This is a genomic window from Christiangramia sp. 3-2217-3z (assembly GCF_051195275.1).
In the GTDB taxonomy this organism is placed as follows: domain Bacteria; phylum Bacteroidota; class Bacteroidia; order Flavobacteriales; family Flavobacteriaceae; genus Christiangramia; species Christiangramia marina.
This window is the reverse complement of the sequence record NZ_JBNJLI010000008.1, coordinates 57,672-173,014: the sequence shown is the minus strand read 5'-3', so window position 1 is coordinate 173,014 and position 115,343 is coordinate 57,672. Positions and strand designations below refer to the sequence as shown.

Annotated in this window: 93 protein-coding genes, 1 tRNA gene and 1 pseudogene (2 of these 95 cut by a window edge); 37 read left to right on the top strand and 58 right to left on the bottom strand. The window is 36.2% G+C overall.

Going from position 1 to position 115,343, the window contains the following annotated elements:
- The 4 genes from ACSHZO_RS14090 to ACSHZO_RS14075 all read left to right on the top strand — a co-directional run.
- Nucleotides 1–266, top strand: the 3' portion of a protein-coding gene (locus ACSHZO_RS14090) for a hypothetical protein (RefSeq protein ID WP_298247966.1). It extends 541 nt beyond the left edge of the window; 266 of the gene's 807 nt are visible here — the last part of the coding sequence; its start codon lies beyond the left edge, outside the window; its stop codon occupies nucleotides 264–266.
- Nucleotides 267–432: 166 nt separating this feature from the next.
- Nucleotides 433–909 (top strand): hypothetical protein, encoded by a 477-nt coding sequence (locus ACSHZO_RS14085; protein WP_298247965.1) that lies wholly within the window; start codon nucleotides 433–435, stop codon nucleotides 907–909.
- A gap of 201 nt (nucleotides 910–1,110) precedes the next feature.
- Nucleotides 1,111–1,779, top strand: a complete 669-nt coding sequence (locus tag ACSHZO_RS14080) for a hypothetical protein (RefSeq protein ID WP_298247964.1) — start codon at nucleotides 1,111–1,113, stop codon at nucleotides 1,777–1,779.
- A 205-nt stretch (nucleotides 1,780–1,984) separates the two neighbouring features.
- Nucleotides 1,985–2,458, top strand: a complete 474-nt coding sequence (locus tag ACSHZO_RS14075; protein WP_298247963.1) for a hypothetical protein — start codon at nucleotides 1,985–1,987, stop codon at nucleotides 2,456–2,458.
- Nucleotides 2,459–2,499: 41 nt separating this feature from the next.
- Here the strand turns inward: ACSHZO_RS14075 and ACSHZO_RS14070 are convergent.
- Nucleotides 2,500–3,444 (bottom strand): annotated as a pseudogene (locus ACSHZO_RS14070) (IS110 family transposase); the annotation flags it as partial.
- A gap of 741 nt (nucleotides 3,445–4,185) precedes the next feature.
- Between ACSHZO_RS14070 and ACSHZO_RS14065 the strand changes: the two are divergent.
- The 7 genes from ACSHZO_RS14065 (at nucleotide 4,186) to ACSHZO_RS14035 (ending at nucleotide 11,057) form a co-directional block, all read left to right on the top strand.
- Nucleotides 4,186–4,473 (top strand): hypothetical protein, encoded by a 288-nt coding sequence (locus ACSHZO_RS14065; RefSeq protein ID WP_298247962.1) that lies wholly within the window; start codon nucleotides 4,186–4,188, stop codon nucleotides 4,471–4,473.
- 306 nt (nucleotides 4,474–4,779) lie between these two features.
- Nucleotides 4,780–7,212, top strand: a complete 2,433-nt coding sequence (locus ACSHZO_RS14060) for a TraG family conjugative transposon ATPase (protein WP_298247960.1) — start codon at nucleotides 4,780–4,782, stop codon at nucleotides 7,210–7,212.
- Nucleotides 7,213–7,222: 10 nt separating this feature from the next.
- The gene (locus ACSHZO_RS14055) at nucleotides 7,223–7,783 is read left to right on the top strand and encodes a conjugal transfer protein (RefSeq protein ID WP_298247984.1); all 561 of its coding nucleotides are present in this window, start codon (nucleotides 7,223–7,225) and stop codon (nucleotides 7,781–7,783) included.
- 2 nt (nucleotides 7,784–7,785) lie between these two features.
- Nucleotides 7,786–8,628 carry a hypothetical protein gene (locus tag ACSHZO_RS14050; RefSeq protein WP_298247959.1) on the top strand — a complete coding sequence of 281 codons (843 nt, stop codon included), beginning with the start codon at nucleotides 7,786–7,788 and terminating at the stop codon, nucleotides 8,626–8,628.
- Nucleotides 8,629–8,637: 9 nt separating this feature from the next.
- The gene (locus tag ACSHZO_RS14045) at nucleotides 8,638–9,246 is read left to right on the top strand and encodes a conjugal transfer protein TraK (RefSeq protein WP_298247958.1); all 609 of its coding nucleotides are present in this window, start codon (nucleotides 8,638–8,640) and stop codon (nucleotides 9,244–9,246) included.
- A 19-nt stretch (nucleotides 9,247–9,265) separates the two neighbouring features.
- Nucleotides 9,266–10,189 carry a conjugative transposon protein TraM gene (traM, locus tag ACSHZO_RS14040; RefSeq protein ID WP_298247983.1) on the top strand — a complete coding sequence of 308 codons (924 nt, stop codon included), beginning with the start codon at nucleotides 9,266–9,268 and terminating at the stop codon, nucleotides 10,187–10,189.
- Nucleotides 10,190–10,226: 37 nt separating this feature from the next.
- Entirely contained in the window at nucleotides 10,227–11,057 is an 831-nt protein-coding gene (locus tag ACSHZO_RS14035; RefSeq protein WP_298247957.1) for a DUF4138 domain-containing protein, read from the top strand.
- Nucleotides 11,058–11,189: 132 nt separating this feature from the next.
- Here ACSHZO_RS14035 and ACSHZO_RS14030 read toward each other — a convergent pair whose 3' ends face one another.
- From ACSHZO_RS14030 to ACSHZO_RS14010, 5 genes are all read right to left on the bottom strand, one after another.
- Nucleotides 11,190–12,773: a type IV secretory system conjugative DNA transfer family protein gene (locus ACSHZO_RS14030; RefSeq protein WP_298247956.1), complete on the bottom strand. Its 1,584-nt coding sequence runs from the start codon at nucleotides 12,771–12,773 to the stop codon at nucleotides 11,190–11,192.
- Nucleotides 12,774–12,784: 11 nt separating this feature from the next.
- Complete coding sequence (gene mobB / locus ACSHZO_RS14025) at nucleotides 12,785–13,816, bottom strand: MobB family relaxase (RefSeq protein ID WP_298247955.1); 1,032 nt, start codon at nucleotides 13,814–13,816, stop codon at nucleotides 12,785–12,787.
- A gap of 10 nt (nucleotides 13,817–13,826) precedes the next feature.
- Nucleotides 13,827–14,216, bottom strand: a complete 390-nt coding sequence (locus tag ACSHZO_RS14020) for a BfmA/BtgA family mobilization protein (RefSeq protein WP_298247954.1) — start codon at nucleotides 14,214–14,216, stop codon at nucleotides 13,827–13,829.
- Nucleotides 14,217–14,647: 431 nt separating this feature from the next.
- Complete coding sequence (locus ACSHZO_RS14015; RefSeq protein WP_298247953.1) at nucleotides 14,648–15,097, bottom strand: JAB domain-containing protein; 450 nt, start codon at nucleotides 15,095–15,097, stop codon at nucleotides 14,648–14,650.
- A gap of 76 nt (nucleotides 15,098–15,173) precedes the next feature.
- Nucleotides 15,174–15,521: a single-stranded DNA-binding protein gene (locus tag ACSHZO_RS14010; protein WP_298247982.1), complete on the bottom strand. Its 348-nt coding sequence runs from the start codon at nucleotides 15,519–15,521 to the stop codon at nucleotides 15,174–15,176.
- Between the two features lie 603 nt (nucleotides 15,522–16,124).
- On the opposite strand from ACSHZO_RS14010, the gene ACSHZO_RS14005 reads away from it, so the two are divergent.
- The 3 genes from ACSHZO_RS14005 (at nucleotide 16,125) to ACSHZO_RS13995 (ending at nucleotide 19,908) form a co-directional block, all read left to right on the top strand.
- Nucleotides 16,125–16,382, top strand: coding sequence for a hypothetical protein (locus ACSHZO_RS14005; protein ID WP_298247952.1), 258 nt, complete (start codon nucleotides 16,125–16,127; stop codon nucleotides 16,380–16,382).
- A gap of 60 nt (nucleotides 16,383–16,442) precedes the next feature.
- Nucleotides 16,443–17,237 carry a GLPGLI family protein gene (locus ACSHZO_RS14000; RefSeq protein WP_298247951.1) on the top strand — a complete coding sequence of 265 codons (795 nt, stop codon included), beginning with the start codon at nucleotides 16,443–16,445 and terminating at the stop codon, nucleotides 17,235–17,237.
- A gap of 61 nt (nucleotides 17,238–17,298) precedes the next feature.
- Nucleotides 17,299–19,908 (top strand): carboxypeptidase-like regulatory domain-containing protein, encoded by a 2,610-nt coding sequence (locus tag ACSHZO_RS13995; protein ID WP_298247950.1) that lies wholly within the window; start codon nucleotides 17,299–17,301, stop codon nucleotides 19,906–19,908.
- A 1-nt stretch (nucleotide 19,909) separates the two neighbouring features.
- Here ACSHZO_RS13995 and ACSHZO_RS13990 read toward each other — a convergent pair whose 3' ends face one another.
- The 7 genes from ACSHZO_RS13990 to ACSHZO_RS13960 form a co-directional block, all read right to left on the bottom strand.
- Entirely contained in the window at nucleotides 19,910–20,590 is a 681-nt protein-coding gene (locus tag ACSHZO_RS13990) for a response regulator transcription factor (protein ID WP_298247949.1), read from the bottom strand.
- Nucleotides 20,583–21,953, bottom strand: a complete 1,371-nt coding sequence (locus tag ACSHZO_RS13985) for a sensor histidine kinase (RefSeq protein WP_298247948.1) — start codon at nucleotides 21,951–21,953, stop codon at nucleotides 20,583–20,585. Before ACSHZO_RS13985 ends, ACSHZO_RS13990 begins: the two co-directional genes overlap by 8 nt.
- Nucleotides 21,954–22,366: 413 nt before the next feature.
- Entirely contained in the window at nucleotides 22,367–23,023 is a 657-nt protein-coding gene (locus tag ACSHZO_RS13980; RefSeq protein WP_298247947.1) for an ATPase, read from the bottom strand.
- On the bottom strand, nucleotides 23,007–23,606 hold the full coding sequence (locus ACSHZO_RS13975; protein WP_366941483.1) for a hypothetical protein: 600 nt from the start codon (nucleotides 23,604–23,606) through the stop codon (nucleotides 23,007–23,009). Before ACSHZO_RS13975 ends, ACSHZO_RS13980 begins: the two co-directional genes overlap by 17 nt.
- 159 nt (nucleotides 23,607–23,765) lie before the next feature.
- Complete coding sequence (locus ACSHZO_RS13970) at nucleotides 23,766–24,044, bottom strand: helix-turn-helix domain-containing protein (RefSeq protein ID WP_298247945.1); 279 nt, start codon at nucleotides 24,042–24,044, stop codon at nucleotides 23,766–23,768.
- Between the two features lie 267 nt (nucleotides 24,045–24,311).
- On the bottom strand, nucleotides 24,312–25,145 hold the full coding sequence (locus ACSHZO_RS13965; RefSeq protein ID WP_298247944.1) for an RteC domain-containing protein: 834 nt from the start codon (nucleotides 25,143–25,145) through the stop codon (nucleotides 24,312–24,314).
- Between the two features lie 95 nt (nucleotides 25,146–25,240).
- Entirely contained in the window at nucleotides 25,241–27,649 is a 2,409-nt protein-coding gene (locus tag ACSHZO_RS13960; protein WP_298247943.1) for an aminotransferase class I/II-fold pyridoxal phosphate-dependent enzyme, read from the bottom strand.
- 211 nt (nucleotides 27,650–27,860) lie between these two features.
- Between ACSHZO_RS13960 and ACSHZO_RS13955 the strand changes: the two genes are divergently transcribed.
- From ACSHZO_RS13955 to ACSHZO_RS13945, 3 genes are all read left to right on the top strand, one after another.
- On the top strand, nucleotides 27,861–28,229 hold the full coding sequence (locus ACSHZO_RS13955) for a DUF7793 family protein (RefSeq protein WP_298247942.1): 369 nt from the start codon (nucleotides 27,861–27,863) through the stop codon (nucleotides 28,227–28,229).
- 20 nt (nucleotides 28,230–28,249) lie between these two features.
- A complete protein-coding gene (locus tag ACSHZO_RS13950; protein WP_298247941.1) occupies nucleotides 28,250–29,161 on the top strand; it encodes an AraC family transcriptional regulator in 912 nt (303 codons plus the stop codon).
- Between the two features lie 150 nt (nucleotides 29,162–29,311).
- A complete protein-coding gene (locus tag ACSHZO_RS13945; RefSeq protein ID WP_298247940.1) occupies nucleotides 29,312–29,605 on the top strand; it encodes a DUF6520 family protein in 294 nt (97 codons plus the stop codon).
- A 120-nt stretch (nucleotides 29,606–29,725) separates the two neighbouring features.
- Here the strand turns inward: ACSHZO_RS13945 and ACSHZO_RS13940 are convergent, their stop codons facing one another.
- From ACSHZO_RS13940 to ACSHZO_RS13930, 3 genes are read right to left on the bottom strand one after another with little or no spacing between them, the layout of a single operon-like run.
- Complete coding sequence (locus ACSHZO_RS13940) at nucleotides 29,726–32,569, bottom strand: insulinase family protein (protein WP_298247939.1); 2,844 nt, start codon at nucleotides 32,567–32,569, stop codon at nucleotides 29,726–29,728.
- Between the two features lie 9 nt (nucleotides 32,570–32,578).
- Nucleotides 32,579–33,976, bottom strand: coding sequence for a RagB/SusD family nutrient uptake outer membrane protein (locus ACSHZO_RS13935; RefSeq protein ID WP_298247938.1), 1,398 nt, complete (start codon nucleotides 33,974–33,976; stop codon nucleotides 32,579–32,581).
- 11 nt (nucleotides 33,977–33,987) lie between these two features.
- Nucleotides 33,988–36,981 carry a SusC/RagA family TonB-linked outer membrane protein gene (locus ACSHZO_RS13930; RefSeq protein ID WP_298247937.1) on the bottom strand — a complete coding sequence of 998 codons (2,994 nt, stop codon included), beginning with the start codon at nucleotides 36,979–36,981 and terminating at the stop codon, nucleotides 33,988–33,990.
- Nucleotides 36,982–37,641: 660 nt separating this feature from the next.
- Between ACSHZO_RS13930 and ACSHZO_RS13925 the strand changes: the two genes are divergently transcribed.
- The 3 genes from ACSHZO_RS13925 to ACSHZO_RS13915 all read left to right on the top strand — a co-directional run bounded on the left by ACSHZO_RS13925 (nucleotide 37,642) and on the right by ACSHZO_RS13915 (nucleotide 41,278).
- On the top strand, nucleotides 37,642–37,926 hold the full coding sequence (locus ACSHZO_RS13925; protein WP_298247936.1) for a helix-turn-helix domain-containing protein: 285 nt from the start codon (nucleotides 37,642–37,644) through the stop codon (nucleotides 37,924–37,926).
- A 207-nt stretch (nucleotides 37,927–38,133) separates the two neighbouring features.
- A complete protein-coding gene (locus ACSHZO_RS13920; RefSeq protein ID WP_298247935.1) occupies nucleotides 38,134–40,632 on the top strand; it encodes a hypothetical protein in 2,499 nt (832 codons plus the stop codon).
- A 10-nt stretch (nucleotides 40,633–40,642) separates the two neighbouring features.
- Complete coding sequence (locus ACSHZO_RS13915; RefSeq protein ID WP_298247934.1) at nucleotides 40,643–41,278, top strand: hypothetical protein; 636 nt, start codon at nucleotides 40,643–40,645, stop codon at nucleotides 41,276–41,278.
- A gap of 69 nt (nucleotides 41,279–41,347) precedes the next feature.
- On the opposite strand, the gene ACSHZO_RS13910 is transcribed toward ACSHZO_RS13915, so the two are convergent.
- The 5 genes from ACSHZO_RS13910 to ACSHZO_RS13890 are packed head-to-tail and all read right to left on the bottom strand — an operon-like array spanning nucleotide 41,348 to nucleotide 49,091.
- Nucleotides 41,348–43,330, bottom strand: a complete 1,983-nt coding sequence (locus tag ACSHZO_RS13910; RefSeq protein ID WP_298247933.1) for a DNA sulfur modification protein DndB — start codon at nucleotides 43,328–43,330, stop codon at nucleotides 41,348–41,350.
- Nucleotides 43,331–43,333: 3 nt separating this feature from the next.
- Nucleotides 43,334–43,945, bottom strand: coding sequence for a hypothetical protein (locus tag ACSHZO_RS13905; protein ID WP_298247932.1), 612 nt, complete (start codon nucleotides 43,943–43,945; stop codon nucleotides 43,334–43,336).
- On the bottom strand, nucleotides 43,933–45,072 hold the full coding sequence (locus tag ACSHZO_RS13900) for a phosphoadenosine phosphosulfate reductase family protein (protein WP_298247931.1): 1,140 nt from the start codon (nucleotides 45,070–45,072) through the stop codon (nucleotides 43,933–43,935). The genes ACSHZO_RS13905 and ACSHZO_RS13900 overlap by 13 nt, the downstream gene beginning before the upstream one ends.
- Nucleotides 45,065–48,250: a hypothetical protein gene (locus ACSHZO_RS13895; protein WP_298247930.1), complete on the bottom strand. Its 3,186-nt coding sequence runs from the start codon at nucleotides 48,248–48,250 to the stop codon at nucleotides 45,065–45,067. The genes ACSHZO_RS13900 and ACSHZO_RS13895 overlap by 8 nt, the downstream gene beginning before the upstream one ends.
- On the bottom strand, nucleotides 48,240–49,091 hold the full coding sequence (locus tag ACSHZO_RS13890; protein WP_298247929.1) for a DUF4007 family protein: 852 nt from the start codon (nucleotides 49,089–49,091) through the stop codon (nucleotides 48,240–48,242). Before ACSHZO_RS13890 ends, ACSHZO_RS13895 begins: the two co-directional genes overlap by 11 nt.
- An 85-nt stretch (nucleotides 49,092–49,176) precedes the next feature.
- Here ACSHZO_RS13890 and ACSHZO_RS13885 point away from each other — a divergent pair, with 85 nt between their 5' ends.
- The 7 genes from ACSHZO_RS13885 to ACSHZO_RS13855 all read left to right on the top strand — a co-directional run bounded on the left by ACSHZO_RS13885 (nucleotide 49,177) and on the right by ACSHZO_RS13855 (nucleotide 54,384).
- Nucleotides 49,177–49,467: an HNH endonuclease gene (locus ACSHZO_RS13885; protein ID WP_366941484.1), complete on the top strand. Its 291-nt coding sequence runs from the start codon at nucleotides 49,177–49,179 to the stop codon at nucleotides 49,465–49,467.
- Between the two features lie 199 nt (nucleotides 49,468–49,666).
- The gene (locus ACSHZO_RS13880; RefSeq protein WP_298247928.1) at nucleotides 49,667–49,930 is read left to right on the top strand and encodes a helix-turn-helix transcriptional regulator; all 264 of its coding nucleotides are present in this window, start codon (nucleotides 49,667–49,669) and stop codon (nucleotides 49,928–49,930) included.
- A 7-nt stretch (nucleotides 49,931–49,937) separates the two neighbouring features.
- Complete coding sequence (locus tag ACSHZO_RS13875; protein WP_298247927.1) at nucleotides 49,938–51,203, top strand: type II toxin-antitoxin system HipA family toxin; 1,266 nt, start codon at nucleotides 49,938–49,940, stop codon at nucleotides 51,201–51,203.
- A 244-nt stretch (nucleotides 51,204–51,447) separates the two neighbouring features.
- A complete protein-coding gene (locus ACSHZO_RS13870) occupies nucleotides 51,448–51,798 on the top strand; it encodes an META domain-containing protein (RefSeq protein WP_298247926.1) in 351 nt (116 codons plus the stop codon).
- A gap of 130 nt (nucleotides 51,799–51,928) precedes the next feature.
- Nucleotides 51,929–52,342 (top strand): LexA family protein, encoded by a 414-nt coding sequence (locus tag ACSHZO_RS13865; protein WP_298247925.1) that lies wholly within the window; start codon nucleotides 51,929–51,931, stop codon nucleotides 52,340–52,342.
- Entirely contained in the window at nucleotides 52,339–53,601 is a 1,263-nt protein-coding gene (locus ACSHZO_RS13860) for a Y-family DNA polymerase (RefSeq protein ID WP_366941480.1), read from the top strand. Before ACSHZO_RS13865 ends, ACSHZO_RS13860 begins: the two co-directional genes overlap by 4 nt.
- Nucleotides 53,602–54,039: 438 nt before the next feature.
- A complete protein-coding gene (locus ACSHZO_RS13855; protein ID WP_298247924.1) occupies nucleotides 54,040–54,384 on the top strand; it encodes a DUF4145 domain-containing protein in 345 nt (114 codons plus the stop codon).
- A 483-nt stretch (nucleotides 54,385–54,867) separates the two neighbouring features.
- Here ACSHZO_RS13855 and ACSHZO_RS13850 read toward each other — a convergent pair whose 3' ends face one another.
- From ACSHZO_RS13850 to ACSHZO_RS13710, 29 genes are all read right to left on the bottom strand, one after another.
- Nucleotides 54,868–55,869, bottom strand: coding sequence for a type I phosphomannose isomerase catalytic subunit (locus tag ACSHZO_RS13850; RefSeq protein WP_298247923.1), 1,002 nt, complete (start codon nucleotides 55,867–55,869; stop codon nucleotides 54,868–54,870).
- A 49-nt stretch (nucleotides 55,870–55,918) separates the two neighbouring features.
- Nucleotides 55,919–57,664: a type I phosphomannose isomerase catalytic subunit gene (locus ACSHZO_RS13845; RefSeq protein WP_298247922.1), complete on the bottom strand. Its 1,746-nt coding sequence runs from the start codon at nucleotides 57,662–57,664 to the stop codon at nucleotides 55,919–55,921.
- A 7-nt stretch (nucleotides 57,665–57,671) separates the two neighbouring features.
- Nucleotides 57,672–58,598 carry an ROK family protein gene (locus tag ACSHZO_RS13840; protein ID WP_298247921.1) on the bottom strand — a complete coding sequence of 309 codons (927 nt, stop codon included), beginning with the start codon at nucleotides 58,596–58,598 and terminating at the stop codon, nucleotides 57,672–57,674.
- A 3-nt stretch (nucleotides 58,599–58,601) separates the two neighbouring features.
- Nucleotides 58,602–59,990: a sugar porter family MFS transporter gene (locus ACSHZO_RS13835; RefSeq protein WP_298247920.1), complete on the bottom strand. Its 1,389-nt coding sequence runs from the start codon at nucleotides 59,988–59,990 to the stop codon at nucleotides 58,602–58,604.
- 59 nt (nucleotides 59,991–60,049) lie between these two features.
- Nucleotides 60,050–61,273, bottom strand: a complete 1,224-nt coding sequence (locus tag ACSHZO_RS13830; protein ID WP_298247919.1) for a glycoside hydrolase family 76 protein — start codon at nucleotides 61,271–61,273, stop codon at nucleotides 60,050–60,052.
- A gap of 5 nt (nucleotides 61,274–61,278) precedes the next feature.
- Nucleotides 61,279–62,514, bottom strand: a complete 1,236-nt coding sequence (locus tag ACSHZO_RS13825; protein ID WP_298247918.1) for a SusE domain-containing protein — start codon at nucleotides 62,512–62,514, stop codon at nucleotides 61,279–61,281.
- Entirely contained in the window at nucleotides 62,514–64,082 is a 1,569-nt protein-coding gene (locus ACSHZO_RS13820) for a RagB/SusD family nutrient uptake outer membrane protein (RefSeq protein ID WP_298247917.1), read from the bottom strand. Before ACSHZO_RS13820 ends, ACSHZO_RS13825 begins: the two co-directional genes overlap by 1 nt.
- A 10-nt stretch (nucleotides 64,083–64,092) precedes the next feature.
- On the bottom strand, nucleotides 64,093–67,098 hold the full coding sequence (locus ACSHZO_RS13815) for a SusC/RagA family TonB-linked outer membrane protein (protein WP_298247916.1): 3,006 nt from the start codon (nucleotides 67,096–67,098) through the stop codon (nucleotides 64,093–64,095).
- A gap of 77 nt (nucleotides 67,099–67,175) precedes the next feature.
- Nucleotides 67,176–69,551: a GH92 family glycosyl hydrolase gene (locus tag ACSHZO_RS13810; protein WP_298247915.1), complete on the bottom strand. Its 2,376-nt coding sequence runs from the start codon at nucleotides 69,549–69,551 to the stop codon at nucleotides 67,176–67,178.
- 156 nt (nucleotides 69,552–69,707) lie between these two features.
- On the bottom strand, nucleotides 69,708–70,436 hold the full coding sequence (locus ACSHZO_RS13805; protein WP_298247914.1) for a GntR family transcriptional regulator: 729 nt from the start codon (nucleotides 70,434–70,436) through the stop codon (nucleotides 69,708–69,710).
- A 74-nt stretch (nucleotides 70,437–70,510) separates the two neighbouring features.
- Nucleotides 70,511–71,218 (bottom strand): SGNH/GDSL hydrolase family protein, encoded by a 708-nt coding sequence (locus ACSHZO_RS13800; RefSeq protein WP_298247913.1) that lies wholly within the window; start codon nucleotides 71,216–71,218, stop codon nucleotides 70,511–70,513.
- Nucleotides 71,219–71,225: 7 nt separating this feature from the next.
- The gene (locus tag ACSHZO_RS13795) at nucleotides 71,226–72,413 is read right to left on the bottom strand and encodes an aldose epimerase family protein (RefSeq protein ID WP_298247912.1); all 1,188 of its coding nucleotides are present in this window, start codon (nucleotides 72,411–72,413) and stop codon (nucleotides 71,226–71,228) included.
- 11 nt (nucleotides 72,414–72,424) lie between these two features.
- The gene (locus ACSHZO_RS13790) at nucleotides 72,425–73,126 is read right to left on the bottom strand and encodes a gluconate 2-dehydrogenase subunit 3 family protein (RefSeq protein ID WP_298247911.1); all 702 of its coding nucleotides are present in this window, start codon (nucleotides 73,124–73,126) and stop codon (nucleotides 72,425–72,427) included.
- Nucleotides 73,127–73,137: 11 nt separating this feature from the next.
- The gene (locus tag ACSHZO_RS13785; protein WP_298247910.1) at nucleotides 73,138–74,880 is read right to left on the bottom strand and encodes a GMC family oxidoreductase; all 1,743 of its coding nucleotides are present in this window, start codon (nucleotides 74,878–74,880) and stop codon (nucleotides 73,138–73,140) included.
- 6 nt (nucleotides 74,881–74,886) lie between these two features.
- A complete protein-coding gene (locus ACSHZO_RS13780) occupies nucleotides 74,887–77,205 on the bottom strand; it encodes a GH92 family glycosyl hydrolase (RefSeq protein ID WP_298247909.1) in 2,319 nt (772 codons plus the stop codon).
- A gap of 16 nt (nucleotides 77,206–77,221) precedes the next feature.
- On the bottom strand, nucleotides 77,222–78,181 hold the full coding sequence (locus ACSHZO_RS13775; protein WP_298247908.1) for a glycoside hydrolase family 43 protein: 960 nt from the start codon (nucleotides 78,179–78,181) through the stop codon (nucleotides 77,222–77,224).
- Nucleotides 78,182–78,194: 13 nt separating this feature from the next.
- A complete protein-coding gene (locus ACSHZO_RS13770; RefSeq protein WP_298247907.1) occupies nucleotides 78,195–79,505 on the bottom strand; it encodes a sugar MFS transporter in 1,311 nt (436 codons plus the stop codon).
- A 10-nt stretch (nucleotides 79,506–79,515) separates the two neighbouring features.
- A complete protein-coding gene (locus ACSHZO_RS13765; protein WP_298247906.1) occupies nucleotides 79,516–81,807 on the bottom strand; it encodes a GH92 family glycosyl hydrolase in 2,292 nt (763 codons plus the stop codon).
- Nucleotides 81,808–81,836: 29 nt separating this feature from the next.
- Nucleotides 81,837–84,302: a sugar-binding domain-containing protein gene (locus ACSHZO_RS13760; protein ID WP_298247905.1), complete on the bottom strand. Its 2,466-nt coding sequence runs from the start codon at nucleotides 84,300–84,302 to the stop codon at nucleotides 81,837–81,839.
- A gap of 6 nt (nucleotides 84,303–84,308) precedes the next feature.
- Nucleotides 84,309–85,421: an ROK family protein gene (locus ACSHZO_RS13755; protein ID WP_298247904.1), complete on the bottom strand. Its 1,113-nt coding sequence runs from the start codon at nucleotides 85,419–85,421 to the stop codon at nucleotides 84,309–84,311.
- Nucleotides 85,422–85,475: 54 nt separating this feature from the next.
- Nucleotides 85,476–86,312: an alpha/beta hydrolase gene (locus tag ACSHZO_RS13750; protein ID WP_298247903.1), complete on the bottom strand. Its 837-nt coding sequence runs from the start codon at nucleotides 86,310–86,312 to the stop codon at nucleotides 85,476–85,478.
- A 1-nt stretch (nucleotide 86,313) separates the two neighbouring features.
- On the bottom strand, nucleotides 86,314–88,497 hold the full coding sequence (locus tag ACSHZO_RS13745) for a GH92 family glycosyl hydrolase (protein WP_298247902.1): 2,184 nt from the start codon (nucleotides 88,495–88,497) through the stop codon (nucleotides 86,314–86,316).
- A 52-nt stretch (nucleotides 88,498–88,549) separates the two neighbouring features.
- Nucleotides 88,550–89,974, bottom strand: a complete 1,425-nt coding sequence (locus ACSHZO_RS13740; protein WP_298247901.1) for a glycoside hydrolase family 125 protein — start codon at nucleotides 89,972–89,974, stop codon at nucleotides 88,550–88,552.
- Nucleotides 89,975–89,979: 5 nt separating this feature from the next.
- Nucleotides 89,980–91,932 carry a glycoside hydrolase family 97 protein gene (locus tag ACSHZO_RS13735; RefSeq protein WP_298247900.1) on the bottom strand — a complete coding sequence of 651 codons (1,953 nt, stop codon included), beginning with the start codon at nucleotides 91,930–91,932 and terminating at the stop codon, nucleotides 89,980–89,982.
- Between the two features lie 39 nt (nucleotides 91,933–91,971).
- Nucleotides 91,972–93,147, bottom strand: coding sequence for a glycoside hydrolase family 76 protein (locus tag ACSHZO_RS13730; RefSeq protein ID WP_298247899.1), 1,176 nt, complete (start codon nucleotides 93,145–93,147; stop codon nucleotides 91,972–91,974).
- A gap of 56 nt (nucleotides 93,148–93,203) precedes the next feature.
- Nucleotides 93,204–94,322 (bottom strand): SusE domain-containing protein, encoded by a 1,119-nt coding sequence (locus tag ACSHZO_RS13725; RefSeq protein ID WP_298247898.1) that lies wholly within the window; start codon nucleotides 94,320–94,322, stop codon nucleotides 93,204–93,206.
- Between the two features lie 34 nt (nucleotides 94,323–94,356).
- Nucleotides 94,357–95,985, bottom strand: a complete 1,629-nt coding sequence (locus ACSHZO_RS13720) for a RagB/SusD family nutrient uptake outer membrane protein (RefSeq protein ID WP_298247897.1) — start codon at nucleotides 95,983–95,985, stop codon at nucleotides 94,357–94,359.
- Between the two features lie 8 nt (nucleotides 95,986–95,993).
- Nucleotides 95,994–99,122, bottom strand: coding sequence for a SusC/RagA family TonB-linked outer membrane protein (locus ACSHZO_RS13715; RefSeq protein WP_298247896.1), 3,129 nt, complete (start codon nucleotides 99,120–99,122; stop codon nucleotides 95,994–95,996).
- A gap of 158 nt (nucleotides 99,123–99,280) precedes the next feature.
- Nucleotides 99,281–100,306: a LacI family DNA-binding transcriptional regulator gene (locus ACSHZO_RS13710; protein WP_298247895.1), complete on the bottom strand. Its 1,026-nt coding sequence runs from the start codon at nucleotides 100,304–100,306 to the stop codon at nucleotides 99,281–99,283.
- 206 nt (nucleotides 100,307–100,512) lie between these two features.
- Here ACSHZO_RS13710 and ACSHZO_RS13705 point away from each other — a divergent pair, with 206 nt between their 5' ends.
- Entirely contained in the window at nucleotides 100,513–101,499 is a 987-nt protein-coding gene (locus tag ACSHZO_RS13705; protein ID WP_298247894.1) for a LacI family DNA-binding transcriptional regulator, read from the top strand.
- Between the two features lie 151 nt (nucleotides 101,500–101,650).
- Nucleotides 101,651–102,001, top strand: coding sequence for an META domain-containing protein (locus ACSHZO_RS13700; RefSeq protein ID WP_298247893.1), 351 nt, complete (start codon nucleotides 101,651–101,653; stop codon nucleotides 101,999–102,001).
- 520 nt (nucleotides 102,002–102,521) lie between these two features.
- Here the strand turns inward: ACSHZO_RS13700 and ACSHZO_RS13695 are convergent.
- The 5 genes from ACSHZO_RS13695 to ACSHZO_RS13675 form a co-directional block, all read right to left on the bottom strand.
- Nucleotides 102,522–103,226, bottom strand: a complete 705-nt coding sequence (locus ACSHZO_RS13695; protein WP_298247892.1) for a TVP38/TMEM64 family protein — start codon at nucleotides 103,224–103,226, stop codon at nucleotides 102,522–102,524.
- Nucleotides 103,226–104,077, bottom strand: coding sequence for an SdiA-regulated domain-containing protein (locus ACSHZO_RS13690; protein WP_298247891.1), 852 nt, complete (start codon nucleotides 104,075–104,077; stop codon nucleotides 103,226–103,228). The genes ACSHZO_RS13695 and ACSHZO_RS13690 overlap by 1 nt, the downstream gene beginning before the upstream one ends.
- A 126-nt stretch (nucleotides 104,078–104,203) precedes the next feature.
- The gene (locus tag ACSHZO_RS13685) at nucleotides 104,204–104,650 is read right to left on the bottom strand and encodes a PepSY-like domain-containing protein (RefSeq protein ID WP_298247890.1); all 447 of its coding nucleotides are present in this window, start codon (nucleotides 104,648–104,650) and stop codon (nucleotides 104,204–104,206) included.
- Between the two features lie 88 nt (nucleotides 104,651–104,738).
- Nucleotides 104,739–106,007 carry a sensor histidine kinase gene (locus ACSHZO_RS13680; RefSeq protein WP_298247889.1) on the bottom strand — a complete coding sequence of 423 codons (1,269 nt, stop codon included), beginning with the start codon at nucleotides 106,005–106,007 and terminating at the stop codon, nucleotides 104,739–104,741.
- Complete coding sequence (locus ACSHZO_RS13675) at nucleotides 106,004–106,681, bottom strand: response regulator transcription factor (RefSeq protein WP_298247888.1); 678 nt, start codon at nucleotides 106,679–106,681, stop codon at nucleotides 106,004–106,006. Before ACSHZO_RS13675 ends, ACSHZO_RS13680 begins: the two co-directional genes overlap by 4 nt.
- A 123-nt stretch (nucleotides 106,682–106,804) precedes the next feature.
- On the opposite strand from ACSHZO_RS13675, the gene ACSHZO_RS13670 reads away from it, so the two are divergent.
- From ACSHZO_RS13670 to ACSHZO_RS13660, 3 genes are all read left to right on the top strand, one after another.
- Nucleotides 106,805–107,233 carry a PepSY-like domain-containing protein gene (locus ACSHZO_RS13670; RefSeq protein WP_298247887.1) on the top strand — a complete coding sequence of 143 codons (429 nt, stop codon included), beginning with the start codon at nucleotides 106,805–106,807 and terminating at the stop codon, nucleotides 107,231–107,233.
- 555 nt (nucleotides 107,234–107,788) lie between these two features.
- Nucleotides 107,789–108,100 (top strand): hypothetical protein, encoded by a 312-nt coding sequence (locus ACSHZO_RS13665; RefSeq protein ID WP_298247886.1) that lies wholly within the window; start codon nucleotides 107,789–107,791, stop codon nucleotides 108,098–108,100.
- Complete coding sequence (locus ACSHZO_RS13660; RefSeq protein ID WP_366941479.1) at nucleotides 108,073–108,717, top strand: type II toxin-antitoxin system HipA family toxin; 645 nt, start codon at nucleotides 108,073–108,075, stop codon at nucleotides 108,715–108,717. The genes ACSHZO_RS13665 and ACSHZO_RS13660 overlap by 28 nt, the downstream gene beginning before the upstream one ends.
- Before the next feature lie 88 nt (nucleotides 108,718–108,805).
- Here ACSHZO_RS13660 and ACSHZO_RS13655 read toward each other — a convergent pair whose 3' ends face one another.
- The gene (locus ACSHZO_RS13655) at nucleotides 108,806–110,023 is read right to left on the bottom strand and encodes a site-specific integrase (protein WP_298247885.1); all 1,218 of its coding nucleotides are present in this window, start codon (nucleotides 110,021–110,023) and stop codon (nucleotides 108,806–108,808) included.
- Between the two features lie 237 nt (nucleotides 110,024–110,260).
- Nucleotides 110,261–110,345: transfer RNA gene (locus ACSHZO_RS13650), tRNA-Ser, on the bottom strand.
- Between the two features lie 218 nt (nucleotides 110,346–110,563).
- On the opposite strand from ACSHZO_RS13650, the gene ACSHZO_RS13645 reads away from it, so the two are divergent.
- Nucleotides 110,564–111,190 (top strand): SGNH/GDSL hydrolase family protein, encoded by a 627-nt coding sequence (locus tag ACSHZO_RS13645; protein WP_298247884.1) that lies wholly within the window; start codon nucleotides 110,564–110,566, stop codon nucleotides 111,188–111,190.
- A 195-nt stretch (nucleotides 111,191–111,385) separates the two neighbouring features.
- Entirely contained in the window at nucleotides 111,386–112,408 is a 1,023-nt protein-coding gene (locus ACSHZO_RS13640; RefSeq protein ID WP_298247883.1) for a M28 family metallopeptidase, read from the top strand.
- 78 nt (nucleotides 112,409–112,486) lie between these two features.
- Here the strand turns inward: ACSHZO_RS13640 and ACSHZO_RS13635 are convergent, their stop codons facing one another.
- Nucleotides 112,487–113,128 (bottom strand): protein-L-isoaspartate(D-aspartate) O-methyltransferase, encoded by a 642-nt coding sequence (locus ACSHZO_RS13635; RefSeq protein ID WP_295182500.1) that lies wholly within the window; start codon nucleotides 113,126–113,128, stop codon nucleotides 112,487–112,489.
- 136 nt (nucleotides 113,129–113,264) lie between these two features.
- Between ACSHZO_RS13635 and ACSHZO_RS13630 the strand changes: the two genes are divergently transcribed.
- From ACSHZO_RS13630 to ACSHZO_RS13620, 3 genes are all read left to right on the top strand, one after another.
- A complete protein-coding gene (locus ACSHZO_RS13630) occupies nucleotides 113,265–114,230 on the top strand; it encodes a Gfo/Idh/MocA family oxidoreductase (protein WP_298247979.1) in 966 nt (321 codons plus the stop codon).
- A gap of 65 nt (nucleotides 114,231–114,295) precedes the next feature.
- Entirely contained in the window at nucleotides 114,296–115,186 is an 891-nt protein-coding gene (locus ACSHZO_RS13625) for a 3-hydroxyacyl-CoA dehydrogenase family protein (protein ID WP_298247882.1), read from the top strand.
- Nucleotides 115,187–115,261: 75 nt separating this feature from the next.
- Nucleotides 115,262–115,343, top strand: partial view of a DUF1015 domain-containing protein gene (locus ACSHZO_RS13620; RefSeq protein ID WP_298247881.1) — the 5' portion only. The gene runs 1,154 nt beyond the window's last position; only the first 82 of its 1,236 coding nucleotides appear in the window; the start codon lies at nucleotides 115,262–115,264; the stop codon falls past the right edge of the window.

The following is a 115,343-nucleotide window of genomic DNA, read 5'->3' as shown; positions in this document are numbered from 1 at the left end:
TGATAGGCTACGAAAGTTATATTCCAATAATTTTACAAGCTAAAGATGAAAATGATGATTGGAATCCAATTGAACAAATATATATTTTTAGTTGTGGCAATGGATTACGTTCAGTTCTACTGCCACCCAATGAAATTGTTTTAAGCTCAAAACCTATTTATCAGGGAGACTATAAAACCACTCTTAGAGTTGAAATTGGTGGAAATTATTCGAATGAGTTTTCGGGAAAAATAAATCTAGACCAGTTTAAAAAACCGAACTATTAAACGTCTTGCCAACATCGGTTAATCGCCAATAAGCGGTAGCTTAAATAAGAAAATAATTATCTTGAACAACAAAACAATTCTAAGCCGACAAATCCGCGTCCCACAATCCGCCAACTGGCGATAACCGAGACCGTTAGCTGCAAGCAAAACAGAAATTTTTGCAAATATGAAAATGATTAAAAAAATACTGATTTTATTTTCAATTTTACTATTTCAAAATTCTCTGAATGCTCAAAAGTTTGATGTCTCAGATAGTATTGAATTAAGCAAACTGAATATTTATAATTTATTCAAAGAAACCATAAAACAGGATAAAAATTTTCCGACAACACCGTGGTTCACTGACAACACAAACAATAAATATTTTAAATCTGATACGATTAAATTAATTCACGCAAATAGTTACAAAAGAGATTACTGCAACATAATAAATTGGACATTTCAAAGGAAAGATGAAATGATAAGAACTTTTGCAGATTACTGCGAAGAACCTCCTACCACAAAAGTAACTACTGAAAATGACTATTTTGAGGTTCGAATTTCAGAAAAAGAATCAAATACATTTTTAGAACTATATAATAACAATCGGTTAGTAGAAAAATTCAAAATTGAGTCATTAGTGAAAAACCAAATTTTATCTTAAGATCACGTAATTCAATATAACTTAACCCTAATTAGATCCGACTAATTTGCCAGCAGCTAACAACGGTTAATCGCCAATAGACGGCAGCGTTAGAAAGAAAATAATTAACTTGACCAACAAACCAATACTAAGCCGACAAATCCGCGTCCCCCTACTCCGCCAACTGGCGATAACCGGGACCGTTGTAAAACATTTTTAAGAATGAGATACGTCCGAAATTTAATACTCCTATTAATATGTTTCATTTCATATCAAGGATTTTCACAAAATTCAATCGAAGAAGGAACTTATTTATCAGAAGATAAATTGACTGTAATAACTATTCTGGCAAAAAATGAAGTTTCCTATATAGAATATAATCAACACTCACCATATTCAGATAGCTTAAAAAATTTACCGAAAAATCAATTTTGTGGAACTAAATTTTATGAAATTCTGACAAGCGGTTTTGGGAAATACTCTATAAAAAATAGCAGTTTAAATATAAAATTCGAAACTAATGTGAAATCACTCGATAGTTCTAATATAAAGACATTATCTGGCTATAAAGAAAGAGACTCCATAGTGCTTAAATTTAGAATTAATAGTTATCCTGAAAATAATCTTGAAAATTCCGTTTATGGTGTTCATATTAATTCAGATAAAAATAGGATTAATCTAAACACAAATTTTGAAAATCAAGTTGAACTAAAATTACCAAAAAGCAAAACTGAAATAAATTTTCTAATAAATGATCATTATGAACTCAAAGTAAAACCAGAAAAAAGTTTAGTCATCGATCTAAATTTTAATCTATATAAAACTATGATAACGGAAAGTTTAAAAGATAAGGTAGTTGATTTTAGTTCTTTTAAAAAAGTTTCGAGATAAAAACGTTTTACAACAACGGTTAATCGCCAATAGACGGTAGCGTTAGAAAGAAAATAATTAACTTGACCAACAGACCAATACTAAGCCGACAAATCCGCGTCCCCTACTCCGCCAACTGGCGATAACCGAGACCGTTGCAAACAATTTTACACGCAACCATTTACTCCAAACAACATCTAATAAATATAAAATCACAAATTAAGTTATGAAAAAAATACTCCTAGCAATTTTAACCATCGTATTAATTTCTTGTACTTCAGATGATCCTGAAAACTGTTGCACCTATTTCTCATTAGGGACGGACATAAAGTATGAAAATAGTGAAGGAATTAATCTATTGGATGATTCAAATACTTATAACGTGTCGGAAATAGAAGTGTTTCACAGAATGGATGGAGAGTGGGAAAGATATTTTGAAGGAAATTTAGATTATCCAAAGGGATTAAGAAAAACTGAGATTGATGGAGAAAACTATCTCACTGTATTCCTTAGCAATGAGGTCAATGAAAACAATATTTCTGAGACTAAATTGGTATTCGACAATGGTGAAGAAGACATCATAAAAAGTGTTGTAAACAAAAGCTCTGGAAACCAAATTGTAACAAAGATTTGGTATAATGATGATTTAAAATGGTCGAACGAAGAGAATGTAGAAGCAAGATTTACGATTATCAAGTAAAACTGTTAGCAACAAAGAACTAAGGTAAAATCCAAGTACTTTTAAGCTAATTTCGACCTATAATTTTCCTGGTAATAGGTTCCTGATTTAGCAATTGCAAATGCTTGCTTTAGTAGTTTATTACATACTGCTATCAATGCTAGCTTCTTGCTTTTCCCCTTCTCTACTATACGCTCATAGAGTTCCCTGCAAGCCTTGTTGGTCCTACAGGCAGTGAAGCTACACATGAATAGTAAGTTCCGAAGTTTTCGATTCCCTACTTTACTGATTCTACTTCTTCCTCTTACACTGGTTCCGGACTGTCTGATCGTTGGCGTTAGCCCACTATAACAACAAAGCTGCCTGGCATTCTCAAAACTCGTAAATCCATCGGTAAGTACAATCAATAGCATCGCGGTCTTCTTCCCCATTCCAGGTATACTGGTCAAGTGTTCCAATTGATCCTTCTGTGTTTCTCTAATTAAAAATTCCAGCTTGGTTTCAATCTGGGTCAGTTCTTTCTCTATTTGCTTTAGCATTCGATTTAAAGAACGACTCACTACTTTTGAAGGGGTGCCAAATGCTTTCTCTCCGTGTATTTTATTCTTAATCGCAGTTCGCTGCTTCAAGTAAAGATCCTGAAGACTCAAGAGTTGCAAGCATTCCGCCTGAACTTCGTTTCTAGCGGTGTACAATGGGACTTCATTCGCCTGAGCATACTCACAGATCGCTTTAGCATCGCTCTTATCAGTCTTAACCTTGGAAAGCTTCATTTGAATAAAACGCTTTACTGAAACTGGATTCACAACCGATACCTTTATTCCTTTCTCATAGAGGTGCTGAGCCAGCCGGTAATGATAGTAACCGGTCGCTTCCATAACAATCAAGCTATCTCTTTGAATAGCTTTCAAAAAGCTCTTAAATCCTTTTAAATCATTTGAAAACTGATCATGGCTGCTATTCTGATCAACTACATCAAAGATAGATTTACTAATGTCTACTCCGTAAAATGTTTAATTTTATCCTTAACAGATTTTTGGAAAAACTACTTCGGTTTTTATCTACTTCAAGACGAGAACCAGATCTCACAGAACTTGAGCGTTATTGAAGTAGTAGAGAGAGATTATTATTATTGACGGAACCTAAAGTTCCCGCGTTCAGTAATCTTATTCCTGTCTTTAATTGTTTCTGCTTTAACTAAAAAAATTAAGAGAAATTAAACTTAAGCAGAATGGAGAAATATCTAAGTACTACTATAAAGATACTAAAGGAGTAGCAATGGAAAATGCAAAGTGCGAACCTCAAGCAGAAACTATTAAATTAAGTTTGTATTCTAATATTTAATTTGTTTTCCACAAGCAGGTTTCAAATCAAATACCCCCTCCTAAATTAGGATAGAAGGAAATTTAGAAGTTCTTGATTTTCTGATATAACTTGAAATAACGATAAATGAGCAAATCTTCCCCGAACACTAAAAAACTTATTCTTATGCAAGTCAAAAATAGCTCAGTTATTAAGCGGTTATAGAAGAAACTGACGTTTTTCAGTCTTCTATTCAAAATTAACTATTCAGTTATTAACACTATAACCTTTAAAACAAATAAAACTTGTAGTCATTTATAGTTAAATACAAATATATTCTCTTAACTATAAATTTATCCACAATAAACTGTATTACAGCTTATTAAGGCTTTTAATTGTATACTTTCTCATAACGAAAACGAATCGAATATTTAAACTTTTCCGTTATGAAAAAATCATTCTATCTATCCATTCTTCTTTTACTTCTTTCCAGTCCAATTTTTGCACAAATTGGAGGCATTGAAGATTCCGTTAACGATGTTTCCAATACAATAAGAAGCATCTTCCCTATTATTCTTGGAGTTATTTTCCTGGTAGGTTTTCTTTTTAACGCCGGACACTTCTTTGGAGAGAATGCAGATCTCAAAAAAGGAATCACCCGCGTGCTTGTTTTTGTATTAATCGCCGGGGCTGTTGTAGGCATCTTTACTTATCTAATATCAATAGTAGTATAAGTCATTAGGCCATTCATAGATAATCAGGAATACTTATGAAGCGATTTGAGATATATAAAAACATCAGGAAACAGGCCGTCATCTTTGGTCTCTCCATCTCCTTATTTGCTGTGATGATGATATCAATATTAGCTTCACTCCTAGTCATTATATTCTCTTTTGGCTCCGGGATCATAATATTGGTTTTTGTCGGGAATCTAAGTCTATATATAGTTTTGTCACAGATAAAAAACAATCCGCAACTATTCGCGATAGGAAGAACATTTCCGAAAATCATTAGCAATAAAAGAAATACCAATATTAATTATGGACAAGATTAATTTGGCATCGTCCCATCCCATCATCGATATTCAGGATAATATCATTTTTGCCAATAATGGCAATGTTATCCTATGCTATGAATGCACCTTACCTGAGATTTATTCCTTATCGGAAAAAGATTATGAAGATATACATGGCGCCTGGTTTCAGAGCATAAAATCTTTACCCGTTGGTACGGTGGTGCACAAACAGGATATTTATCTTAAAACAGCTTATTCTTCAGAAGGATTACCGCACTCTAGTTTTCTGGAAAGAGAAACTCACGATCATTTTAAAGGCCGGGAATATATGGATCATCGGAGCTACCTGTTTTTCATACTGACAAAAAATAAGGCTCTAAACAATTCCAAATATATCAATCCATTCCACAAGATTTCTAAAAAAGTTCTACGCGAGTCTGATGAATCTATCAAAAGCTTTATCGGTTCTGTAACCGATTCAGTTTCTTATACAAATAACATTCGGAAGGTATTTATAAGAACCTTAAAATCTAAGGAAATTATAGGGCTTACCAATAATTTCTTCAACGGCTTTAATGATGGTTGTGATACAGATATCGTATTAGACAGTAAGTATATGAATATCGGAGAAAATTATTTTGATGCCCTGGTCATTAATAGCGAACTGTGCTTTGGCGAAAGTGTACAGACTAGCAAAACCAATGAGAAATTCACTTCTGACGATTTTGTATTTCATCAAGGGTTTATTGATGGCTTAGGGCTTACGCTAGATGAAAATCATATCGTCAATCAAATACTCTATCTCGATGACAAGCACAAGTGGCGTAAGCTCCTAGATAAGAAAGTCGAAGAATTGAAAAAGAGTTCTAATTTTGGTTCTCAAAATAAAGTCTTGCTTGGCAAGATCGAGGACATACTTGGCAAAATCAATGCAGATGATAATTCTCGCATCATTCGCGGTCATTTAAATATCATTTATTGGGACCGGGATCCCCAAAACCTCGAAAGAATTACTTCCCGTCTAAAAACAGAATTTAAGGAAATTGATATCCTCCCATATTACCCTAGAGGTGAAGAACGAAAAAATTATATCCTTAACAGTTATTGCTGTTTTTCTTCCAATTTTTCTAATGAAGATCTTTATGTAACCGATCTGAAACATGCGCTATGTCTGATCATAAATAATACGAATTATAAATCAGATCCTACAGGAATCATCTTTAATGACCGTGAACATAATATACCGGTTCTTAAGGATGTTTGGGATGAGAAAAAGAAAAGAATCAAAGCCCGGAACTTTGCCATTTTTGCCCCCACTGGCGAAGGCAAGTCATTTCTGGCCAACAACATTCTTCGACAATATTTTGAAACTGGGGTTCGTCTGGTCATTATTGATCTGGGAGGCTCTTATACCAAATTCGCCCGACTTTATCCCGGTCAGTATACCATACTGCGATATGAGAGTGGAAAAAGCTTAGGTATTAATCCATTTTATATCCAAGACAGCAATGATATAACGCCAGAACGTCTTGAAGATTTATCGGTATTCCTTTTTGAACTATTTGCATCCGAGTTTAAAATTACTAAAGCGCAATCTGTTTCGATTAAGAAAATACTGCGCTATTATTACGAAAGTACCTCCGTAAATCATTCTTTGGAAAGTTTCTACCAGTTTATAGAAAAGAATCAGCAAGATCTTCTGGATAGTTTAAAAATCCATCCAGACTACTTTAATTTAACTGGATTCTTACACGTATTATCGGAATACGTGGGGGATGGGTTATACAGTTTTCTATTTGAGACTTCAGAAGATCAAACCTATAAAATTGAAGACAAGAGATTGATCGTTTTTGAGCTAGACGAAGTAAAAGATAATAGGGAAATCCTCTCCGTAATGCTCAAGCTTATTAAATCAGCGATTCAACGAACAATTTGGAAGAATCGAGCTGAAAAAGGAATTATACTATTCGACGAATTTGCCAAACAACTCAAATTTGAGAATGTATTAGAAAGTGTAGAATTCTATTATCAGGCTATCCGAAAACATAACGGGGCTATAGGTATCATCTTACAATCCATCAATCAATTACCCAACAATCCCACTTCAGCAAGTATCCTGGAAAACACCCAGGTTATCTATAGCCTTCGAAATGAAAAAGGGTATAAGGAATTGGTTAGCCGCCTCAACCTTTCCACACATGATTTAAACCAGTTAAAATCGATCAGGAACAACCTTTCAGGACCCAGAAAGTACACAGAAATGTTTATTAAAATTGGGCAGGAAAGTAACGTTTTTCGCCTGGAAGTACCGCCAGCGGTATACGCCGCATATCTCACCGATGGTACTGAAAATGAGATGATCATGTCGATTAATAATAGAACTGGCAATATGGAAGAGGCTATAAAGGAATTTTTAAAAACTAAAAATCAATATTATGGAAAACAAAAGAAAATTTAGGAATGCCTTAATGGTATTATGCTTTGTATCGGCCCTTACATTTCCAAAAAATGCCTTCAGCCAGGGAATGCCGGTATATGATAATACAAATTTTGTAAGCCTGGTAAAATCATTGGTTGAGTCCGCCAAGCAAACTGCGAACCTGGTAAAAACTGTCAACTTTCTAAAAGCCCAGAAAGAAAATATTGAGAAGGTCAATTCAGTAATTAGGGACTTAAAGGCTGTTCGGGAAATTGGCAGAAATAATGAGCGACTCATAACGGTCATGCAAAATGATTTAAGAGCTATACTGAATTCGCCTTATATCAAACCGGAGGAAGTGACCAGGGTGTCGGAATCATTTAGCGCGGTTGTTGGTAACTCCCTGGAGACCATGGCATTCATAGATGAGATCTTATCCAGTGATCACTTAAAAATGAGCGATGCTGAAAGAGCTGCAGTATTAAAACAGAAAGAAATCGAATCTAAGGAAATGCTGAACGATGTCCAGCTTAAAACCAAGCGATATAACGATATCATTTCTTTTAGAAAAATGCAGGATAAAATGAATAACCGAGAAACCGCCTACTAAGTATGTGTGCTATGATTTTTTTAGCAGGGGGCCTGGAGTACATTGATGCTGTTTTTCAGACCATTCAGGATAGTGAGTTTTCCCAGTATACCATTGTAGGGATGAAAGCATTGGCGGTGCTGTTTTTTTTAATAAATATTCTTAAAAAATATAATGAAGGCATCGCCGACAATCAAGGATATACCTGGGGCCTTTCTCCTGGAGAACTAGCTAAAAATTTTGCGGTGGTATTACTGGTTATTTTCTCCACGCAGATACTGAGCTTTTTTGATGCAATACTGGTAGCTGTAGAAAGTCAATATCGTGACACAGCCCCTTCCCTGCTGCCATTACAAATGCAGGATATCCCAATTGGTGAAGATGTTTCGGCTATGGATGCCATGAGAAAAGCTATGGCATTACTATATGAAGCTTTAGTAACCCCACTTTATAGTTTCAAGGCACTTGCTTTTTTGATAAGTCTGTTCCTTTGGATTATAGATTTGTTCATTTATCCTCTTTTCCTGGCTGAACGTTTTTTTCTATTAGGGATCATGCAAGCCTTCTTCCCATTAATTCTCAGCCTTTCAGTCTTTGAGAAATTTCGCTCGCTAGGATATAGTTTTTTTAGGTTATATGCTGCGGTCTATATGCTCGTTCCAGCTTTTTTCCTGGTTAATGCTTTTATCAACGCAATTTATAATGAAATCAATGAGAATTTTTGGCAAAATCTTTTCGGAACAGATTATGGCAGTGGCTTCTTTGCCCCTGTTGTAGAATTGGGTTCCATAGGTTTCATTGTATTTCTAAAATTCAAATTATATCGCCGGGCTACTTCCTTTACGCTAAGATTATTCACGACCTAACTACATCCTATGAAAACGCCATATCAAAATATTTACAACGTTCTAAAAATCAATAGGTTTATTGTATTCACCGTAGTTATTTGCGGAATGCTTTGCAATATTTTTTCTCTCTGGACCGCTTTCTCAACCAGTGAGAAAGCCTCAAATAGTGCGTTTGCGGTCAATACTGATGGAAGTATTATTCCCTTAAAACTAGTAACGCAGAAAGAAAATTTCATGGTGGAGGCATTAGCTCATTTGAGCCTATTTCACCAATATTTCTATAACATTGATGCCAGCAATTATGAGAAAAATCTCGAAAAAGCTTTATGGTTAGGCAACAGTAGTGTGGACAACCTATACCGTCAAAAAAAAGCGGATGGAGTCTATAACCGATTGCTACAATATTCTCTGGTTCAAAAGGTGATCAGTATCGATTCTGAAATTGAAGAAGGTGAAGGAAACTCTACTTTCAAAACTAAGGTTGTTTTTGAAATTAACCGTGGCGCTATCGTCGACATCTATGAACTGGTATCTTCTGGCAAATTGATACCTGTGGATCGCCAATTCCCTCATAATCCACATGGCCTATTAATCACAGATTATTTTGAGAACAGTTTAAGAAAGATCACTGAATAACATTAAAAAGTCACTTATGATAAAAGTAGAAAAAAACAAACTGGTTTTTGCCGTGATCATTTTGATTATCATAGCTTTTCTTGTCTCCTATTATTTTTTGTTTATTGGCGGAAGCAAAGCAGAAGACGATACGCTTAAACAGACATCTGTACCAGCTTTGGAAGAAAATCAGAAAATATACGATTCAAAACTTGACGCCATCAACGATTTAAAGGAAGTCAGGGAAACCAATGCTCCGAGTATATATGATGAGAAGTTCATTGATTCCTTAGGCTATTATGACCCTGAGTTATCAGAAAAACAGAAAGAACGTATCATAGATAGCATATATACCCTGGGAGAATCGAGGTACGCAGCAATTTATTCCGCTAAAGAAGAAAGACCAAATCCTGTTCTCTCTCAGAAGATTGATACCCCTGAAACTCAGGCGAAGCGTAAAATAGAAGCTAAAGAAATTGGACTTGAGCATCAGTTATTCTTTGCTTCCAATCCACAAGAAAATGAATTTCTTAGTTCCAGTACGACTGTTTCGGAAATCCCGGTGGTGGTAGATGGTACACAGGTGGTTGAGACGAACTCAAGAATTCGTCTGCGTATTACCAAGAGTACAATCATTGAGAATAAGGAAATACACAAGAACACTCTTGTTTTCGGATTTATAAGTTTTCAAGCGAATCGTGTTCTCATCAAAATCGAAAATATTAATTCCCATCCTATAAATTTAAAAGCTTTCGACCTGCAGGATGGTAGCGAAGGGATCTATGTGGAAAACAATTTCCGAGCAGAGGCCACAACTGAAGTTCTGGATGATCTTATAGGCGATATTAATATCCCTAGTGTTCCGCAGGTAACTGGCATCACCAAAATCCTTAAGCGTCATAACCGAAACGTAAAGGTTACCATACTGAACGATTACAAAATGATTTTAAAACCACAATTATAAGATTTCAAAAGTTCTTAATTCATCCAAACACAATTACATGAAAATATATATCGCTATTTCTGTATTTATAGTGGTTTCTGCCTTGTCAAATGCGCAAAATAGCAGAAAATTAGATACTATTTACGCCAATGATCAGAAAAATATTGCGCTGTTCTTTCCGCAGACAATCACTCAGGGAATTACGGGATCTACACAATTTGTATTCACCTATAACCGGGAAAAACAGCAAAACTTTGGACTTTTACAAGCCACTCCCGGAGAGGAAAGCAATCTGTTAGTTATTTGTGGTAATTCCATCTACTCCTATATAGTGAAATATAAAAAGCATCTAAAAAAGTTGAACTATTTCATTTCTGAATCTGAAAGTATCGGTGAGTTGGCGCCTGAAGTAATTAAGAAGGTAATCGAACCTGAATTGCACAATCTTAGTATAAATAATGGAAAACAATATAATAAAAGCGCTGCTTCACTATTAAGTAAAAAACCTCGAAAGCCTCATCTAACAGAGCGAAATCAAGGAATAGTCTTAGGTATTGAAAATATAGTTTTTCAAGATTCTGAGCTTTATATGGTGATTCAAATTTCCAACGAATCCAGTCTGGATTTCGACTTAAATTTTCTGAAGCTTTCTACTCAAACCAGGCAAAAAGGGAAGAGTACATCTGTTCAAACCCTTCTGAAGCAGCCTCTCTATCAATTAAATACTCCTGCTATGGTAAAAGCAAATCAAACCAAAAGGTTCGTTTATGTATTTTCAAAATTCTCACTTAGCGATGACCGAAGAGCGGTTCTGGAATTAAACGAAAAGAATGGAGCGCGTGATGTAGCCTTAAAAATATCTCATCGATTTATTAATAATCCTGATTGATGCAGATAGTATTTCTAGCTTCTTGGGGTTGAAAATTTTCAAATTCTTACTTCGTGAATAAATCTTAGAAATGCTTCAAATCAATATAACATTTTTGATACTACATGATTACTTAATCAGTTCAATAGGTCCCTAGTTTTCAAAAATTGAACGCGCTTCCTTATATACCCTCTCAAAGTTTTCAGCTAATTCCGCCTGTGAAAATCGCGATATCTTACTTGGAAGTTCTCTTTTTATGGAATGTAAATGAAATTGCACTTTCCTATCAATTCCATCAGCGTAGGTTATAAATTCCCCTTGCTTCAAGCGAAAGAATATATCTGCTCTAATTTTCGGAATTTCCTTCTCTCCGGTGGTAACCCGGGTATCAAAATCAAGATTATGACCACGACTCACGCTCTTAGTGGGATCCTTAATGATCTCAAAAAAGCGTTCATAATATCTGGCGGTATCAGGATCGTTCACCTTTCCAAAGAACTGGTAAGAAAGGTTGCTTAAGATCGCTTTACTTGCCTTGTCACCATAGATCATATCATTCTGAATTTTATCCTGCATTACATATACTGTAGCAATATCATAGCTGCGCAATGTAGCCGGTATTCGATGCATATTTAAAAGGCGAATGGTTGGAGCCTCTTCCATTAGGAGAAAGGAAGCAAGGGCATTACGAACACTCATCTGTTTTGTAATCGTGTGTATGATGGTGGCTATGACAGGAGCATACGCCGTATCAAATTTAGGATTATTCACTACCGAAATCACTGCAGGATTATGGGGATTATTAATATCCAGGGGAACTTCATCTGCAGACAATACCATAAATATACTTTGTGTACTAATACGCTTCAGGGCATTCGCCAGGGTACTTTTCACACCAGCTGTCTGTCTTTCCGAATCTTTACCACTTATAAAGGCATCTGCCATGGCCCTGGACGTTCTGTTTGAGCTTAAAAAAGCAATAAGGCTGTCGGTGTCCAGTATTTGATAAATGGCAATTAAATGTGGCAAAGAGCAGCATTGAGGATAGGAAGTTTTCAATTTCCATATCAACCCTCCTATGAGCCCTTCAGCAGCATCATTAAAAAATTTTGAAGCGCCAGAAATTCCAGATTCTTTTTGTTCCAGAAGATTTTCAATTAATACCCGGGAAATTTCATTGACACTTTCTTCATTTTCTAGATACCGGGGTGCAATAGGATTCACGCGATGTACTATTTTATCAAAGGAAACCACTTTGAAAGGAATATTTGATTTTTTAAACAGCGGGTAGGCCATTTCGGTAAGTTCAAAATCTTTATAATCATGGATTACCCCACAAAAATCATATTTCTGAAAATGATTTAGAAACCCATAAACAATACTTTCAGTTTTTCCACTACCTGCAGAACCAATTACAGAGGCACCTCTTTTGATATTATCAATTTTAAAATTTTTACCGGTAGATTTAAAATGAATCTGATATTTCTCATCTACATCTTTTTTCAAGTCGGTAGAATGTAGAAAAACATAGAAAACCGTATTAATCAACATCATAGGACAGGCGACAAACAAGACACCTTCTAGTAAATAATCAGGATAAAAATCGTGGTATATAAAAGCTAGAAGCAGGATGGTATTAAGAAAAAAGGCCAATCTGATAATTCTATAAAAGAAGTAGAAAAGGAGACTACCTACGGTAGTATATAAAATAATGCTGTTTATAGTCAGGTACTCCATGATATTAGATTTTAAATTCCTATCGAACTCGATTTAACCGCTATGTCCACTCCCCGTCTTAATCGATTGAAAACCTTCAAGGCTATTTGAGCCTGGCTGGTCGGAATACTCGGCATGATGGGCATACCGCTTTGTTTCAATATTTTCATAGCCAGCATTTTTTCATTGGTAGGCAACTTCAGCAATAAGGAAAAATAGGTTTTGGGATTTTGAATAAACTCTTTACGAGCAGTATAGGTTTCCACAAAATTTCGATGATATCCAAAACAGGTATCAAATGTTTTTTCCGCTCTTTCAAAGAAGGAATCCCTATCAAAACCTCTTTTTACCATTTTACCATTTAGCTGAACCTGGGAAGCTTTGTATTTACTACCTGGAGATAAGCTGAATTTATTAGAGGCATCTTTCCGACTTACAATAATATGTACGTGGCTCTGATGTCCTTCTTTGGGCATTCCCTGTACAATGCGCTGTCCGTTTTGATGATGGGGCGCTTCCTTCTCCAATTGCTTGATTTTACTTTCCAGCTTCGATATGTTACCCTCTATTTCGCCGCGTTTAATTTTTTGAAGTTCAACTTTACATTTCAGTATTTTGCTAGCGTAAGGTTGATTTTCACGCACCTGCTTATCGGTACCTTTAAAAGATCTCTGATGTTCTATTTTTGCATAATATTTTATATCATCGATATTAACCGGCCGGCCATTGATTTCCCGGTTAAAGGAAGCCACGTAATCCTTCATTACCTCCCGGGTATATTTTTTTAAATCATTGCGGCTATCCTGAATTCTTTTGAGTTCGCGCGCAGAGGGGTTCAGTGTAATGGAATAAAACCGAGGTTCTTTCTTTTCCAGCTTCGCCGTATTGGCATCAATTTCCCGGACCACTTCCTCTGGCGTTATTTCATCATTATATTGGTTGAAAAAAAATTCTCTGTTTTCCGGGTTCAGATCCTGATTCTCTTTTTCCAGGTAGGCAACAAAGTCGGCAGAGCTTGATGAATAATTTCCTCCTAGGGTTTGGGCTGTGATAGATACGTACATTTCCGATGATTTAAGATTCGCTATTATTTCTTTCAATAAATTTTGGTGGGTCTTTATCCGCTTTATTCTTCTCCAGCATAAGGGAAGGTTGTTTAGGTACTGATTCTTCAAACAGCGATTGCATCATGGCCACGGTAGGTTTGGTTTGACTGTTTTCAATATCTTTTAGAATAGCGATGACGCCGTTAATTCTTTTTTTAACCAGGTTTTCCAGGGTTTGCATTTTAGGCCCCATGGACTCTGCCGGAGAAATCCCATTTTCATCAAAAAATTCAAGCATTATTAGCAAGGTCATAGATTTCGACATAGATAGTTTCTGGCAATATTTATTAAACTTTTTTGCTACTGAAGTTTTGAGACTTACACTCTCAAACCGCTCTTTTTCATATCCCTTATCCATTTTTCCGTGAAAATTTTATTGAAATCACTGGGCTACAAAGATTTTTCCGTGAAAAAGTGATTTCAAAAAGTTTAAACATCATGTATTATTTAACGTAAAATACTGTACCACAACTAATTACAATAAAACAAAGAATATCGAACGTGGCTTTGCCCGTTATCCTCTTGCTATTCCTTTTCGTCCCGCCAGGCGGGACGAAAAATCAATACAATTTGCTCTAAATCAAATTGCTCTGTTTGGAATTTAAAAATTCCAATATGTGTATTCTTGGTTGATAAGCTACCAGCGAAAGTCAAAATTGGGATAGCTATATAAAATAATGTATGCTGAAGCTCAGCATATTAAAGATACAAATTTTATCGATTTAAAATTGAATCATCAAGAAAAAGCCCTTGAAAAAATCAAGGGCTTTAGGCTACTTATTTTGATGATCAAAGCATTCCATTATCGGCAAAGCTGTAATATTCTCCATCTGGTGTTAGGATAAGATGATCTAAAATTTTGATATCTAATAATTCCCCAGCGGTCTTAATTTTAGTGGTAAGGCGTTTATCCGCTTCACTAGGTCTAAGGGTGCCACTAGGATGATTGTGCAGTAGTATAACGGCTGTGGTCAGGCTTTTCAGAAGTACAGCAAACAGAATGCGTATATCTACGAGGGTACCGGTAATTCCCCCGGAGGAGATTTCATAAATCCCTTTTACTCTATTAGCATTGCTTAGCAGCATTATTTTAAAGGTTTCATGAAGTTCCATATGATTTTTATCCCATTGGCTAAAAGCCAGGTCTGCGGCGCTTTTGGAACAGCTTATTTTTGGGAGTGCATTTGGTTTAAGGCTCCCGCTATAACTTACGGCTATTTCGTTAACTTTGGTTTTCATTGTTGACTTTTTTAAAAGGTTGATAATTGAAAGAGGGCGCGACCTTGAGCAGAAACGCCCTCTTTCTTCTTAAAGGTTATTTATCAGAATTTTCTACTGTTCCCAAAAACAGGACTTCGTTAACTATTACCTCGGTAACATATTTTTTATCACCTGTTTCGGCCTCATAGGATCTATAGGTAAGTTTTCCCTGCACGGCAATTTCTTTTCCTTTACAAACATAATTTTCAACAAGCTCGGCCTGTTTACCCCAGGCCACTACATTGTGCCATTCTGTTATTTGAATTTTTTCACCGTCTTTTCGGTAGTAGTCATTTGTGGCCAGTGAAAAGCGACTTACTTTTTTCCCACTTTCGAAGTTGGTGATTTCAGGGTCATTACCCACATTTCCAATTAATTGAACTTGATTTCTTAGCGTACTCATAACTTTAAAATTTATATTAAACATTGATTTACTTATTATATCCGGAGCGTTTTCCTTTTTTGATTTTTTTGCTTCGCTTCCGAGTTTGTTGTTTTGAAATGATTTCATGATTTTTTTATTTGATTTACTTCCCATAGAGCCGTTAGCTGTTACCTTTTTTGATGCTGATACATTTTCAGGATTTGAGAATTAGGAAGTATTTATAAAAAGGAGGGTACGACTGGCTTATGCAATACGGACTAACTTCTAAATCCTGGTATTTTGCATTACAAAAAAGGTAAGTACAGCTACGGCCGAGGAGGTAAATAGAAAACATGAGATTGAAAAATTACCGGAAGAGTAGCTATTTAATATATAGGACTATGCTCATTTATCTATCAGAGCCTATATATCAATCCTGTGAATGTGAATAAGTGGCATCGTCCTAGAATTGTAGTCAAAAGATTGGGTGTATAAGCATTGACTTTACTAGCATAGAATGCTAGAAGAATAATCACTCCAGCACTGTCTTAACACAAATTAACACTAGGTAACTTTACTTAACTAAGTAGTTCTATAAGAAAGCTTTGCTTTATAGTATTACTAATTAAACCTATTTATATTATGAAAAAATTATTTTTACTTTCAGCGTTTGGACTTATGTCTATGGGAGCTTTCGCATCTAATGATGAAGCGAAAACGGAGACTATTAAGTATGAAACCGAAACTAGCGCTACAGAAGCACTGGAATCAGAAAAAAGTATTGATGCCGTAAGAGCTACAATCACTGTGAATTGTGAGGATGGTTCTTCTTACGAAGTAAGTTGTGGAAGCTGTAGTACTTCCCAACTTATTGGAATAGCCGTGGCTTTATGTGCCTAAATCACCTATCCTTCTCCTCCAGGGAGGGGAAGGATTTTTAATCAATCAAACTTTGATAACATGAAATTTTTATTCCTTCTAGCCTTCTTAGTCTCTACAACGGCTAATCACGCACAAAATAACGGGATCGTATATTACGGTCATATAGAAAGCCCGGGGAAAGGTGGACCCGTCGGACTCGATTTTAATGCCTATTTAGTTTTTAATAAAGAGGCTTCCTATTATGTAACCGCCAAAGATTCCCTTGAAAAGCAGACGGAGTTAGAGGAAAAAAAAATCAAAGAAGTAAATGGTAATCAACAAGTTTATTTAGGAAAACATACACTTCCACAAGGTAAACAAGTCTATTACAATCGAGCGAAAGATAGTCTGTGGTGGAATAAAAAATATAAAGAACCAGTTTATGGTCGCGAGAAACGAGCTAAAATAGATTGGAATTTAGGATCTGAAACAAAAACATTCGGGGGTCTTACCTGTCATAAAGCAACTGGAACTTTTAGAGGAAAGAATTATACTGCATGGTATACTGATGCAATACCTTTACCCTATGGACCATGGAAACTACAAGGCTTGCCAGGGTTAATTCTGGAAGCTTACGATGAAAAAAAGGAAATGTATCTTTATTTCAAATCTTTAGAATATCCCGTAAAAAGAAATCTAAGTATAGGACCCATTGAGAAACCTGAGGTGGATAAAGAATATCCATTTATTTCCATTGAAGAGTACAAGCAAACTTTAAATGAATTAGTTGAACGCAGTAAGACAAAAGCCATCCTGATCGCAAAACAAATGGGTGCTGGTGTTACTGTAAAGACTGGGGGAGTTGAAACTCTAAGCGTGGAAGTATTCGACTAACCAAACACTTTACAGCTAAATAATACCCCATTATCAATGGGGTTTTCTTTTATCTTCCCTTATGAAGTACCTACTTCTATTTTTATTATTAGCTGTTCATGGAGTTAATTATGCTCAGGAAGTAGCTATTCGCGGAAAAATTTTCGATAATCAACTTCAACCACTTGAAATGGTTCTAGTAAAAACGAGAACTGAAGAAAATCAAGTTCTTGACTACACCTATAGTGACCAAAATGGAAATTATCAATTACAGTTTATAACAAGCAGCGATTCAATAAACGTTGAAGTTTCTAGTTTAGGATTTTCTACTGTTAGAAGAGCACTAATAATTGCCGACCGACGATTGTTTGATTCTTTAGATTTCGAAATGGAGGAAAAAGCAGAGTCTTTAAAAGAAGTGGTTGTTGAAGGTCATCAAAAAATAAGAATCAGTTCTGATACCACATTTATTCGTGTCTCTCAATATGCTACTGATACGGAACAAACAGTCGAAGATCTCTTAAAAAGATTACCAGGTATAGAAGTCTTACCCGACGGTAGTATAAAAGCCCACGGTAAGCCTATAGAAACGCTATTAGTTGAAGGAGAAAATATACTTGATAAAAACTATAAAATTTTATCTAAGAATCTAGATGCAAAAACGCTGGAAGAAGTACAGATTCTAGAAAATTATGAAGAAAATCCAATTTTTAAACAGCTTTCAAGCTCTGAAAAAGTAGTGCTTAATTTAAAGCTTAAGGATGAGTTTAAATATGTCTTATTCGGTAATATTTCCGGAGGTTATGGCCTGGAAAATCGATATGAATCTGCTCTGACTTTGGGCCTATTGAGAAAGGAAATCAAAGTATTGGAGTTTAGTAATTTAAATAATACTGGATCCAAAGCTGCCAATTTGCTTCAAAATGAAAATATAATTATAGATCTATCCCAGATGTTTCAAAAGATAGAGAAACAGCCGTTCACTATCTTTTCGATTGATGAACAAGAAGAGAACATCTTCAATACCAGAAGTATATTTAATACATCGATGCTACATTCCATCGGATTATCTACTAGAATAAATGATGAATTTTCTGTAAGAGGAGATGTTAGTGTTATTTCAGACGTAACCAGACAATTCTATGAAGCTCAGACGGAGTATTTAACAGGTACGAATAGCACTATATTTTCCGAAACCAGCAATTATAAGAATAGTAATCTGATTGGAGATACGGAGTTAGAATTCAAGTTTGTGCCGAACTCCAGTAATTATTTTATTAATACTATTCGTTATAATTTGAATCCTCATGATGCGAAGAATAACATCATCTTAAGTGATCAGGGAATAATGCAAGAAAATGATATTGCTTCCGAAACATTTTATAACCATCTAGAACATACATTGTTATTAAATAATAAAAACGCATTAAACAATTACCTTTATTTCGGATATGGAGATTCTGAAGAAAATGCCCAAATTATACATCCAGGTTTGAGTAATCTTTTAGATAGAAATATCGATGAAACTTTTTATCAGAATGTTCGGGATAAATTTAAGTATTACGGGATACAAAGTTCATTGCTTAGCAAATCCTCAAAGTGGGAAAATCAATTACAGCTACATATTCACAGAGAGGGGGAAATTGCCAATAGTCAACTTTTTACTGCAACAGAAATGAATTATGATGAATACACAAATAACCTGGATATTGATAAGTTCTCAGTAGCGCTAAACAATTCCTTGAAATTCAAATTCAATCAGGATAGTTATTTCAGGGCAGGTGTTTCCATGAAGCAGAGTTGGTTTAATGATTCCGAATATTTGTTGAAAAATGCTAATGTTACTTTTAGACAAAAGCTAAGGAATAAGGGTGTAGTTCGATTGGGTTATAGTTATAAAGAGGAATTACCAGAATTACAATTTCTTTTGTCTAACTATGCGCTAAATTCATATCAGGATTTTTTCAGTGGTTCTGATGATGTTATAAAACTAGGCAACTCTGTATTTTCTTTAAACTATAGTTTATATAATGATATTAAAGGGTTCTCCATAAATGCCTCTGCTATACATACTGAAACTCATTCCGGTTATGCTCCTGAAGCATACACCACTGAAAATTTTATTTTCCATAGTTCCGTACCTACATCTAGCGGTCAGAGTACTTTAGCCAATGTAATCTTCACGAACTATTTCAGCAAGCTTAAATTGGCCTCTAAGATAGAGAGTAATCAGAATTTTATTCAGTCACCTTTTTCTATAGATCAAACAAGTGAGTATAAGCTTCAGAATTATTCCGGGGACTATTCGCTTTCCTTGAGTTCCTATTATGATAAATGGTTTAATTTTTCAAGTGGTTTTACCTATACCTACGCTAGTTCCGAACTCGGGGGAGACACTAATTCTTTTGAAACATCGAAAGCCTTTATCAACTTTGATTTAAATATTCTTGAATCTATCAAAGTTAATGTCAGTAATGAACTCTACATTTTGAACGAAGAAAATTACAACTTTGTAAATGCAAATATAGTTTACGAACCTCAACAAAGTAGATGGTCAGGTACCCTTCAACTGAACAATCTTTTAAACGAACGTGAATATTTGTATCAAAATATTAATTCCTTTAAATTATATCAAAAACGGATTGGTCTGGTCCCCGCTTACGCCTTGTTGAGTATCAAATACAGATTCTAATTTAGACGACCAACTTATAGCCGATTCCTCTGACATTTAAAATTTTCAGAGTTTTATCTTTGCTTAGTAATTTTCTAAGTTTACTTATAAATACATCCATACTCCGGGAGGAGTAGAAATCATTATTTGTCCACATTAAATCTAGCACTGTATTACGCTCTACAATTTGATTTCTATTTTGTGCTAGAAACAAGAGTAATTGACTCTCTCTGCTGGTAAGAGTATCGATTTGGTCTTCCTTAAATTGCAGGGTTTGGTTATTCGGATTGAATTTGTACTCGCCTAAAATCAGCTCGTGCATATTATCATGTCCGGGTTTTCTGTTTACAAGGTTTTTTATACGTGCAATAAGTTCTTCAATGCTAAATGGTTTTTTGAGATAATCATTTCCACCGGTGTCAAAACCAGTAACTACATCCTGAGGTTGAGATTTCGCAGTTAGAAATATGATAGGTGTTTGGCTATCAATACTTCTAATCTCTTTAGTTAGGGTAAGACCATCCTTTACAGGCATCATAATATCAACCACCAAAATATCGGGAGAATTTTGCTGGTACATTTGTAAAGCTTCTTCTCCATTTTGCGCGTGTATAACCACAAAATCTCGTGTTTCAAGGCTCTCCTTAATAATTTGAGCTAGCGTTAACTCATCTTCCACTAATAACAGTTTCACTTTATTCATTAGGTATAGAAATAATAAATGAGGTCTTATTATTCTTAATTAGGATTTCTGCGGTACCATTGTGTTTTTCAGCTATTTTCCTGACATAAAATAAACCAATACCGTAACCTTTCACGTTGTGCAAATTGCCTTGTGGTACACGATAAAATTTATCGAAAATATTTACTGCCTGCCCTTTATTTAGGTTGCTGCCATTATCACTAACTCGGATCGTTAAAACCTTTTTGTTTTCAATTACTACCTCAATATGATCTCCACCGTACTTAATAGCATTATCCAGTAAAGCACCCAGACAATTACCTAAATGAAATGGTTCAATGTTTGAAATGCTGTCTGAGTCCTCAGAAATGCTAAGAACAATTTCTTTTCCACTAGAATTCATCCTATAACTTTCAACAACTTCTGTTGCCCACTTAGAGATATCTACCTGGCATTTATCAAGGATCCAATTTCCAGAATCTAAGAGTGCTGTATCCATAAGTTGATCCACCATATTCTCTAATTTTTTCAGCTGCTGATTAGAATAGTCTAAATATCTATTTGTCTTATCGATATCGTGGTTGGTATTGAAAAACCGTATGCTTTCGATGGCGGCTGCAATAGTCGCTATAGGAGTTTTAAATTCATGGGTAATATTACTGATCAAATCATTTTTAATTTCGGATACCTGTTTTTGCTGCTTGATTACCCATTGCATATAGAATAATGCAAACAGAATTGAGATCATTAACAAAAGGGAAATTAAGATACTAAGTAAACTCTTTTGCAAAATAATATTGATGGCATTGGGAAATTGAATTTCTAAGCTTTCCCTGTTTTTCAGATAGGTAGATTTCCCGACTACCTTTAATTCTCCGGATTGGAAAGATTCGCTGCTTGAGGTAGCGAAAAGGGTATCATTTTTATAGTGATTTATTTTATAGGGTACATTATAATTTCTTCTACTAAGTTCTGCTTCAAAGAGCCTTTTTAACTTTTTAAAATTGATAGAGTCTTCGTTGATAGATATATAAATATCTTTGATATTATCTAACATTTTTAAGCTATCAATAGGTTTATTCCTATGAATCACTAGTGTACTATCAGGACGAATCTTATCTATAATTTTCTTATTACCGCCAGTGATCGTAAAATTATCAGGCTCATTACTGGATTGCTTATCCACTTTAAACGAAACCGAATTTTCTCTCGTAAAGTTTACAAAGTAATTGTCAATTGCAACATCCAATGCATTCTGGATTTCACTTTTAAAATCAAGAGTATTTTTTTGATATTCTGTATAACTCCAGTAGAGTTGAACCATTATGGTCAAAGCAATAACGATAGTGAGCAGATAAGGAATTCGACCGTACAGTTTTTTCATACTTCGAAGGAAGATAATAATTTAAATATACAGTAATAAGACCTAGTTACCATCACCTAAAACTAAAACAATAGAATTTGTTAATTCAAGATGTAGTAATACAATTAATCCCAATACAAAACCTAACATACTTGCTAATTGGGTTTTAATATTTTTTTGTGGTTTGTTGAATTTCAATCATTGAAAAATTAAAACAGCCTCGTGGAATACTTCTCATATTCAAATAAGAATGGTACAGCTTGTAAATAAAAAATGTAGGAATCCAATGAAAATCTCCCTCAATAGTTAACAAAATACTGAATGGCTTAAAGGCTCTACTTGATAGCATTATCATCTATAAATAAGATTTGCAATCTCAAATACATATTCTCAATGGCAGTAATATAAATCAGTAGAATGATAGAAATATAAAATCAACGTCTTTTATCTTTCGAATTTGTATCAAAAGCTATCAAATTAAACATCTCTCTCATTCTACTTCGAACGCGGGTTCCGTAACGATCTTCTAATTCTTCGGCATTCAAATTAGTTGTGGCATGTGTTTTCAGTCCATATTCCATGTACAATTCATATCTGGAAAGCATGATTTCACCAATTACGTTGCAATCCTTCCCAAAGAATCTCCCGGTGGGTTCCACGCCCATATCGTCAAAACATATAAATCCATTACCGCCATAATCCTCAATTGTTTTATAGCCAATATGATTGAATCCAAAAACAATATTTCGACATGGGATAACTTCATAGCTTCGATAATGTGGAACTAAATATCTAAGCAATTTCAAGATGCTCGTTTTACCACATCCTACCGGTCCACTCAAGAGTAAACCTTTAGAAATATCCAACTGATATCTTTTGCAGTTCTTATGATCACGAATGTAATAATTACAGAGTTTATGTAGCAACGGATGATCTTTCTTATAAATCTTAAAATCTTTCCCGTATACCATTTTCCCTTTCGCCTCTAAATACTCAAGCATTTTTGGAAATTCATAAGTGATTTTTTTTCCATCATAACTACCCAGTATATACTCCATCCCGCCTTCCTGAATTTTACAAGGGTTGTTCATAGTTTTTTTCTTTACTAATTTTTAAATAATCTTTAGAGTTGGAATTCTTCTTTGGGCTTTCAAAAGTTCGCTTCATCCAGCTATTAGCGACGGCCTGCCAATCTCTTATCTTGGTACCGTCCCTGGTTTTCCAATTATTTTTTTGATAAAAATCTAGGAATTTTACGCCCTCATCCGTTCCAAAACCTTTACTGATAAAAAAACTTAAAACCGCCTGCCTGTCATTTGGCAGTTTCTTTATGTTTACCTGTTTGTTATTGTTTTTAAAAGGTACCGGTGCCTGTCCAATGCTAGTTCTATGGTTGTCTAATACTGGTTCATTAGAAGTCCGGTGCTGGTTCGGTGCTGGTACAAATTCGGTACAGCTATCGGGCTGGATTGTCGAAAACTCTTCGGCCAATAATTCTAGTTGGGAATCCTCTTCCTGTGATAGAAACGGTTTAGGATAACTAAACGTTTTCATACTCACTTCACTTCCCTTGTATGAATTATTGGAGGGAAAATAACCCAGATAACCCCATGCATCAAGATCTTTTAAGCATTTATGATAGGTTCCTTTTGAGCCTATTTTAGATGCATTCATGAGCTCTTGACGGTTTATATAAAAGGTTTTCGCGAAATGACAACTATTCCACGTCTGAAATAAACTGAAGTACAAGCTCACGTGAGTAGCGTTCAATCGGTTATCACCAATTATTTTCTGTTGTGCGGCTATTAAAAGTTTAATGTAATTCATGATTAATTAGTATTTGTTGTAGACCTTATTCTCGGCCAATACTTCCTGAATATCCTGAGCATCGTAGTAAATAAGTCCGCCTATTTTTGAAAAGGGTAGCGTTCCATTTATTCTTAGATTTTGTAGTGTTCCAGGGGAGATTTCAAGCAACTTCATGACATCTGTAGATTTTAGCCATTTTTTAGTAACTCCTCCTTGTTGCTGGTTTAGTAGATCGGTGATTCCAGAAAGTAATTCCTCTTTGAATACTTTCAAATCTTCTGTCGTAACAATATTTGTTGGCATAATAAAATGTTTTTTAAGAAATGCCACTGTGTGAAACATTCAAGACGGTGGCATTTCTATTGATTTGACTTTCATTTACAAATTTGATTACCAAAAGAATAATAATTTCCATAGTTGGTTCGGACTACGAAAGATTTTTAAATATCAAATTGAAGCGCTTAGGTCGTTCAAATAATTTTATATACTGTTATATGAATAGCAGGAAAGAGATCTTATATCTTTCGAAGTTTAAAATTCAAAATCGTAGTCAGGAGCATATACCGAAATTTAAATTTCATCATCCCGATGCATTTTTCGCTCTAATTGTTCAATAAGTTGATTGAGGTATTTTGTTCTGTTCCCCTTGCGGGCCTTGATTTCTGAATATGTTTTATAGATATTATCTAACTTGACATTGAAAATATCTTCGAATGAAGTACTTATGGTTTGCAAATCTATAGCCCCATGATTAATATTTCCACTAACGTATAAAGCATAGATAAGTTCTACCAGAGCGGTCTTAGATCCTGACCAAAGTAGAAGCTTATGTTTTTTTTCAGAATAAAGAGAAGAATTATCTGGTTGTAGTTTTTGTATACTCTCCCGTATGTAATGTATAAAGCGATATAGTGCCTGCACTTTAGCCCATAGCATATCGTGGGATGTGGAGAACTCTGGGTACTGATAATAATTTATAGTTGGAGTAAAAGGGAAATTATCCCTGTAATTTCTAGTAAAGAACTGGTGGTCCAGATAATTATGATTTTGTTCCATATAATGCACAAAATCATTGTTTTGAGCAAAGAACTTATTTACTTTTTTAATTTCCTTTTCCAGAAAGTGAATTTTATGTTTGACACCTGCTTTTGGAATGTTTAGTTCACAAGATCTTATTTCTGAAAAATAAATGAGATAACTCATGGGAAATGGTTTGAGATTTTTGAAAAAATCGATTTCTGAAAGTACATCTTCAAAATCTTCTTTTTCTACTGATAATTGTAATTTCGTAAGCATATCATTACAGAGCCTGATTCCTAAATCGGCCTTTTTTAAATGTGAATCAGATGATTTAATAATCAGATCTAATTCATCTGTAAATAGTGACATGACTTCCTCAAACATTTGGTTAGTATTTATGGAAAACAGGTAATAGCGTTGTTGAGCGTTCTTCAATATCGCTTTATATTAATTATAGGGATTATTCTATTTGACGATGACTAATCATTCCTCAACCAATCTAAGGCTTCCATTGCGAAATTATCACGGGTCTGTATGTAAGCACATTTTTGTAACACTTTGGCTCCTATTTTACGTTTTTCAAAACCGGCTGTCAACCCAAAGTCAATTCTGATATTTCCGAGTTGGTGCGCTCTCATAACGGTTTGATATAAAAGTTGCCGGTATATATTGAATTTTTTTGAAAACTTGTAATCCATACCTACTACTGCAGGTGTATATATATGATTGGAATTTTTATAACCAAACATGACTCCTGCCAGATGCATCTTATAATCCTTTAGATGTATTAATATGAATTCCCATTGCAGAGATTCATTCATATGCTGAAAGAAGGTGAATGGATAATTAAAAGTATTGAGTCCTAAGTTATTTTTCTTTACAGCTAAATAGAGATTGTAGCTTTTCTCAAGTTCCTCTTCATTTAATTGTTGTTTTACACAGACTTCCAATTTATCTAAAAAAGCTGCAATATCTTTCCTGAAGTGTTTTCTGGAACTTTTACTCAAATTATTTAGGTATCCGGATTGATCATTCCAGTTGAACGCACTATAAACCGCAGATTCAGGCATAGCAACCTGAATAAATCCTTTATTGTGAAGATATGTTTTTATAGCATCATCATTAGGATCAAAATCTCTAAGTATCAAATATTGTGGTTGCAACTTTTTTTCAATTTCTTCCAATTGCTCCAGCAATAAATTGAAGGCTTCCACCCAATTTGGTTTTTCCTGACAGAGGTATAGGTGCTCCCCTTCTGTAATCATGGAACCCATACATAAACAGGAAGTTGTATGAAAATAAAGATTACTTTCTCTTGCTTTTTCTAATTTAACGGAAACAGATCTAGGAGCAAGCATATCCTCTTTCCATAAACCATAAGAGAAAAAGGTTGCTAAAATACATTTGTCGTTTTCGTCATTGACCAAGAAATAATAAAAATTGTAATTATGTTCAGGTAATTCATTCGAACTGAAGACTTTCTCTAAGTCCTTTAGACCATTCCAGTCATAGAAGCTATTTCTGCCTACAGTTGCATTCCAAACTTCAGGATTGATCTCAGTGATTGAATTATAAATTTTAATACTTACTTCAGGATTGGAAGAATTGCTAACTGTTTGGCTTTTCATAGTTTTTCCAAAGGCAAAGTTTACCCTATCCAGTGTGGTATGAGTTTCCTCCAATGCTTTCGGAAAGTTTTCTACAATAGCATCCATGAGACCTTTAATTTCTTCCCTCTCATTATTTCTGGATACTGTTATTCTAAGGCCTGTATTTTTAACCGGAACTGCAGGAAATATTCCTGTATTAACATAGTAGCCAGCCTGCATTAAACGATTTACAAGATTAAAACCTGTTTCAGGCATTCCGGCACCGATATAAAAAACAGGCGAATCATTGTGAGTAATTAAAGGAAGGTTTGTAGCATTTAGGCAATCATTGAAATAATTTATTCGGTCAAGCAATTCCTCTTGCATTGTATAAATTTCATCACTTAAATGAATTTTAGCGGAGGCAATGGCAGCTCCGACGGAAGCTGGTTCCAATTGAACAGAAAAAGTAAGAGGTCCACCAAAATTCTTAATTCTTTGATGGATTTTTTTATCATTACAAACCATGACGGCACCACTAGCGCCAAATGTTTTACTAAGCGTACCAAAGAGAATAATCCTATCAGGGAGTTTCTTTAAAATACTCATAACATATCCGCTACCGTTTTTACCTTTCCAACTCATTCCATGTACATCGTCAAAATAAATATGAAGCTGCGGATATTTGTTTAATAGTACCATTAGCTCTTCAATTGGTGCATAATCACCATACATAGAATACATACCATCAGCCATATACCAAATATTATTACATTTTGATTGTAATTTTTTGATTTTATCCTCTAGCATCTCCAAATTGTTATGGCGGATCATTTCTACTGGGACCGAGCGAAGTTTTAATGGATTAACCGCACTCTGCACACTCCAGTGGACTTGATGATCTAAAATAACACCATCACCATCGTTCACAACGGAGGGAATTACACCAAAATGACCAAGAGTGCTGTTTTTTGTTATTACTATAGAACTACCATACATATCAGATAATAAAGATTCTAGTTCGGCGTATAAAGGATGAGAAACATAGGATTTAGACAGCGGGAACTGAGTTCCGTAAGCTTCAATAGCTTTTATAGCGCCTTGTTTTAATCGTTCATCCTGTTCCAATCCCAGATATCCAGTAGTGCCAAAGTGGAAAAGCTCTTTTCCTTTAATTTTAATATGTCTCCCATTAAAACTATCTCCTTCGGCATATAAATGCATAGCACCAGAATCTTTTGCATTGGTCATTACATCTATAACCGTGTCTAAGATATTGTTGTGTCTAATTTTTGCCATAATCTTAAATTTTACGCCCTATTAAGCTAATAAAAGTATTTAGTGATCAGCACTTTGGGAAATAATATGACTTTAAAGGCAAATCATTAACTTTCAAGGCAAATGCTGATAAATAAAGGCAAAAGCTATGATTAGTATCTAGAAACACTAATTTCAGTAGAAAAGAGCTCTTTTATTTTTTATTAATTTAGATTAACAAATAGGGAATCTAATGTTGAATGGAGAAGACTATGCACACTTTTGGATAGAAGAGGGTATTCTACATTTTGTGTATAAACCAAATGTCGTTATTGATTTGAATGCAGCAAAGGCAGTTGTAAAAACGCGCCTTCGTTTTCAAAACGGAGCACCCTACCCTATTTTATGTGACGTTAGACAATTAAAAACCGTCAGTAAACCTGCAAGAGAATATCTTGCTGAAAAAGGTTGCTTTAATGCCCTTGCTCTAGCCATTGTTATAGATAGAGCCTATTCCGGAACTTTAATAAAAGCATTTATAAATATTAGTAATCCTTCAGTCCCTACCAAAGAGTTTACAACGATCTCAGAAGCCTTGGGTTTCTTGAGCACGTATAATTAATCATTACTAATCTATATCCTATGTATAGCAAAAATTCTCAGGATAGGTTACAGGAAATTCTGGATTTTATTACAGAAATAACTTTAGGAAACTACACCTATACGCTTTCCTTAAAAAATCAAAAAAGTGAGCTGGAACAAATAGTTTTGTCGCTTAATACTATGGTAGAAGAGATTGACACTTCCGTGCATCAAATTAATTTTGAAAAAAGCAAAGAAGTCATTGAAAACATTGTTTTTACGCTCGATCATAATCTACATATAATCTCTTATTCCGATAATGTTAGTACTATTCTCAAATATCCAGAACGTGATCTGATAAATAAACCTATTAAGCTCATACTTAGTGAAAACACAAAATTACCGGAAGATATTTATGAATTGTCAACTAAATCATTCGAACAAAATCTTCCTTTTCAAGTGAGTTTACTGCATACGAACGGTTACATCTGGAGCGGCTATGGCTACTTTCATCGAATGATCTCGAAAGAAAGTCTTACCTACACTCTATCCGTCTTCAAGGAGGTTTATATAAATGAGAGAATGAATATACTGAACCAGCAAACTGGAGCCCATAGCTATCCAAGCGAATATCGCAGTTTATTACTACAAGACCAGCGAGATCTTGGAAAAAGACTTCACAAATATGTAACCCAACGGCTAGACCGGAAGTTAAAAAAGCTAGATGTCATCTCTAGAGAAGTTGGTGGTAGCACCAGTAAAATTAAAATAATATTCAAGCGAGCATATGGCGAAACCATTTACGCATATCATCTGCGGAAACGATTGGAAAAAGCGTACACCCTATTAAAAGATACCAGTACTCCTATTAACGAAATTGCTGAAGAATGTGGATTTAAAAGTTTCTCTCATTTCTCAAGATCCTTCAAAAATAAATACCATATCACTGCTACTCAGATTAGAAAATCTTAAATAAATAACTTTTAAGACTACTTTGAAATCTGTAAAGGCAACTGGATTAGGTCTTAATTAAAGAACTTTATACCGAATCTTTTTGCGCAAAAAGTAGGAGAAGCCGAAAATCCTACAAAGAGTAGGCATTTTAATTCAAACTTTTATATTATGAAAAAGTTATTATTAATTCCAATGATGGCGCTTTTGGTTGTACTAGGTATGTCCTTTACGAACTTTGAAAGCGAAACTGAAGAGCAGCCGGTAATGGTTGCTAGTGATTATGTGCTGTTGAACGGAAATTGGACAGCAATTCCAGAACAAAGTTGTTCCGGAACTACCTATAATTGCAAGGTAAAGTTTCAGGAAAACGGACAGGAATTTCCAGTATATGATGAAATGGATGATCCGGCACCTAAACGAAGTGGCTCAAACGAAGCTACTCTTATTAATCTCAATAAGTAATTGGGATCAAATCATGGGTATAGAATTCCATGTATCATTCACCCCGAATTTATCGGGGTGAATTTTTATTGATAGGTCCCAAAAACATTAAAAGTGCTAAAAGATTTCAATCCCAACTTCTTACGTTTTATGTTTTTCAGGGTATGTTTGAAATACTTGAATATGATTCTCTTGCATATACTTATGTGCAGCTTTCTTAATATCCTTCATCTCGATAAAATACTCCATCAAGGTACCATAATTAAGAATGCCGGGAATAGGATCAATTCCGTTTTCTAATTTGAAATGTAAATAATCTTGCCAGAAATCTAAGTACCCAAAACTGTTTAACTTTCTTTCATAGGATTGAACTTTATTGCTAATAGTGGTATTTAACCATTCCATATCCACACCATTATTTTTCAATTTTCGAAAAACATCCAATGCCTCATTCTTCATAAACCTTTCATTACCCAAAGCACTGTCAAACTCTATTCGAAAAGCATAAATCCCATTCTTAAAATCGACCCATTCTCCAGTAGCTCTTGGGGAATAACTACCATTTCTCAAACGCTCATAAATTCTTTCATGAAGTGCCTGTGACAAAAGTTCTAATTCTATTTTTGTTTTGATTTCAGTAGGAACCTTTACCGGAAAATAAATATTGGTATAAACCTGATCAATATTTTTACACTCTAACCGCTTGTGCATTTTTTCAAAAGGGAATTCCAACTTAAAAAACTCATTTTTCAACCGATCGTTATCAATAGGAAATTTAGACAAAATATATAGCAATTTTTCTTTCAAAATATCCGTATCGAAATCACCGGTTAAGATAAATGTATAGTTCTCTATACCCTCGAAATAAGTTTCCCAGGAATCTATGTAGTGTTTTTTCGACAATTTGTCTAAATCTGAAAGTTCTAATACTGGAACTTGTGGATACCAGGATGCATAAATTTTATCATGAAGAAAGCTTTTGGAACCTCTGATTGAATGACCTTTCAATTCCATTTTCTTCTTATCCTTCCAATCATCGAAGCCCTTCTGACTATCTCTAGGTTTAGTTAGATAGAGATAAAATAGACCAAAAAATTCAGGAAGCTCATCAAGTGTAAAATTTCCGTCAATTAATTGGTTTTCGTAGGTATTACTGAAATTGATGCTAATGTTTTTCTCTCTTTCAAAACGCGTGATTTCAAATTTATCATAAGATCCAGCCCCCATATTTTGTATAACCTGGGGTGCATGCACTGCAGCGAGATAATCCAGAGGTTTATCCAAGGGTAATTCGATTGGACGAAATGCTCTAAGGGAAATCCTGTTTTGAAATATATCATTCTGTGGCTTGGTAGGCTTCATGATGATTTTAATTCCTTTTGCTAAATCTATTGTGGTAACACCAATTTCATTTGTTTCCCACTTTTCAACTTGTAGCTTTTCATTCTTTGCATTTTTCAATGTTGCGGCAAGACTGGAAATAGTAGCCATTTTAGGTAAAGGCTCATGAGGAATTGTATCAATTTCCTTCAACCAACTTTTTATCATATCTGGTGAAGGTTCATTAACACCTGGGGGTTTAAAAAAAACAAAATTCGTATTTTTTGATAAGTTCCAGTTCCTTTCAGCGTAATCCAATACATCTCTCAGTTGAATATTTTGAAGAATTTCAGAAATTATATTTTTTTGATTAGGTGCTATCAGCATCGCTTTTCCATAGATAAAATGATTAATGAATTGTTGAGATAACTCAGAAGACTGAGTATCATCTTGCAGAGAAGCTTCTAATTTCACTTTTGCCTGTACTAGATCCTCCTTCTCCAGCCCAAATTGCAGCTGTTTCCATGCCTTTATAGCTCTTAGGAAAGATTTTTTTTGATCTGCAAGCGCATTTGATTCTAGTGTCAAACTCATTGAAGTTGCTTCCAATTGGCTATCCGGTAGAAAAATTTTCCCATAATTGGAATTAAGATATTCAAATGGAGGATCATATTGATTTCGAAAGATTGAAGCTTTCGAAGCCACCATCAAACGAAATAATTGCTGAATAAATGTTGATGACAATTCTTTAGCATTTTTAGGTTCTCTATCCATATTCCGAGTTAATTGTACTATCTCTAGATTTAAACTATTCGCGGCAGAATCTATGATTGTAGAAAATCTGTTTTCCCCTGTAAGCTCGATATGAAAATCTTTGGGACTAATTATTTTTTTATCCTGCTGATCATCATTTAAAGAAAGACTGGAAAATTGTTCCCTGATCTTATATTCCAGGCTATCAAGCTTTATATCTCCAACTATCATTACCGCTTCTAGGTCTGGGCGATACCAGTCGTGGTAGAACCGTTTTAAAGCATTCGGTTTGAAATTTTTTAAATTTGCAAGATTCTTATCTTGATTTAAAACCGGGTATCCGCGATTTTCCAGTACTTGTGTGATCGTTGTATTACTCCTCCAACGTTGATTTGGAGAAAGCGTCCTACCTTCTCCTTCTATCGCCTGACGTTCTATATCTATTTTCTCTTTGGACCAGACATTGCCTGGATTTGCCTTATCGTAAAGCAAACCTAATCCAGCCTCAATTGCTGCTTTATTAGTAGACGGTATTTCCACAAAATATCGTGAGTATCTGTCGCTTATAGAAGCGTTGCTATATCCGCCTATTTTTTTGAGATAGCCTCGAACATCCGGATACTGACGGGTGCTTGACGCTAAGAGATGTTCCAACAAATGTGCATATTCAAGCTGATCTTTACCTTCATTAATATGTCCTGCCTTCACAATTAATTCAAATCGAATCATATTTGGAGGAGAGTCATTCTTAAGCAAATAATAAGTCAAACCATTATCAAGTTTACCGTAACGTACAGATGTATCTAATTCAATATTTCGAAATTCAGTATAAATTGAATCAGTCTGACCTGTGGTATAATTCCAAAACAATAGAAAGGAAGTAGCTAAGCTCCAGGTGATAAAATTCTTCATTATGTTCTTTTAATAGCCAGGATTCTGGCTTAGGTTAGAATTTTTGCTACGCTCATCTTCAGGTACTGGGTAGAGAACATCAGTAGGTTCCCAATATGGATTAACAGGACCAAATACTGCATTAGCCTTCTCGGTACGTTTTAAATCAAACCATCTATGCCCCCACTCAGCAAATAATTCCATTCGCCGTTCGTTTAAAATTGCAGATAATAAATCCTCTTGACTAATTTCCGAGTTTGTATCGGTTATTAAATCTAATCCTGCTCTGCTCCGTATAGCATCCAGGTCATTAATAGCCTCAGTTAAATTCCCTTGTTCTGCTCTGGCTTCAGCGCGTATAAGATATTGTTCAGCGAGACGTAACACCATTGAATATTCTAAAATTGGAAATTCGTTGCTGCTCCAAACTTTATATTTATAGGGAAAAGAAGCGTTCATTCCTTCGTTATAGCCCACCCAGTTTAATAATCTATTATCCTGTTCTTCAAATTTTTCAACGAAGGCTTCGTTCAATTTAAAAGATGCAAAAAATGAAAAAATTGGGTCTATAATAAATAAACTTCCTTCATTCGTTTGAGTTATAGAGCCTCCCGCACCAATAGGTGAAATTTGCCATATCGCCTCTCTACTATTGGCTAAAAAAACCAGGTTTGGATCATCTAAAAGCTCATAAGTACCAGATTCATTAATAACTTCGGAACTTATAGTTTCAGCCATTTGCCAATCTTCCAGGTATAAGTAAACTCTGGATAGTAATGCCAAAGAAGCGTATTTATTTACCCGTGTACGCTCTCCAGTTCTGTATTCTGGACTTAAAATGTCACCTGCAATCTTTAGGTCTTCTATGATGGCGTCATAAACTTCAGAAGAATAGTTTCTGGATACTAATTGATTTTCTTCGTAGTTGATTGATAAAATGAGTGGAACATCTCCATACATATTAGTGAGATAGAAATAGGTGAATGCACGTACAAAACGTGCTTCTCCTTCTAATTGAGCTTTCAATTCCAAACTAATATTTCCTGATTCCTGAAGACCCTTCAGCAGAGAGTTTGACATATAGATCACATTATAGGCACTCGCCCAAATTTCCAGATTTCTATTATTATCTGGTAAGATTTCATGTTGTTCGAACTGCATTGCCGTACTGGTATTGGGATTGATAAATTTGATATTATCACCAGACAAGCCTGAAAGAACTGTAACGCTACTTCTCTGCCCGCTAGAAAATTCAGCAAGAAATAATTGATTGTAAATACCATCCATAGCACTGGTAGCGGTTTCATCGCTGTCAAATACCACATCTTGTATAAGTTTATCTTCAGGGGGATTCACTTCTATGAGATCTTCACATGAAAAGAGTAAAGGCAGAAGCAGTAAAATTGTTATGTATCTAATTGGTTTCATGAATATTATATTTAAAAATTAACTTCTATCCCAGCGGTAACGCTTTTTAAATTTCCAATGGCCAGGGAGTATGGATTTTCAGCGTCTAATCCTTTAAAAGGTGTGATGGTTAGAAGATTTTGACCATGCAAAAACACACGACCATTTTGCATACCTATGTTATTGATTAAATCCTTTGGTATTTTATAAGCCAAGGAGAGATTCTTTAGTCTCCAGAATGAGGCATTCTGGTAAGGAAATGTGGACTGTAATGCATATCCCTCTGCTTCTCTGGCGGGGAATAATGTCGAAGGTGGTTGAAAAATGCTTTCTTCATCCAGGGAAGAGAGTAAATAGGACATAGTATTGTATCTACCACCAGCAGTTATGTTAGGAATAATTCCCTCCTGTTTTACAAATTGCCACAAAAACTGGAGAGAAAAATTTTTGTAATTAATCGTATTACTGATTCCTCCAAATAATTCCCGGTTTAAATCTTTTGCAATAATTCGATCCTGATAATCATACCTTTCATCTTCATTTACATCCCTGACTGTATAGAGTCCAGTATTAGGATCCCTTCCAGTATAATCATACACAAGGCTGATATTAAGCGGTTCTCCTACCCTGTAGGTATTAGCATAAGTGGACTGATCTATATTGGGATAACTTACCAGTCTATTCTTCGGCAGGCTAAGATTCAATGAAGCATTCCAGTTGAACTGTTCTTTGTTGAATATTTCAGTATTCAAAACTAATTCCCAGCCGGAGTTTTCAACGGTTGCCGGCAAGTTTGCCTGGACTAATGTGAAACCTGTGGTAGCAGGCAGTGGGTATCCTACCAATTGGTTAGAAGACCTGTTTCTATAATGACTTAAACTCAACCTGTGCTGATCTTCCAAGAATCCTAATTCGACTCCCACTTCAAACTTCTTATTGATCTCCCAGGAGAAATCTGGATTTGCCAAACTTGTAGGATACAATCCACCGGGACCTCGGGTGGCTTCATACGTATCCAGGTATCCGTAGTCACCAATTTGATCATTACCAGTAGTACCATAACTGGCTCGTAATTTTCCAAAACTTATGAAAGGGAATGTTGTCTCCATAAATTCTTCTTCACTAAAAATCCATGCAGTCCCAATGGCTCCAAAATTAGCAAAGCGATTATTCGGTCCAAAGCGAGAAGAGCCGTCGCGCCTTCCAGTAAGATTTAAATAATAGGTTCGGTCCCAGTTGATCCCCACTCTTGAAAATATAGCGGTATAACGGTATTGTGTATTTGACCTTGCAGGATTTCTGATACTTTCCGCTGCACCAATATTTCCAATTAAAGCTTCGGAAGCATAACCATCGGCCAGAAAACGCTCCTGCAGACTTGTGTTTTCCTGAAGAGTAGCCCCAAAAAGCGATTCGAAGTTTAGTTTACCTAGGGCCTTCTCATAATTTAATTGAGGCTCAATAATCCAGGAGGCCCGTTCAGATCGCAAGTGATTTGATTTATTGGAAATTGATTGTGTAGGAGTATAAGAGCGGCTTGGCTGTTTACGCAGTTCTTCAGAGGTATAGTTTGTATATCCTAAACTGGTTTTCAATTGTAGTCCTGGCAATATGCGATATGATAATTTAATATTAGAAACCAGATTTCTCGTATGCTTATTGGCGGTATTGAAATATCCCGCTACGGGATTCGTAAAGCCCCCAACTTCCCACTCTTCCCAGTTCAAACCTCCATCATCATTGAAGACATTTGGGGCATTTGGAGGTAAAAGAATTGTTGACACATCAAATCCCAAACTACCTGCGAATTCATTTAAATCCACCCCATAATTAACCGCCAGATTCACCTGAAATTTTTCATTTTTCGAGCGATGATTCAGGTTTAGATTTCCGGTTATTTTCTTATAATCGTAATCTGCCGGATAGATTGTTCCCTGGGTAAAAAACGAACCACCTAGGCGGAAAAAGGTTTGTTGATCGCCGCCGGAAAAATTCAAACTTGCATTGGTCGTTTCTGCAGTTCCACCATATAGAAATTCCTGCCAGTCAGTGTATTTCTCTTGATCCCATACTGTTAACTCTGGAGCATTCTGCATGGTAGGCTCAATAGAATCATTTGCAAAAGCTCTCCTTCGAACGTTTAAGTATTCGGAGGTATTCAATAAATCTAATTTTGTAGGAACTATGGCTGCCCCATAATAAAACCTTGCCTGTAATCCCGTGCCAGTAGTAACGCCCTTCTTGGTGGTAATTAAAACAACCCCATTCGCACCACGTGAACCGTAAATTGCAGTAGCATCAGCATCTTTTAGTATTTCGATACTTTCAATGTTGTTAATATCCAGATTGCTCAATGGATCAATTCCTGGACTTGGAAGAACCGATGTAGTTTCAACAGGGATTGAATTTACTGGCACTCCATCAATAATATAGAGAGGATAATTACCTTCTTCACGAAGGCTATTTACGCCCCTAATGCGAATTCTGGTTGCCGTACCCGGAGTAAATCCTCCAGATGTAATTTCAACGCCTGCCATGCGCCCTTGTAAAGCCTGTAGCGGACTTACTACCGGCTGATTCTCGATTTCGGAAGCTGTAACCCGAGATATATTCCCAGTACTTTCCCTGCGAGTTGTGTTATAATACCCAGCATTGATGGTTACTTCCTTCAGTGCATCTAAATCTTCTTTTAGGGTAACGTTTAATTGAGATTGCTCATCAATCAGTATTTCCTGAGGTTTATACCCTATAAAAGAAAATACCAGCATATCGCCAGAATTCGCTATTATGGCATAGTCACCTTCGAAATTCGTGGTAGTACCATAATTTTTCCCAGCCACTCTTACGGTCACACCTAGTAGTGGATTTCCATCTGGACCGGTCACTTTACCATTTACATTTTGCTGATACAAAACGGTGTGATAGGGAGTTGCTGCTTGCAGTTCCCCAATAGCCAGGATGGTTAGAACAGCCATGGCTAGCAGAAACATGATCACGACCATGCCTCTCTTGTAATTATTTTTCATAATTTTACAGTAGTTAAATGAAACATTGTTTTATTAAAGCTTAGGCCTTCCCCTCCAGACGCCAATCTCAGAGGGAAGGCTTTTTTGCTTGTACCCGTCAAAACGAGTGCATCATTCTAATTTCTCATAGTTTCTTTTTTTTTAAGCTAATTCAAATTTCCTATTAAAAAACCCGAAACCGGTACACCGGATTCTTCCCAACCCACAGCCACCACAATAGGGATGCAGTGACAACCCACGGGATCATTTAAATTTCCTGTTCCCGCAAACAAGAATGAATGTATACACTCCAAAATGAAGTGCCGGCCACTCTGGCCTTTTTCATGTAGGAATTTATTTTTAACGCGAGATCTTATTGTGAAGAAACAAAGGCTTTGAGAAGAAAGGATAGCGCATAAAAAATAGGCGCGAAACTCATCTTATGCCATCAAGGTACTGGTATACCGTGCAACGATAAGAGAGCCCACGCCCGGGTCGTGAGCATCCTTGCTTATCATCTCGTTGCATAAAATTACCAGTTTTTGATAGCGAGATTCAAAGCGAATGCTTCTAATATTTTAAGAAGTTCGCAATATATTAATAATGAAGTAAATATATAAATTAATTATTTGTCAACCAAGTGGCTTACTAAATTTTACTGTTAAATAACCAAATTGCAGCATGGCAGAGCTTTCAAAGGATGATATTAACTTGGCTAATCTAATAGCTCAGAGAATTAAATTTCTTAGGGAAAGATCTTGCGGCAAAAAGCAAGCTGATTTTGTTAAAAAATATAATATTGAAAAACAATTTATAAGTAGATGGGAAAGTAAGATCAAAATTGATCCAAAAACTGGTAAAAAATTAGGAAGAGGAATTACAATCTACTCCATACAAACATTCTGTAATGCCATTGGCATTACTTTGAAAGAATTCTTTGATGATGATTCTTTTAACAGTAATTAACAAAATCTCCTATATAATCTGAATTTCCCAGTTCTTAAGCATAAATTTGAAGTGATTTTATCAAATCTCACGTTATAATCTATTTTAGATAATTAACACTACAATTTTATTTAGGTTTAACCGTGCCAATAATTAAAATTTCTTGGTATTTTGGTCTTGTTATCTATTTTCCTCTTACAATTGTCTGATTTAATACTGCTAACCTATATGACTAACCTTTTTTCGGATTCTCAAGAAACACTTACCAAAAGAGAACTTTTCTTCAAATTATTTAATGCCAAGGATGAAGAAGATGTATTGTCTGTGATGGAGGATTATCCACAAATATTTGATGCTAATAACTGGAATCCATTAGACAATAATCCAAGTAATTATGGAATTGTAAAAAACCAACAGTCGAATCCTATTGCTGCATTAATTGAGAAAGTAACCAATTCTATTGATGCCCTTCTTACTAGAAAATGCTATGAATCTGGAATTGACCCGAAAGCTAAAGAAGCTCCCCAATCGATGAATGAAGCTTTAACCAGATTTTACCCAGACAACAATTGGGATTTAAATTCTCAAAAAAGAGCCCAGGCTGAAGAAATCCAAATAATTGCTGATGGGAAAGGACCTCGCAATAAAAGAGCAAACTTCGGAACGTCAGTAGTTGTGTATGATCGTGGGGAAGGCCAACATCCTGAAGATTTTGAAAGAACATTTTTATCATTAGTAAAAGGTAACAAGAATGATATTCAATTTGTTCAAGGGAAATATAATATGGGTGGTAGTGGATCGATTGTATTTTGCGGAAAAAAACGATTTCAATTAATAGCATCTAAAAAACACGATAACTCTGGAGATTTTGGTTTTACATTAATCAGAGAGCACCCGAAAAGAGAGTCAGATCACGCAAAAGAGACTTGGTATGAATATCTTTTAGTTGAAGGTAAAATTCCATCTTTTTCAATTGACAAATTAGATCTTGGTCTAGAAAATAGAAAATTCACAACCGGTTCTATCATTAAAATGTATTCTTATCAGTTCCCCAAAGGTTACTCTGGTTTTGCTCAAGACCTAAATCAAAGTATAAACGAATACCTATTTAATCCTGCCTTACCTATTTTAACGAAAGATACTGCAGAGAGATATCCTAATAATAAGGTTTTGGTTAATGATTTATATGGCTTAAAAAGGAGATTATCCAATGAGGAAAATGAATATTTAGAAGAACGATTCTCGGAGGAATTCGAGGATGACCGCTTTGGCAAAATGAAAGTCTCGTGTTTTGTTTTTAAAACTAAGGTTAGAGATTTTGATCTAAAGAAAACAAAGGAAACAATCCAAAAACGATATTTCAAAAACTCCATGTCTGTATTATTTTCTCTAAACGGACAGGTGCACGGTCATTATTCCTCTGAATTTATAACACGATCGTTAAAACTAAATTTGCTTAAAAGTCATTTACTCATTCATGTTGATTGTACAGATTTTAAGTATGAGTTTAGAAAAGAACTTTTTATGGCTTCTAGAGATCGTTTAAAGGATGGTGAAGAAACACAGTTCTTAAGATCCTATTTAGCAACTCAATTGAGCAAAAAGGATAGCCGATTATCTGAAATTGAAAAGCGTAGAAAACAAGCTGTTGATATTGATACTTCTTCAAATACTAGTGACCTTCTTAAGAACTTTACGAAGAACATGCCTTTAGATTCTGATTTAATGAAGCTCTTGGGTAAAACCTTTAAATTAGATTTAAAAGATCAAAAAAAGAAAAAGCATAACGGTAAAAAACCAACAAAAAAAGAAACTCAAGAAATACCATTTAAACCGGAACGCTTTCCATCTATGTTTAAAGTTAGTGGGAAAAATGGATCTGATGTTGTCGCAAAAATACCTTTAGATGGAGAAAAATCTATTAGGTTCTCTACTGATGTAGAAAACGAATATTTTGATAGAACAGACGAGCCGGGAGAATTAAAAATATCCATATTGGATATAAAAAGTAATGATACAGAAGGGGGCACAAAGCCAGGAACTCCCAAAGAACCTTCTGAACTTTTCAATGTTGTAAAGAGTAGTCCAAACAAGGGAACTATTAAAATAGCATTAAACCCAAAAGAAAATTTGAAAGTAGGAGATGCGGTGCAAATGCAAGTTGACCTCACTGCTCCGGGAAAAGAATTCAATGAAATGTTTTGGGTAATGATAACCGATAAAGAAGCCCCCAAAGTAAAAGCCCCAAAAGAAGATGATGATACCGAAAATCTAGGACTTCCTCAATTACTTTTCGCCTATGAAGAGAAAGTGGAGGAACATAAAGATGCTGTTTCATGGGATGATGTAGAGGAAGCGACAGGATTAGATTTAGATTATGCAACGGTTATGGTACCAGATGCAGAAGGAGATGCTTTAAAACGCATCTTTGTGAATATGGACAGTAGTGTTCTTATGAATTTTAAATCAAAATATAAAAATCCAAACCAAGAACAGTTAGGATTAGCCAATAGAAAATATTATACCTCAGTATACTTCCATGCCTTATTTCTCTACACTATTACGAAAAATAGAGGCTACCAAATTTCTCAAAAGCCGGAAGGAAAAGATGAACTGGAAGATGTAGATTTGGGAACTTACTTAAAAGATCTTTTTGACCATTACTATTCTACCTTTATTTTAAATTTTGGTGGTATGGAAGAAATGATGCAAGGAATTGGAGATTAAAACTTAATAAATGGAAGAAAAATTTAATAGAACTTTTGAATTCATGCTTAAAGAGTATGAAATGCTTTATTCTAAATTTGAGATGCATTATAATTCGGTTGAAAAAACCATAGCATTTTATTTTTTAATTATAAGCGCAATAGTTAGTGCAAATAGCTTTTTCATAAATGAAAAAACTTCTTTTTCCATTTTTTATCTATCAGATTTTCAAATTGCATGCTGTTTTTTCATATTTATTGTTGGCACAGTTGCCTCCTTGAAAATAATTGAGCAACGGCTACTAATCATTACCTATGTTAAGAACTTGAATCAAAATAGAAAATGGTTTAACAATAATGTCGCCGAGGGTGAGTTGGAGAAATATTCATTATTTAAAACTACATATCGATCGCCAAAATATTATAAAAAATACAGGCACTTTTATTGGGAAATTATGGGGGTTGCTTTAATAAACAGCTCTTTTTTTGCCTTATTTTTAATTAACCTTCTAAAATTTTTAGACCTAAAATCCTCCCACTTTTATTTGATTAATTGGTTTTGGTTTTTACTTATATCTGTATTAGGGGTGTATGTTCTTTTTATTCATTACAAAAAAAGAGGTGATGCTGAAGAAAAATCTTTAGAAGGTAGAGGCCTAGAGGTTTGAGGTTAACTAATGTATTTTTTATAAATGTTTTTCAATTTCTAAAATTCTTTCAAATGAACTCAATAATAATCAGGAAAAATAATTTATTATAAACTGGTTTTTTAGCTCAATAACTTGTTTTGAATAGCTTTCAATTTCTGACTCACTATATTCAAAACGTCTATTTAACATTCGACTTATTCTGGATTTAACATACGGGGTGGATCCTAAATCAAAAATTATCTCCTCATCTTTAGATTTGGCATAATTTAGTCCTAATAATTTATTCAAAACATCACTTAACGTTCTAATTCCCTGCGTGTTATATATTATTCGATTTCCTTCATAAATAATTCCCTCCCAGAAACTTGATGAAATTATACCTAAATCTATTAATTCTTCAGGAACATCTTGAATAATTACTTCCTCCTTTCTTGCAAAAAGGCTAATTGGTTTGCTATCTGTAAAATCAAGAAGCGAATTTAAATTTGATAAATAATTATCTGTTATTTCAAAACATTCTTCTTCATCAAAATCAGAGTTGATTTCTGCAAGATATCTTTGAAATAAATTATTAAATAGAACCTTTTGGCCTAACACAGAAAAAAGTAAGAAATAATTACTGTGAAGCTCAGCTTCAATTTTGGCTTTTAATTTCCTAAGCGAATCTTTGTAAGTTTTAGTGTAAGCAATTTTTTTTCTAGAAGCTATTAGGGCCGATGAGAGATTTTCATTTTCTCCAAATCCGCCTTCCTCTTCGATAATTGCAATAGTTTTACTATGAGGTTTTATATCATTAAAAAATTTAATTAAAGGACGTGCGTAAATTTTTTCAAATTGATCTCTCGCGATATCTAGCACTCTATAATCATATTCGAATATTTCCGATTCTTTATACTCATCGTCCAACTCTTCTGAAAGCTCGTTGTTTTGAGCTATTCTTTCGTCATATTCTTTTAAGGATTTATAAAGTGGGATAATACCAGTATCTCTATAATTTTCATTGTCTTCCAACTCTTGATCTATCATAAAAATAGTATTCAATCTAGAAACCCAGTTTTGAACTTTTTTAGGACTTCTTCTATCTCTAAGAGAAGACAGACTATCCTTTATAAAAAAATCGTCTATTATTTGATACAGAGATAAAACTCCAGTTAAATGAGGTAAACTATGCTTTAGCTTATCTCCATACCAGTCCACTAATTGTGATCTAAGGAAAGAGTCCTGATTTTTATTGCTACCTTCCGGATTAGAACTATCAACTAGTGATTGAATGCATAACGATGCTAAATCCTTATCATCCATCAATACCTGCCTTACAAATCCTACCCTTTGAGCATTCGTATTTATATCAATAAATATTCTACGTACTACTTCCACAGGAGTATGTTGAGGCTTTCTTTTTACTATCGGACTAAAATCGATAAATACCACATCTTGTTGGTGCTTACCAACCTTCTCATTTTCTTCTTTGCTCTTAAATAAAGCTTCTAATCTATGTTGGCCATCAATTACAACTGCATAATATTTGTTTTTATCCCAAGACAATAACCGAGTATCAAACACCTTGGAAACCTCCAGTACATATAATCCATCTATAAGACTAATGTTAGGTGCATTAACTATATATGGCTTTATTTTTTCGTTGCTATGATATTTGGACCTATCGTAAATTGCCTCTTTTGTTTTAGAAGAATCGTCTGGATGAAAATCCAATTCCAAACCAATTTTCCCATCATGTTCTTTAGGCAAAATTGCTATTATAAGTGGAGGGAAGTATTTGATAAGCCTTCCTGTACCAAGAATATAACTTTTGGATATATCAGAAACTCTAAACTTATTTACTTCTCTCTGAATAATTTGACTTACTGGCCAAGATTTATCTTTCGTCAATGTTTCATATAAGGAAATATCTTCTTCTAATTCATCAATACTGATAGAACCAAAATAAGTTTTCAGATCATCAGAATCACCAAATCCACCAATTTTTATGTTGAAAACATTTGACAAATCTAATGAATCATCATTTGTTCCAGAGGATTCTATATCTTCAAAATCTTCTAATTCATCCATAATCTAATTTGGTTTTTTTGTTAATCCAGGTTTTAAGTTTCTAGATAAAATTTCTTCAAATATCACGTTCATTTGGGAATTAATTTGAATAGGAATTAATTTATATCCAATCCAAATGTCTGAATCGTTTATTTTTTGACCCATTAGTTCAGGCAAAATATCAGATTTACTTTTAAAATGAGAATGAACTAATCTTTTCCTTAAGTTATTTGCTTTACCTATATAAAACGGACGGGCAAAACATATTTCTTTAAAGAAAAAATGAAAATCGACTATATTTTTTCTTGTACTAAAATGATCTAAAAGCTTTTGTTTTTTCCCCTGAGATAAACCTAAAATCGGCGCTTCATTCTTATCAAATCTTTGTTCCTTAATTTCTGCAATGAATTTATATTTTCCTTTTAAAATTTCAGGAAATTGTAAATTTTTCTTAGAATATTCTTTCAATTTATCCTCAAGCTTTTGTAAGCTAATCGTGTTTGGATTAAAGTCTGGCCAATACACCCAATAATAAACTCCTGAGTCCTCAGGAATTCCATTTACAGGATCGGAATAATATTGTTTTAAATAGGATAATTTTTCAAAAGGAATCCCATTAAAAATCATAAAAAACATGTATTACATCCATCTCGTTCAGTTCCTTCTAATATATCTAGAAGATAAGGAGAGGATTTAGATTTTTCTCTATTTGAGCGTTCAATATGCCCTTTCTTAATTTGTTTTACTCTTTCTGGTTTGATGAGCTCAGCTAAAGATTCATTAGGTACCCAGGTGAAAAGTTCATCTTCATTTTCGTATTTCATAGCTTCTTTAAAAAGCTCGGGGTGTTGTTCGTAAAGCCAGATCCATTCTATCTTTTGTTGGAAAAAACAAAAGAAACAACCTGAGCGGCTACGAGCATATTCGCCTTTCTCACCGTCAACTTCGAATTCTATTTTTTTGTAATATTCTGGGATCCCAACTCCAGACTCCCTTAGAATTCTAAATATATCATCTCTAACAAGAACATCTTCGTTGTCTAGCAATTCAAAATCTACTTCAGTAGCAAGAGGATATTCTGTTGTTTTTAAAAATTCAAAAACAGTTCTATTAAATTCCGGGATGCCAATATCCAAGGAGCGATTTAATTTCTGCTTTAGAGCTTTTTCTGTGGCCGTCTTATTATTCCTGTTGAAGTCTATAGGTTCGGCTAAAATATCTAATTGCCTATCATAACGTTTACCGCTATAAAAGCTTTTAAAATAGTCGGCAACTGCCTTTTCATTTGACGGATTAAAAAATTTAGTAAGCACATCATTACTCCAAATATTTCTTCTAAATGGAAAAATAGATTGGATGTTAGATTCTCGTGAAATATAGCCTTCCCTCTCTTCATCTCCTCTAATTCCTACATAAGAAATTGTTGGTTCTTTTTTAACGAAATTTTCAAACGGCTTTAGCTTCATCATTGAAGTACACCATCGAGCTTGGGGTGAAGGGAGATAACCTCTAAAGGATTTATAATAGTAATCAAAGGGATCTTCGTTGGAACTTTTTAGTTCCTCATTCTCTAACTTTAAAACTTTTTTGCCTAAATATGATTCCAGTCTTTCTATTAGCTGATAGGTTTCGTCTAATTCCTTTCCAGTATCACAGAAATAATATTCAAAATTTAGTGAAGGATGTCTATCATTTAAATAGATTGCTAAAGCCGCACTATCCTTTCCACCAGATATTCCTAAAACATGTCTCGGTTTACTCATTTTTATCTAGTTCTCTTTGTAGAAGTGAAACTAATACAGGCAATTTAAGGTTTTTGTAGGACTTAAGTTCATCGGAAAGCTTCGAAATTAATTTTTCCATTTCAATAGCCTGGTTTTTAGGCACTCGAATTATTTCTTCTTTTCCACCATCCTTCTTTGTTGTTAGTTGAAGCTTAACTAACATTTCATTTTCATCAACTTCTACTTTATTTAAATCTACAAGATTATCAAGTTCTTTAGTAATAGCTAACATTTTATCTTTTAAAAGTCTTTCGTCACTGTCTTTAATTTGACTTAAAGATTTACCTATTAAGGCTTGACCAAGAGACATCAAAAAGCTATCTCGATCTTCTAAAGTAGAATTAAGTCTTAGAAGAAATATTTTATGTTTTGTGAGCGCTTCGTGTTCTTTTACGGTTTCAAAACGTTTTTGAAGAACATCCTTGTATTCCGGAAACTTAATATTTTCACCAATTATTTCATTACATATAAAAAGTTCAAACCGATTTAAAAGTTCATCAAACGAACTTTTTATTTCCTGTATTTTATTTTGAAAATCAATGACGTACTCCTCAAACAATTTATTATTAGAAGCTAAGTCTTTTAAGTTATACCCGAGAGCTTCAGGGAAATCTTCAAAAAAGGTTTTTTCTGGATCCTTTGCTTTGCTAATAGCTTCTCGTAATCTTACAGCTTCAGAAGAGATGGTATTAGTTTTCTGAGAATAATCTGTCAAGTCTCTATAAAAAATAAGAAGAGGTCTTATACTTTCAATAAAGGAATCAGTGTCAATATTATCCTTGTTTTCTTGCTGTAAGAAATCTCGATATTTATTAAATAAATTGAGCCTTAAGTTGTTTAATTCAAAACTTTTGACGTAAAACTCTTTCGGGTTTCTTGTCATCATATAGAGAATATTCTCATCTATGTAGGGCACAAAACCTTTATCTCCATATAATGCAAAATTACCTCTATTAATAAATAGGAAAGTTGGTATCCAAAACTCAATAACACCCTGTTTCAATTTAAAAGGGGCTTTACCTAATAATTCTATGAATGAGACTATACTTTTTCTGGTTTCTCTAGCTTCGTTTAAAAAGTTGTTGCTAGCCTCCCATAAATGTTGAAAATCTTCGGTGTTAGGAGCATATAGATTATACCTGCCATCCTCCTGCCTATGTATACCAGTTTTTTTAAAAAGGCTATAATAAATGGTTTTTTCTGCAGGCCATTTAGAATCTTCAAACCCTAAATCTTTTTGGTCATAATTATTGACAAGAGCTCTCCAAAGGTTTTTCCTAGCACTTGAAATAGATCCAGAAACTTTGTGTCTATTTATAAGTTCATTTTGAATTACTGGAGTTTGATCGTAGATAAAATTGGAAATATTCGATAGCTCTTGATTAAAACTTTTCTTATCAAAAATTCTGAGTTTTTGTCCATTTGCAAACCATCCCACTTTATCTGAATATAGACTATCCATTACAAAGTGATTTAGAAGACTTTCTCTATGACTAATTATCGACTTTAATTCCTTAATTGCAACTCGATCATTTTCATCCTGCATATCTTTTAAAACCCTATTGGTTTTTTCAATTTCTAAAAGATTTTCAAAAATTCCGGCGGTATTTAAAAAATGTCCATATAGAATTGGCTTATTTTCAGAAAATGTTACAAGCTCTTCTTCTTCAATTTCCTTTTCAGTGAAAATTAAATTAATGTAACCATCAATTTCATCTTCCGGTGTTTTATCTATAGCTGAATTTGTAAGTTCAAATTGAAAAAGCCTAGGCGTGCCTCGCTGGTAAGTAGCCGACTTTGCAGTGATAACCGGAAAGTCAAAATGAGAATTCAGTTTGGATAAAATATCTACTGAGTAATCAATTTTATTTTCCGCAGCTTTTATAGCTCCCTCAATATCCAAATCTGTTCCCTCAGTAAATTTAAAAGAGAAATCAAATTGGCTTAGTCTTATAATCTTGTTTTTTAAAAGAGTTTTTATTACCGCATTAACTTCAGAAGCCTCATAAGTACTTAAGTAGTTTTGGAAAAATTCCTGATCTAACTTTGAACCTTTTCTTGAAAAAATAGTTAATAATCCTAAGGATTTCAAAAGTCTTTCAGCTATACCAATATTAATATCCGGTAACGTCTCTACTCTTTCAATAGCATTTTTTATAGCAAACCAATTAGAATAATCCGGGTTGGATTTATCAATTAAAAAACTATAGAATTCTTCGAATAGATAATCATATACATCATAAAGTTTGAAGGATGTATTAGAACCATGCAATTCAGAAAATTTTACCGACTGAAGAAATGTAAACAAAGACCTCTCATTTTGGCCATAAGCTTGTAGTGCCGTTGCAAGGGTATAAGCACTAATGGGTACTAGTGGGCCTAAATCGGTAGAGATTTTCCCTAAAAACTTTTCATTCACTTTAAAAAGTTGGAATTTCGAGATTAAACCAATTTCTACCTCAGGGTTAAATTGCCCGCCATTATTTTCTAAAGATTTCGAAGCTAAAAAAAGTAGTTGTTCTACCGGTTCGTTGAAGGTTAAATCCTTAAATCTTCCTTTAACTTTTCTCCATTCCTCTTTACCGGTTTTATCTAGTTTAAAACCATACGACTCAAAGTTTTGATGTATAGATGTGAGAAGAAGAATATTACGATCAGGAGCGTTGATAAATTCCGCTAATTTTTGAAAAAAGTAAATCTCGTCTTCAGGATTATTTCTTGATGCATATTCTAAAAATTTCCCGAATTCATCGATAGCGATTACTAATAATCCATTTGAGTCTTTTACTTCAGCATATTTTTTGAAGATGGAATCAAATAATTTTTGATTACTAGATAGATCCTCATTTATATTGAACTCTTCATCTAATACAGACTTTAAAGACCTGTATTCCCCAATTAGTTTTATAAACTTGACATTACCATTGTATGGTGTTTTGAAAAACTCATTTTCTTTAGTTAAAGACTTTTCTAAAGCCCATAGAAATGCAGATTTTCCCGTTCCGAAAGATCCTATGAGGTTAAAAGAATGAATTCCCTTCTCAAAATTTGAGAATATACCCTCAACAGTTTTTTCACCATTGGGAGTTACATGATAATCCAATTTCACTTGGTCATCACGAATTATATTTACAGATGGAGAAAAACTAGTTTTCATAAAATGCTGTTAGTATTTCTAAGCTATTCGGTTTAGTCTTAAATTGAATTTCTTTAATGCCTGCTTCACTACTATAGGTCATGAATTCATACTCACTCGCTAACTCAATTATTTTTGTCTCTAGTTTGTCTTGATCAAAACAGAAAATATTACCAATGCCTTTCTCATCAGTGTAAAGATCATTAAAACTAATTGAGGTTTCATAATTAGGATTACTAAGGATGCAGTATAGGATTATTTCATTAGGTATTTCCTCTTGGTTCTTGTTCTTTAATCGATATAAAGGTTCTCCTTTTTGATTTTTAGAAAATTCGTCAAGAAGTGATAATTCACTCAAAATTCCACTGTAACCTTCTTCTTTAATTTTGTCTGATTTTGAAACAGAATAATTTCTGGTAAAAACTGAAAAGTCCTTTTCTAAAAGTTTTTTATTTTGTTTTGGATCTTTATCTAATATTAAGTTTACAAAGTGATCGCGAGTGAATTCCGGTTTCACTTTTCTCAATTCTCTGAAAATTATATTGTAGGTACTAGAATGATTTTCCGCACATAAATGATAATGTAAAAGATAAAGAGTAGCTTCATTTTCCAAGAAAGGATCCCACCCATCTTCACCTAAGAGGTTTTCAAAAAGAGGATTTATATTTTTTTCTTCCGTTATTATTCCAAAAGCCTTAAGCCAGAACCTTATAGAATTAACCATGTTTCTACCTACGCCTAACTCTACTCCTGAATCTTCTTTAAACTGTTCTCCAGTAGAGATATAATCATATCCTTTTTTTAGCCAGAATAGTCTACAATGGAAAGTATCGTGTCCAGAAAATGTCATTTTATCACTCATAATTTTACAAAAATATAAGTTTATAACTTAGGAAATACAATTGTATCAATGAGTTTTACACTAGTTTTTCAGTAACAATTAGTAAATTAAAATTCAAGACTATAGCAGCCTTATTCAACCGTTCAGTCTTTCCAATGATGATACGGTTAAAAACGGGATCGCTCTATCCCCTACCCTGCACCCAGCTTTTGACCGCGGGCTTATAAGCATTACCGAAGAATATCGAGTTAAAGTATCTGCCTTAGTCTATGATAAAGACTCCGAATTCACATTATCTCAATTCGCAAATAAGCAAATACTATTACCGGAAAATACTGCCTGGCATCCTTCTATGGATTCTTTAAACTGGCACCAAAAAAATATATTTATTAAGTAGATATCTAAATCTTGCTTCTTTCTTGTCAAATTAGCTTTGATAAGAATTTCTATATTAATTTGCCTATCGATTTTATATCATAACATATCGATAAACATTCTATCCAAAATTAGAAACAACTGGAGAAAGCTTTTAGAAAGCCTTTTATAATACACAATTCATACATAAATTGTATATTTGTGTATTATAACAGACAATCATGCTAAGTTTTGTAAGTATTAAAGAGGTTAAGGAAGTCTTGGGGAATTGGTGCAAACTTGAGCGACAGAGACATCAACTGACGCAAAGTGAATTGGCGGAAATTCTGGGAATGTCTCGCTATACCATTCAAAAATTTGAAACTGGAAATAACGCTACGCTCGATACAGCTTTAAAAATAGCGCATCATTTCGATGCACTCGACCCATTATATAAAGCATTGAAGCAACAAAACGAACAAAATCAAACTGATTCACTTTATTAAGTAAGCTATGCCAGTAAACGATATCATTCAGCTAATACTTTTTAAGGAACAGGTTGGGAAAATTGGGTATGATCCAGATCAAAAAAAATGCTTTTTCCAATACAATCCAGTTTTCCTGGAAAAGAATATTTACAAAAACATATTTCCTTACCTCATAAAACGTATTGAAAGCACTCAGGTCTTCACGGATTTCTCAGGTCAAACCTTTAAAGGGTTGCCCCCTGCTATAGCCGATTCCCTGCCGGATACGTTTGGTAACATCATCTTTAAGGAATGGTTTGACGCCAGGCACTCCGAGCGGTCAAAATTTACACCATTAGAGCAGTTGACCTATGTTGCTAACCGTGGTATGGGTGCACTAGAATATCAGCCGGCTAAACAAATTCCTAAAACCTCGACTATCAATATTTCAGAAATGGTCGAACTTTTAAGAAAAGTGCTTGATCAGAAGAAAGACATTTCTGAAAAGAACCTGGATACCGAAAGTCTATTAAACATTTTTAAAATGGGAACTTCCGCAGGAGGAGCCAGACCCAAACTATTGATATCTGAGCATAAAGAGAACGGAGCTATTATTCCTGGAGATATAGAATTCTCAGATTCTTACTACCATTATCTCGTAAAACTCTCCATGGATGAAAATGCTAATTATAATAAGGAGACCGTGGAATATATTTACTCTCAAATGGCTTGTGCAACAGGTATCGACATGATGCCTTCACATATGATTGATCAAAAACATTTTGCCACACATCGTTATGACAGACAGAACGGTCAAAAACAACATGTTTTAACCGCTAGTGGTCTTACCGGTTGGGATTTCAGGAAACCTGAAGAATCAACTTATGAGAATCTTTTTAAACTCGCCCTGGACCTTAAGGTTCCCTACAAAAATATCAATCAGTTGTACCGAAGAATGATTTTCAATTTGGTATTTGCCAATATTGACGACCACTTAAAAAATCATTCTTTTATATACGAACGTGAAAAAGATTCCTGGTCACTTTCTCCAGCTTACGATCTTACATTTCCTTTGGATTTACGCTTTAATTTCACAAAGGTATCTCGAGCGCTTTCTATAAATGGAAAAAGGGAATTAATCAATAAAAAGGATGTACTAGCACTAGCTGATAGTTTTTCTGTAAAAAACCCAAAGGGTATAATTGAGGAGGTACAGGAACAGGTCCTTTCCTGGGAGGCACTAGCCCTGGAACAGGAACTTCCTAGGAAAGTGATTAAGGAAATAAGTAATGAGTTCCAGACTTTTATATAATTATTTACCACTTTTGTGACTAGAGAGACTGCTCAATCCAAATTGAAAGGTATTATTTATTTCCTAGTCAGACCATCCAATTAATTATAACAAATCCCTACAAGACCTTATCGAAATAATCAACTATGTTAGCTAACAATAAAACTCTATAAATTTAAGTTTCATCATTATGAATAAATCAAGAATATTGTATCTGTTATTAATTTTAGTCCTGGTAATTTCTTGTTCATCAAGCAAGAGTAATGTGGATAAGTTACTTTTCAATACTACCTGGGAGCTTGAATATCTTTCTGAATCTAATATGGAAGTAAGTGAACTTTACACAAACAAAAAACCGCAAATCACTTTTGATAAGACTCTAAACACATTAAAAGGAAATAGCGGATGCAATGGATACTCTGCGGACTTTAGCCTGGATGATGGTAAAATTTCTATTGGACAACCTGGTCCGGCCACAAAGATGTACTGTGGTGAAGGGGAACAATTATTTCTCAATTCGATGCAAAAGGTAAATACTATCAAATTTGATAAGGATGGTAAATTAATTTTAATGGATGGTAATACGATTATTATGCGTTTTGCTGGAGCTCGATAATTACGGTTGCCACAAGTGGAAAGAGTGCAATATGTATGATTGCTGTCCATTGGAATTCAACATCAATATAGAATAATAATAGGAATTATTCCATTTTTATGTAATTTTTCCAATCACTACTTTTGTTTTTATGAAAGTAGCTTTTTTATCGATTTCCAAAATTCCGGTATTACCTTTCATAGGTTCCATTACAGCTGGATTTCCTTCACCCGCAGATGATCACCTGGACAATTCTATAGATCTCAACTTAGAAATCATTAAGGATAGAGATGCGACTTTCTTCGGGCGTGTTGAAGGAGACTCCATGACTGGCGCTGGAATTGAACATGGTGATCTTTTAGTGATCAATAAAGGTTTGGAGCCTCGTAATGGTAAAATAGCCGTTTGTTTTATTGATGGGGAATTTACCGTTAAACGTATAAAAATCGAACAGGATATTATCTGGCTCATTGCAGAAAATCAAAAATACAAACCTATTAAGGTCACCGCTGAGAATGACTTCCTAATCTGGGGCATAGTGACCAACGTTATCAAGTATGTATGATGTACGCACTGGTTGACTGCAATAATTTTTATGCGTCCTGCGAACGAGTATTCAATCCGCTCCTGGAAAACAAACCTGTGGTGGTGCTTTCGAATAATGATGGATGTGTAATCGCCCGTAGCAATGAAGCGAAAGCTATGGACATTCCCATGGGTGCTCCTGCCTTTGAATTTCAAAAGCTATTTGATAAAAATGGCGTTCATGTCTTTTCTTCTAATTATGCCTTGTACGGGGATATGAGTAAAAGAGTGATGAATATCCTTTCTGAGTTTACGCCTGACATTGAGATCTATTCTATAGATGAAGCTTTTCTACTGTTGGCTGGATTTGAGGAACATTTCAATCTTGAGGCTTATGGAAGACAAATGATTCTGGCGGTGAAAAGTAGAACGGGAATACCAATAAGTGTTGGCATTGCACCTACGAAAGCTTTAGCCAAGGTAGCTAATAAAATAGCTAAGAAATTTTCTGCACGTACTGGAGGAGTGTATATTCTGGATGATCCAAATAAAACCAGGAAAGCATTGTCATGGACTAAGATTGGTGATGTCTGGGGAATTGGGCGACAATACGAAAAAAGGTTACTTGCTCTAAATATTAGAAATGCTCAGCAATTTGTTGAATTACATGATGAGTATGTTCGAAAAGAGTTTTCTGTGGTAGGATTACGCTTGAAAAGAGATCTTTCTGGCCTCACTACCCTATCCTTAGAAGCAATTCCGAAGAAAAAGAATATCGCAGTCACGCGGGCATTTGAAAATATGTATAGTGATTACAATGAACTTAAAGAAAGGGTGTCTACTTATGCTGTGAAGATTGGAGAAAAACTAAGAAGACAAGAGAGTAATTGTAGCCTGATTCAAGTCTTTGTAATTACAAATCAATTTAGGAGTGATCTAAAGCAGTATCGAGCCAGTATATCTGTCTATACTCCTACTCCAACTAACTCAAGTATAACACTCGTCCAAACTGCACTTACAGGACTATCCATTATATACAAAGAAGGATATCAGTATAAGAAAGCGGGCATTATAGCATCGAAACTTACCCCAGCCAAGCAAAAGCAGTTCAAGTTATTTTCAGAAGAAAATACCAAACATGAACAGTTAATGAAAGTTGTAGATCAATTAAACTTTCGAGAGAACGGTAAAGTGAAATTTGGAGGTCAGGATCTTGGCCGTACCTGGAAGATTAAGCAGGAAAAGTTATCGAAAAGGTCTAGTACAAGACTCAATGAACTAATCATTATTAAAATTTAGCTATCAGCTCGTGTACCTTTTAGCCATTTAAGCATTTTTAATTGTTACAAAATTCAGGATGAAAGTTACTCACGAACTGAATAAATCAAAAGGAAAGACATTTAGAATTTAATGCTCTCATTGTAAAACTGATACAAAACTTGAAGTTCTTTTTCTGTATATGAAGTAGGAACTGAACCACTAGGTGAATATGTAAGTTTTGATAGGAATAAAGATTATTAAATAATAAAATGTCTTGGTTGCAATACAATTTCATTTTGAAGTTTTGGTATTGATTCAGAACATACTGACTATAAGAACAAGCCAATAAGTACGATAAATATCTATCCAAAGCGTGATAAAAATGTTTTAGTAGCAAAGGAATATTGGAATAGACCATCAAATTTAGAAGTAATTTATAAAGAAACTATCTCATCCTATAATAGCAATAATCTTATTGTGTGTACAGTTGGTGCTAGAGCGATTGTTGAGGGAATTTGTACAGATCAAGAAATTAATGACGGTCCACTAAATATTGATAATGATAATTCGAGCAATAATTCTCGAAGTAAAAATCTACAAGGGAAAATAAACGGCCTCTTTGAAGTAAACAAATTAACTAATTCCAATGCGGAAATACTTCACGAACATAGATTCTTAGGTAAGAAAGCTGTCCATGATTTATCAGAACCGACAAAAGATGATTTAGAATTAGTTATAGAAATAATTGAGAATGTTATCGGAAATCTATACGAAATACCTACAAAAGGATTAAGACTGCGTAACAAAAGATTGAAAACATAAATACTATGCCTATCAAACAAATAAGGTGAAATCCAAGTCTTTTTAAGCTAATTTCGATATATAATTTTCCTGATAAAAAGTTACTGATTTGGTGATTGCAATGCTTGTTATAGAGGCTCACCACATAAAGCGATCAATGCCGACTTCTTACTCTTCCCCTTTTTGCAACTAAAGAAATATAAATACATGAGATACCAACACAAAAAATCAGAAGACTTGGAATAAAGACATTTGCTTTTGAAGGCTTTAAAGATCATAGTATCTTGCAGCGTGTCATCCTCTTGTTATTCCATTTTTAAAGTTGGCTCTTTTAAAACTGTAATACTTTAAACCGAAAATAAAAATAGCGACAAGAAAAACTTATAAGAAGCCCAGCGGTTTATGCAGTCTGGATTAGCGCAAAATTTAATAGATTTTGGAAGATAGGAATTACGGAAGTAAAATAATTAAACTGTTATTTTAAGTTTTTCGACAAACCTAAATTTATGATTGATCATAATCCCTGGATATAAAAACCTCTAGAATTTTTGCAGATTCACTCGATAATTCAACAACATTAGCGGCTGCAGGGATAAGAATTGTTTGCCCATACACCAAGTTTTCGTCCACTCCATCAACAGAAATTGTTACTTCACCCATTACACACATAAATACCACAAAAGAACCTAAGGATGAATAGTCTTTTTGCATAGATCCCTGAACTGCTATTAAATTCGTTGTAAAATATTCACAATTGACCAATTGGGAAGATTCATTAATTTTAGGTTCGTACCTAATAGAATCTTCGTCCTGAACTATAAAACTCATGGCATCACGGGCTTTATCTATATGCAATTCCCTTCCATTTCCTTTATCGTCTACCCGATCCCAGTCATATACTCTATAAGTAACATCTGAGGTCTGCTGAATTTCTGCAAGTAATACTCCTGCTCCAATCGCATGGACTTTTCCAGCTTTTATAAAGAAAGAATCACCTGTAGAAACCTTGATGAAATTCAAATGTTCAGCAATAGTTCCATTCTGTAAAACTTCCTCGTACTGCTCTGGGGTGATTTCATTTTTCCAGCCTACATTAATTTCAGCTTTTTCATCTGCCTGAATGATATACCACATCTCTGTTTTTCCATAGGAATTATGAAATTTTTTAGCCATTTCATCTCCTGGATGAACCTGAACGGATAAATTTTGAGCGGCATCTATATATTTGAATAAAAGCGGAAATTCTCCCCCGAATTTCTCAACAACCATATTGCCAAGAATTTCAGACTGAAATTCTGCAATCAAATCGTCGAATTTAACACCTGAATAGGTACCATTTTCTATTACACTTATTTCACCGTTTACCGTCGAAATTTCCCAACTTTCTCCGGTATTTGGAGAAGCAGGTTTTCCTAGGATCGTTTTGAGTTTCGAGCCTCCCCAGATTTTATCTTTGAGAATTGGTTGAAATTTTATTCCGTAAGATTCAAATTTTTTGGATATCATATTTATTCAAATAATTGAAAATATATCGCTTTCCAATTAGCAATAATTCTTATTTTCTAACAAAAGCTTTTACTGTTCCACATTTTTGACCTTCAGATTCACCGTGAGGACGAATAGTATATTCTCCTACTGTAGCAGGAATTATAAACGTTTCCGCATAATGCACTACAAATGGCGAGAAGGAATCTGTAGGACTTTCGATAATAACTTCCCTACCTTCCACTAGATTTAATACATTAACGCCTCCCCCTGTTGTATGTGTCACTTTATCTGTAAACCAATGTCTTCTGGTCTCAATAAAATTAGTTTCATACAGACCTGTTCGCTCTTCTACCCACGAATCTCCTTCTTCAATTTTTTCAATATTATTCACCAGATTTTCTCCTGTCCAATGCCTGGTTCGATCCCACTGAATCACTTTTTCACCATGGCATATATTAATGGGTCTAGGCTTATTGTCCATTCCCAATCGAGCCCAGTCGTACAACTTGAAGGTGAAAATATATGGAGTGGCACTTATTTCCAGAACCATACTATCTTTACCTGAACAATGAATCGTTCCGGCTGGTATTAGTACATGATCGTGTTTTTTTACCGGCCATTTAGCGACATGCTTTTCAGCCTCAAAAGTGCTCCCGTTTTCCTGCGCGTGTTTCAACTCGGAAACCATTTTCTCTGGCTCGATATCTTCGTTAAGGCCAAGATATACGTGAGCGCCGTCTTTGGCATCAAGAATATAATAGCTTTCATCCTGGGTGTAGGACATTCCGAATTTCTCTTTTATATATTTCTTATCGGGATGGACCTGCAAACTTAAATTCCCTCCTTCCATGGTATCTAAAAAATCAAACCTAATAGGAAATTCTGCTCCAAACTTATTGAATACTTCCTGCCCCAACAAATCCTCAGGCTCTCTCAAAACGAGGTTAATAGCAGGAGTTTCGAAAACTTCTGAACCATAGGCCAACAGAATACTGTTTTCTTCAGGAACGCAATCAAATCCCCATGCGTAATTTACTGCAGACCGGTCTAGATCTACCACTTCCTTTAGCCATTGACCTCCCCAAACACCAGGATCAAAAAATGGCACCACGCGAAAAGGCTGGCTGTTCGCTCTTTTCAATCCTGCATTTAAAGCACTGCCGGTAATCATTTTAGGATTGTTTTTTTTATTGCCGTCAATGAAATAATCAACCTTATCGAAGAGGGAGAGTTTATGCTGATCCAGGACCCTCCAGTCTACAAAATATGATTGTTTATAAAGCAATGCAGCTTCTGTATCTTTATTTCCAACCCCTAAGTTATTCACCTCCTTATTACGCATACGCTGCTGGATCTCCCAGCGAGCCATATCTATATAGATCACCAGGTCTGGATCTGAAACAAGTGTTGCGGCAGGCCCGTAGACAATCTTCAAAACCACCTCTTCTTTCTGGATTTGCTTTTTAAGCTGTGTAGATTTATCCTCATCCAGAAAATCCTCCAATTTCAGGTCGGTCATATATCCAAAAACTCGATCATCGGTTACGAAAGGGTAGACCATTTCTTCTATAGCTTTAACTTCTTTAAAAGCTTCTGAAGTGTTGTAAAATTGATGTGCAGGTAATAATTGGTCCAGAGCTTTTTTTACCTTAAGATCATCGACTCCCTGATAGGTTTCGATCGCAATAACAAAAGAAGTTTCCTGATCAATACGCTCATTTAAACTTTTTGCTATGTTTTCCCATCCCGAAATGCACTCTCCGTCATTTTCGCTAACCCGTATGCTGGGATTTTTATCGTAGTTAGATTTCATAGTAGATTTATATTTTTGATAAATAGCAGACACCTAAGATTCCTGCATATTTTGTTTGATTGGCCGTTTTAATTCTAATCGAATCTTTGGGCAGCCATGATCTTTCATTTATTCTTTTTTCGATAAAAGGAATGATTTCATCCTTACTTTTCATAATTCCACCACCTATGATCAATAGTTCAGGATCGTAGGCATGTAATAGATTTATGATTCCCGAAGACCAGGCTTCCAGACTTTTATTTTTTAAATTTTCTGCAGCGATATCGCCTTTATAAGCTAATTCGAAAATGTCTTTGTATCCGAATGATGACATTTTAGAAAGCTCACTGTCTTCGTGATTTTCAATCTTTTTGAGGTTTTTTGGCAGCGCCCAGGTGGAAGCAGCAGTTTCTACACAGCCTATGTTTCCGCAGTTACATTGATCTCCTTCAAAATTTATACTCATATGTCCGCCCAGGTTTCCGGCAAGAAAATTTCTACCACGCAAAAGTTTACCTTCAATAAGTACTGCCGAACCCATCCCTGTTCCCAGCGTTACCATGAGGATATTATTACTTCCTTTTCCGGAACCATATTGCCATTCTCCAATTAAAGCTGCCCTGGCATCATTCTCCACAGTTACCGGCACATTCCATTGACTCCTGGCCCATGTATTTAAATCTGCTGTATGGGCATCGTTATACTTGACGTATTTGGATACAATTTTGTTTTTATGATTATCCACGATACCAGGAAAGGCAATACCTATCCCCAGCAGGTTATAGTTTGCGATTTTTAGATCTATATCGCTTACTAATTCAGTTAGACGATCCTTCAAACTTAGATCTGACTTTGCCGGAAACATTTCTGTTTCCATTAAATTGCCTTCTCTATCTACCAGACCTAATTTGATCTCGGTTCCGCCCATGTCTAATCCTAAAAAAACCTCTTTCACAAATTATCTATTTTCCATTTTTATAAGATCATCCTCTCGCCAGCCCTTTTCGATTTCTTCAAGACTCTTTTGCTTTGTTTCCGGCACAAACTTCCAGGTGAAGACTAAAAGAATCAAGGCATTCACCATAAAAATGAAGAAGGTTCCAGCGCCTCCTATCTGGTCTAATAGAACAGGAGTTAATTGAGTTATTAGTATTACCCCAACCCAAAGAATTAGCGTACAAACCGACATGGCTATTCCTCTTGTCTTTGTTGGAAAGATTTCTGAAATCAGAACCCATGGTATTGGTCCTAATGAAGAGGCAAAACTCGCAATGAAACCCAGAATAAATAACAATAGCCAGGGGCCTTCAAAAATTTCAAAATAGAAACACAGGCCGGTACCAAGTAAACAAACTATCATACCACTTACTCCAACTAAAAGTAATTTTCTCCGGCCTGCCTTATCTATTAAACCTAAAGCAACAAAAGTGAATATAGTATTTATGAGTCCGATTAAAATAGTTTGGGAAAGCGCTGATTCTACTCCGATGCCTATACTTTTAAAAATTTCCGGAGCAAAATAAATTACGGCGTTAATACCGGTAATTTGCGAAAATAAAGCCAGCACTACACCAATGGTCAAAGCCATGCGGTATCGTTTCCCAAATAGTTCTTTTAAACTTCCTTTCTCCTCATTCAAGGTAGATTTGATCTCAATTTCAATTTCTGAAGCTTGTTTTCCATTAACCTTCTTCAGAATATCACGAGCAATCAGATCTTTTCCTTTTTTTAATAACCATCTTGGGCTTTCAGGAACGGTAAACAATAAAACAAAAAAGATGATGGCAGGAATGGTTTCAGAACCTAACATATATCTCCAGCCATAGTTTATATTCCAATCTGAAGTTCCATACCCCGAAATCCAATAATTTACTATGTATATTATATTTATTCCCAGAACGATCGCCAATTGATAGACGCTCACCAAAGTTCCCCGAATCTTCGCGGGAGCAACTTCTGAAATGTATAATGGCGAAAGCATAGAGGCGGCTCCCACCCCTAGACCTCCGACAAAACGGGCTAAAACAAATGAGGTAAGATCATTAGCAATTGCTGAACCTAAGGCAGATATGAAAAATAAAAGAGCGGTAAAGATTAAAACTTTTTTACGCCCCCATTTATCACTTGCATAACCGGCAACCATGGCTCCTGCTACACAACCCCAAATGGCACTGCTTGCTGCCCACCCAACAAGCACAGGAGATAATTGAAATTTTTCCTGAAGAAAACCGATCGCTCCGGCTATCACCGCGGTGTCGTAACCAAATAACAATCCGCCAAGAGCTGCCACGGTTGTAATCTTAATAATATAAGTTTTAGAAACTTTATCTGGGATTAGTTCTGCCATTTATAAAAATGATTCTTTAAGTTTTCAAGACCAAATTCTTTGATCTTGCGTATCGCAAATTAACCTTGTTCGTATAAAGCTATTCTTCCATAAGCTTCAATTAAAGCCGCCTGGTGTAATAGCCAAAAAAATCTACCCTGATTGTTTCCAGACCAATCTTCGTAAAACTGACCGTTTGAATTACGTGCATTTTCCCACGCATAATCCACGTTGTCTTTGAATACAGCTACATAATCATTAGACTTATCGTCATATTCTGAAAGTTGGATAAAAGCATCTAGTAATTCAACATTAAACCAGGGATCATTGGTTTGATAAAATATTCTTCCATTAACTACTTTGGTGAATTTCGAATAAGCAGATCGAGCGGTCTCTATGGATTGATTCAAGTATTTCTGATCGTCTGTTATTTCATACAAATTTATTCCTGACATGATCATCAATGCAGCGTTATAAGTCCATTTTGTGGTATTTATCTGCTCGGTTCCAATATTTATATCATTCCAATATAAATTATCTGAAGGATCACGTAGTGTTTCATAATTCCATTCATAAACTCTTTTAGCAAAAGCAAGATACTGCGTATTGTTAGTGATCTGATACATTTTACTGGTAACAAATGCTGCATAAGCCGAGGTATTGGCAGCTTTCATACAATTGGGTCCACTGGTACAATTTTCAGATTCTCCTTCAAACCAGTATAAACCACCACCCAATCTAGAATCCTCTCCAGACATAATAAATTCAGTAACAGATTTTGCTCTATCCAGGTAAAAATTATCTCCCGTATTTTCATAAGCATCGATTAATTCCATGGCAACTATGGCGCTATCATCATAATAATGATCTGTGGAACCTCCAGAAACCGGGTATGCCTGATAAGTAGGTAAATTGCTTCTGTTATCATAATAAGCTTCTAAACCGGAGAATTCTTTATCCAGTATGGACTGTTCATATCCAAGTTCATATAAAACATTCCCAGCAGTAAGCATTCCTACATATGGCCATAGATAACTATATTCCCTTTCTCCACTCTGCTCTGGATAATTTTCCTTATATAATGACCCTTTCGCATATAACTCCTGAATCATATCATAGGTTCCTTTAGCCTTATCTTTATAGCTCACAGTTTCTGAAGGTTCTTCAGGTTTCGGGTTCTGTCCTTCAGTAGGAGTTTCCATTTGATCTTCGACTGAAGGATCACTACTACATCCCATAGCCATTAAAAATGAAGCCGTCCAGAGTATTAATATTTTAGATTGTATCATCAGTTTTGATTTCATATTCGTTATTCTAGAATTAATTCATGATAGTAATGATCTACCATTGGATCAAACACTACACGTACAGTAAAAGTGGCACCATTATAAGCCGAAGGAAATTTATACGCGCCCTGCCAGTAACTTGCTTCAGGTCCTAAGAAATAAACATTATTATAGTAATCTGGTTCTCCTCCATCTGGTCTGCCATTGTAGCCATCCAATCCTGGCACTAATGAACCATTTAATGCATCATTGTGATAACTTCCCAGGTAAGAAGTTTGATCGTCTCCTAATTGGAATTTAAAACGATAACGCTCCTCTTCCCAACCTAACCAGGATGGTGCTTCTGGCGCACCCGGTACCAAGAAATCAAAGTATGCTCCTGTAGCTTCAAACGTATGGTCACCTACATATTCAAGTTCTGCTTTGGTGATGTCGTTTGCCATGATGTAAAGCCTTACGCTAGATACCTTTGTGTAGGTTATGGTTGCTTTGGCAAGATCCATTCTAATGCGATATACTGCCTCTTCCATATCGAAAGCAGTTGCCTGATCACCAGCACGAATTTTACCTTCCTCGTTCACATAATAAGAAGTAAAATCTTCTGAACTCTCATCTCTGCTGTTCACAATATAAAATTCCCCAGGAGTAAGTTTAGTAATAGACTCAAAAACGCCAGGTTCTATGTTATCGCTAGGCAATTGATTAGAAATCTCTTTGAATGTCACAGCATTGTTAATAGATGAGGCCTCTGTAGCAGAACCATAGATATACATAAAATCAGGGAATATGGCCAGACCCTCCGGACGCGTTAAGCTTACGGTAGAACTGGCAGGAAAATTTTCTCTAAAATAGCTGCTTGTAGCTTCCACCGTCCAGATAATATTCCCTGCCTCCAATTGCGGAATACCCGCCTGGGCAGCAATAACGTTCAGTCTGGAAGGGCTCATCGTAAATTTGGTAGCTCCACCCCCATTATCTGAAACAGATGTGTAAAGCGGATCTGAAAAGTCTCCCCCTTCTTCATCAAATTTGATCATATAAGAGATCGCGCCACCATCTGCAGATTGCGCGGGAGACCAGGAAAAAATAATATTGCTTCCGTTCTCAGTATTTATGGATATTGATTCATTGTTTGAGGGAGATACCAGATTTCCCATCTCCACAATTTCAGGATCTAATTCATATTCCTCAGTATCGCAGGAAATGAATGATACTGATAAAATCATCAGCATCATCAAACTTTTAAATATTGTTTTCATTACCAGTTTGGGTTTTGAGTTAAATTATCGTTGATGTCAATTTCACTTTGTGGAATAGGCCACAAATAATGCTTTGCAGGATCAAAAGTTCTAAAACTCACCCTTACATAACCATCATCCTCCATGCTCTCATTTGTTTGGATTCCATGAGTCCATCCATTTAAAACATCTTCTGCAATTCTCCATCTGCGGATATCGAAAAAGCGATGTCCTGCTTCAAAGGCTAATTCTATTCTTCTTTCGTTACGAACTATCGAACGTAAAATACTTTGATCATCCCCTGGATATACCAATGCCTGCCCCTGTAAACCTGCTCTGCTACGTAGAGTTCTGATTGTCGTATTCCAATCGGTTTGAGTGAATGAACCCATTTCAATCTTAGCTTCCGCATAGTTCAGCAGTACTTCAGCATATCTTATAAGAATAAGATTTAAACCTGAGTTAGTTTGGTTACGTGCCGTAGGATCAAAAAATTTATGTACATAATACCCGGTAGGAGTTGTATTTGAAGAGTAATTCAAACCATCTGGTGCCGCACCGGGCGATGTATCAATTATAATATCATTCCCCTGAAAATCTTTCATCACATATTCATCATAAATAATTGATGCGGTGAGACGAGGATCTCTGTTCTGATATGGGTTCGCAGGATCGAAATTTGCCAAAGGATCGTCAATATCGTATCCATTAATTGTTGGGTAGCTGTCTACTAATTCCTGAAGCGGTGAAAAGTTCGCATAACCACCTAGACTTGGAGGAATTAAGGAATACTGAATATTGTGCTCCCTAAACGTTGGTATATATTGCAAACTCAATATAATCTCATCTGCCATTTCATTATCAATTTTAAAAAGATCACCATAATTTGGAAAGAGACTATAATTTCCAATTAACTGGCTTGATAGTTCTGCAGCGTTTGTGTAATCTGCATTATATAAGTGCACGCGAGATTTGAAAGCGATTGCTGCACCTCTTGTAATTCTACCATTTTGATCTGATGAATATGATTCCGGCAAATCTGAAATTGCAGCTTCAAGTTCATCATAAATAAAGGAAAGAATCGTATCACTATTAGTACGCTCCAATTCTAAAGATTCTTCAATACTAATTTCATCAGTAACAAACGGAACATCTCCATATAATTCAATCAATGTAAAATAATGCCATGCGCGAATAAATCGAGCCTGGGCTATATATTCTGACCTGGTTTCTTCTGAAATTTCTGTGACATTATTTATGTTATTGAAAAATATGTTCGCTCGTCTAATAGCTTCATATCTGGAAGACCACACTCCTGTCACCACTCCATTGGTAGGACCGTAACTACCACTGGCAATATTTCTGTAAGCCTCCACTCTGGTGTAGGCGTCGTCAGACATTGTGCTGTAGTAAAGGTAACGTTCGGCGTTTTCAATGTCTGCATAAATTGAATTCAGAAAAATTCTAGCGTCCTCTTCAGTATCCCAATAGGTTAATTCACTCTGGGAATCTAATGGAGATAGGTCTAGATCTGAAGTACACGCGGAAAACGCTATGATAACGCTTAAATATATAATTAGTTTTTTCATCTTCATTTTTTTAAAAATTAACATCTAATCCTAATGAGAAAATTCGTGATACCGGATAGATTCTTCCGTTGGCATCAATATTCTCAGCATCGACCCCTATATCGTTCAATGGACTAAAAGTTGCAAGATTCAATCCTGTGAGATAAAGCCTGATATTTTCAATTCCCATTTGCTGCATAGCCGTTGCAGGAAGAGAATACCCTAACTGGACATTTTTAATTCTTAGATATTGAGCATCGAATATGTAGAAATCAGATTTTGCTGCGTTGTTCACAGATTCTGCTCCTACCGTTAATCGAGGATAACTTGCATCAAGATTTTGTGGAGTCCATCTATCTAAATGTCTCTGATAAACCGGTCCTTCGTTATTATTATGAAAAGCTTCTACTAATTCACCTCTCAACCATTGTTGTCTTTGTCCTACACCCTGAACAAAAATCGAAAAATCGAATCCGTTCCAGTTGGTAGCATACGTGGCTCCGTAAGTATATCTTGGAAATTCATTTCCCAGAATAAATCGGTCGTTTTCATAATCGATTTGGCCATCCCCATTACGATCTACATATTTGATATCTCCTGGATCAACATCATTCACGAACAAAGGTGTTGCACTATTCGATATTTCTTCTTCGCTGTTGAAATAACCGTTTGATTTGAGAGCATAATATGAATTGATGGAGTAACCTTCGCGTAAAATTGTGTTCACATCAAAGCCATTAATAAATTCTCTCCCTCGCAAATCTTCAATTTCGTTCTTTGTATCGGTCAAATTGAAATTGAAGGAATGATTTACCGCGCCTGTTTCAAATTGATAATTCATGCTTACTTCCCAACCTCTGTTTCGTACAGAACCGGCGTTTTGAAATGGTTGACCTAATCCATAAGTAGCAGGAACCGGTAATTGAAGTAAGATATCTTCAGTAAGATTATCAAAAACTTCAAATGTAAGATCTAATTTACGCTCAAAGAATGATAAGTCCAGACCTAAGTTTTTCATCGTGGATGTTTCCCAGGTTCTATTAGCGTTGCTTACAGAATAATAAGATCCAGAAACTCCTACGCCTCCAAAACTATAAACATTACTTCCTGGACCAACCAGACTCTGGTATCCGTACAGGTCATTTATATCCTGGTTCCCCAACTGACCCCACGATGCTCGAATTTTAGCAAATGAAACGATGTCCTCGATAGGTTTTAGAAAATCTTCATTACTTATGATCCATCCGGCGGAAACTGAAGGAAAAACACCCCATCGATTTTCAGAAGAAAACCTGGAAGAGCCATCATATCTAATGTTACCATTAAGTTGATACCTATCATCATAGCTATAACCTATTTTCCCGAAAACAGATTGAATTGCCCATTCACTACCGGAACCATTGGCTCCCTGAATATCACCAGCATTACTAATGACACCAAAATCATTGCCCGGAATATCTATTCCTGTAACTCCAAAGAATTCATCTTTGAATTTTTCAGTAGAACCACCTATCAACAAGTTGAAATCGTGCTTTTCACCAAATGTTTTGTCGTAGGCAGCAGTCACATACGGATTAAGATAAAGAGATCGATAATAGTTATCTGTCACTGAATTTTCGTTATTACCTCCTCCGGGATAAGCAAAATCGATCGCTTTACGGAACTGGTGACTCTTATTGCTCGTAATATTACCTCCAAAAACTCCTCTTAAGGTAATATTTTCTGTAGGACGCAGCTCTATGCTGAAATTCCCTAGAAATTCATCATTTTGATTTCGAGTTGTACCGCCGACTTCCAGTTGGGCTAATGGATTACTATTACTTCCACTCGGCAAAGTGTAATCTCCATTTTCATCCAGGATTCTATAGATAGGTGGGATTCGGAGTGTCGGTTCCACAATCCATTGCTCAAAATAAGCATGGTCTTTGATATCATTTCTGGCAAAAGACATACGACCGCCAATGGTTAGCTTATCACCTATCTCTTTGCTAATATTCATTCTTGCATTATATCTTTCATACCCATACTCAGGGCCCTTGAATAAACTTTCCTGATCTAGATATCCCAGTGACAGTAAATAATTAAGTCCATTATCGGCACCACTTACTGAAAGATTATGGCTGCTTTGAAGCGCCATGTCTTTATAGATTTCCTCGTTCCAGTAAGTATTGGGGCCATTCTCTCTAAAATCCTGTATTTGCTCTGGCGTAAAAGCAGGAGACAATCCTGAATTGATCAGAGCTTCATTACGAAGCGTAGCGTACTCCCAGGAGTTTGCATATTTTGGAAAATTTGTAGGTTCCTGTACACCAAAAGATCCTCTGTATTGAAATTTCGGTTTACCTTCTTTACCATTTTTCGTAGTTACCAGGATAACACCATTAGCCGCTCGAGAACCATAAATAGCAGAAGAGGCAGCATCTTTTAGAACACTTATGCTCTCAATGTTGTTTGGGTTCACGTTGTTTAGAGAAGATATAACTCCATCTACCACAATTAATGGGGTATTTCCGTTAATTGTACTAATACCTCTAATATTTATGCTTGGCACAGAACCAGGCCTGGAGGTCGTATTTTGAATAATAAGACCTGAAGACTCTCCCTGTAGTGCCTGATATGCATTCGTCACAGGTTTTCCCTGTATCGATTTTTCTTCAATAGTGCTTACTGCGCCGGTCAGATTCGCTCTTTTTTCAGTTCCATAACCAACTACAACCACGTCGTCCAGCTGATTGACTTCACTTTCCAGGTTTATCTGGTAATCCGATTTACCTGGAACTACTGGCACTTCCATAGTCTTGTAACCCATGAAAGTGATTACTATAGTTTCTGAATTATTACTTTGAAGATTCAAAGTAAACCGGCCATCAAAATCTGTAACAGTCCCATTACTTGTGCCTTTCTCTATTACAGAAACCCCTGGAAGTGGACCTGCTTCATCGGTAATTATCCCAGAAATAACATTTTGCTGCGCATGCAGATTGAAAGAAATCAATAGCGATGCTATTAATACTAAGAATAAATAATTTTTACTCATAATTTTTTGCTATTAAGTTCATATGTCTATACATTTTAAATTTGTGTAATGATTCGTAGTATAGAATCGTTATATAATTACCATTCTTTGAAGACCTCTTTATTCGGCGAACTTCCCATTGTAAAGATTAAATGAGCACCATTTTTAAGTTGATTTAATGAAATGTCTCTTTGATTGTATGGCTGACCATTTAAAGTGACGGACTGGATATAATAATTCTCGGGACCATTATTTTTGGTTTCAATAGTTATAGTACTTCCATAACCGTTTTTAATATCAATTTTGTTGAATAATGGACTTCCCAGCTGATAAGAAGGATCGATCTCTGTAAGACCTTTTACATCAAAAAGCCCCATAGAACTCATCACATACCAGGCTCCTAATTGCCCCTGGTCTTCATCCTGACCAAAACCATATCCATGAACTCCCCCGGTTCCATAAAATTCATCAGAAATTCTTCGTACCCATTTTTGAGTTAACCAGGGATGATCTGTATAGTTAAAAAGCCAAGCGATATGAAGGTTTGGTTGGTTCCCCTGGTTATAGAGATATTTCACTCCGGCAAAAGCATCAATGTCCTCTCCTCCGAATTTTGTTTTTTCAGAAATTGTAAAAATTGAATCCAGGCGTTTTACAAAGCGTTCCTCACCCATACGTTTTACCAGTTTTCTCGGCGTATGCGGCACATAAAAAGTATATTGCCATGCGTTACCTTCCTGAAAACCTGCCCATGGTTCAAATGGATCAAAATCTTCCTTAAATTCTCCGGAAGATAATTTCGGTCGAACGAAATTGGTCTGGTCGTCATATATATTCTCCCAGTTACTTGATAATTTCATCAACTCTTCATAAGCCGAATCTTTACCCAAAGCCTTGGCAAATTGAGCTACGGCATAACTACTATAACTATATTCCAGCTGATGCGATACTGAAAATCCTGATCCCTCAGGGGTAGTTTCCCATCCAGGAACAAAATCTATATAACCCTTGTTAACAAATTGACCCAGATCTGTTTTTCCTGCTCCTTCATTACGATCTTTATATTTCACTTCATTCTCATAAGCCGCTTGAAAAGCCTGTTCAATGTCATAATCCCTGATTCCAGACTGGTAAGCTGAAGCAATAACAAGTCCTACGAAATTGGTACCAACTCCAGATACGAATTTGGAATTAGCAAGCCCGTCTCCTAACCAACCCGAGTTTTCATACACTGCCAGGTGTGTTTGGACAAAATCGTTAAAATATTCCGGCCAAATCAAGGCCCATAATTGGGTTAAATTCCAGTAAGCTCCCCAAACTGAATCTGTATTATAGAATTGAAATTCCGGTTCTCCATTCTCATCCATTGGAATTTGACCAACAGTTCCATCATTCTGAGGAAATTTACCATTCACATCACTAGCCAGTCCACGACCTAATATGGCATGAAATAATCCGGTATAGAACTTTGTTTTATTTTCAACAGAAGAATCAGAGATTTTGATTTTATTTAGTTCTTCACTCCAGGTATTCTGAGCCAATTTCTTCGCTTCATCAAAAGTCATGTTTTCGGCTTCAACTTTTAAATTAAGGCGGGCATTCTCTACGGAAGTATAAGAGAATCCTGCTTTGATTTCTATGGCATCGTTTTCTTCAGTTGCAAATTTCAGATAAAGACCTGAGCCTTTTCCCTGAACGGTAGCCTGATCTTTATATTTATCATTGCCTATAAAAGTTCCGTAGGAAACAGGTTCCTCACTTACTTTCCCAAAAAAGTACATTTTTACTACTCCATCTGGCTGATACTTCTTCACATACTCGGGATAGGTAATAACCCAGCCTTCAATTGTATTGTTTTCTTTATTAAAAGTCACCGAAGCATCTTTTACCTCTCCACTCTCACCTAGCTGGTTGCCCACATCAAAGATGAGGTAGCTTTCGTCATTCTTAGGAAAAGTATAACGCTGAAAACCAACTCTTTTTGTAGCAGTCAATTCAGCCATCACATTATAATCTTTTAATAAAACGCTATAATATCCCGGCTTCGCGGTCTCATCTTCTCTATCAAATCTGGATCTGTAACCTTCATCAGGATTTTCCAATTTTCCAGGTACCGTTTTCAAATCACCGGTCATACCTGTGAATAAAAAACCTCCAACCTGGAATTCATGAAGGTTGGCGAAACCTTCTATGCTATTATGCCTTTCATCATAACCCACGGCTTCCCAGCCGTTTTCATTCCCATAACTGCCATTGGTTGAAGGACCTAACTTGGCCATTCCAAATGGCACCGCAGCCGGAGTATAAAAGAACCATCTACTGTGAGCCGTACCAATGTTAGGATCAACATAAGACATTGGACCTTCAACTTCAGTATTCTGTTCTTTTGGTTCGTTCAGGTTTTTCTGCGCACAACCACTTAGAGTTATTAAAGAAAAAATAAAAAAAAGAAAGGGTAAACTTCGCAATTTCATACTAATTGAATTATATATTATTTGTGCATATGTACAAACATATTAATTTTATTTAAAGATATCTTAATATTTTTCAAATTATTTACGCAGACTAATAATTTTAACTATCAGTAATTCCTAAATTGCTAAAATAAATGAGAATTTTCTGGTTTAAACTCATCTCGTACTTTCAACGGTATATAGAAAACTATCCGCTTTATAATATCCGAGGTTATATTCTATAGGTCTTTCGCCCTGATCAAATACAAATCTTTTTCTGAAGAGAACTGGAGAACCCTCTTCTATCTTTAATTTACCTCCAATAAATTCACCCGCAGCCGTGGCACTGATTTCTTCTTTAGAAAGGGAAGCGATCACTGAATGTTCTTTTTCCAGCATCTCGTAGAGTGGACGAGTAAAATCTTCATTGCCGTTAAGCTCAACACGAGGATGGAAAAAAGAGATGAAGTAAACAAAAGGTTCATTTGGCCTACCACGAAGACGTTCCATCTTTAGTACCTCTCTTCCTTTTTTAATTTCAAAAAACTTAGCTAATTCCTCATCTGCGGGAACCCAGCTTAAATGAAGTTCAAAATTCTTAATTGGGATGCCTCGCAATTTCATTTCCTGCGAAAAGCTTAGCCAGTTGTTAGACTTGGAACTAACCGGTTGAGGAGCCACCTTAGTACCCATTCTTTTCTTTCTAATAAGCAGTCCTTCGAATACAAGTTTCTTCACAGCCTGCCTAACGGTAGATCTTGATATAGCAAGTTTCTTTGCTAATTCAACTTCACCAGGAAGGATTTTACCATCTCGGTACTCTTCTTTTTTTATCAATTCACGCAGTAAATCTTCTACCTGGGCGTGTAAAGGAACCGCACTTTTATGGTCTATTTTAAATTCCATTTGTATGTATTATGGCTGAACAATACTACAAATTCTTTTCTTAATTCGAATAGATACATAAAGGAAGTCAGGTCTCAATCTGTTTTCAGAGCATCTTTAATAGCCACCAGAACCAAGGGCTCCATGATTTTATAGCCTGCCTCTGTAGGATGAACTCCATCATCGGCAAACTCTTTCTTCATGCCTTTTTGCAAATTTGAAAGGTGACTGAAATAATCCAGATAGGATATTTCTTTTTCCCTGGCATAATTTTCCATCCATTTATTTATTTCTGAAATCTTGGAAACAGGCTCCAGGCCAGGTCTCCAGGGATAATCATAAACCGGTAGAATAGAACTCAAAATCACTTTAATATTATTTTGTTGCGCCAACTGTACCATCGCTTTGATATTATCTGTAATCATCTTTTTAGAAGAGAAACCTGTATTCCCTGCAATATCATTGGTACCTGCGAGAATCACTACCAGCTTTGGATTCAGATCGATTACATCGGGTGTAAATCTTATTAGCATCTGTGGTGTGGTTTGCCCGCCTATTCCTCTTCCTATGAAATTATGTTTCTCAAAGAATTCAGGATGCAAATTTGTCCAGCCTTCAGTAATGGAATTACCCATGAAAATAACATCCGGAAAATTACTGGAATCAATAATCTCCTGATTAGATTCTCTATATTTTTCTAGATTTGCCCAATCTTGGCTCATAAGTTCCTGATATTTTTCAGTTTGAGAGTAACCCAAACTGATATTGAATACAATGAAAAATAGAAAAATAAATCCTTTCATAGCATACCTACTGTTTATTTTGGTTTCTGACCACCTCAAACTGATATTTTGAGACCGTTTGATATGTTTCATTTTCGTTCAAAATAATGGACGGAAAATCCGGCTGATTTGGAGTATCAGGAAAATGCTGTGTTTCTAAAGCAAAAGCCTCCCTAAATTTATCTTTTTCTCCGGTTTTAAATTCGTTTTCACCCTTCAAAAAATTTCCGCTATAAAATTGCAGTCCGGGTTCTTCCGTATAAATATTCATTTGAATACCCGATTTATCCCCGATAACTTTTGCTGCCAAATAAAGTTCCTCCTCTCCCCTATTATTCAGAACAAAATTATGATCGTAGCCCGAACCGAAAGATAACTGCTCGTTCTCCAAATCTATATCCTGCCCTATAGCTTTAAAATTCCTAAAGTCAAATGGTGTATCTTTTACACTCCGCAACTCACCGGTTGGAATTAAACCCTGATCTACCGGAGTATATTTTTCAGCAATAATTTGTAGTTGATGATTGAGTATAGTGCCACTACCTTCACCATTTAAATTGAAGAAGGCATGATTGGTAAGATTTACCGGTGTAGCCATATCGGTGTTGGCCTCATATTTCATCAATAAAGCATTATCATCAGTTAAAGTATAAGTCACTCCAACCTCCAGATTTCCCGGAAACCCTTGCTCACCATCAGGGGACAGATAACTAAAAACCAGTGTACTATCATTACGCTGGTTTGCATCAAAAACTACATATTGAAATCCTTTATCTCCACCGTGCAGTGCATGACCGTTATTATTTTTCGGAATTTGATATTCTTTACCCTTCAGTTCAAATTTACCCTCGTTAATTCTATTTCCTACTCTTCCTATGGTCGCCCCGAAATAAGGTTCAGAAGATTCCGCATACGCTTTTACACTATTCATTCCCACTACAACATCTATTAGCTTTCCCTCTTTATCTGGAACCTGAAGGCTTACAATTCTACCTCCAAAATTGGTGATCGCAGCTTTCATTTTACCATTCTGTATCCAGAACAATTCTACCTGTTTACCGTTGATAATGGTATCGAAATTACCGGAATTTAAAATCATCTTTTCCGGTGCCTCCTCTTCAGGTAATACTTTTGAATCATCAGAAGAGTTTTTATTCTGCTTACAAGAGGAAAAAATAACAAGGAAGATCAATATTAGAATTCTGTTTGTGCTCATAGATAACAATATCAAATTTCATAGTTTTTCCATTCTTCAATTTCATTTCTCTCCTCAGGCTTGATTGAATTTTTCAGCATTTTTTCGTCATACGCCAGACCATGTTTTTCTAACACTTCAGGAGGAACACCGTCCCATACATTCGGCCGATTACCCTGATATCCTAAATATTCAATTCCTTCTTTACTCGTGAAATAACCTGTGGTAACTAAATTTCTAAGTCTGCTGAAAAATTTTGCTCCGTGAACATGCTGTGGCTTCACTTCAGCAGGATATGCTATATCATCGATGATGGCAATCTGTTCATCTTCAGATAACATTTTAAAGCCTTTTTCAAACCTCTGGTTACTTTCGTTTTCAAGCCATCTCAAGCCACCTCGCATAGGAATTTTATGCTCTGGAAGATCTTTTGTAATGAATTCGATAAATTCAGCAAGTCCTGTTTTTGAAGCTGGCGGATGATCTCCATCGCCTGGAATAATAATGTCTGCAATTAGCAATATGGTAGCCATTTCCTCGTCGGTATAGAATTTCTTCGACATGAGCTCCTCGTCATATTCGGCTTCTTCCGGAGTCCGACCATAATCAAACTCTTTTTCCCTGATATTGGTCATCTTGCTCAAATCCGGATCATCATCCAATCTGCAACTAATCAAAAGACCAGTACCAACGCCGCCAACTAGTAAACTTTTGAGTGATTCTCTTCTATTCATCTTCTGAAGATTTAAATTTTACCTTTTTTCATTTCTTCCGCTAAATAATCTGAAGCTCTCCAGGCAAGTGCAAGAATTGTCCAGGTTGGATTTTTATCTGCCTGTGATACAAACGCTCCACCGTCCATGACAAATAAATTAGGAACATCATGCGCCTGATTGTATTTGTTGAGAACTGAAGTATTTGGATCATCTCCCATCCTGGTAGTACCCACTTCATGAATAATTCTTCCCGGATTCTCCAGCCCAAACCTTGATTCTTTTCCAGGTTTATCTCCCAAAGCAACTCCGCCCATGGCATGAATGATCTCTTCAAAACTATCCTGCATATGCTCAGCCTGTTTTACTTCTTCGTCGCTCCACTTATAATTAAATTTAAGAACAGGAATTCCGAACTTATCCAGTTTGTCATTATCAATAGTACACCGATTGCCTTTACGAGGAATACTTTCGCCTCTACCTGCCATTCCAACTGTGGAACCGTAAAAACGTTTTACATCCTCCATAAATCCAAGACCATAGCCACCTGCTTTTTTCTTCTCTCCATTCATTCCAGGCACTAAGCTGTTCATAGATTCCATATTGAATCCAAAACCATAAGAAGGCATTCCCATACCTCCCCAATATTCTATATGATATCCCCTGGTAAAACCTAGATTCTTATTATCATTTTGCCACCAGGGCGTATAAAGATGCATACCTCCCACTCCATCCTCATTATACCGCTTTCTATCCATCAATGAAGGTATAAAAGCCATTCTTGAAGATCCAGTGGAATCATGCAGGTAACGGCCTACCACATCACTCGAATTTGCCAATCCATTTGGATGAGCTGAAGATTTTGAATTCAGTAGAATTCTGGCAGAGCTACAGGCACTCGCTGCAAGAATCACCACTTTGGCCCTGACTTTATAATCTTTTAAATTGGTTTTATCTATATAATGCACTCCGGTTGCCTTGCCATTTTCATCTGTGGTAACCTCTCTAACCATGGCATTTACAAAGAGATCTACATTTCCCGTTTCCTTTGCTGGATTTACTAAAACTGATGAAGAGGAAAAATCTCCATACACCGTACAGGATCGGGAACATTGATTACAATAGAAACATGCCTGTCTCTTTTTATTTACTCTTTTAGTGAGAATAGATAAACGGGATGGAATCATCGGGATCCCTGCTTTATCAGCTCCTTTTTTTATATATAATTCATGTAACCGTGGTTTTGGAGGCGGCAGAAAGTATCCATCTGGTTCATTTGCAATTCCTTCCTTAGTTCCAAAAACACCAATTAGTTTATCAATTTTATCGTAATATAGCTTTACATCATCATAGCCAATAGGCCAGTTGTCTCCTTTACCATCGAAATCTTTTCTCTTGAAATCCAGAGGTCCAAAACGTAAAGAAATTCTACCCCAGTGATTGGTTCTTCCTCCAACCATTCTGGATCTGAACCAATCGAATTCAGTTCCTCTCTCTTTGGTGTAAGGTTCTCCCTCAAGCTCCCATCCTCCATAGGCCATATCAAAATCTCCAAAGGGTCTTACGGTCGATGCGCCACGACGCGGAGATTCGTAAGGCCATCTTAGTTGTGTACGTTGTTCAGGGTTGGCAGGGTCAAAATCTGGACCGGCTTCTACCAGCGCGATCTTAAAACCTTTTTCTGATAAAATTTTAGCTGCCATTCCGCCACCGGCGCCTGAGCCGACGATGCAAATGTCGTATTTTACAGTCTGCTCTATAATTTGGAAAGACATAGACTATTATTTAAATAAGTTTTTATTTGGCTTACTACTCATCCAGAACTTCAATTCTCCACCATTCATAATCTCATCATGCTTGATAAATGGTTCCGTGAGTTCTTTTCCATTCAGTTCGACCTTCTTGATATACACATTTTTATCACTCTGATTTTTAGCGATCACCTTAAACGCATTCCCATTGCCCAGGTTCAGCGTGGCCTCGCTAATGGCAGGGCTCCCCAGAGCATAATCTACCGATCCCGGAGCGACAGGGTAAAAGCCAAGCGTACTGAAAATATACCAGGCGCTCATTTGCCCAAAATCATCATTTCCACTAAGACCATCTGCACCGGTTTGATATTTTGCTTTTAAGATCATTCTAATTTTATCCTGAGCTTTCCAGGGATCGTTAGTCCAGTTGTACATGTATGAGACGTGATGCGAAGGTTCGTTACCGTGCACATAATTCCCTATGATCCCTTCACGTGAAATATCTTCGGTGTTTTCGAAATATTTGTCCGGTAATTCCATAGTAAATAATGAATCGAGATACTGTGAAAACTGATTTTTTCCGCCCATCATTTCGATTAGTTCTGCCGGTTGATGCGGCACATATAAACTATAATTCCATCCGTTTCCTTCAATGTAGCCCTGCCCATGTGTTTCAAGTTCATCATATTCTTGTTTAAAAGTTCCGTCGCTTAACTTAGGACGCATAAATCCTGATTTTGGATCGTACACATTTTTATAATTTTCAGCACGTTTCATGAATTCATCATAGACCTGGTCATTTCCAAGTTTCTTCGCCGCCTGAGCGATGGCCCAGTCGTCATAAGCATATTCCAATGTTTTTGAAACCGAAGCAACATTTTTGTCTTCCGGCACATAACCAATATCCATATAATACTGAAGCCCGTCATAGTAACCCGTTTTTGCTGTGTTTACCATAGCATAGAGGGCATGTTTCTGGTCAAAATCGGCATTTCCCTTTACGATCGCATCAGCAATCACCGAAGCACTGTGGTACCCGATCATACACCAGTTCTCATTGCCATAATGCGACCAAACCGGTAACATGGAATGGACGCTCTGGTCATAATGCGCCATCATCGCCTGCACCATATCCTGATTTCTTTCAGGTTGCAAAACATTGAAAAGCGGATGTAACGCGCGATACGTATCCCAAAGTGAGAAGCTGGTATAATTGGTAAAACCATCAGCCTGGTGGCGGTTCCTATCAATTCCCATATACTGCCCATCGGTATCCATATAGACCGTCGGGCCTAAGAATGCGTGATACATGGCGGTATAAAAATTGACTTTTTCTTCCTGGTCTTCTTCGGAAATATCTACTTTAGAAAGTTCCTTATTCCAGGTTTCCCTGGCCTGTTGGCGTACCTCATCAAAATTCCAACCTGGAATTTCATCTTTCATATTCTGAACGGCGCCTTCAGTACTTACCGGCGAAATTGCCAGTTTTACTTCCAAAGGTTCTGAAGTATCAAAATCGAACCACATTCTAATCTGTTCTCCGGCAATTTCCGGGAAATTATGACTCTGGTCAAATTTACCCCAGAAACCATTGTACGGCTGCCGGTCGTAGCGTTCTCTTCCATATTCTTTAATGGGTTTACTAAAGGACATGGCAAAATACACTTTTCGAGTTCGTGCCCAACCATTCGTCTGGCGATAACCGGTCACAAGCGTATCATTTTCAACCCGAACAAAAGTCCATACGTTCTTATCTTCATAATTATAAATCCCATGCATTAGGTCGAAAACCAGGTGGCTTTTTTCTCCTTCCGGAAAAGTATAACGATGCATTCCCACACGAGTTGAAGCGGTCATTTCCGCTTTAATATTATAATCATCCAGCATTACGCTGTAATACCCGGCTTCGGCCGTTTCACGATCATGAGAAAACCTGCTTCGATAACCACTTTCCGGATTGGACTCGGTTCCAGGATTCAATTTGAGATCGCCGGTGGTAGGCATGATCAGGAAATCACCAAGATCTGAATGCCCAGTTCCGCTGAAATGTGTATGGCTAAAACCTACAATCGTATGATCGTCATACTGATAGCCAGCACAATATTTATACACGTCAGGGTTGTATCGGCCATTTACCGCATACGGAATGGTATCTGTGTCAGGACTTAGCTGAATGCTTCCAAAAGGTACCGTAGCACCAGGATAGGTATGTCCCATTTTGGCAGTCCCAATCATCGGGTCTACATATTGAGCAAAATCCTGATCTTCCTGTGCGGAAACTTTTGCAGTAAATAATATTGATGAAATGACGGCAAATGATCCTGCAATCGTTCCTAAATTCTTTTTCATAGCAGTAATTAGTCTTTTATTTTTCTTTTGAAAGGACCACCCCTTCGTTCGTAATTTTAACAGGGTTAATATGACCATTTTCATCAAAAGACATTTCGTCGATACAGGTAACTCTTGAATTTCCATCGGTTTCAGTTAATGGGCGACGATGATAGACAATAAAATATTCATCCTTTTCCGGATTTTTTATCACTGAATGATGTCCTGCGCCAGTGGCGATATCCATATCCTGTTTCAGAATAGTTCCTACTCTTTTAAATGGCCCCAAAGGTGAATCGGCAATGGCATACGCCACGCTGTAATCCGGGCCAGTCCAGCCACCTTCAGACCACATAAAGTAATATTTCCCACTGCGTTTGAACATAAACGGACCTTCCACATATTTATCGGGTGTTACTTCCTTAAAAGTTGTTCCGTCTTCAAAAGGCACAAAACCGGTAAAATCATCATTCATTTTAGCAACGTTGCAATGCTTCCAACCTCCATAGAACATATAATAATCATCTCCATCTTTAAAAACGAACTGATCTATAGGTTGAGCGCCATTATGAAATTTGCCAATTAACGGCTCGCCTAATAAATCTTTAAAAGGACCCTGTGGCTGGTCTGCAACCGCCACTCCAATTCCACCTAATTCCTCGTCGCTCTGAATGTCATTCGCAGCAAAAAACAGATAGTATTTATCTTCTTTGGAAATAATCGCCGGCGCCCACATCGCTTTTTTAGCCCATTTCACTTCCGAAGTATCAATAATTCGGTGATGAAATTCCCAGCTTACAAGATCTTCCGAAGAAAAGGCATCGAGAAAAACCTGTTTTTCATATGGAGCTGAGTAGGTTGGATAGATCCAGTACTCATCATTAAAAACTATTCCTTCAGGATCTGCATACCAGCCAGGGAAGACGGGATTATTTTGTGAAAGTGCGCAAAAACTACTTATTAAAAATATCGGTAAAAATAGCTTCTTCAATTTCATAGGAATGGCGGTTTTAAATAGTCACTTTTCGGGATTTATTTCTAAATCCGTAAAAGAAAATATATGCATAGCTTAAAATTACAAGAAGAAATGCAATATGAAAACCATAAGAATCGGTAATAAAACCAAAAGCAGGCGGAATCACCGCACCACCAACAATCATAGTACATAGCAGACCCGATCCCTGAGGTTTATCATTTCCTAATCCGTCCAGCGCCAGACTAAAGATTGTCGGGAACATGATTGAATTGAAAAGACCAACAGCTATTAAGGTCCACATTGCGACAAGACCTGTCGAAAATGCGGATATAACTATCATATTCACCGCTAACAAGGAAAAAATGAGTAATACTTTTGCGGGGTTAATAAGCTTGGTTAAATAAGATCCAATGAACCTGCCTATCATCGCTCCGGTCCAGTAAAACGTTACGAAAACTCCTACGATAGCCATGTCGCTTGAGGTGGAAATTCCGGAACTTAAAATCCATTCGGCAACAGAGCGCATCATAGAGTTGTTCTTTATGATTTCCGCCAAATCAAGACTTAAAAAATAATTTACCATGTAACTTCCCAGCGCGACCTCTGCTCCTACATAGAAGAAAATACCGAGTGCTCCCAATAATAAATTTCTATTTTTGAGAACTCCTCTATAATCGTTAGACGCCGCGGTATCTCCAATTTTTGGAAGGTTTACAAAAACAAATACCAAAGCAATGATCCCTATAAAAGCTGCAATCCCAAGGAATGGAACCTGTACTGCCGATGCTTCATTGATGTAATATTCAGTTCTTGCCGTATTGTCTAAAGCCTCAATTTCCCCGGAGGTCATCACACGATCTTTCAGAATAAATAAAGCACCAATTGCTGGCGCGATGGCCGTTCCCAAAGAGTTGAAGGCCTGGGACAGATTTAATCTACTGGAAGCCGTTTTTTCTGGTCCTAATACGGTAACGTATGGATTTGCTGCAACCTGAAGTACCGTAATTCCAGCGGCTAGCATAAAATAAGCCAGCATGAATACTCCGAATATCCTCATGGAGGCTGCAGGATAAAAAAGCAAACAGCCAATTCCCATGGTCACCAATCCTAAGATGATACCTTTTTTATAGCCAATCTTTGAAAGGATATAGCCCGCGGGGATTGATAATAGAAAATAAGCGCCGAAAAAGGCAAATTGTACCATCCCGGCCTGGAAATAAGACAATGTAAATACCTCTCTTAATCTTGGTATCAAAGAATCTACAAGTACTGTAATAAATCCCCAAAGGAAAAATAATACAGTAAGAAATATAAAGGCAGTTCTATGAGATTTATTCTGGTTCATTTAATTTGCTTTAATCATTAGATAGAGAGTACGGAAAATCTTTATTATTTATACCTCTCTGTTTATTTGGTTCACTATTCATTTTAAAATCCAGGGTTGCTCCCTGCATAAGTTCCTTGTGGCTCAAATAGTTTCTAGTATAGTCCTTTCCATTGAATTTCATCGATTGGATATATTTGTTTTCATCGGAATTTTCAGGAGCATTTAGGATGACTTTATTTCCATTGTCCAGATGGAGCGTTACCTTTTCAAATAATGGTGCTCCTAAAACATATTGATCTGTTGCCGGTGCCACCGGATAAAAGCCAAGCGCTGAGAAAACATACCACGCAGAAGTTTGACCATTATCTTCATCACCCGAATATCCATCTGGCGTTGGAGTATACATTCTATCCAAAGTTTCTCGAGCCCAATATTGCGCTTTCCATGGTTCCCCTGAATAATTATATAAATAGATCATATGCTGTATTGGTTGATTTCCATGCGCATATTGACCCATATTGGCAATCTGCATTTCACGAATTTCGTGGATGACACCACCATAGTAACTATCGTCAAATTTGGGAGGTAAAGAAAACACTTTATCCAACTGTGCATTAAATTCACTTTTACCGCCCATGAGATCTATCAATCCCTGAATATCATGAAAAACAGACCAGCTGTAGTGCCAGCTGTTCCCTTCAGTAAAAGCATCCCCCCATTTAAAAGGATTGAATGGCTTCATAAATTCACCATTCTCATTCTTACCTCGCATCAGCTTTGTTTCTGGATCGTAGAGGTTTTTATAATTCAGAGCTCGCTGACGATATTTATCAATTTCAGCTTTTGGCTTATTTAATTTCTTAGCCAATTGATAGATCGCAAAATCATCATAAGCATATTCTAAAGTTCTGGCGGCATTTTCGTTGATATCCACATCATAAGGCACATAACCCAGTTTCTTGTAATATTCTGCTCCGGCCCGGCCAACCGCTGTCATAGGTCCCTCGTTGTTTGCGCCATGAATCAAAGCTTCGTAGAGGTTCTCAATATCATAATCGTAAGCATCCCCACTTTTTAAATAAGCTTCTGAAACTACCGAAGCCGAATTATTGCCCACCATGATATTTCTAAGCCCGGGGCTCGCCCACTCCGGCAACCAGCCACTTTCATCATAAGCATTGGAAAGTCCTTCCTGCATATGTCCGTTCAATTCAGGATACATAAGATTTAGAAAAGGAAACAAAGCCCGAAAAGTATCCCAAAAACCGGTATCAGTAAACATATAGCCTTCACGAACTTCTCCGTTGTAAGGACTGTAGTGGACTACATTTCCATCTTCATCGAATTCATAAAATTTCCGCGGAAACAATAAGGTTCTATACAGAGCCGAATAAAAAGTCTCGATCTGTCCCGGGGTTCCACCCTCCACTTCTATCCTACTCAATTCCTTATTCCATATTTCGCGGCCTCTCTTTTTGATTTCCTCAAAATCTTTATTCCCTATCTCTTTCAAATTTCTTTCTGCCTGTTCGTGACTAATAAAAGAAGATGCAACCTTAGCATTTACTACTTCACCCTTCATGGTTTTGAATCCCACCACGGCACCAGCATGAATGGAATTTGATTCCAGAGAAGAACTCAATATAGAATCGCTGAAGGTCTTTTTTATCTCAAATTCCTTGTCGAAAATCACCACAAAATAATTTTTGAAATTTTCAGGAACTCCTCCACTATTTCGAGTAGTATAACCAATCACCTTATTTTCCTCAGGTAAAATCTTTACATAGGATCCATTATCGAAGGCATCGATAATTACGAACGAACTATCAGTTTCAGGAAAAGTGAATTTAAATCTTGCTGCTCTTTCAGTTGGAGTGATCTCTGTTGTTACATCATGATCTGCCAGGTAAACGCTGTAATAATTAGGTTTTACGATTTCAGCTTTATGCGAAAACCAACTCTGCCTTTCCTCTTCCTTAAACTTTAAAGATCCGGTAACCGGCATGATGGAAAATTGACCATAATCATTCATCCAAGGTGATGGTTGATGTGTTTGCTTGAACCCTCGTAATTTGTTTGCATCATAAGTATAAGCCCAGCCGTTTCCCATTTCACCGGTTTGAGGTGTCCAGAAATTCATGCCCCAGGGCATAGCGATGGCCGGATAAACATTTCCATTTGATAAGGAATAATCTGAATCTGTACCAATTAACGGATTTACGTAATCCACGGGATTCTCAATTTTTCCTATCCTTTCTTTTTGCGCCTGCAAAACCTGTATGGATATAAGAAATAAAATGGTACTCTTAATTAAATTCATTCTGTTAGGTTCTGATAAGATGATACGTACTATTGGTGGTGATAATTGCCAGTTGGTAAAATTTTACCATCTGGCCCTATAATTTCGAGATTGAGACCCAGCCCTCCACGAGCCTGAAAATAATCTAGAGAAATCTTATAATAACCTTTTTCTAAAGCTAAATCCAGAGTTTTCGTTTCCATAGAATGGTGCCCATCATGATCTATCTTAAATTCATTATTAATGCTAAGCCTCGAACCATCATCTGAAGTGAGATTAAAAGTATACACACCATTTTGGTCAATTCGAATCAAACCGTTGAAAGTTAAACCGAAGTCACTATCCCTCGAAGATTCCTTAAAATTAATAGAAGTTGTGATTCCGCTTTTAACCGCGTTCATATTCTCAAAATCTGGTATGCTATCCCAAATACCTTCATAATAGGAATACTTAAGACCACGGTCAAAATTTTCACTCAGTTTGAATTGCGGTGATTTGAAAGCACTCACTTTTTCAAAATCCTTCTGAACGATTGCACTTTTCGATTCATCAGTAATCGAGCGAGCTTTAAGAGTCGAAGTTTTTTTAATCTGAAAAGGACCAGAATATTTCATCGACTCTACAGTGGGTTCTGTTCCATCAATGGAATAATAAATAGGTTCATTTTTTCTATTTTTCAGGGTAACCTCCTCACTTTCTATGAATAAAGAATGATCAGAATCAATAGAAACCGGAGATATCATATTATCGGTATGCAGATCGTTGAAATATTCAATTGGCAACTTGATTATCTCCCTGTCGTAGGTCACCAGTCCGTTAACTTCCCCTTCCACGTCTGAAAGCTGAGTATATACTACGGCACTGGCTGCCTTATTTTCCTTCATTTGCCATACGTCATCCCAAAGTTGCTTGTAGGAATTCTTAAATTCCAGGGTATCTGTCATTTCCCGATAACCCCAATTTTTCTCCTGCCATAAATGATCTGGAACGGTCAATCCAAGTCCGCCAAATTCACCTAGAACGGTGGCTCTGTCTTCTTCCACAGGATAAATATCAGGACCGGGATAACTATGCATATCAATAATATCCCCAACGCTATGATCTGTCCATCCACTGGCATTGCTTACCAACCTTGTTTCATCCATATCTTCTACCCACCTGGTAAGCCTTTCGGTATCATACTGACCCCAACCTTCATTGAACACTACCCACATCACAATACTCGGGTAGTTATAAAGATCATCTATCATTGCCTGCAGCTCTTTTTCGAACTGTGCTTTATCTTTATCAGTTAATCGGTCTTCAAAATCTTCATGAGGATAGACCTGCGGCATATCCTGCCAGACAAGCATTCCGATTTTATCACACAGGTAGTACCAGCGCTGGCTTTCTTTTTTTGCATGCTTGCGAAGCAGATTAAAGCCCATTTTCTTGAATGTCTCGATATCCCAAACATATGCTTCTTCAGTAGGAGGAGTCATCAATCCATCTGGCCAATAACCCTGATCCAGAACACCCACCTGGAAATATGGTTCGTTATTCAGCATGATCCTGGTATTGTTATTTTCATCCTTTCCAAGACTGATCTTCCTCATGGCCACATAACTCGAAAATTTATCCAGCACTTTATCTTCTGAAATTAGCTCAACTTCAAGATCGTATAAAAAAGGATTTTCCGGGCTCCATAATTTTGGAAAAGAAACCTGCATTTCAATTTTTTCTCCAGGATTCCCTTCAACTTCAGAAAAAATATTTCTACCGTCCTTCAAAACAAGTTTAATCCTCCCATCAACTGAAGTGGCTTCAGATTGAAATGATATACTCTTTTTATCTATATCTGTTTCAATCTTAAAAGATTCAATATGATTTTCATTTACCGGTTCGATCCACACGGTCTGCCAGATACCAGTAGTAGAGGTATAGAAAATTCCTTCGGGCTCTCTCACCTGTTTTCCCACAGGCTGAAGTCCATCGTTGGACGCATCAAAAACCTTCACTATAAGCTCCTGTTTTCCTTCTTTAAGATAAGGCGTAATATTAAAGGAGAAATGATCAAAAGCACCCTTATGCTCTCCGACCTTCTCACCATTCAGGTAAGCAACGGTTTGATAATCTACACCTTCAAAGTTTAAGATTATATCCTGCTCATTCCAATCTTCAGGAATTGAAAATTCCTTTCTATATAAAAGATGATCAGCTTTTTTCATTACTCCTGAGAGGTAAGATTCCACGGCGAATGGAACCAGGATCTTCTCCGGCAATTGTTGTCCAAATTGAATAGAATCTATTTTTCCCGTTTCCAGCTCCCAGTAACCATTAAGATTCATCCATTTTTCACGCTTTTGAATTGGCCTAGGATATTCGGCCAGAACATTTTCAGGATCTACCTTATCTGTCCATCTTGTTTTTAATACCGGCTCAGGTTTCTCGCCATTATTTTCGACATCCTGGCTGGGATTGCAAGAAAACATCAATAAGATCGAGCTTATTAAGAAAAATAGAGTTTTAAATTTCATGATTCGTTAAGCTAGTTTATGATTCTTAAGTGAAATCAAGGCGAATGCATAAGCTCCTAAACAAACCGCTTCACTGGTTCCAAGCTTACTTAAGCCTATAGGTATTCTCTTTTCGGTGTTGATATTCACACTTTTCTGAGTGAAAGGAATTTGTATATTCTGGAATTTCTGATCTAAGAATTTACAGTATTCAGATTTGTTCTCAATATTGAAAACTTTTGAAACCAAACGAGGAATTCTTTCTTTGGTTCTGGTTTCAATTGTACCATTTAAATGTTCTATGATCTTAGGAAGCAATATATCTGAAGCTCCGGAAATACCTCCTCCAATAACAACCGGACCATCAAAAAGAGTCAGGGCATTGGCCAGCGATTCTCCAATTATTACAGCCATTCTCTCGTAAGCTTGCAAGGCAGCTTCCTGGTTTCCTTCTTTCAGACCTTTAGCGATAAGAAAAATATCTTCCGGGGAAAGATGATTTGAATTCTCCACCTTCTCACAATAACACCTTTTAACCGCTCTGATACTAACACCTTCTTCAGCGATTAAATTTGGTTCCTTAAAGTTACGCATCAGCCAGATCTCGCTAGAGGCAGAATTGTCTCCTTTGTAAATCTTTCCGTTGATTACCATACCTCCGCCAAAACCAGTACCCAGAGTAATCCCGAAAAGATTTCGATATTCTTTTTGGATTCCAGAATTTTTCAGGTTTTTATTGATTTCAGGTAAGAATCCCGCCATGGCCTCTCCATAGGTGAAAAGGTCTCCGTCATTATTTATAAATGTTGGCAGGTTGAAAACATTCTCCAACATCGGTCCCAGGGCCACACCTCCTCTAAAACTTTTGAAATTTGGCAGATCTCCAATAATACCATTTTCATAATCTGCAGGTCCCGGGAACGCAAAACTTATAGCTACCGGGGATTCCGGAAGGAGTTCATTCTTAACTTCTTTAAATCCTGAAATAATGGTTTTCAGGCATTTTTCAAGATCAGAAGAGTTTGATGGTAGTATAATTGGGGTAATAATCTCCTTTCCACATTGCAATGCCGAAAAAACTAAATTGGTTCCTCCCGCATCAAGCGTCATTACTATCCTCTTATCATTATAAAGATTCATTCGTATTCTTAAACATTAAAATTTATTCTTCAGATTTCTGATAGTTCTGTCCGGTTAATTTTCCCCGATTTTTTCTGAATGTTTTCTAACAAAATTCAACAGAAGTGGAAAAGCCGGGTGGGCCATGTTGTGTCCATATCCCTGCATTTCATAAATATCTATCTCTTTATGACCAGCAACTTTCATCATACGATAGAAAAATGCATTTTCCTCGTATCGCCCTAACATCTCCATTTCCCGATCACCTGTGATCAAAAGTGTAGGCGGAGCATCATTACGAACATAAAATAATGGTGCCCATTTGTCGATTATGGGTTGTTCACTTGGTATGTTATTTTGCTTTCTAATCGTAAAATGGGTGATTGTATGACCACTGAAAGGAATAAGACCAGCGATATCATTTGCGTCGAGATTGTATTTATCCAGAAAGGATTTGTTCATAACACTCATCAGGGCTAAATAACCTCCGGCAGAATGCCCAGAAACATAAACCTCATCTGGATCGCCGTTATATTTCTGAATATTTTTCAAGACCCAGGCAATGGAAGCAGCGGCATCTTCCACGCTGACTTCAGCCTGTACATCTGGCGACAGTCTATATCCTACTCCAACGATACAAAAGCCCTTTTGCTTTAGGGCTTCAGGGATTTCCTTGCTCCCGCTGGTTAAGCCTCCACCGTGAAACCAAATGACCACCGGCGCCTTTCCCTCGTCGGGGTGATGAATATCCAGCTTGCACATTTCCTGCTGATACGCTGTTTGATCTTCAGCTTCGTAATAATTGAGATTCTGAGCTTCGGTATAATTTATCTCCTGTCCAATCGCGTTTACCGAGAAGAAAATCAAAAAGCATAGTAGAATTTCTTTAAAGCAATTCATTTGATCAGCCATTTTAATTAGTTTCCACAATCACTTCTCCTCCGTACTTGAAAAGATCGTGATTTATAAAATATCCATCGATCACTTTTCCATTTACCTTAATATTTTTCAATTTTCGGGTACCTCCTTCATTTTGGATCTTTAATGATTTGCCATCTGTGGTGTTCCATATAACCGAATCAAAAATTGGGATGGTGACAAGATATTCAGGATCTGAAGGTGACAATGGATATAAACCCAGGGCGCTAAAAACATACCATGATGACATTTCACCAGCATCATCCATCCCGGAAAGCGCTAATCCCTCCTCGCCAATACCATAATAATCTGATAGCAATTTATCTATAATAGCCTGTGATTTCTCAGGTTTGTCGATAAAATAGTATGAGAACGGAGCCTCGTGAGCAGGCTGATTACCCTGACTATACTGCCCCATAAATCCCGAGACATTTCTTGCAATATGCTTTGGGTTCCATTTAAAACTGAATAATGAATCCAGTTTTTCTTCAAACTTCTCTTCACCACCATAAAGTTCAACCAGACCTGGCATATCATGTGGTGTGTAAAATGAAACTTGCCAAGCGTTTGCTTCCCTATACATATATTCATAATAAGGATATTCAGCATTGAAAGGTGAAACCCAGTCGCCGTTATCCAATCGCCCTCGCATAAAATTCGTTTTCTTATCAAAAACATTCTTATAGTTCTTTGACCTGGCGAATAAATCTTTTTGGTGTTCTATATCTTTCATTTCTTCAGCCAGAAGAGAAAGTGAATAATCGTCGTAAGCAAATTCCAGAGTTTTTGAAACTCCCGCTTTGGCCTTGGTCTCGGTATTTGGATTTTCGATCTCAGGTGTTGAAATATATCCTAATTCAATATATTCTTTGATATGGGGGCGTGTTCCTCCTTCTTTATAAGCATTATTAAGAAGTAATTCATACGCCTTCTGCACATCAAAATCTCTAATTCCCCTTTTATAGGCACCGGTAATAAATGATGCGGCGTGATCACCATGGAAAAATGTAGGGATAAATCCTGTGATCTCACCGCGATTTATTAATGACTTAATAATATCTGTAGTAACATCTGGTCGCATAATTTCGAGTAAAACCACCTTGTTTCGATAAGTATCCCATAAAGAAGGTTTGGTATAATACCGAAACCCTTCATTACGAACTTTTCCTTCTATATCTACAAATTCACCATTGATATCACTTCGCAAAGCAGGCCATAAAAAAGATCTGTATAATGACGTGTAGAACATTTCCTTTTCCTTTTCGGAGCCTCCTTCAACCTGAATTTGATCAAGAAATTCTGTCCAGGTATTTTTACCCTCATTCATGATATCATCAAATGATTTTGTACCAATTTCCTTTTCCAAATTTTCTTTAGCATTTTCAGTGCTTACATAAGACAATCCTATTTTCAGCGTTACGGTACTCTTTCCTAAGTCATTAAGTGTAATTACGGAATAGCCACCACCCTCACCTACATTTGTAGACTCAATTGCTTTAATTTGGTTGTCTAGCCTGGCATAAAAATGTATCTTATCTCCGCCAACCTGCTGGAAACCTTTCAATTCATTAGAAGAAACTTTTTCGATTTCCCACGTAGATACCCTGTTATTGGCGGTTCCCAGATCGAATAAAATTCTTTTTGCTCCGGAATCTATAAATTCATATTCGTGAATTGCTGCCCTTAAACTAGAAGTTAATCTTACATTTATATTATAATCCTGGAGTTTTACCTGATAATATCCTGGTGCTGAATTTTCCTCCTCATGATTGAAAGTTGCTCTAAAAGGTGCAACCGCATTTGAAGATAAAGGAAGAACCGGAATATTACATAGGTTCCAGTGCCCCTTGTTCGTGTGTGTAAAACCAAGGATTTCTTTGTCCTCATATTCATATCCTGCTCCAGATCCATACTCCGTGATTGGGCTCACCTGAACTAAAGCATTAGGCAATGAGGCTCCGGGATAGGTAAGACCCGCCCAAACTCTCCAATCTTTTGGAGGAGTATATCCAATGATCTCTTCATCGAGCAATGGCGCAGTTCCAATAAAGGTATTTACATAATCATAACCAGATTTATTGGCTGACTGCGATTTCCTGGTTTCCGCTCGCTCTTGAGAACTACAGGAGAAAAATATAAATAAGAGCCCTATTATAAGAATGGGTTTTTTTGTATTCATCTTAATAATTTTGAATGATCTTTCTATTTCAGGATCGGCTAATTATTTCTGGTTAGCTTAACAACGAGGGGTTCTTTTTGTAGGTCTCCCATAAAAATTCTCCGAAAAGCGTGTTAGCCCAAGCAAACCAGGACCTGGTAAAATCTGAAGGATCGTCTTTGTGGAAAGTTTCATGCATAAAACCTGTACCGGCGTGTGTGCTTTTTAAGGTTTTTATACACTCTCTAATCTCTTTATCACTATTACTGGTTAAGCCTTGCATGGTAATAGCCATCGGCCATATCATATCCATACCTACATGAGGCCCACCAATTCCTTTGGCTGCTTTCCCTTCAAAGTAGAAAGGATTGTCTTTAGAAAGTACAAATTTCCTCGTATTTTGGTAAATGGGATCTGCACTATCTACAGCATCCAGATAAGGCAATGAAAGTAAACTAGGTACATTCGCATCGTCCATCATCAAACGGTTTCCAAAACCATCTACTTCAAAGGCATAGATTTTACCATATTTATCATGATCTACGACAGCATGCTTTTTCAATGCTGCCTCGACTTCATCTTTTAATGAAATTAATTCTGCAGCAGTTTCAGGATCATTTGAAATTTCAGTCATCATTTCAGCAGCCTGCTTTAAGCTAACCACGGCGAAAAAGTTAGATGGAATTAAAAATGAATAAACACTGGCATCATCACTAGGTCTAAAAGCAGAGCAAATAAGACCTACCGGATTCACAGGATATCCATAACCGTGAAGCGCTCTGGTATCTGTTGCTTTTGGAGTATTTCTTTGGAATGAGTAAGAACCACGATCTTCTTTCTTCTGCTGATCTTTAAATACGTTCAGAATCGATTTTATCGCTTTTTCCCAGCTCTTGTCAAAAGGTGAAGAATCCCCTGTGGTTTTCCAGTAATTATAACCTAAACGGATGGGATAACATAAGGAGTCTATTTCCCATTTTCTCTCATGCACTCCGGGTTTCATATCGGTTTGATCGCTAAACCATTCTCCTTTTTTATCCGGATCATCATAAAAAGCATTTGCAAAAGGATCCTTCAAAATATACTGGGTTTGCCTGTTAATGACTCCCGCAATAAGATTTTTCAGTTTTTCATCCTTATCGGTAAAAGCCATATATGGCCAAACCTGTGCAGAACTATCGCGAAGCCACATAGCATCAATATCACCGGTAATTACATAGGTATCCGGCTTTCCATTTTTTTCTGAATAGGTTACTGTTGTATCCAGCGTATTTGGAAAGCAGTTATTAAACAACCAACCTAGTTCTTCATCCTTTACGTTTTTCTGAAATTCCTTTATCATTTTTTCAATGATAGTACTTCGGAAATTTCTTTCTCCTTCAGGTATTCGAACAACAGGAAAATCTTTGCTCGTAGTTCCTGCGATAATATCCAGTGGATTAATAAAAGTCAAACCGGTAAATAGCGCTGTATTCTGAATAAATTTTCTTCTTTCCATTTTTATTATTTTTTGTCTAATTCATTAATAACCGCTGCCCAGCCACCATTACGAACCATCCTTATTTTATATTTAGTATTTGAATCTATCTCTGTTTGAATCTTTCTGTAATCCATGGCCTGTCTTCCTGCGTTGATGCCATCTTCAAATGAAACCATTTCAAAACTCTTATTCTTCGGAAGAAAATCTAACTCAAGGTCTAACTGAATATCTTCATTTGTACCATTCATTCCGCCTATAAACCAACTGTTCCCTTTTCGTTTTGCAACGATCACATTCTTGCCAATTTTGGCATCTAAAACGACCGTTTCATCCCAAGTGGTAGGAACCGATGTAATGAACTCGGTACAATCCCTATTCTTATAATAATTTGTGGGATTATCAGCTAACATTTGAAGTGCACTTTCGAAAATAACAAAGAGAGCCATTTGGTAAGTTCTGGTACCAATAGATGCAGAATTAGGTCTTCGGCTATAGTAGAATTCAGGCTGCATGCTTAGCATTGCTCCAGGTGTATAATCCATACCCCCTACAGCATTCCGAATAAAAGGAAGGTATATGGAATTCTCTGGTGTAGCTCTACCCATTTGTTCCATCCCAAGTACCCCCTCGTAGGAAAAAATGTTCGGATAAAGATATTCCAGTCCAGCTGGTTTAAAAGCTCCATGGAAATCTACAAAAATTTCATTTTCAGCTGCTTCTTTGGCTACACGTTCGTAAAAATTGACCATCCACTGGTCACTACGATCCATAAAATCGATCTTTACACCTGCAATACCCCAATCATGAAATTTTTCAAATAATTGCATATTATTTTCAACGGTGAGCCATGTAAGCCAGAGAACGATATCTACATTTCTTTCTTTACCATATTCTATCAAAGCAAATAGGTCAATATCAGGATTTGGGGTAAAAGGATCGGTCGTAGTTTTTGCCCAACCTTCATCCATGATAATATATGGTATTCCAAACTCTGATGCGAAGTCAATAAAATAGCGATAGGTTTCCTCATTATAACCCGCAACAAAATCAACTTCATAAGGCGATGCACCGTTCCACCATTCCCAGGAGGCCTGTCCCGGTTTCAACCAGGAGGTATCTTCTATTAGTGATTTCCCAGCCAATTTTGCCGTCATGGTATTGGTAAGGATATCTTCCTCCTCCAAGGAGATCAAAAAATAGCGCCATGGGAAGATTCTTGACCCATCGGTTAAAGCAATATAATCTGCTTCCCTTAAGATTTTTTGACTACGATCACCATCAGGTTCAACTTCAAGGGGTTCTTTTGGAAACACGCTTTGAAATTTATCTTTCGCATTACCTTTTAAAAACATGGCCGGATAATCCCGAAGATCACTTTCCGAAATCAAAATAGTTATATCATTATCGGTTTCCAGAAGAACTGGCAGTGTTGACATTGTAGTTTCTTCGGAAAATTCATTTGAGCTCATATGCATATAGGCAAACTCATAAGATGTTTTGAAACTTTCGGTTTGCTGAAGATGAGCAATCGCAGTGGAAGCTAAATTAATTTGCACATCTTCACTCAGAACTTTTATTCTATCTCTTTTAGAGGTTATAAAGCGATAAGCAAAACCGCCATCGTAAGCCCTGAATTCTACCGAAAATCCTTCCATAAAGTTGAACCTAACCATATTATAATGATTCTGAATGCTCGAAAATTTTAAAGGTATGACGGGTTTGAAAACTTCAGAAACCTGATCCTTTTCTGTTCCTTTTAAGGTGGAATTAAAACCTAATACCTCATCCTCCAGTTCCAATTGAAGTCGGTTCTTCAATAAAACCGGTTGATCTTGCAAAAAAATTGAATAAAAAATTTGCTCTCCCACTTCTATCTCAATTTTCAAATCACCTTTTGGTGACAAAAGATCGATAGATTTAGCGTGTGCGAATCCTGCAAAGAATATCAGAATAAGAATGAAAATGTTTTTATTCATTTTTTCAACTGTAAATTACAAACCAAATGATTCTTTAAATTATTCGATATAACCCTCTTCCTCTAGAAGAGCAGCGGCTTCTATTAACATCATACCGCTTAGTTGTGTAGTAAGATCTGTAGTATTCCCAGGCGCCTGAGCCCAATTTGGGCTAGCAAACATTCCTGGCCTGCTTAGACCATTATTATAAAAAGTCTTGGCATTATATTCAAGAAAGTCTATGAAATCCTGTCGATCTGATTCGCTAATGTCCGGCTCCATAATAAGCTGTGTAAAATATCTTACCAAAATACCTTTGAACAGTCCTCCATCGCCCTGGCCTTCGTCACGAAGTACACCATTGGTAGTGAGCCTAGGGCTGTTCATGGTAGATTTAGCCGTTTTCACAGCGTCGTTTAGATACTGAGTTTCACCAGTTGCATTGTAAAGTTTTAAACCAGCTCCAATCCAGGTACCTACATTATAAGTAAAAACCCAATCTGTATTGGTCACAACTTCACCATCCTGTAGAGAAATATTATCCCAGACCAACCCTGTTTGAGGATCTACCAGATTATTCTTTTGCCACTCATAGATTTTTTCCGCCCATTCAAGATCATCTTCATCATTATCTACTTCATACAGTCGCATGGCCAGAACTGCAGCAGGACCATTTGATACCGCATTTTTTTGAAAAGGTGTATCCTGTTTCCAGGTGATACCACCTCCAAAAACATCATCACTCCAGCTCATTTTAATGATCTCCCAAAGGTATTCTGCCACCTCTTTGTATTCCTCATTATTGGTAGCGTTATAAGCTCTCATGGAAGCATTTCCCAACCACAACATGTCATCATTGAAAACATTATTGTAATCTCCACCATTTTCAATTTCAATTCCTCTAAGCAAGGCTAAGGCTCTTTGCTCATAGATATCTTCACCTGTCCTATTATAAGCATCCACGAGCACGTGTAATACATGGGCATTTGGCCAGTAATTAAATCTAGAACTTCCCGCATTGTCCTGCACATAAGTTCCATTAGAACCTAAATAATTATTTTGAAGTGATTCCTGCAGAGAATCTGCAGTAGCCACCCAGGTATATTCAAAAGGTTCAGGTTCTTCACCATTCGCCTGAGGAGGATTTAGTGGCTCCCAATCATCATTAGAACATGAGGTGAGCGCAAAAAATCCCACTAAAGTGAGAACAGTAAAATATTTAAGTCTATTAATCATAATTTTTCGTTTTAAAATAGGCTGCCCACATAAGGTGAGCAGCCTGGAAATCATAGCTAATCAAGAACTGTAATTACATGAGTGTACTCAGGTACCGTAGAATTGAAAATGACTTCTACATTATTAATATTTTCATCAACTTCGGTTGCGAACTTGAAGGTATTGGCCCATCTGTCATTACTTACAGGAACCATGTTCCAGTAAGACTGGTCTGTATCGGCATTAGGTCTTTGATTATCAGCATTAACACTACCAAACCATTCTTCCCCATCTGAAGTTGTAAACTTGAATTTATATCTTTCATCTCTCCCCCAATCTTCCTGTCTGAATACGATATTTTTTTCTTCTGCCATCCATGTTCCGTTACCGTTGTATGGAAGTTCAAATAAATATTCATCATTTGGAGAGAAATAAAGCTCTACTTTCTCCACCATGGTCATACTTACTGAACCATCACTGAAGTCAACTCGAATTCTATAAACTCCATCTGTACCTGAAAAGGTTGTTGAACCTCCAGATTTAAGATCACTTCCATCTACGTAAAATGTTTCAGGATCTCCAGAATTTCTGGTAACGAATTGATAATCTCCGGCGCTAAGTCTGGTATAGATTTCATAAGAATCTGTTCCGGTCTTTTTAAATGCTAATGCTGAACCTAGATCTTCTCCGGCTTCAGTTCCAGAACCAGTTATATAAAGCTCATCTGGCGTTGTAAATCCACCTGGTCTTTCCACTTCGATTGTTCGGTAAATATCAGACTTTTGAACATTGATCCCTTTCGAAGACCAAACCGTCCATTTTAAAGTTCCTACAGATTGCGGCTGTATTCCTACCATGGTTGCAATTCTATTCAAATTGGCAAATGGCAATGTAAGAGTTCTCTGTAAACCGTTACCGTCGGATGGCATTACATACAGAGGTTCAGAAAAATCACTTCCTTCCTGGAAGAAAGCAACATCATAAAGTACCACTCCATTATCTTCAGCTTTTGCAGCTTCCCACTCGAAGTTTGCAGTGCTCTGAGCACCCAGGTTGAAATATTCATTATCCTGCGGACTGTAAAGAGCATTCACAGTAGAAACCGCTGTATGGTCTAATGAATCATCATCAGAATCACAGCCAACAAGAACTATGGCCGCCATGAAAAAAACGATATAATTTAAAATATTTTTCATCTCATTAAAATTATTAGTTATAGTGTCTATTTGTTTACCAGCCTGGATTTTGCGACAGGTTAGGATTTATTAATCTTTCATCTCTAGGAATAGGCCACAGGTAATGTTTACCAGGATCAAAAGTTCTCAGGTTTACTCTTAGGTATCCATCATCTATGGAGGAAGGTCCAAACTGCGCACCGTGGGCCCATCCATTCATTACGTCTTCAGCAGTTTCCCATCTTCTAATATCGAAGATCCTCAAGCCTTCCATGGCTAATTCTACTCTTCTTTCATTTCTAATGACAGATCTATAATCTGCCTGATTTAGTGAAGAGTCAAAATTGATGGCCTGAACATCTGTAAAACCTGCTCTTTCTCTCAGCGCTCCAATAGTTTCATTCCATGTTCCCTGATCAAAGTTGCCTAGTTCATTTTTAGCTTCAGCATTCATTAAAAGAACATCTGCATATCTAATGAGCATTAGATTAAGACCTGAAGCCAGACCAGACTGGTGTTCCGGATCAAAATATTTTCTGGTGTAATATCCAGTTGAAGTTTTTGAAGATCCCGGCGCATATTCGTCTAAAGGCTCATCTGGATCTGATCCAGGCTCTATGTAGATAATATGTGAACCGCCATCTGGCTCCTGCCAATCATAATTGTGATAAACTATTGTATTAGTCAATCGCGGGTCTCTGTTTTCATATGGATTCGATTCATCATAGTTAGAATCAGGATCATCAATTGACTTTCCATTGATAGTAAGGTAACTATCGACTAACTCCTGAGTAGCTGCCAAAGCATTAAGCCTTGCTCCGGCAGATAATGGTGCCATATCAAAAAACTCACCCCAGGTCCTTAGCTCCGGAACAAATTGAAGGCTTAAAATATCTTCCTGACTATATTGGTTTTCCGGTAAAAACAATCCTTCATAAGAATCGAATAGACCGTAGCTTCCAACTGAACCATTTATGATACGCTCTGTTTCAGCAACCACATTCTGCCAGTCATTTTCATATAAATAAGCTCTTGCTTTTAGTGCTATAGCAGCTCCTCTAGTAATTTTTCCGCGATTGGAGATCTCCTGTTCTGTATTTGTTGGAAGATCTTCAGAAGCTTCTTCCAGTTCATTTAAAATAAACTGAAGCACCTGTGCTCTCGGAGTTCTGGATATATTCTGAGCTTCTTCCAGTGATAGATCTTGGTCTGCCAGTGGAATATCACCGAACCAGGTCATTAACTGGAAGTGTTGCCAGGCGCGAAGAAATCTTGCCTCCGCGACCATTCGGCTTCTAACCTCTTCTGATAAGTCTGGTACTCTATCTATATTTTCCAGTAGCAGGTTGGTAGTTTTTATACCCGCATATCTATTGTTCCATTCGTTTTTTAAACGTTGAAGTGAGGGATCATAAGTTCCTGCTGCTAAAGAAGCTGCGCCTGCAATATCTCCTCTACCGTTATATGCGTTATCTGAAGTTGCCTCGTTGTAAAAAAAGTATGTGCTGGAAAACATCTGTCCATAGGCAGTGTTTAGAACACTCTGAGCTTTATCCTGACTTGTCCAATAATTTAGGTCTGTAAAGGAATTCTCCGGAGCTAATTCTAGCTTTTTACAGCCGATGAATGTAATTGCCAGCACAATCACACCAATTAAAACTTTTATATTCTTTTTAATCATCATATTATTTTTTAGAAAGTGATATCTACCCCAACTCCATAATAAACCATCGTCGGATATGCTCTCGCGCTATTGGCACCTGCAGAGGTAAGATTACTATCAAACTCTGAAAGTTCAGGATCAACAAAATCTACTTTAGATAAAGTCAAAAGGTTTTGTCCTGAAACGTACATTCTATAGCTTTTCAAGCCGATTCTATTGGCAAAATCACTAGGTAAAGAATAGCCGATCTGTAAATTTTTAAGTCGAGCGTATGCTCCATTATATAGATACAAATCTGATCCTCTTCTCCAGTTATTAGTATTAGACTGACTTCCGCTATTGGCCAGACGAGGATATCTCGCATCCGGATTTTGTGGAGTCCAGTAATCTAGCATATGCTCGTAAATTGCGTTTCCGTAGTTAAAGTGAAATGGTTCTACCAACTCCCCTCTAATCATCATCGTTCTTTTTCCAACTCCCTGAATAAAAAGACTCAGATCAAAATTTTTGTAGCCCAGATTGTAAGTGAAACCATAATTGTATCTAGGAAAGGGATTTCCAAAGATCACTTTATCATCATCGTTTATAATACCGTCTTCATTAATATCCACATACCTGTTATCCCCGGGAACCACATTAAGGCCTTCCGGGACCGGACCAGCTTCAATCTCGTCCAGATTTTGGAAATATCCGTCTCTTTTTAAACCAACATAAGAGTTATATGGCTGACCTTCTCTCAATAATGTTTGAAGCTCTTCCAACCCGGTTAATCTCTCTTCTCCCTGAAATTCCAGCACTTCATTCCAGCTATCTCCAATATTCGCAGAGATCATGTGACTGAACAATTCTCCGGTATGGCGGTAGGTCGCACTTATCTCCCATCCCTGGCTTCCAACTTTTCCAGCATTAAAATCTGGGAGACCGGTACCATAAACTCCAGGTACCTGAGGCGGAACAAGAATATCTGATGTTACCTTATTAAAGTAATCCATTTGAATACTCAAGGAATTATCAAAAAAATCCAGGTCTGCCCCAATATTCAAAGTAGCTGCTCGCTCCCACTGTATATCCGGATTAGCAAAATTGTAACCTGTTCCTCCTACACCATTATTATTAAACCCATATGCATTTTGAAAGGTGAAATAGGTAGTTTGATACTGGTAATTTCCAACATTCTGGTTACCCAGCACACCATAGGAAGCTCTCAATTTTATATTTCCTATATTCTCCTGATAATTTTGCATAAACGGCTCTTCGGTAACTCGATACGCGGCTAATACCGACGGGAAGAATCCCCATCTCAGATCTTCTCTAAATTTTGAAGACCCGTCATATCTAAAACTAAATTCAGCGATATATTTATCATCAAAAGCATAAGATGTTCTACCAAAAACAGAGTAAAGACTGTTTTCTGAAGAGCTCTGGTTTGAATTATATGAATTTTCTTCAATTTCGGTATCTGTAATAGGAGTTCCCAGGTCTGGATCTGTGTATCTTTTAAATAATCCTGATCCCCGATCTTCGTGGTTCTCGTTTGACCCTCCCAGCAGGACCGTAAGATCATGTACCTTATTGAAGGTATTTGAATATTCAGCAATTAACTGGGTGTTCAAATCCAGACTTTTTCTATTTTCATCCCTGGTGTTACGATCTGCACCGTAAACTCCCTGAGGAAAAAAATCTACTCTAGTCACTCTTGAATACAGGCTATTCTGATAAAGACGTCCTCCGAAAACTCCTCTAATTTTAAAATGATCTGTGATATCCAGTTCAGCAGTTATATTTCCGAAAATATCATCATTATCATATTCTCTAAATCCACCTTCTTCTAAAATACCCAGTGAATTAAACTGCTGCAATACATCATTGGTCACAAACCTACCTAGCGAATCTCTTTGCTTGTAGTATAAAGGCACCCTGTTAGCATCGGCAAATAAAGTTCCTGTACTTGATGAATGATCCTTAATCTTTTGTTTGGTGTATGCTAATGTAGATGTCAACTTAAAAGCACCATACTCGTTCACCAGATTGATACGATAATTATATCTTTTCAATCCTTTATCTGGGCCTACAAAATTACTTTGCTGATCTAAGTATCCTATAGAAACCAGGTAGCTTGAATTTTCGCTTCCTCCTGAAACAGAAATATTCTGATTTAACTGTAAAGCGTCTTTGGTAATTTCATCTGCAAACCATTCCTGATCCCCATTCTCGCGAATCTGTCTAATCTCTTCAGCAGAGAATACCGCAGAACTTTCGTTTGAATTGAATGCCGCCTCATTTCTAAGCATCGCATTTTCATAACCCGAAACCGGCTGATTAAAGAAGTGCGGAGTATTAAAACCTGTAAGACCGCTATACTTAACGGTAAGTGCCTGATTTTTCTTTCCTTTTTTAGTAGTGATGAGTACAACACCGTTGCTGGCACGCGAACCGTATATAGCCGCACTACCTGCATCTTTAAGAACAGAAACATTTTCTATGTCTGCGGGATTTAAAGAATTGATATCCCCTCCTACAATCCCGTCAATTACAATTAGCGGACTGTTGTCTCCTAGAGTACTAATCCCCCTAATGTTTAGATTGATAGCGGCTCCAGGCTCAGAATTTCTTTGCTGAATGACTAAACTTGGCGATTTTCCCTGTAAAGCCTGCGTTACATTTGTATTAGGTCTTCCTTCAAGATCCTCTTCACCCACCTGATCTACTGCGGAAGCTACCCTACTCCTATTCTGAGTACCATATCCTACAACAACCACTTCGTCAAGGGCTTCAGTATCGTTCTCCATCGTTACATCAATCACAGATTGAGTACTAACGGTTCTTTCGGTAGTTTGTAACCCAATGAAAGAAAAAACCAAGACAGCATCATCTTTTGTTAAATTGATAGAGTAATTTCCATCAAAGTCAGTTTGAGTTCCGGTATTGCTACCTTCCTGCATCACGGTAACCCCTGGAAGAGGTATTCCCTGATCATCTGTCACAGTTCCCGTGACCGTTCTTCCATTTTGCTGAAAGGCGTAACCATGTCCAGCAAAAAGCAGTAAGCTTAAGAGTAAAAAAACGAAAGATCTAATTAAAGAAGTTTTAGAATCTACTTCTGAAGGTCTATGAACTTTTTGTCCCTCAAAATTTTTGGTTAGTTCTACATTATCCATTCAATGTTAATTTTGAATTTAAGATTAACACTTTGTTAATACATGATAAACTTACTAAAACGATTTAGTTAATCAAAACTAAAAATCGATTTCAACGTAAATAATTGATATTTTAACATTTAAGAACCGTTTTTCTTAGGCAATTATCAGAATAGATGCTATTTTTTACTAATAGAAGAATTTCTAACGATTAAAGAGGCATTGAGAACACTTTTCGAAGGTTTCCAATTTTCTGATGCTGAATTAAGAATATTTAACATTGTACTCATGAGCGATTCGCCTAATTCCTGTAATGGTTGTGATACCGCAGTTATAGTGGGAGTATTTATTCGGAATAATTCATTATCGTCAAAAGTTACCACCCCGAGCTTCTCAAGTAAAGTTTGATCTGTCTCCTTTATTACTTCCAGAGCAGTTCTTGTAAGATAGTTTGTAGAAAAGAAAACAGAATCCAATTCTTGCCCTTCAATGATAAACTTTCTGATCTCTGATTTAGTTTCATCTTTTTGAATTTTTTCAAATGGAATTTTGAGAACATAAGGTTTCAGGCCTGCTGCCTGTATGGCGTCCATGTATCCCTTTTCCCTATTGGTCATCTGGTTTTGACTGGATTCAATAGTTATAAATCCAATTCTCCTGAAATCATTATCAATTAAATGCCTGGTTGCCTTAGAAGAAGCCTCTTCATTATTTATAATGACATGACTCACATCCAAACCTTCAAAATATCTATCAAAAAGAACCACCGGAATTTTGTTTTCAATCAGGAATTCTATTTCACTTTGAATTCCTGGCGACGGACTAATGATAAACCCGTCTACCTGTCTCTCCGAGAAAAGCTGTATAAGTTCTTTGGACCGTTCATCTTCATTTTCGTTACTGCAGAACAACACCTTATAACCTTTATCGTAGGCTATGTCTTCCATGATTCTGGCAATCTTCGCAAAAAAGTGATTACTAATATCCTCGACCATAAAAACCAGGATATTTGTCTTACCCGTTCGCAAACTTTGCGCAACTCTATTAGGACGATAATTAATGCTATCCGTGTAATCAATAACTTTTTTTATAAGTTCATCTGAAATCTTTTTTTCCTTCCCTTTACCATTTAATACGAATGATACGGTGGTAACTGATACGTTAAGTTTTTTTGCAATATCCTTTAGTGAAGGCCTTTTCTTCATTTGTGATAAGAACTACAGAAGATTAATATAGATTTTTGAGTATCGGCTAATTTAATAAATTAATAATTCAACTATTTCATGGCATCATCCTTATTAACCTTCAAATAATCTACTAAGATTTGGTTGTTTATTTACTTATTCTTTAAGATATATAATTTATATTGCATTATTCTTAAGACTAAATCGTTTTACCTATTTAATTTTTCATGAAAAGTCGCACAACGTTAAAAGAATTATCAGAAGTTTTGAATCTTTCAATCAGCACGGTTTCAAAATCTTTAAATGATAGTAGTGAGATTAGTTTAAAGACGAAACAACGAGTGAGAGAAATTGCTTTTCTGCACAACTACATTCCAAACAATGCGGCGAAAAGTCTGAAGAGCAGACAATCCAATATTATAGGGGTGATCATACCCTCTCTAAAATCAACCTTTTCCGCAGCATTGTTAGAAGGTATCGAGGCAAAAGCCGACGAACTGAATTACAAGGTTTTTCTCTGTATATCGAATAATTCAGTAAAGAAAGAGAAAGAATGCATTAAAAAGTTCCTGGAAACACAGGTAGATGGGGTCATCGTTTTTCCTTCACAGGAAACCCAAAAATCTGGCGATATTAAACATTTAAACGAATTGATAAATCTTGATGTTCCGCTAGTAATTTTTGATAGTGTCACTGAAATTCTTAACTGTGATAAAATTTCTATGGAAAACTCCTTAAAAACTGAACTAGCTGTAAATGAATTGAATCTTGCCGGTTGTTCCAGAATCGCTTTCATTACGCAAAATTCCGAAGCTTGTTTACAACAAAATTATAAGGAAGGCTATTGCTTAGCTGTAGAAAAATTAAGCCTACCGGCCATTTTGATGGAAGATACGGTTGTACCCATTCAGAAAATTGCAGGAATGATAAAAGACAAAAGGCTTGACGGAATTATCGTCTGTAGCAGGTATTCTGCAAGTAATTTATTGACAAAAATCCGTGACACAGATTCTCAAATTATTAAAAACATACCTGTAGTTGCCATTAGCAACGGAACTGTTAGTAGAAATTTCCTGCCAAATCTCAGCTCCCTGGATCATAAGGGACATATGCAAGGGAAATTGGCGGTAGCAACATTATTGAATCGAATTCATGGAAAACTACCATTGGAAAGAATCAATTATCAAATAAAATCAGAGATCCTACACTGCTGATTTTTATAGAATTTTGCAATTATTTAAGATATCTATCTTCAAGGCCTAATCGAAATAATCAACTATGTTAGCTAACAATAAAACTCTATAAATTTAAGTTTCATCATTATGAATAAATCAAGTAATTTCTTGTTCATCAAGCAAGAGTAATGTGGATAAGTTACTTTTCAATACTACCTGGGAGCTTGAATATCTTTCTGAATCTAGTATGGAAGTAAGTGAACTTTACACAACCAAAAAACCGCAAATCACTTTTGATAAGACTCTAAACACATTAAAAGGAAATAGCGGATGCAATGGATACTCTGCGGACTTTAGACTGGATGATGGTAAAATTTCTATTGGACAACCTGGTCCGGCCACAAAGATGTACTGTGGTGAAGGGGAACAATTATTTCTCAATTCGATGCAAAAGGTAAATACTATCAAATTTGATAATGATGGAAAATTGAATTTAATGGACGGTAATACGATCATTTTGCGTTTTGCTGAGGCTCAATAAGCACGGTAGCCACAAGTGGAAAGAGTGCAATATCCAAGATATTCGTTCACTATTCAATATCAATATAGAAAAATTGAAATGGTAGATTCTGTCTTGCCCAATATTGGTGCTGTTACAGCAGGATTTACTTCTCCTGCAGATGATCATCTAGACAGCTCGATTGATTGACGGCGAATTTATTCTCATCAGCTTGTTATGTTGACCATTCAGCGTGAAGATTTTGAATAATAACCTTTTAACTATTTTTAGAACCAGTCATTTTAATCTTAAACATTCCTTTAAAACTGATGTATGAAGCGGATTTCAGGAATAGTATTTTTAAGCAATTTTCTATGCCTTTTATAATTTGCAATTATTCAGGATAAATTAATGATTGACCGACATCACTGTACTTTTGAAAAAGACTTCAAGTCTTATTAAGATTCTTCAAAATAATAATCTGATTTACTATTAATGAATAGTAAAGTAAAAAATCTCCAGCATTTCAAATTGAGTAGACATTCCAGCTAAATGATTAAGATTACTTTTTCTTTCTTTTATCCCAGTAAACATATATTCCAAAAATTGCTAAACTTACCAAAGAACCCCAAAGCAAACCGTTTTTTAAGCTTTTAGTACTGTCGCCTATTATGGCGATAAAAAGAGTTAGAGGTGCGATTCCAACCAGGGTCGCTCCTATAAAACGCCAATATCCCATTTTTAAAATACCTCCAACAAAGCTAATAGCATCATTGGAAAGAAAAGGATTAAGACGGGTAATAATTACTGCCCAAAAACCATAATCATCAATGAAATCTGCAATCTTATTTTTAGTACTTTCACCTATCAATTTCTCCACGATCACCGGCCCAAAATAGCGTCCAATCCAATAACCTATAGAAGATGCTGAAAATATGGAAAGTAATACGATTAAACTTCCCCATACGGGGCCGTATGCAAGTATTGCTACGACCATTAGTGCGATTGAAGGAATTATTAGCAGGAACATCTGGGCAATCATACAAAGTACCAATAACAATGGCCCAAACCAACCAAATCCGTCTACCCAATCTTTTATTCGCTCGTTATCATTACTAGTTAAAACGTCCCAGCTCTGGTTTAAGAACTCCTGAACGCTGGGAATAAAGAAATATGATCCTAAAGTTAAAATGATGATACTTATAGAAATATAAAGTGGTGCCTTACTTTTTTTGATCGAAGTATTTTGCAGAGCTGTAGAATTCATTAATTATTCAATTTCACTTTTAAAATATTAGCTGCATTGCTACCGGCCTCATTAGAGATATAAAGAGTGCCATCCGGTGTAAATGTCAATCCTTCAGGCTGGCTAAAATCATCCTCGTTGAGTTTATATATTTTCTTTATAATTCCTGAAGGGGACAGGATCAATAATTTTGGTAACTTGGCATCAAGAATATAGATTTCAGAAGAAATAGGATGTATTTCAATCTCAGCAGGACGTAGTCTTTTACTAATTTTATCTCCAGATTCTGATAATAGCTTATCATTTAAATCCAGTTCAAAAAAAGGTTGTTCTAAAAGTTTGTTCTCAGATAAAACGAAACTATATACTCCTTTGAAATCCTTCTTAAGGAGATCTTTGTCCTTGAGAGCCAATAACAATCTATTGTTCTCTTTGTCCAAACAAAGGCCTTCCACATTTTGATCATCGGTTAAAAAAGTGTTATGCTTAGAAACGATAGGTTTGGACGACTGAAATTCCTGAATTTCGAAAATTGTGCCATCGCTTCTTAAAACATAAGCAGTCTCGTCATCTATTGCAATTCCCTCATAGTCGCCGGGACCTGCGAATTTTATCTCTTTTTTAATTTTTGAGGAGGATAGCTCATAAATGAAAATGATGCCGTCTTCATCCTGAATACAGGCAATTTTGTTCTCGTCTAGCCACTCAATCCCCGATACCTCTTCAAGAATATCCGGTAATTCCCATTTTGCATCAATACGGTAAGTATAATCTTCGCCTGGCGAAAAGTTACCCTTTCCCTCAAATGAAAAGATAAGGCCTCCGGCAAATACCAATACCCCCAGAATAATCCAAACTACATTTTTCATCATTTTTAATGATTTTAATTTTTTAAAAAAGAAAAACCAGCCTTTCTCACAACAAATCCATCGCCATCATAACCACTATATTGGATATAAAATGTTGCTCAGAAATAAAGACTGGTTTTATTAATAACTTCACTCCATATATTCAATACCCTGAGCAATTTCTCCTCCCTGGTTGAATATGATTTTTTTACTAGAAAATGTGTTCTCAATTTCTATCTGGTAGAAGATAGATTGCTCTAGATACAAAGTCTCAATATCATCGATTTTGTCAACTTCGTAATTGGCCTGTAGATTTTGGAGTACAACTTCAGGTAAATCAGAAATTTCTATTTCATTCTTCCTTTTTAATAGATTGCCTTCGCGATTGATCAAAGCGGTGTGTTCAATTTGGTCAATCTCAAATTCTACTTCAAAATTCTCCTGGTCTTTTTCCCATTCTATGTCCTGAGCATCCGGAAACTTACTTTGGAAAGTATTTAAGACCACTGAAGGCGTTTCTACATTTTGATTGTCATCTGCATCACACGAAATAAGTGATCCTGCAACAAGCATCGTCATTAAGATAAATCGTTTCATAGTATAATTTCTTTTACACTACAAAGGTGAGCTCCAATTCAGGAAAGAATCTGGAATTTGATAAACTCGATAAAAGATTAGGGAAGTTTTAAGTATTCGGAAAACAAATTTGAAAATTGTGCTGCTTATCGAAGGAATACTCAATATCAAGATCATAAAGATCTGCTACTGCTTTGGAAATAGCCAAACCGAGTCCGCTAGATTCTTTATTACTTATTTTATAAAGTCGGTTGAATAACTTCTCTCTATGGAGCGCATTTTCTTCTGAAGTATTGGAGATTTCAACACAATCTCGTTTATATCTAATACCAATGGTACTTCCCTCCTTTCCGTGAATAATCGCATTTTTTAAAATGTTCGATAATAAAATAATTGCTAGTTCACGATTCATTTTGAATCGAAGGATTTGATTTTCAAGAATTTCAAAATACATGTTTCTATGTGTAGCAAGGTCTGAGAAATCAGTAATCAATTGCCCCAGGATTTCATTAATATCAATATTTTCTTCGTAAATAAATTGCCTGTTTTCAATCTTGCTTAGTAATAGTAATGATTTATTGAATCTCGTGAGCCGTTCTAAACTCTGAATTACAGCAGCTATATATTCAACTTGTGTTTCACTTAGGTGATTATCTTCTAAGAGTAGTTCAAGCTTATTGATACTTATTGCCAAAGGTGTTTGTAATTCATGTGAAGCGTTTTCAATGAACTGCTTCTGCCCCATATAACTAACGCTGGATCTTTGCAAAAGCTGTTGTATTTGTGAATTGAGCAAGACAAACTCCTCAATTTCAGAGGACTGAAAATCAATATTTTTATCTTTTTCAATATTGAATAATTTCAACCTTTCCAATAATTTGTAAAAAGGATTCCATACTTTTTTAAGAATTATATTATTCAGAAAAAGAATAGAAACTATAAGACCTAAATACAACCACAATAAAGAGTAAAGTAAATCTTCAATGAGGTCATCTTCCTCCACCATGGAGGTTATAACCTTCAACTTGTAGAATTCCCCATGATGGCTGAATACACTTTCCAGAAGCCGAACCGGCTCATAATCCTTCTCATTTTCCATGTACATCAAGGAATCTCGATACACATCTTTGAAACTATGAGCATTTTGAGATTCGATTGTTTTTAAAGTATAATAACCTTCACCAAATTGAGATTTTTCCTGTACTACTGAATCCTGGGTAACCCGACGAATCACCAGGATTTTCTGATTCTCCAAACCATCATCCATGGAATCGTAAATTTCATCTAGCATTTCGAAATAAAAAATGGCCGCCCAGACAGAGAGAAGAATAAGTAAAACAATCGCAAAGTAACCGGTGGTATAATTCAGTAATTTCATAGGCTTTGCAATTTGTATCCAATTCCGTAAACCGCCCTTATTTCAATTTCAGCCTGATATTCCTCCAGTTTTTTTCGAAGGTTTTTTATTTGGGAATAGATGAACTCAAAATTATCAGACTGGTCTATGTAATCGCCCCAAACATGTTCAGCCAAGGCAGATTTACTGACTAATCTTCCTCTATTGGTTGCCAGGTAAAGGAGGATGGCAAATTCCTTTCGATTCAAAGAAACCATTTCTTTATTGATTTCAACACTATGCTTATCGGGGAAAATAGAGACATTAGCTATCTCCAAAACATTAGAACCTTTGAAATTCTTACGTCTCAATACAGCGTTGATGCGCGCATGCAACTCGGCCATATGAAAAGGTTTCGGCAAATAATCATCTGCACCAAGGTCCAGTCCTTCAACTTTATCATCGATAGAATTCTTAGCCGAAACAATGATTACATTATCGGTTATACCTTTGTCCTTGATATTTTTCAATAACTGAAGACCATTTCCATCTGGTAAAGAAATATCCAATAAGATACAATCATATTCGTAGACCCCTATTTTCGATACAGCTTCTTTATAGTTCTGTGCTAGCTCCACTACAAAATTCTGTTTTTCCAGAGAATTCTGCATATTCTCAAGCATTTCGAATTCATCTTCTATGATCAATATTTTCATTCAGAAAATTTTATTTAAAATTACCACTGAAATCTAGAAAAATATGGGATTTACTTTATAATTCATTCCTAATTGATTCCAGTTTCGAGTATTTATTTTGCGTCAAATTAAAAATTAGAAAATATGAAAGGTTTAAAAATCGCTGGATTAATGGTACTAATGACCTTATCTGCAAATGCACAAGAGCTCAACAACGAAGACGTTCCATTAAATTTGAAATCGCAGTTAGAAAAAGAATATCCCAACGCCAGTGAAATAGAGTGGGAAATAGAAAACGGTCTAATTAATGTAGAGTTTGATTCAGAGGGGAAAGAGCAGGAAATTTGGTTTGATGAAGCTGGGAATATTATTAAGACAGAACGCGAAATAGACGAAAAAGAATTACCGGATGCTATAAAAAGCAAGATTAAAAATTCTTATTCTGAATTTAATATAGACGATATTGAAATGAAAAAGGAAAATGATAAAATCACTTATGAAATAGAACTTAAAAAAGGATGGACAAAGAAAATTCTGAGGTTTGAAGAATCGGGCGCTATTATCCAGAAGTAATTAAATGATGTATTTCAAAATTAAGCCTCAGATTTAATACTTCTGGGGCTTTTTTATAAACAATGCCGAATTGCCGCCTCTATATACAAAGGTTAAGAATTTCCAATTGAGATAAGCCTTCATTTTTTTCCCAGTCCTAATTTCTAGAATTAATCATCCATTATTCTTAGGTTAACTTCATACCTAATTCGGTTTTTAAAAATCTTTTAAATCCACCTTATAATTCGTTCTAGTAAGTGACTTTGGATCTTAGACGAACCTAGAAGATTAAGCAGGAAAATTGTTTAATCGATATAGTACAAGGCTTAATGAATTGATATTTATAAAAGTTTAATCTTTATATTTAAGATTAATTTGATGCCAACGAAAATTCTGCTATTACTTTTTCTCACGCTTATCAATAGCTGGTTGGCTCCAAAACGGTCGATCGGAAAACAGTGTGAATCCTATAGAAAAGTTATGTTTCATTGTCACTCGTGGTATGGGTGCGTTAGAATTTGAACCCACCACATTCATAGCAAAAAAAATACATTTTCAGTTGCAGTAGATTCCTTAGTGGATATAGCACATAAAATTCTTAGTCAGCGAGATGATTTCCATACCAACCTGTCTAAAGATGATGAACAGGCCATGAAGGATATTTTGAGACTTGGAAACTCTGCAGTCGGTGCCCTCCCCAAAGCGATTATCGCTTATATTGAAAAAACTAAAGAATTTAGATCTGGTCAAACAAATGTAACAAAAGGTTTCAGACATTGGTTCATTAAATTAGATGTACTAGGGATGCAAAATTTGGCGAGAGCCATGGTTATGGTCGGGTATCTTTGGCATATTATAACATGGCTATTGCATGTGGAATTGATATGATGCCATCTCGGCTACTAGAAGAGAATGGCAGAGCTCATTTCATGAATCAACGATTTAATCGTGGAAAGCAGAATCAGAAACATCATGTCCAAACCTTTTGCCTAATGCAACACTATGACTTTAATGATGTGAACAGCTACAGTTATGAACAGCTATTTCAAAGGATGCGAATACTTGGTCTACCTTATCCACAAGCTGAAGAAATATACCGGAGAATGGTTTTTAATGTATTAGCTCAAAACTACGATGATCGCACTAAAAACTTTGCATTCCTAATAGAGAAAGATAAGAATTGGTCGATAGCTAGCGCTTATGATGTTTGCTATGCTTACAGCTCCGGAAGCACTTGGGTGCATCAGCATGCGCTCAGTTTTAGAGGTAAAAGAAAAGATATCACCCGAGAAAGCCTACAAACTATAGGGAAATCCATGAATATTGATAAAATGGATGATATAATTAACCGGAGATTAGATGAAATGAAAGATTGGAATGATTATGCCTCCGAAGTGTCTGTTAATAGTCGTTTAAAAAATAAAATACAAAATAACTTGACGAACCATTTGACTAAATTCGAAGGCCACATCAAGTATAAGTGTTTACATTATTTTCACCAATGAAACATACATATTACATATTGTGAACATTTAAATATTTATTTATCTGGACTACCCCTCGAATTTTAGGCAAGATAGTGATTCTAAAAACCTAAAGCTTCTGCATTCTGGTTCTTAGCGCAATCATATCTTCACTTACTTTCTGATCTAGAATCTTTGCATAATGCTGTGTTGTTTTCAAATTTTTGTGTCCAAGCATCTTACTAACAGATTCAATTGGAACACCATTTAAAAGTGTTACAGTAGTAGCAAAGGTGTGACGAGCGAGATGGAAGGTTAGGTTTTTATCAATTTCACACAAATCTGCTATTTCTTTCAAATAAGCATTCATCTTCTGGTTTGTCAAGATGGGTAGTAAAAGCTCTCTACTTGACGCTACTAAATCAAAAGAGTATTTTTGGATTATCTCTATCGCAGTTGGTAGCAACGGAATGTTGCTTCTTGAATCTGTTTTAGAGCGATTAATTTTAATCCATTTGTGACCATCTATACCTATAACAATATTTTGCACTGTAAGCTTTTTAACATCTGAGTACGCTAAACCCGTAAAGCATGAGAAAATAAAAATATCTCTAACTAGTTCCAGCCTATTAGTATGAAAGTCCTTTTCTATAAGTTGTTGAATTTCACCCTCGGTCAGGAATTCACGATCTACAATTTTTAATTTGGCCTTCCAGTGAAGAAATGGATCATTCTGAATCCAATTATTCGCATAAGCAATTCTGATAATCTTTTTAAAATTGGTGATGTATTTCACGGCCGTATTGTGACCGCAATTTCTTTCAGTCTTCAAGTAGTATTCGAAACCTGTGATGAATTGATGATCTACGTCTTGTACCGGTATATCCTTTACTCTATATTCTTTCGTTATATACTCAGAGATGTGCTTTTTAGCGGTTCGATAGCGTTCTGCCGTTCCCGCAGCAAAATCTTTTCCTACTAGGCGATCTACTTGATCATTATGATTTTGAAAAATATCGAGTAACATTTTCTTTTTCTGATCTTTCCCAGAATAAATATTTCGAATTGTTTGTGCTGTAAAATGAACATCTTCCTTTGTTAATTGCTCAAATATCTTATCTACTCTGCTCCTAATATCATTCAGATATCTATTAAAATTTCCAGACTCTACACTTTTACCACGGAGCGAACCTGTGTCTGTATTCCAATTTTCAGGTCTTATCTTCCTCCTAATACTTATCTCGCTACGTTTACCGTTTACTGTAATCCTCAAGTAAATAGGGACTTTTCCTGATTTATCCTTATTGCTGTTCTTAGGATAAAATAATGTAGAGTAGGTTTCAAACATCGGTGCTGCTTTTTATTCTTCCTAAAGATAAATAAAAAAAATAGTTACAACCCCTACAACACACTAATTTTAAAGCCATTACGGAAGATTCGGTGCTGCTTTTTCATCGTAAAAAACAGCACCGAATTAAGCTCTATTTCATTGGTATAAGATGCTATTATTTGATATTAAAGAAAATTAAAAAAGCCCGTAAACATAGTGTTTACGGGCTTTTAGCAGAATTTATTTAATTCTCAGCGGAGAAAGAGGGATTCGAACCCCCGGAGGTGTGACCCTCAACAGTTTTCAAGACTGCCGCATTCGACCGCTCTGCCATTTCTCCGGAGCGCCTCATCAGCTATTTGCTGAATGCGGGTGCAAATATAACAAGCTTTTTCAATTTATAACAACTAATTTCTAAACTTTTTCTACTTTTTTCGTAGCCACTTCTAAATCAGCCAATTTCATATCAGGAATTTACTTTAAAAAATTCAGCAGAAGTATTGGTGTCTATTTTTATTTCCTTTTCTTTCAGTCATCATTAGATATTCTAAGAGAAAAATGGAGCAGGACTGGGCAACTTTAAATAGGTATCGCGAAGAGAACAAAATAATTTTACAAAGTTCAATATGGCCAGAAGTAGTATTTATAGGCGATTCAATTACAGAAGCATGGGCGAATCTTCATCCAAATTTTTTTGATACCAACAATTATCTTGGTAGAGGTATTGGCGGCCAAACCACTCCACAAATGCTTATAAGATTCACTGCAGATGTACTGGATTTGAATCCAAAGGCAGTGGCAATTTTAGCAGGAACTAATGATATCGCCGAGAACACAGGTATCTATTCCTTCAAAATTATTACCGATAATATCCAAGCCATGGCCTACCTGGCAGAAAAGAAAAATATTAAAGTTATACTAAGTTCGGTGCTTCCTGTCCACGATTATCCATGGCGACCCGGCTTGAAACCTATTTCCAAAATAGAAGAACTGAATGCCTGGCTTCAGAATTTTGCGGAAGAGAATGGATATGTCTACCTCGATTATTTTGACTCTTTGCGTGATGATAGCAAGGGACTGCCGAAAAAGTTTTCTGAAGATGGAGTTCATCCTAATTCCACCGCATATCGAATCATGGAGCCTTTAGCTATAGAAGCTATCAAAAAGGCGTTAAGCAACCAGTAGAAAACGTCGAAAATTCTTATCTACAATAGTCTGCATTAGTAAAGAAATTCTTCAAAATCTTGTCAATTATTTCAGCAAGTACGCAATTCAATTTAAACCTTTTCAAATCATCTTAGTCTATTCACTAAGGGACATTCATATCCTTTGCAAGGAAACCGCTATATTGGCGGCATTAACGAAAAACTAATTTACAATATGAAAAAAATTTGGTTTCTGGCCTTACCTGCACTTTTGGCCGCATGTAGCGCTCATAACAAAAAAATCGAAAATGCAGATCCTATGGAATATGCGAATACGATCACTTCCGAAGAGCTTAAAGAGCATCTTTACACTTTTGCGAGTGATGAATTCGAAGGTCGTGAAACTGGAGAGCCTGGGCAGAAAATGGCTGCAGAATATCTTAAAAACGAATATAAAAGTCTTAACCTGCCTTCTCCCATTGGCGGTGATGACTATTACCAGGAAGTACCAGTAAGCTATTTTAGAAGAGGAAATGTAAAACCTACAGAAAATGTTGTAGCGTTTTTAAAAGGTTCTGAAAAGCCTGATGAAATTCTAGTCATTTCTTCACACTACGATCATGTTGGAATGGACGATGAAGGAAATGTTTATAATGGTGCAGATGATGATGGTTCTGGAACCGTTGGCGTTCTTGAAATTGCTGAAGCTTTTGTTGAAGCCAGTAAAGATGGATACACTCCAAAACGTTCTATTCTTTTCCTGAATGTAACTGGTGAAGAAAAAGGACTGGTTGGGTCTAAGTTTTATACAGATGAGCCAATTTTCCCGCTAGCGAATACCGTAGCAAACCTTAATATCGATATGATTGGTAGAATCGATCCTGATCATGAAGGGAAAGACGACTACGTTTATCTAATTGGAAGTGATAAGTTAAGCACAGATCTTCATGAATTGAGTGAGAACGTAAACACTAAATTTGTGAATATGGATCTTGACTATAAGTATAACGACGAGAATGATCCAAACAGATTTTATTACCGAAGTGACCACTATAACTTCGCGAAAAACAACATTCCAATCATTTTTTACTTTAATGGAACTCATGCCGATTATCACAAAATGACCGATACTCCAGATAAGATCGAATATGACCTGTTGGCCAAACGTGCGCAATTAGTATTTCTTACTGCCTGGGAGATCGCTAACCGTGATGAAAGACTTGTGGTGGATAAACCGATCGAAAAAGATTCAGAATAATTTCTGAATACCATAAAAATAAAAAGCTCCTTCACAGGAGCTTTTTTAATGCTTTGATCTCAACTTTCGAGATGTTATCTAATTTTTATTCTGAAGCAATGGAACAAATCTGAAGTTCCCATATTCAGTTTTATCAAATTCTTTTGGGGATTTCCGAATAAACAATGTCATGATCTGCACGTCTGTTCCTACCGGGATGACCAGGCGTCCTCCAACCTTTAACTGGCTCAGCAGATCCATTGGAACTTCCGGCGCACCGGCAGTAACAATGATCTTGTCATAAGGTGCATATTCAGGAATTCCTTTATAACCATCCCCAAAACTCAAATATTTGGGTCTGTAACCGATTTTCGACAAAAAGGTTTTGGTCTTTTTATATAATTCCCTTTGTCTTTCAATACTATAGACTTTGGCGCCAAGCAAGCAAAGTACTGCCGTTTGATAACCACTTCCAGTTCCAACTTCCAGCACCTTTTCTCCGGGTTTTAACTCCAGAAGTTCAGATTGAAATGCTACCGTATAAGGTTGTGAAATAGTTTGATCTGCCGCAATGGGGAATGCCTTGTCCTGGTATGCATGATCTTCAAAACTGCTATCCATGAACAGGTGTCGTGGGATCTTTCCAATGGCAGCCAGCACTTTCTTATCGGTGATTCCTTTTTTCTCCACCGTTCTTACTAATTGCTGTCTTTTTCCCTGATGTCTGTAAGTATCTTTCAAGTCCGGTTTGCTTTGTTGCGGGTATAAAATTAGGCAAAGAAGCCGACTATTCCCAAGTAATTTGCACTCCCAATTTGGCCTGTAATTGTAAAGTATTTAATATCAAAATGCTATTTTTGTGAAAAATGCAAAATATATGCTGAAAGCAGGGGTTCTGGGTGCAGGTCATCTCGGGAAAATTCATCTTAAATTATTACAGCAGTCAGAAAAATATGATCTCATCGGGTTTTATGATGCGAATGCTGAAAATGCAAAAAAGATCTCAGAAGAATTTGGCTACAAAATGTATGAGAATCTGGATGAACTTATTGCAGATGCAGATGTGATTGATGTGGTTACTCCTACCCTCGCGCATTTTGATGTTGCAAAAAAAGTAATTACTGCCGGTAAACATTTATTTATCGAAAAACCTATTACCAATACGTACGAGGAAGCAGAAGAACTTATCAAACTTGCTAAAGAACATGGAGTAAAAGGGCAGGTTGGTCACGTAGAAAGGTTTAACCCTGCATTTCAGGCGGTTAAAGATCGCATTGAAAACCCAATGTTCATTGAAGCACATCGTTTAGCTGAATTTAATCCGCGTGGGACAGATGTACCGGTGGTGCTAGACCTTATGATTCACGATATCGATGCGGTGATGAGCGTAGTAAAATCTGAAGTAATAAAGATCAATGCCAGCGGAGTTTCAGTAATCAGCGAGACTCCAGATATCGCGAATGCGCGTATAGAATTTGCAAATGGTTGTGTGGCAAATCTTACCGCGAGCAGGATCTCCATGAAGAATATGAGAAAATCGAGATTCTTCCAGCGTGATGCATATATTTCAGTAGATTTTCTGGAGAAAAAATGCGAGGTTGTAAAAATGAAGGATGCCCCAAAGGATCCAGATGATTTTGCGATGATCCTTCAGAATGCTGAAGGAGTGAAAAAGCAAATCTATTTTGATAATCCAGATGTTTCAGCCAACAACGCCATTCTTGAAGAACTGGAAAGTTTCGCTGAAGCAATCCAGAATGATACCGAACCGGTGGTGACCATGCAACAGGCGGCAAATGCCCTTAAAGTTGCCAACCAGGTGATCGCCAATTTTAATATTTAAACTAAAATACAGTTCAGGATGTTTCCGAAGTGAAATAAACCGGAACACTTAAAATTTATATTTCTATGAAAAATATTGCCGTAATAGGAGCCGGAACAATGGGAAATGGGATCGCACATACCTTTGCCCAAAGCGGATATAAAGTACATTTGATCGATATTTCTGAAGATAGCCTGAAACGAGGAATGGATACTATTTCAAAAAACCTTGATCGCATGGTGTCCAAAGAAAAGATAACGGAAGATGACAAAAATAATACCTTATCCAACGTTAGCACTTTTACCAGCATTGCTGAAGGAGTTAAAGGTGTAGACCTTGTTGTTGAGGCTGCTACAGAAAATACAGACCTTAAACTGAAAATCTTTAAGGATCTTGACGCAAATACTGAAGCCAGCACTATCCTGGCAACAAACACCAGTTCTATTTCGATCACCCAGATCGCCGCTGCAGTTTCTAATCCAGAAAGAGTGATTGGAATGCACTTTATGAATCCTGTACCTATCATGAAGCTGGTAGAGATCATTCGCGGTTACAATACCAGTGATGAAATCACCAATACGATCATGGAGCTTTCTAAGAAACTGAATAAAGTACCGGTAGAAGTAAACGATTACCCGGGATTTGTGGCAAACAGAATTTTAATGCCAATGATCAACGAGGCGATTGAAACTCTTTACAATGGAGTCGCCGGAGTTTACGAGATCGATACTGTAATGAAACTTGGAATGGCACATCCTATGGGACCACTGCAACTGGCAGATTTTATTGGTCTTGATGTTTGTCACTCCATTCTGGAAGTAATGTATGATGGCTTTAAAAACCCTAAATACGCACCTTGCCCGCTACTTACCAATATGGTTCGTGCTGGAAAGATTGGAGTAAAATCTGGTGAAGGTTTCTATGATTATTCTGAAAGTAGAAAAGCAGAAAAAGTTTCAGAACAATTTAGCAGCTAGAACTGCTGATATAGTATTAGGGCTTAATTTCAGGTTATTCTGAAGTTTTTACAGCCTGGAAATAGCATTTAAAAATTGACAAAAATACTACCTTTTAAAGCGGTTCGCCCGGCAAGAGAATTTGCCGGGCTTGTCGCATCCCGTTCTTATGAGGACT

Coding starts and splice junctions, on each gene's coding strand:
- ACSHZO_RS14085 (WP_298247965.1), top strand. CDS start 433: ATGAAAATGATTAAAAAAATACTGATTTTATTTTCAATTTTACTATTT.
- ACSHZO_RS14080 (WP_298247964.1), top strand. CDS start 1,111: ATGAGATACGTCCGAAATTTAATACTCCTATTAATATGTTTCATTTCA.
- ACSHZO_RS14075 (WP_298247963.1), top strand. CDS start 1,985: ATGAAAAAAATACTCCTAGCAATTTTAACCATCGTATTAATTTCTTGT.
- ACSHZO_RS14065 (WP_298247962.1), top strand. CDS start 4,186: ATGAAAAAATCATTCTATCTATCCATTCTTCTTTTACTTCTTTCCAGT.
- ACSHZO_RS14060 (WP_298247960.1), top strand. CDS start 4,780: ATGGACAAGATTAATTTGGCATCGTCCCATCCCATCATCGATATTCAG.
- ACSHZO_RS14055 (WP_298247984.1), top strand. CDS start 7,223: ATGGTATTATGCTTTGTATCGGCCCTTACATTTCCAAAAAATGCCTTC.
- ACSHZO_RS14050 (WP_298247959.1), top strand. CDS start 7,786: ATGTGTGCTATGATTTTTTTAGCAGGGGGCCTGGAGTACATTGATGCT.
- ACSHZO_RS14045 (WP_298247958.1), top strand. CDS start 8,638: ATGAAAACGCCATATCAAAATATTTACAACGTTCTAAAAATCAATAGG.
- ACSHZO_RS14035 (WP_298247957.1), top strand. CDS start 10,227: ATGAAAATATATATCGCTATTTCTGTATTTATAGTGGTTTCTGCCTTG.
- ACSHZO_RS14030 (WP_298247956.1), bottom strand. CDS start 12,773: ATGGAGTACCTGACTATAAACAGCATTATTTTATATACTACCGTAGGT.
- mobB (WP_298247955.1), bottom strand. CDS start 13,816: ATGTACGTATCTATCACAGCCCAAACCCTAGGAGGAAATTATTCATCA.
- ACSHZO_RS14020 (WP_298247954.1), bottom strand. CDS start 14,216: ATGGATAAGGGATATGAAAAAGAGCGGTTTGAGAGTGTAAGTCTCAAA.
- ACSHZO_RS14015 (WP_298247953.1), bottom strand. CDS start 15,097: ATGAAAACCAAAGTTAACGAAATAGCCGTAAGTTATAGCGGGAGCCTT.
- ACSHZO_RS14010 (WP_298247982.1), bottom strand. CDS start 15,521: ATGAGTACGCTAAGAAATCAAGTTCAATTAATTGGAAATGTGGGTAAT.
- ACSHZO_RS14005 (WP_298247952.1), top strand. CDS start 16,125: ATGAAAAAATTATTTTTACTTTCAGCGTTTGGACTTATGTCTATGGGA.
- ACSHZO_RS14000 (WP_298247951.1), top strand. CDS start 16,443: ATGAAATTTTTATTCCTTCTAGCCTTCTTAGTCTCTACAACGGCTAAT.
- ACSHZO_RS13995 (WP_298247950.1), top strand. CDS start 17,299: ATGAAGTACCTACTTCTATTTTTATTATTAGCTGTTCATGGAGTTAAT.
- ACSHZO_RS13990 (WP_298247949.1), bottom strand. CDS start 20,590: ATGAATAAAGTGAAACTGTTATTAGTGGAAGATGAGTTAACGCTAGCT.
- ACSHZO_RS13985 (WP_298247948.1), bottom strand. CDS start 21,953: ATGAAAAAACTGTACGGTCGAATTCCTTATCTGCTCACTATCGTTATT.
- ACSHZO_RS13980 (WP_298247947.1), bottom strand. CDS start 23,023: ATGAACAACCCTTGTAAAATTCAGGAAGGCGGGATGGAGTATATACTG.
- ACSHZO_RS13975 (WP_366941483.1), bottom strand. CDS start 23,606: ATGAATGCATCTAAAATAGGCTCAAAAGGAACCTATCATAAATGCTTA.
- ACSHZO_RS13970 (WP_298247945.1), bottom strand. CDS start 24,044: ATGCCAACAAATATTGTTACGACAGAAGATTTGAAAGTATTCAAAGAG.
- ACSHZO_RS13965 (WP_298247944.1), bottom strand. CDS start 25,145: ATGTTTGAGGAAGTCATGTCACTATTTACAGATGAATTAGATCTGATT.
- ACSHZO_RS13960 (WP_298247943.1), bottom strand. CDS start 27,649: ATGGCAAAAATTAGACACAACAATATCTTAGACACGGTTATAGATGTA.
- ACSHZO_RS13955 (WP_298247942.1), top strand. CDS start 27,861: ATGTTGAATGGAGAAGACTATGCACACTTTTGGATAGAAGAGGGTATT.
- ACSHZO_RS13950 (WP_298247941.1), top strand. CDS start 28,250: ATGTATAGCAAAAATTCTCAGGATAGGTTACAGGAAATTCTGGATTTT.
- ACSHZO_RS13945 (WP_298247940.1), top strand. CDS start 29,312: ATGAAAAAGTTATTATTAATTCCAATGATGGCGCTTTTGGTTGTACTA.
- ACSHZO_RS13940 (WP_298247939.1), bottom strand. CDS start 32,569: ATGAAGAATTTTATCACCTGGAGCTTAGCTACTTCCTTTCTATTGTTT.
- ACSHZO_RS13935 (WP_298247938.1), bottom strand. CDS start 33,976: ATGAAACCAATTAGATACATAACAATTTTACTGCTTCTGCCTTTACTC.
- ACSHZO_RS13930 (WP_298247937.1), bottom strand. CDS start 36,981: ATGAAAAATAATTACAAGAGAGGCATGGTCGTGATCATGTTTCTGCTA.
- ACSHZO_RS13925 (WP_298247936.1), top strand. CDS start 37,642: ATGGCAGAGCTTTCAAAGGATGATATTAACTTGGCTAATCTAATAGCT.
- ACSHZO_RS13920 (WP_298247935.1), top strand. CDS start 38,134: ATGACTAACCTTTTTTCGGATTCTCAAGAAACACTTACCAAAAGAGAA.
- ACSHZO_RS13915 (WP_298247934.1), top strand. CDS start 40,643: ATGGAAGAAAAATTTAATAGAACTTTTGAATTCATGCTTAAAGAGTAT.
- ACSHZO_RS13910 (WP_298247933.1), bottom strand. CDS start 43,330: ATGGATGAATTAGAAGATTTTGAAGATATAGAATCCTCTGGAACAAAT.
- ACSHZO_RS13905 (WP_298247932.1), bottom strand. CDS start 43,945: ATGTTTTTTATGATTTTTAATGGGATTCCTTTTGAAAAATTATCCTAT.
- ACSHZO_RS13900 (WP_298247931.1), bottom strand. CDS start 45,072: ATGAGTAAACCGAGACATGTTTTAGGAATATCTGGTGGAAAGGATAGT.
- ACSHZO_RS13895 (WP_298247930.1), bottom strand. CDS start 48,250: ATGAAAACTAGTTTTTCTCCATCTGTAAATATAATTCGTGATGACCAA.
- ACSHZO_RS13890 (WP_298247929.1), bottom strand. CDS start 49,091: ATGAGTGATAAAATGACATTTTCTGGACACGATACTTTCCATTGTAGA.
- ACSHZO_RS13880 (WP_298247928.1), top strand. CDS start 49,667: ATGCTAAGTTTTGTAAGTATTAAAGAGGTTAAGGAAGTCTTGGGGAAT.
- ACSHZO_RS13875 (WP_298247927.1), top strand. CDS start 49,938: ATGCCAGTAAACGATATCATTCAGCTAATACTTTTTAAGGAACAGGTT.
- ACSHZO_RS13865 (WP_298247925.1), top strand. CDS start 51,929: ATGAAAGTAGCTTTTTTATCGATTTCCAAAATTCCGGTATTACCTTTC.
- ACSHZO_RS13860 (WP_366941480.1), top strand. CDS start 52,339: ATGATGTACGCACTGGTTGACTGCAATAATTTTTATGCGTCCTGCGAA.
- ACSHZO_RS13850 (WP_298247923.1), bottom strand. CDS start 55,869: ATGATATCCAAAAAATTTGAATCTTACGGAATAAAATTTCAACCAATT.
- ACSHZO_RS13845 (WP_298247922.1), bottom strand. CDS start 57,664: ATGAAATCTAACTACGATAAAAATCCCAGCATACGGGTTAGCGAAAAT.
- ACSHZO_RS13835 (WP_298247920.1), bottom strand. CDS start 59,990: ATGGCAGAACTAATCCCAGATAAAGTTTCTAAAACTTATATTATTAAG.
- ACSHZO_RS13830 (WP_298247919.1), bottom strand. CDS start 61,273: ATGAAATCAAAACTGATGATACAATCTAAAATATTAATACTCTGGACG.
- ACSHZO_RS13825 (WP_298247918.1), bottom strand. CDS start 62,514: ATGAAAACAATATTTAAAAGTTTGATGATGCTGATGATTTTATCAGTA.
- ACSHZO_RS13820 (WP_298247917.1), bottom strand. CDS start 64,082: ATGAAAAAACTAATTATATATTTAAGCGTTATCATAGCGTTTTCCGCG.
- ACSHZO_RS13815 (WP_298247916.1), bottom strand. CDS start 67,098: ATGAGTAAAAATTATTTATTCTTAGTATTAATAGCATCGCTATTGATT.
- ACSHZO_RS13810 (WP_298247915.1), bottom strand. CDS start 69,551: ATGAAATTGCGAAGTTTACCCTTTCTTTTTTTTATTTTTTCTTTAATA.
- ACSHZO_RS13805 (WP_298247914.1), bottom strand. CDS start 70,436: ATGGAATTTAAAATAGACCATAAAAGTGCGGTTCCTTTACACGCCCAG.
- ACSHZO_RS13800 (WP_298247913.1), bottom strand. CDS start 71,218: ATGAAAGGATTTATTTTTCTATTTTTCATTGTATTCAATATCAGTTTG.
- ACSHZO_RS13795 (WP_298247912.1), bottom strand. CDS start 72,413: ATGAGCACAAACAGAATTCTAATATTGATCTTCCTTGTTATTTTTTCC.
- ACSHZO_RS13790 (WP_298247911.1), bottom strand. CDS start 73,126: ATGAATAGAAGAGAATCACTCAAAAGTTTACTAGTTGGCGGCGTTGGT.
- ACSHZO_RS13785 (WP_298247910.1), bottom strand. CDS start 74,880: ATGTCTTTCCAAATTATAGAGCAGACTGTAAAATACGACATTTGCATC.
- ACSHZO_RS13780 (WP_298247909.1), bottom strand. CDS start 77,205: ATGAAAAAGAATTTAGGAACGATTGCAGGATCATTTGCCGTCATTTCA.
- ACSHZO_RS13775 (WP_298247908.1), bottom strand. CDS start 78,181: ATGAAATTGAAGAAGCTATTTTTACCGATATTTTTAATAAGTAGTTTT.
- ACSHZO_RS13770 (WP_298247907.1), bottom strand. CDS start 79,505: ATGAACCAGAATAAATCTCATAGAACTGCCTTTATATTTCTTACTGTA.
- ACSHZO_RS13765 (WP_298247906.1), bottom strand. CDS start 81,807: ATGAATTTAATTAAGAGTACCATTTTATTTCTTATATCCATACAGGTT.
- ACSHZO_RS13760 (WP_298247905.1), bottom strand. CDS start 84,302: ATGAAATTTAAAACTCTATTTTTCTTAATAAGCTCGATCTTATTGATG.
- ACSHZO_RS13755 (WP_298247904.1), bottom strand. CDS start 85,421: ATGAATCTTTATAATGATAAGAGGATAGTAATGACGCTTGATGCGGGA.
- ACSHZO_RS13750 (WP_298247903.1), bottom strand. CDS start 86,312: ATGGCTGATCAAATGAATTGCTTTAAAGAAATTCTACTATGCTTTTTG.
- ACSHZO_RS13745 (WP_298247902.1), bottom strand. CDS start 88,497: ATGAATACAAAAAAACCCATTCTTATAATAGGGCTCTTATTTATATTT.
- ACSHZO_RS13740 (WP_298247901.1), bottom strand. CDS start 89,974: ATGGAAAGAAGAAAATTTATTCAGAATACAGCGCTATTTACCGGTTTG.
- ACSHZO_RS13735 (WP_298247900.1), bottom strand. CDS start 91,932: ATGAATAAAAACATTTTCATTCTTATTCTGATATTCTTTGCAGGATTC.
- ACSHZO_RS13730 (WP_298247899.1), bottom strand. CDS start 93,147: ATGATTAATAGACTTAAATATTTTACTGTTCTCACTTTAGTGGGATTT.
- ACSHZO_RS13725 (WP_298247898.1), bottom strand. CDS start 94,322: ATGAAAAATATTTTAAATTATATCGTTTTTTTCATGGCGGCCATAGTT.
- ACSHZO_RS13720 (WP_298247897.1), bottom strand. CDS start 95,985: ATGATGATTAAAAAGAATATAAAAGTTTTAATTGGTGTGATTGTGCTG.
- ACSHZO_RS13715 (WP_298247896.1), bottom strand. CDS start 99,122: ATGGATAATGTAGAACTAACCAAAAATTTTGAGGGACAAAAAGTTCAT.
- ACSHZO_RS13710 (WP_298247895.1), bottom strand. CDS start 100,306: ATGAAGAAAAGGCCTTCACTAAAGGATATTGCAAAAAAACTTAACGTA.
- ACSHZO_RS13705 (WP_298247894.1), top strand. CDS start 100,513: ATGAAAAGTCGCACAACGTTAAAAGAATTATCAGAAGTTTTGAATCTT.
- ACSHZO_RS13695 (WP_298247892.1), bottom strand. CDS start 103,226: ATGAATTCTACAGCTCTGCAAAATACTTCGATCAAAAAAAGTAAGGCA.
- ACSHZO_RS13690 (WP_298247891.1), bottom strand. CDS start 104,077: ATGATGAAAAATGTAGTTTGGATTATTCTGGGGGTATTGGTATTTGCC.
- ACSHZO_RS13685 (WP_298247890.1), bottom strand. CDS start 104,650: ATGAAACGATTTATCTTAATGACGATGCTTGTTGCAGGATCACTTATT.
- ACSHZO_RS13680 (WP_298247889.1), bottom strand. CDS start 106,007: ATGAAATTACTGAATTATACCACCGGTTACTTTGCGATTGTTTTACTT.
- ACSHZO_RS13675 (WP_298247888.1), bottom strand. CDS start 106,681: ATGAAAATATTGATCATAGAAGATGAATTCGAAATGCTTGAGAATATG.
- ACSHZO_RS13670 (WP_298247887.1), top strand. CDS start 106,805: ATGAAAGGTTTAAAAATCGCTGGATTAATGGTACTAATGACCTTATCT.
- ACSHZO_RS13660 (WP_366941479.1), top strand. CDS start 108,073: ATGGCTATTGCATGTGGAATTGATATGATGCCATCTCGGCTACTAGAA.
- ACSHZO_RS13655 (WP_298247885.1), bottom strand. CDS start 110,023: ATGTTTGAAACCTACTCTACATTATTTTATCCTAAGAACAGCAATAAG.
- ACSHZO_RS13645 (WP_298247884.1), top strand. CDS start 110,564: ATGGAGCAGGACTGGGCAACTTTAAATAGGTATCGCGAAGAGAACAAA.
- ACSHZO_RS13640 (WP_298247883.1), top strand. CDS start 111,386: ATGAAAAAAATTTGGTTTCTGGCCTTACCTGCACTTTTGGCCGCATGT.
- ACSHZO_RS13630 (WP_298247979.1), top strand. CDS start 113,265: ATGCTGAAAGCAGGGGTTCTGGGTGCAGGTCATCTCGGGAAAATTCAT.
- ACSHZO_RS13625 (WP_298247882.1), top strand. CDS start 114,296: ATGAAAAATATTGCCGTAATAGGAGCCGGAACAATGGGAAATGGGATC.